General features: G+C 67.7%; 108 protein-coding genes and 1 tRNA gene (2 of these 109 running past the window's edge). 59 read left to right on the top strand and 50 right to left on the bottom strand.

All coding sequences use genetic code 11. The features are described from left to right. The 3 genes in view from ACM0M4_RS08850 to ACM0M4_RS08860 are tightly spaced (each overlapping or abutting the next) and all read left to right on the top strand, a layout consistent with a single transcriptional unit that may run on beyond the window. Positions 1-105 carry the 3' portion of a type I secretion system permease/ATPase gene (locus tag ACM0M4_RS08850; protein ID WP_003453185.1) on the top strand. The gene continues 1686 nt to the left of window position 1, outside the view, so only the last 105 of its 1791 coding nucleotides appear in the window; its start codon lies off the left edge, out of view; its stop codon occupies positions 103-105. Further along, the gene (locus ACM0M4_RS08855) at positions 102-1433 is read left to right on the top strand and encodes an HlyD family type I secretion periplasmic adaptor subunit (RefSeq protein ID WP_003098666.1); all 1332 of its coding nucleotides are present in this window, start codon (positions 102-104) and stop codon (positions 1431-1433) included. The genes ACM0M4_RS08850 and ACM0M4_RS08855 overlap by 4 nt, the downstream gene beginning before the upstream one ends. Then, entirely contained in the window at positions 1430-2785 is a 1356-nt protein-coding gene (locus ACM0M4_RS08860) for a TolC family outer membrane protein (protein ID WP_004345209.1), read from the top strand. The genes ACM0M4_RS08855 and ACM0M4_RS08860 overlap by 4 nt, the downstream gene beginning before the upstream one ends. Here the strand turns inward: ACM0M4_RS08860 and ACM0M4_RS08865 are convergent. Then, a complete protein-coding gene (locus tag ACM0M4_RS08865; RefSeq protein ID WP_003091839.1) occupies positions 2778-3065 on the bottom strand; it encodes a DUF3509 domain-containing protein in 288 nt (95 codons plus the stop codon). The two genes, ACM0M4_RS08860 and ACM0M4_RS08865, sit on opposite strands and share 8 nt — an antisense overlap. 174 nt (positions 3066-3239) lie before the next feature. Between ACM0M4_RS08865 and ACM0M4_RS08870 the strand changes: the two genes are divergently transcribed. The 5 genes from ACM0M4_RS08870 to ACM0M4_RS08890 all read left to right on the top strand — a co-directional run bounded on the left by ACM0M4_RS08870 (position 3240) and on the right by ACM0M4_RS08890 (position 7498). After that, entirely contained in the window at positions 3240-3725 is a 486-nt protein-coding gene (locus ACM0M4_RS08870; protein ID WP_003091838.1) for a phosphate-starvation-inducible protein PsiE, read from the top strand. A 100-nt stretch (positions 3726-3825) separates the two neighbouring features. Further along, positions 3826-4797: an HlyD family secretion protein gene (locus ACM0M4_RS08875; RefSeq protein ID WP_003091837.1), complete on the top strand. Its 972-nt coding sequence runs from the start codon at positions 3826-3828 to the stop codon at positions 4795-4797. 3 nt (positions 4798-4800) lie between these two features. After that, the gene (locus tag ACM0M4_RS08880) at positions 4801-5973 is read left to right on the top strand and encodes an ABC transporter permease (protein WP_003098671.1); all 1173 of its coding nucleotides are present in this window, start codon (positions 4801-4803) and stop codon (positions 5971-5973) included. Further along, positions 5970-7103: an ABC transporter permease gene (locus tag ACM0M4_RS08885; protein WP_003119608.1), complete on the top strand. Its 1134-nt coding sequence runs from the start codon at positions 5970-5972 to the stop codon at positions 7101-7103. The genes ACM0M4_RS08880 and ACM0M4_RS08885 overlap by 4 nt, the downstream gene beginning before the upstream one ends. 53 nt (positions 7104-7156) lie before the next feature. Continuing rightward, positions 7157-7498, top strand: coding sequence for a YceK/YidQ family lipoprotein (locus tag ACM0M4_RS08890; RefSeq protein WP_003098676.1), 342 nt, complete (start codon positions 7157-7159; stop codon positions 7496-7498). A 1-nt stretch (position 7499) separates the two neighbouring features. On the opposite strand, the gene ACM0M4_RS08895 is transcribed toward ACM0M4_RS08890, so the two are convergent. Continuing rightward, entirely contained in the window at positions 7500-8426 is a 927-nt protein-coding gene (locus tag ACM0M4_RS08895; protein WP_003091833.1) for a LysR family transcriptional regulator, read from the bottom strand. A 273-nt stretch (positions 8427-8699) separates the two neighbouring features. On the opposite strand from ACM0M4_RS08895, the gene fpr reads away from it, so the two are divergent. Beyond that, positions 8700-9476 (top strand): ferredoxin-NADP reductase, encoded by a 777-nt coding sequence (gene fpr, locus ACM0M4_RS08900; RefSeq protein ID WP_003091832.1) that lies wholly within the window; start codon positions 8700-8702, stop codon positions 9474-9476. Between the two features lie 82 nt (positions 9477-9558). Here fpr and ACM0M4_RS08905 read toward each other — a convergent pair whose 3' ends face one another. The 7 genes from ACM0M4_RS08905 to ACM0M4_RS08935 form a co-directional block, all read right to left on the bottom strand. Further along, complete coding sequence (locus ACM0M4_RS08905; protein ID WP_003113109.1) at positions 9559-10095, bottom strand: nitrous oxide reductase accessory protein NosL; 537 nt, start codon at positions 10093-10095, stop codon at positions 9559-9561. Between the two features lie 16 nt (positions 10096-10111). Next, a complete protein-coding gene (locus ACM0M4_RS08910) occupies positions 10112-10939 on the bottom strand; it encodes an ABC transporter permease (protein WP_003113110.1) in 828 nt (275 codons plus the stop codon). Next, the gene (locus ACM0M4_RS08915; RefSeq protein ID WP_003113111.1) at positions 10930-11844 is read right to left on the bottom strand and encodes an ABC transporter ATP-binding protein; all 915 of its coding nucleotides are present in this window, start codon (positions 11842-11844) and stop codon (positions 10930-10932) included. The genes ACM0M4_RS08910 and ACM0M4_RS08915 overlap by 10 nt, the downstream gene beginning before the upstream one ends. Then, positions 11841-13127, bottom strand: coding sequence for a nitrous oxide reductase family maturation protein NosD (locus ACM0M4_RS08920; protein WP_010793262.1), 1287 nt, complete (start codon positions 13125-13127; stop codon positions 11841-11843). The genes ACM0M4_RS08915 and ACM0M4_RS08920 overlap by 4 nt, the downstream gene beginning before the upstream one ends. Then, positions 13124-15034: a TAT-dependent nitrous-oxide reductase gene (nosZ, locus tag ACM0M4_RS08925; protein WP_031756903.1), complete on the bottom strand. Its 1911-nt coding sequence runs from the start codon at positions 15032-15034 to the stop codon at positions 13124-13126. The genes ACM0M4_RS08920 and nosZ overlap by 4 nt, the downstream gene beginning before the upstream one ends. 42 nt (positions 15035-15076) lie before the next feature. After that, the gene (gene nosR / locus ACM0M4_RS08930) at positions 15077-17224 is read right to left on the bottom strand and encodes a transcriptional regulator NosR (RefSeq protein WP_034040467.1); all 2148 of its coding nucleotides are present in this window, start codon (positions 17222-17224) and stop codon (positions 15077-15079) included. A 227-nt stretch (positions 17225-17451) separates the two neighbouring features. After that, a complete protein-coding gene (locus tag ACM0M4_RS08935) occupies positions 17452-17865 on the bottom strand; it encodes a VOC family protein (RefSeq protein ID WP_003098688.1) in 414 nt (137 codons plus the stop codon). 60 nt (positions 17866-17925) lie between these two features. On the opposite strand from ACM0M4_RS08935, the gene ACM0M4_RS08940 reads away from it, so the two are divergent. After that, positions 17926-18228, top strand: a complete 303-nt coding sequence (locus tag ACM0M4_RS08940) for a putative quinol monooxygenase (RefSeq protein WP_003098690.1) — start codon at positions 17926-17928, stop codon at positions 18226-18228. Between the two features lie 6 nt (positions 18229-18234). Here ACM0M4_RS08940 and tsaA read toward each other — a convergent pair whose 3' ends face one another. The 4 genes from tsaA to amrZ all read right to left on the bottom strand — a co-directional run bounded on the left by tsaA (position 18235) and on the right by amrZ (position 20696). Further along, positions 18235-18930, bottom strand: coding sequence for a tRNA (N6-threonylcarbamoyladenosine(37)-N6)-methyltransferase TrmO (tsaA, locus tag ACM0M4_RS08945; protein ID WP_003113115.1), 696 nt, complete (start codon positions 18928-18930; stop codon positions 18235-18237). A 52-nt stretch (positions 18931-18982) separates the two neighbouring features. Beyond that, positions 18983-19753, bottom strand: a complete 771-nt coding sequence (gene rhlG, locus ACM0M4_RS08950) for a 3-oxoacyl-ACP reductase RhlG (protein ID WP_003122221.1) — start codon at positions 19751-19753, stop codon at positions 18983-18985. Positions 19754-19850: 97 nt separating this feature from the next. Continuing rightward, positions 19851-20216, bottom strand: a complete 366-nt coding sequence (locus tag ACM0M4_RS08955) for a DUF2784 domain-containing protein (RefSeq protein ID WP_003098694.1) — start codon at positions 20214-20216, stop codon at positions 19851-19853. Positions 20217-20369: 153 nt separating this feature from the next. Then, positions 20370-20696, bottom strand: a complete 327-nt coding sequence (gene amrZ, locus ACM0M4_RS08960; protein ID WP_003091802.1) for a transcriptional regulator AmrZ — start codon at positions 20694-20696, stop codon at positions 20370-20372. Between the two features lie 360 nt (positions 20697-21056). Between amrZ and phnC the strand changes: the two genes are divergently transcribed. The 13 genes from phnC to phnP all read left to right on the top strand — a co-directional run bounded on the left by phnC (position 21057) and on the right by phnP (position 31681). Beyond that, the gene (phnC, locus tag ACM0M4_RS08965; RefSeq protein WP_003098696.1) at positions 21057-21893 is read left to right on the top strand and encodes a phosphonate ABC transporter ATP-binding protein; all 837 of its coding nucleotides are present in this window, start codon (positions 21057-21059) and stop codon (positions 21891-21893) included. A gap of 52 nt (positions 21894-21945) precedes the next feature. Beyond that, on the top strand, positions 21946-22950 hold the full coding sequence (phnD, locus tag ACM0M4_RS08970) for a phosphonate ABC transporter substrate-binding protein (RefSeq protein WP_003113119.1): 1005 nt from the start codon (positions 21946-21948) through the stop codon (positions 22948-22950). A gap of 66 nt (positions 22951-23016) precedes the next feature. Further along, positions 23017-23811, top strand: a complete 795-nt coding sequence (gene phnE, locus ACM0M4_RS08975) for a phosphonate ABC transporter, permease protein PhnE (protein WP_003091793.1) — start codon at positions 23017-23019, stop codon at positions 23809-23811. Positions 23812-23831: 20 nt separating this feature from the next. After that, entirely contained in the window at positions 23832-24554 is a 723-nt protein-coding gene (phnF, locus tag ACM0M4_RS08980) for a phosphonate metabolism transcriptional regulator PhnF (protein WP_003091792.1), read from the top strand. A 9-nt stretch (positions 24555-24563) separates the two neighbouring features. Further along, the gene (gene phnG / locus ACM0M4_RS08985) at positions 24564-25022 is read left to right on the top strand and encodes a phosphonate C-P lyase system protein PhnG (RefSeq protein ID WP_003098697.1); all 459 of its coding nucleotides are present in this window, start codon (positions 24564-24566) and stop codon (positions 25020-25022) included. Further along, entirely contained in the window at positions 25022-25651 is a 630-nt protein-coding gene (gene phnH / locus ACM0M4_RS08990; RefSeq protein ID WP_003113122.1) for a phosphonate C-P lyase system protein PhnH, read from the top strand. The genes phnG and phnH overlap by 1 nt, the downstream gene beginning before the upstream one ends. Continuing rightward, positions 25651-26751 carry a carbon-phosphorus lyase complex subunit PhnI gene (locus ACM0M4_RS08995; RefSeq protein ID WP_003098699.1) on the top strand — a complete coding sequence of 367 codons (1101 nt, stop codon included), beginning with the start codon at positions 25651-25653 and terminating at the stop codon, positions 26749-26751. Before phnH ends, ACM0M4_RS08995 begins: the two co-directional genes overlap by 1 nt. Further along, positions 26748-27632 (top strand): alpha-D-ribose 1-methylphosphonate 5-phosphate C-P-lyase PhnJ, encoded by an 885-nt coding sequence (locus ACM0M4_RS09000; RefSeq protein ID WP_003098700.1) that lies wholly within the window; start codon positions 26748-26750, stop codon positions 27630-27632. Before ACM0M4_RS08995 ends, ACM0M4_RS09000 begins: the two co-directional genes overlap by 4 nt. Next, entirely contained in the window at positions 27629-28444 is an 816-nt protein-coding gene (gene phnK, locus ACM0M4_RS09005) for a phosphonate C-P lyase system protein PhnK (protein ID WP_003098701.1), read from the top strand. Before ACM0M4_RS09000 ends, phnK begins: the two co-directional genes overlap by 4 nt. Positions 28445-28493: 49 nt before the next feature. After that, the gene (phnL, locus tag ACM0M4_RS09010; protein WP_003098702.1) at positions 28494-29210 is read left to right on the top strand and encodes a phosphonate C-P lyase system protein PhnL; all 717 of its coding nucleotides are present in this window, start codon (positions 28494-28496) and stop codon (positions 29208-29210) included. Beyond that, the gene (locus ACM0M4_RS09015) at positions 29200-30363 is read left to right on the top strand and encodes an alpha-D-ribose 1-methylphosphonate 5-triphosphate diphosphatase (RefSeq protein WP_003091776.1); all 1164 of its coding nucleotides are present in this window, start codon (positions 29200-29202) and stop codon (positions 30361-30363) included. The genes phnL and ACM0M4_RS09015 overlap by 11 nt, the downstream gene beginning before the upstream one ends. After that, positions 30363-30920: a phosphonate metabolism protein/1,5-bisphosphokinase (PRPP-forming) PhnN gene (phnN, locus tag ACM0M4_RS09020; protein ID WP_003098703.1), complete on the top strand. Its 558-nt coding sequence runs from the start codon at positions 30363-30365 to the stop codon at positions 30918-30920. Before ACM0M4_RS09015 ends, phnN begins: the two co-directional genes overlap by 1 nt. Beyond that, on the top strand, positions 30911-31681 hold the full coding sequence (phnP, locus tag ACM0M4_RS09025) for a phosphonate metabolism protein PhnP (RefSeq protein WP_003122225.1): 771 nt from the start codon (positions 30911-30913) through the stop codon (positions 31679-31681). Before phnN ends, phnP begins: the two co-directional genes overlap by 10 nt. A gap of 38 nt (positions 31682-31719) precedes the next feature. Here the strand turns inward: phnP and ACM0M4_RS09030 are convergent, their stop codons facing one another. The 4 genes from ACM0M4_RS09030 to ACM0M4_RS09045 all read right to left on the bottom strand — a co-directional run bounded on the left by ACM0M4_RS09030 (position 31720) and on the right by ACM0M4_RS09045 (position 33181). Beyond that, a complete protein-coding gene (locus ACM0M4_RS09030; protein ID WP_003098706.1) occupies positions 31720-31905 on the bottom strand; it encodes a PA3371 family protein in 186 nt (61 codons plus the stop codon). Positions 31906-31956: 51 nt separating this feature from the next. Next, positions 31957-32103: a hypothetical protein gene (locus ACM0M4_RS09035; RefSeq protein WP_003091766.1), complete on the bottom strand. Its 147-nt coding sequence runs from the start codon at positions 32101-32103 to the stop codon at positions 31957-31959. A gap of 88 nt (positions 32104-32191) precedes the next feature. Further along, the gene (locus ACM0M4_RS09040; RefSeq protein WP_003113127.1) at positions 32192-32470 is read right to left on the bottom strand and encodes a hypothetical protein; all 279 of its coding nucleotides are present in this window, start codon (positions 32468-32470) and stop codon (positions 32192-32194) included. A gap of 192 nt (positions 32471-32662) precedes the next feature. Further along, positions 32663-33181, bottom strand: a complete 519-nt coding sequence (locus tag ACM0M4_RS09045; RefSeq protein ID WP_003091762.1) for a GNAT family N-acetyltransferase — start codon at positions 33179-33181, stop codon at positions 32663-32665. A gap of 119 nt (positions 33182-33300) precedes the next feature. Here ACM0M4_RS09045 and ACM0M4_RS09050 point away from each other — a divergent pair. Continuing rightward, positions 33301-33377 (top strand) — tRNA-Arg (locus tag ACM0M4_RS09050). A 50-nt stretch (positions 33378-33427) separates the two neighbouring features. Here the strand turns inward: ACM0M4_RS09050 and ACM0M4_RS09055 are convergent. Then, positions 33428-33766 (bottom strand): hypothetical protein, encoded by a 339-nt coding sequence (locus ACM0M4_RS09055; RefSeq protein ID WP_003109297.1) that lies wholly within the window; start codon positions 33764-33766, stop codon positions 33428-33430. A 266-nt stretch (positions 33767-34032) separates the two neighbouring features. Here ACM0M4_RS09055 and ACM0M4_RS09060 point away from each other — a divergent pair, with 266 nt between their 5' ends. The 5 genes from ACM0M4_RS09060 (at position 34033) to ACM0M4_RS09080 (ending at position 38607) form a co-directional block, all read left to right on the top strand. Next, positions 34033-35073, top strand: a complete 1041-nt coding sequence (locus ACM0M4_RS09060; RefSeq protein ID WP_024928322.1) for an aliphatic amidase — start codon at positions 34033-34035, stop codon at positions 35071-35073. Positions 35074-35155: 82 nt separating this feature from the next. Beyond that, positions 35156-36271, top strand: a complete 1116-nt coding sequence (locus ACM0M4_RS09065; RefSeq protein ID WP_017149237.1) for an AAA family ATPase — start codon at positions 35156-35158, stop codon at positions 36269-36271. 25 nt (positions 36272-36296) lie between these two features. Further along, on the top strand, positions 36297-37454 hold the full coding sequence (amiC, locus tag ACM0M4_RS09070; RefSeq protein WP_003117566.1) for an aliphatic amidase expression-regulating protein AmiC: 1158 nt from the start codon (positions 36297-36299) through the stop codon (positions 37452-37454). Further along, entirely contained in the window at positions 37451-38041 is a 591-nt protein-coding gene (gene amiR, locus ACM0M4_RS09075) for a transcriptional antitermination factor AmiR (protein ID WP_003098722.1), read from the top strand. The genes amiC and amiR overlap by 4 nt, the downstream gene beginning before the upstream one ends. Positions 38042-38088: 47 nt before the next feature. Further along, positions 38089-38607 (top strand): AmiS/UreI family transporter, encoded by a 519-nt coding sequence (locus tag ACM0M4_RS09080; RefSeq protein ID WP_003098725.1) that lies wholly within the window; start codon positions 38089-38091, stop codon positions 38605-38607. A 53-nt stretch (positions 38608-38660) separates the two neighbouring features. On the opposite strand, the gene lecB is transcribed toward ACM0M4_RS09080, so the two are convergent. Beyond that, positions 38661-39008, bottom strand: coding sequence for a fucose-binding lectin LecB (lecB, locus tag ACM0M4_RS09085; RefSeq protein ID WP_003098728.1), 348 nt, complete (start codon positions 39006-39008; stop codon positions 38661-38663). Positions 39009-39475: 467 nt separating this feature from the next. On the opposite strand from lecB, the gene ACM0M4_RS09090 reads away from it, so the two are divergent. Together ACM0M4_RS09090 and ACM0M4_RS09095 are read left to right on the top strand one after the other, a co-directional pair. Then, positions 39476-40534 (top strand): HlyD family secretion protein, encoded by a 1059-nt coding sequence (locus tag ACM0M4_RS09090; protein ID WP_054376118.1) that lies wholly within the window; start codon positions 39476-39478, stop codon positions 40532-40534. 22 nt (positions 40535-40556) lie between these two features. Further along, the gene (locus tag ACM0M4_RS09095; RefSeq protein WP_003122410.1) at positions 40557-41567 is read left to right on the top strand and encodes a DUF2955 domain-containing protein; all 1011 of its coding nucleotides are present in this window, start codon (positions 40557-40559) and stop codon (positions 41565-41567) included. A 4-nt stretch (positions 41568-41571) separates the two neighbouring features. Here ACM0M4_RS09095 and ACM0M4_RS09100 read toward each other — a convergent pair whose 3' ends face one another. After that, positions 41572-42450: a DMT family transporter gene (locus ACM0M4_RS09100; protein WP_003098734.1), complete on the bottom strand. Its 879-nt coding sequence runs from the start codon at positions 42448-42450 to the stop codon at positions 41572-41574. A gap of 56 nt (positions 42451-42506) precedes the next feature. Beyond that, positions 42507-43853, bottom strand: a complete 1347-nt coding sequence (gene dsdA, locus ACM0M4_RS09105; protein ID WP_014602658.1) for a D-serine ammonia-lyase — start codon at positions 43851-43853, stop codon at positions 42507-42509. Positions 43854-44178: 325 nt separating this feature from the next. Between dsdA and ACM0M4_RS09110 the strand changes: the two genes are divergently transcribed. The 3 genes from ACM0M4_RS09110 (at position 44179) to ACM0M4_RS09120 (ending at position 47561) form a co-directional block, all read left to right on the top strand. Beyond that, complete coding sequence (locus ACM0M4_RS09110; protein WP_003119633.1) at positions 44179-45420, top strand: glutamine synthetase family protein; 1242 nt, start codon at positions 44179-44181, stop codon at positions 45418-45420. A gap of 183 nt (positions 45421-45603) precedes the next feature. Then, positions 45604-46908, top strand: a complete 1305-nt coding sequence (locus tag ACM0M4_RS09115; protein WP_003098737.1) for an MFS transporter — start codon at positions 45604-45606, stop codon at positions 46906-46908. Positions 46909-46949: 41 nt separating this feature from the next. After that, positions 46950-47561 carry a TIGR04282 family arsenosugar biosynthesis glycosyltransferase gene (locus tag ACM0M4_RS09120; protein WP_003113134.1) on the top strand — a complete coding sequence of 204 codons (612 nt, stop codon included), beginning with the start codon at positions 46950-46952 and terminating at the stop codon, positions 47559-47561. Between the two features lie 3 nt (positions 47562-47564). Here the strand turns inward: ACM0M4_RS09120 and flgZ are convergent, their stop codons facing one another. From flgZ to flgA, 4 genes are all read right to left on the bottom strand, one after another. Next, entirely contained in the window at positions 47565-48356 is a 792-nt protein-coding gene (gene flgZ, locus ACM0M4_RS09125; protein ID WP_003119635.1) for a flagellar brake protein FlgZ, read from the bottom strand. 28 nt (positions 48357-48384) lie between these two features. After that, a complete protein-coding gene (locus ACM0M4_RS09130) occupies positions 48385-48855 on the bottom strand; it encodes a flagella synthesis protein FlgN (protein WP_003091733.1) in 471 nt (156 codons plus the stop codon). 54 nt (positions 48856-48909) lie between these two features. Further along, positions 48910-49233, bottom strand: coding sequence for a flagellar biosynthesis anti-sigma factor FlgM (gene flgM, locus ACM0M4_RS09135; protein ID WP_003098742.1), 324 nt, complete (start codon positions 49231-49233; stop codon positions 48910-48912). Positions 49234-49377: 144 nt separating this feature from the next. Then, entirely contained in the window at positions 49378-50076 is a 699-nt protein-coding gene (gene flgA / locus ACM0M4_RS09140) for a flagellar basal body P-ring formation chaperone FlgA (RefSeq protein ID WP_003098745.1), read from the bottom strand. 131 nt (positions 50077-50207) lie between these two features. On the opposite strand from flgA, the gene ACM0M4_RS09145 reads away from it, so the two are divergent. From ACM0M4_RS09145 to ACM0M4_RS09190, 10 genes are all read left to right on the top strand, one after another. Beyond that, positions 50208-51140 (top strand): chemotaxis protein CheV, encoded by a 933-nt coding sequence (locus ACM0M4_RS09145; RefSeq protein WP_003098747.1) that lies wholly within the window; start codon positions 50208-50210, stop codon positions 51138-51140. A 76-nt stretch (positions 51141-51216) separates the two neighbouring features. Beyond that, the gene (gene cheR / locus ACM0M4_RS09150; protein WP_003091728.1) at positions 51217-52041 is read left to right on the top strand and encodes a protein-glutamate O-methyltransferase CheR; all 825 of its coding nucleotides are present in this window, start codon (positions 51217-51219) and stop codon (positions 52039-52041) included. A 314-nt stretch (positions 52042-52355) separates the two neighbouring features. Then, positions 52356-52661, top strand: a complete 306-nt coding sequence (gene hsbA, locus ACM0M4_RS09155; RefSeq protein ID WP_003091727.1) for an anti-anti sigma factor HsbA — start codon at positions 52356-52358, stop codon at positions 52659-52661. Between the two features lies 1 nt (position 52662). Next, entirely contained in the window at positions 52663-54378 is a 1716-nt protein-coding gene (gene hsbR / locus ACM0M4_RS09160; protein WP_003098751.1) for a two-component system response regulator HsbR, read from the top strand. Positions 54379-54443: 65 nt separating this feature from the next. Then, entirely contained in the window at positions 54444-54794 is a 351-nt protein-coding gene (htpB, locus tag ACM0M4_RS09165) for a two-component system sensor histidine kinase HtpB (RefSeq protein WP_003091725.1), read from the top strand. An 83-nt stretch (positions 54795-54877) separates the two neighbouring features. Further along, complete coding sequence (recQ, locus tag ACM0M4_RS09170) at positions 54878-57016, top strand: DNA helicase RecQ (protein WP_003091724.1); 2139 nt, start codon at positions 54878-54880, stop codon at positions 57014-57016. Positions 57017-57104: 88 nt separating this feature from the next. Next, complete coding sequence (locus ACM0M4_RS09175) at positions 57105-58274, top strand: GGDEF domain-containing protein (protein ID WP_003119637.1); 1170 nt, start codon at positions 57105-57107, stop codon at positions 58272-58274. Between the two features lie 150 nt (positions 58275-58424). Next, positions 58425-59441 (top strand): DUF2804 domain-containing protein, encoded by a 1017-nt coding sequence (locus ACM0M4_RS09180; protein ID WP_003098754.1) that lies wholly within the window; start codon positions 58425-58427, stop codon positions 59439-59441. 117 nt (positions 59442-59558) lie between these two features. Next, the gene (locus tag ACM0M4_RS09185) at positions 59559-59993 is read left to right on the top strand and encodes a MarR family transcriptional regulator (RefSeq protein WP_003091721.1); all 435 of its coding nucleotides are present in this window, start codon (positions 59559-59561) and stop codon (positions 59991-59993) included. Positions 59994-60269: 276 nt separating this feature from the next. After that, positions 60270-62318 (top strand): type IV pilus assembly protein FimV, encoded by a 2049-nt coding sequence (locus ACM0M4_RS09190; protein WP_115288730.1) that lies wholly within the window; start codon positions 60270-60272, stop codon positions 62316-62318. Positions 62319-62325: 7 nt separating this feature from the next. Here the strand turns inward: ACM0M4_RS09190 and plpD are convergent, their stop codons facing one another. After that, on the bottom strand, positions 62326-64512 hold the full coding sequence (gene plpD, locus ACM0M4_RS09195; protein ID WP_003113139.1) for a patatin-like phospholipase PlpD: 2187 nt from the start codon (positions 64510-64512) through the stop codon (positions 62326-62328). Positions 64513-64580: 68 nt separating this feature from the next. Here plpD and ACM0M4_RS09200 point away from each other — a divergent pair, with 68 nt between their 5' ends. Next, positions 64581-64871 carry a SelT/SelW/SelH family protein gene (locus ACM0M4_RS09200; protein WP_003091717.1) on the top strand — a complete coding sequence of 97 codons (291 nt, stop codon included), beginning with the start codon at positions 64581-64583 and terminating at the stop codon, positions 64869-64871. 95 nt (positions 64872-64966) lie between these two features. After that, positions 64967-65959, top strand: coding sequence for an ADP-glyceromanno-heptose 6-epimerase (gene rfaD, locus ACM0M4_RS09205; RefSeq protein WP_003106207.1), 993 nt, complete (start codon positions 64967-64969; stop codon positions 65957-65959). Between the two features lie 10 nt (positions 65960-65969). Here the strand turns inward: rfaD and ACM0M4_RS09210 are convergent, their stop codons facing one another. From ACM0M4_RS09210 to ACM0M4_RS09255, 10 genes are all read right to left on the bottom strand, one after another. Then, positions 65970-67136, bottom strand: a complete 1167-nt coding sequence (locus ACM0M4_RS09210) for an MFS transporter (RefSeq protein ID WP_003106206.1) — start codon at positions 67134-67136, stop codon at positions 65970-65972. 91 nt (positions 67137-67227) lie between these two features. Next, positions 67228-67980, bottom strand: a complete 753-nt coding sequence (locus tag ACM0M4_RS09215; protein WP_003119643.1) for an SAM-dependent methyltransferase — start codon at positions 67978-67980, stop codon at positions 67228-67230. Positions 67981-68097: 117 nt separating this feature from the next. Continuing rightward, a complete protein-coding gene (locus ACM0M4_RS09220) occupies positions 68098-68337 on the bottom strand; it encodes an acyl carrier protein (RefSeq protein WP_003106204.1) in 240 nt (79 codons plus the stop codon). Positions 68338-68350: 13 nt separating this feature from the next. Then, positions 68351-69343, bottom strand: a complete 993-nt coding sequence (locus ACM0M4_RS09225; protein WP_108202017.1) for a beta-ketoacyl-ACP synthase III — start codon at positions 69341-69343, stop codon at positions 68351-68353. 3 nt (positions 69344-69346) lie between these two features. Then, a complete protein-coding gene (locus ACM0M4_RS09230; protein WP_003091711.1) occupies positions 69347-69772 on the bottom strand; it encodes a nuclear transport factor 2 family protein in 426 nt (141 codons plus the stop codon). Further along, positions 69769-71025, bottom strand: a complete 1257-nt coding sequence (locus ACM0M4_RS09235) for a cytochrome P450 family protein (RefSeq protein ID WP_003091710.1) — start codon at positions 71023-71025, stop codon at positions 69769-69771. The genes ACM0M4_RS09230 and ACM0M4_RS09235 overlap by 4 nt, the downstream gene beginning before the upstream one ends. Continuing rightward, positions 71018-71932 (bottom strand): SDR family NAD(P)-dependent oxidoreductase, encoded by a 915-nt coding sequence (locus tag ACM0M4_RS09240; RefSeq protein ID WP_108202018.1) that lies wholly within the window; start codon positions 71930-71932, stop codon positions 71018-71020. Before ACM0M4_RS09240 ends, ACM0M4_RS09235 begins: the two co-directional genes overlap by 8 nt. 1 nt (position 71933) lies before the next feature. Continuing rightward, positions 71934-73262: a condensation domain-containing protein gene (locus tag ACM0M4_RS09245; RefSeq protein ID WP_012613836.1), complete on the bottom strand. Its 1329-nt coding sequence runs from the start codon at positions 73260-73262 to the stop codon at positions 71934-71936. Continuing rightward, entirely contained in the window at positions 73259-74425 is a 1167-nt protein-coding gene (locus ACM0M4_RS09250) for an FAD-dependent oxidoreductase (RefSeq protein WP_003091709.1), read from the bottom strand. Before ACM0M4_RS09250 ends, ACM0M4_RS09245 begins: the two co-directional genes overlap by 4 nt. Next, positions 74422-81480, bottom strand: a complete 7059-nt coding sequence (locus tag ACM0M4_RS09255) for an amino acid adenylation domain-containing protein (RefSeq protein ID WP_004345127.1) — start codon at positions 81478-81480, stop codon at positions 74422-74424. Before ACM0M4_RS09255 ends, ACM0M4_RS09250 begins: the two co-directional genes overlap by 4 nt. Positions 81481-81961: 481 nt before the next feature. On the opposite strand from ACM0M4_RS09255, the gene ACM0M4_RS09260 reads away from it, so the two are divergent. After that, positions 81962-82567 (top strand): ATP-dependent Clp protease proteolytic subunit, encoded by a 606-nt coding sequence (locus ACM0M4_RS09260; protein WP_003091706.1) that lies wholly within the window; start codon positions 81962-81964, stop codon positions 82565-82567. Positions 82568-82909: 342 nt separating this feature from the next. Here the strand turns inward: ACM0M4_RS09260 and ACM0M4_RS09265 are convergent, their stop codons facing one another. From ACM0M4_RS09265 to ACM0M4_RS09275, 3 genes are read right to left on the bottom strand one after another with little or no spacing between them, the layout of a single operon-like run. After that, entirely contained in the window at positions 82910-83797 is an 888-nt protein-coding gene (locus ACM0M4_RS09265; protein WP_003113144.1) for a metal-dependent hydrolase, read from the bottom strand. Positions 83798-83806: 9 nt separating this feature from the next. Next, complete coding sequence (locus tag ACM0M4_RS09270) at positions 83807-85585, bottom strand: SDR family oxidoreductase (RefSeq protein ID WP_003117579.1); 1779 nt, start codon at positions 85583-85585, stop codon at positions 83807-83809. Further along, complete coding sequence (locus ACM0M4_RS09275; RefSeq protein WP_003091703.1) at positions 85582-86457, bottom strand: M24 family metallopeptidase; 876 nt, start codon at positions 86455-86457, stop codon at positions 85582-85584. Before ACM0M4_RS09275 ends, ACM0M4_RS09270 begins: the two co-directional genes overlap by 4 nt. 311 nt (positions 86458-86768) lie before the next feature. On the opposite strand from ACM0M4_RS09275, the gene ACM0M4_RS09280 reads away from it, so the two are divergent. Beyond that, entirely contained in the window at positions 86769-87581 is an 813-nt protein-coding gene (locus ACM0M4_RS09280) for a MerR family transcriptional regulator (protein WP_003113147.1), read from the top strand. Between the two features lie 7 nt (positions 87582-87588). Here the strand turns inward: ACM0M4_RS09280 and ACM0M4_RS09285 are convergent, their stop codons facing one another. After that, positions 87589-88503, bottom strand: coding sequence for a LysR family transcriptional regulator (locus ACM0M4_RS09285; protein ID WP_003113148.1), 915 nt, complete (start codon positions 88501-88503; stop codon positions 87589-87591). 88 nt (positions 88504-88591) lie between these two features. On the opposite strand from ACM0M4_RS09285, the gene ACM0M4_RS09290 reads away from it, so the two are divergent. Further along, positions 88592-89047, top strand: a complete 456-nt coding sequence (locus ACM0M4_RS09290) for a DMT family transporter (RefSeq protein ID WP_003091697.1) — start codon at positions 88592-88594, stop codon at positions 89045-89047. Between the two features lie 230 nt (positions 89048-89277). After that, entirely contained in the window at positions 89278-91356 is a 2079-nt protein-coding gene (locus ACM0M4_RS09295; protein WP_058169207.1) for a phosphocholine-specific phospholipase C, read from the top strand. A 57-nt stretch (positions 91357-91413) separates the two neighbouring features. Here ACM0M4_RS09295 and ACM0M4_RS09300 read toward each other — a convergent pair whose 3' ends face one another. The 6 genes from ACM0M4_RS09300 to ACM0M4_RS09325 form a co-directional block, all read right to left on the bottom strand. Further along, positions 91414-91914 carry a hypothetical protein gene (locus tag ACM0M4_RS09300; RefSeq protein ID WP_003091690.1) on the bottom strand — a complete coding sequence of 167 codons (501 nt, stop codon included), beginning with the start codon at positions 91912-91914 and terminating at the stop codon, positions 91414-91416. A gap of 65 nt (positions 91915-91979) precedes the next feature. Beyond that, positions 91980-92708, bottom strand: coding sequence for a hypothetical protein (locus ACM0M4_RS09305; protein WP_003113151.1), 729 nt, complete (start codon positions 92706-92708; stop codon positions 91980-91982). A 123-nt stretch (positions 92709-92831) separates the two neighbouring features. Next, the gene (gene phnE, locus ACM0M4_RS09310; RefSeq protein ID WP_003091685.1) at positions 92832-93602 is read right to left on the bottom strand and encodes a phosphonate ABC transporter, permease protein PhnE; all 771 of its coding nucleotides are present in this window, start codon (positions 93600-93602) and stop codon (positions 92832-92834) included. Continuing rightward, the gene (locus tag ACM0M4_RS09315; RefSeq protein WP_033998655.1) at positions 93599-94432 is read right to left on the bottom strand and encodes a PhnE/PtxC family ABC transporter permease; all 834 of its coding nucleotides are present in this window, start codon (positions 94430-94432) and stop codon (positions 93599-93601) included. Before ACM0M4_RS09315 ends, phnE (ACM0M4_RS09310) begins: the two co-directional genes overlap by 4 nt. Then, on the bottom strand, positions 94426-95229 hold the full coding sequence (locus ACM0M4_RS09320; RefSeq protein WP_003119655.1) for a phosphonate ABC transporter ATP-binding protein: 804 nt from the start codon (positions 95227-95229) through the stop codon (positions 94426-94428). The genes ACM0M4_RS09315 and ACM0M4_RS09320 overlap by 7 nt, the downstream gene beginning before the upstream one ends. Further along, complete coding sequence (locus ACM0M4_RS09325) at positions 95226-96083, bottom strand: putative selenate ABC transporter substrate-binding protein (RefSeq protein ID WP_003113155.1); 858 nt, start codon at positions 96081-96083, stop codon at positions 95226-95228. Before ACM0M4_RS09325 ends, ACM0M4_RS09320 begins: the two co-directional genes overlap by 4 nt. A gap of 148 nt (positions 96084-96231) precedes the next feature. On the opposite strand from ACM0M4_RS09325, the gene ACM0M4_RS09330 reads away from it, so the two are divergent. Then, positions 96232-97122, top strand: coding sequence for an NAD(P)-dependent oxidoreductase (locus ACM0M4_RS09330; protein WP_003113156.1), 891 nt, complete (start codon positions 96232-96234; stop codon positions 97120-97122). 3 nt (positions 97123-97125) lie between these two features. Here ACM0M4_RS09330 and ACM0M4_RS09335 read toward each other — a convergent pair whose 3' ends face one another. Beyond that, entirely contained in the window at positions 97126-99306 is a 2181-nt protein-coding gene (locus tag ACM0M4_RS09335) for a putative bifunctional diguanylate cyclase/phosphodiesterase (RefSeq protein ID WP_434324210.1), read from the bottom strand. A 332-nt stretch (positions 99307-99638) separates the two neighbouring features. Between ACM0M4_RS09335 and ACM0M4_RS09340 the strand changes: the two genes are divergently transcribed. Then, on the top strand, positions 99639-101294 hold the full coding sequence (locus tag ACM0M4_RS09340) for a phosphoethanolamine transferase (RefSeq protein WP_003091675.1): 1656 nt from the start codon (positions 99639-99641) through the stop codon (positions 101292-101294). 68 nt (positions 101295-101362) lie between these two features. Here ACM0M4_RS09340 and ACM0M4_RS09345 read toward each other — a convergent pair whose 3' ends face one another. Continuing rightward, positions 101363-101818 carry a universal stress protein gene (locus ACM0M4_RS09345; protein ID WP_003091672.1) on the bottom strand — a complete coding sequence of 152 codons (456 nt, stop codon included), beginning with the start codon at positions 101816-101818 and terminating at the stop codon, positions 101363-101365. 282 nt (positions 101819-102100) lie between these two features. After that, positions 102101-104953 carry an RNA polymerase-associated protein RapA gene (gene rapA / locus ACM0M4_RS09350; protein WP_395578515.1) on the bottom strand — a complete coding sequence of 951 codons (2853 nt, stop codon included), beginning with the start codon at positions 104951-104953 and terminating at the stop codon, positions 102101-102103. A gap of 235 nt (positions 104954-105188) precedes the next feature. Between rapA and ACM0M4_RS09355 the strand changes: the two genes are divergently transcribed. From ACM0M4_RS09355 to ACM0M4_RS09385, 7 genes are all read left to right on the top strand, one after another. Then, positions 105189-105497, top strand: a complete 309-nt coding sequence (locus ACM0M4_RS09355) for a hypothetical protein (RefSeq protein WP_003091664.1) — start codon at positions 105189-105191, stop codon at positions 105495-105497. Positions 105498-105550: 53 nt separating this feature from the next. Then, complete coding sequence (locus ACM0M4_RS09360) at positions 105551-106153, top strand: alpha-ketoglutarate-dependent dioxygenase AlkB family protein (RefSeq protein ID WP_003117590.1); 603 nt, start codon at positions 105551-105553, stop codon at positions 106151-106153. Beyond that, on the top strand, positions 106150-106311 hold the full coding sequence (locus ACM0M4_RS09365) for a hypothetical protein (RefSeq protein ID WP_003091659.1): 162 nt from the start codon (positions 106150-106152) through the stop codon (positions 106309-106311). Before ACM0M4_RS09360 ends, ACM0M4_RS09365 begins: the two co-directional genes overlap by 4 nt. 248 nt (positions 106312-106559) lie before the next feature. After that, positions 106560-106673: a cytochrome c oxidase subunit CcoM gene (gene ccoM, locus ACM0M4_RS09370; protein WP_003091657.1), complete on the top strand. Its 114-nt coding sequence runs from the start codon at positions 106560-106562 to the stop codon at positions 106671-106673. Positions 106674-106881: 208 nt separating this feature from the next. After that, positions 106882-108876, top strand: a complete 1995-nt coding sequence (locus ACM0M4_RS09375) for an FUSC family protein (RefSeq protein WP_003113160.1) — start codon at positions 106882-106884, stop codon at positions 108874-108876. Continuing rightward, entirely contained in the window at positions 108863-109066 is a 204-nt protein-coding gene (locus tag ACM0M4_RS09380) for a DUF1656 domain-containing protein (protein WP_003091655.1), read from the top strand. The genes ACM0M4_RS09375 and ACM0M4_RS09380 overlap by 14 nt, the downstream gene beginning before the upstream one ends. 26 nt (positions 109067-109092) lie before the next feature. Next, positions 109093-109950: an efflux RND transporter periplasmic adaptor subunit gene (locus ACM0M4_RS09385; protein WP_003091654.1), complete on the top strand. Its 858-nt coding sequence runs from the start codon at positions 109093-109095 to the stop codon at positions 109948-109950. Here the strand turns inward: ACM0M4_RS09385 and ACM0M4_RS09390 are convergent. Further along, positions 109931-109970, bottom strand: partial view of an MFS transporter gene (locus tag ACM0M4_RS09390; RefSeq protein ID WP_003117592.1) — the final stretch only. It continues 1136 nt past the right edge of the window; 40 of the gene's 1176 nt are visible here — the last part of the coding sequence; its start codon lies off the right edge, out of view — the gene reads right to left on this strand; it ends in the stop codon at positions 109931-109933. The two genes, ACM0M4_RS09385 and ACM0M4_RS09390, sit on opposite strands and share 20 nt — an antisense overlap.

Genomic DNA, 109970 nt, shown 5'->3' on the forward strand with positions numbered 1-109970 from the left:
GCTGCGGCCCCGGCGCCGACACGGCCGACGCCGGCGTTCGGTTTCGGCTACCGGCCGGGACCGGGGATGCCGGTCGGCGGTGTGCCGGGAGGAGCGGCGCGATGAGCGGGCAGGCGCGGTTGCGCGAAGTCGGCGCCGGCGGCGCGGCGCTGGAACTGGACGAGAAGCGTTTTTCCCGGCTCGGCTGGGGGCTGGTGCTGCTCGGCTTCGTCGGCTTTCTCCTGTGGGCCGGGTTGGCCCCGCTGGACAAGGGCGTCGGGGTCTCCGGCACGGTGATGGTGGCCGGTAGTCGCAAGGCCGTGCAGCACCCTACCGGCGGCCTGGTCAGGCACATCCGCGTGCACGAAGGCGAGCGGGTGGAGGCAGGACAGGTGCTGCTGGAGATGGACGCTACCCAGGCCCGGGCCCAGGCCGATGGCCTGTTCGCCCAGTACCTGGCGGCGCTGGCGAGTCTGGCGCGGCTGAGCGCCGAGCGCGATGAAAAGGCGCGGATCGAGTTTCCCGCCGAGCTGCTGGCGCTGGACGACCCGCGCCTGCCGACCCTGCTGGAACAGCAGCGGCAGTTGCACGACAGCCGTCGGCGGGCGCTGCGCCTGGAACTCGATGGTCTCGCCGAGACGGTCGCCGGCAGCCAGGCGCAACTGGACGGCCTGCAAGCCGCGCTGCGCAGCAAGGAGCAGCAGCGCGCCGCCCTCGAGGAACAGTTGCGCGGCCTGCGCCAACTGGCCAGCGAGGGCTACGTGCCGCGCAACCGCCTGCTCGACAGCGAGCGCCTGCTGGCCCAGGTCAACGGCGAGATCGCCGGCGACCTCGGCAGCCTCGGCAGTACCCGCCGGCAGATCCTCGAACTGCGCCTGCGCATGGCCCAGCGGCGGGAGAAGTTCCAGGAAGAGGTGCGCGCCAGCCTGGCCGACGCCCAGGTGCGCGCCGAGGAGTTGCGCAATCGCCTGGCCAGCGCGCGCTTCGACCTGGCCAACAGCGAGGTACGGGCGCCGGTCGCCGGCCTGGTGGTCGGCCAGGAAGTGTTCACCGAGGGCGGCGTGATCGCGCCCGGCCAGCAACTGATGGAAATCCTCCCGGAGCGCCAGCCGCTGCTGGTGGACGCTCGGCTGCCGGTGGAGATGGTCGACAAGGTCCGCGTCGGCCTGCCGGTGGAGCTGATGTTCAGCGCCTTCAACCAGAGCACTACGCCGCGGGTGGAGGGCGAAGTGACCCTGGTCTCGGCCGACCGCCTGCTGGACGAGCGCAGCGAGGCGCCGTACTACCGGGTGCGCATCCGCGTAGGCGAGGAGGGCGTACGTCGCCTGGCCGGCCTGGAGATCCGCCCGGGGATGCCGGTGGAGGCCTTCGTCCGCAGCGGCGAGCGCTCGCTGCTGAACTACCTGTTCAAGCCGCTGGCCGACCGTACCCACCTGGCGCTGGGGGAAGAATGAATCGCCTGCGAGCCTGCCTGCTGTCCTCCGCGCTGCTTTCGGCCTCCTCGGCCCAGGCGCTGGGCCTGCTGGACGCCTACCAACTGGCGGTGCGCCACGACCCGACCTTCCAGGCGGCGCTCCACGAGCGCCGCGCCGGCAGCGAAAACCGCGCCATCGGCCGTGCCGGCCTGCTGCCGAGCCTGCGCTACGACTACAACAAGGCGCGCAACGACTCCACCGTCAGCCAGGGCGACGCCCGCGTCGAGCGCGACTATCGCAGCTACGCCTCGACCCTCAGCCTGGAGCAGCCGCTGTTCGACTACGAGGCCTACGCGCGCTACCGCCAGGGCGAGGCCCAGGCGCTGTTCGCCGACGAACAGTTCCGCGGGCGCAGCCAGGAACTGGCGGTGCGCCTGTTCGCCGCCTACAGCGAAACCCTGTTCGCCCGCGAGCAGGTGCTCCTGGCCGAGGCCCAGCGGCGCGCCCTGGAAACCCAGCTGGCGTTCAACCAGCGTGCCTTCGAGGAAGGCGAGGGCACCCGCACCGACCTGTTGGAGACCCGCGCCCGGCTGAGCCTGACCCGCGCCGAGGAGATCGCCGCCGGCGATCGTGCGGCGGCGGCGCGGCGTACGCTGGAAGCGATGCTCGGGCAGGCACTGGAGGATCGCGAACTGGCCGCGCCCATCGAGCGTTTCCCGGCGTTGCGCCTGCAACCGGCGACCTTCGAGGGCTGGCGCCAGGTGGCCCTGCAACGCAGCGCCGAGCTGGGCGCCCAGCGCTATGCGCTGGAGGCGGCGGCCTACGAGGTGGAGCGCAATCGTGCCGGCCACCTGCCCAGGCTCAGCCTCTACGCCAGCAGCAGCAAGACGCACTCGGCTTCGGAAAGCACCTACGAGCAGAAATACGACACCGACAGTGTCGGCCTGCGTCTCAGCCTGCCGCTGTTCGAGGGCGGGCGGGTGTCGGCGGCGACCCGCCAGGCCGGCGACAAGTACGCTCAGGCCCAGGCCGAGCTGGATGCCCAGGTGGCCAGTGTGATCAATGACCTGCACAGCCAGTTCGACCTGACCGCCAGCAGCCTGGCCAAGGTGCGTGCCTATGAGATGGCGGTGGCGGCGGCGCGCGAACAGGTGACGGCGACGCGGCGCAGCGTCGCCGGCGGGGAGCGGGTCAATCGCGACGTGCTGGACGCCGAACAGCAGTTCTACGGCGCCCGCCGCGACCTGGCGGAAGCGCGCTACGCCTACCTCAACGCCTGGCTGCGCCTGCGCCAGTTGGCGGGGGTGCTGGAAGACCGCGACCTGGCGGTGCTGGCCGCCTATTTCGGCGCCGGCGAAGGACGCGCGCAGGTCGCCGCTGCCATCAGATAGCTATCGGCCAGCGTGCCTTGCCTTGGGTCATCGCCTGCAACAGTTGCGGCGCGCTGGTGCCGTTTTCGATGGCGATGCCGAAACGGATGCTCTCGATCATCCGCTGCAACTGCTCCAGGTCATGCAGTTGCGCCGGTCGGATCAGGCGCTTGGCGGCGACCCCGCGTTCGTTGGAGAGGGTGAGGACGATGCTGCCGTCCGGCCGCTCCAGGCTGAGGTTGACCCGGTACTCGGCCTGGAAGGCCTCGGTGAGGAGCTGGAAAGGGCTGCTGTCGGTCATGGCGGACCACCTGAATGCTGTCGTGCTGGTTGGGACTGGGTGTCGCCCGGAAAGTTCTTTGTCACCGCCGGGCTGTACCCTGCGCCGACGTGCGGACGTCTATCTGCGCACGTGCCTTGGCCTGGGCCTTGCACGCTTCGGGCCAGGTGGCCGTCGTCTTTGTCGGGAGAAGCTATGAAACAGAATTGGGCCGAGCGCCTGCGCGCAAGCATGCACCACCAGGCGGAGAGCCTCGGCAACCTGCTGGTGGAGGCGTTCCACTACCTGGCCCTGTTCGCCATCGGCGCCACGGTCTTCTGGGCGGCTGGCGCGGCCTTCCTGGGGATGGTGAACAAGGGGCATGCGTCGATCGACGACATCCTCCTGCTGTTCATCTACCTCGAGCTGGGCGCGATGGTCGGTATCTACTTCAAGACCAACCACATGCCGGTACGCTTCCTGATCTACGTGGCGATGACCGCGCTGACCCGCCTGATGATCGCCGACATCCAGCACAACCATACGCCGGACGATGGCATCATCCTGGTCTCGGTGGCGTTGCTGCTGCTGGCGCTGGCGATCCTGGTGGTGCGCTTCGCCTCGGCGCGCTTCCCTTCGGCGAAGTCCGACGGCGCCGCCGCGCGGCGGGTGGCGAGCGAGGACGCCGAAGGGGAAGCCTGATTCGTCGCCGCGCCGGAGCCGGTCTCCGGCGCGCTTCCGGCCAGCGCAACGGCCTGGCAATGTACTACCATCGCCCGGTCGTGTTCAGGAAGCCTGCCCCATGAAGGGATGGAAACTCTTTACCCCGCTGCTGATCCTCGCGATCGTCGCCATCACCCTCTACCTGCGCCTGCACAATCCGCCCCTGCTGTTGCAGGGCGAGGCGGACGCCACCAACGTCATCGTTTCCTCCAAGGCCAAGGGCCGGGTCCAGGTGCTGCACGTGCGGCGCGGCGACGAGGTGAAGCAGGGCGACCTGCTGATCAGCCTCGACAGCCCCGAGCTGGAAGCCCAGCTCGATGCCTTGCACGCGGCGCGCAACCAGGCCCAGGCGCAGCTCGACGAGTCGCTCCACGGTACCCGCGAGGAGAGCATCCGCGCGCTCAAGGCCAGCCTGGCACAGGCCGAGGCCGAGTTGCGCAACGCCGAGTCGGATTTCCAGCGCAACCAGCAGATGGTCGAGCGCGGCTTCCTCTCGCGGACCCAGTTCGACCTCTCGCGGCGTGAGCGCGATGTCGCCCGCGACCGCGTCGCCGAGGCGCGGGCCAATCTCGACGAAGGCCTCAAGGGCGACCGCGAGGAGCGCCGCCAGGCGTTGCAGGCCGCGGTGCGCCGGGCCGACGCGCAGATCGCCGAGCTACAGGCGCAGATCGACGACCTGCAGGTGCGCGCGCCGGTCAACGGCGAGGTCGGGCCGATCCCCGCCGAACAGGGCGAACTGATCAACGCCTACAGTCCGCTGCTGACGCTGGTGCGGCTGGACGACAGCTACTTCGTCTTCAACCTGCGCGAGGACATCCTGGCCAAGGTGCGCAAGGGCGACCGCATCGTCATGCAGGTGCCCGGCCTGGGCGGCGCCGAGGTCGAGACCGAGCTGCGCTACATCGCCCCGCTGGGCGATTTCTCGACCAGGCGCGCGACCCGCGCCACCGGCGATTTCGACCTGAAGACCTTCGAGACCCGCTTCTACCCGTTGCAGCCGACACCCGGCCTGCGCCCGGGCATGAGCGCGCTGTGGCGCTGGACGAACTGAGCGATGGCGTGGGCCGCGCTGAAGCGCAACGCCAGCCGTTTCGTCCAGGCGTTCAACACCGAGACGCGGATCGCCTGCCGCAGCTGGACCATCCACTGGCTCGGCTGGTGCTGGCCGCTGCTGCTGTTCGGCGTGATCAGCGGCGTCTACCAGGCCGGTACCCTGCTGGACATGCCGCTGGCGGTGATCGACAAGGACCATAGCCAACTGTCGCGCAAGTTGATCCGCGAACTCGACGCGACCTCCCACGCCCAGGTGATCACCGTTCCCGCCGGCGTCCAGGAGGGGCTCGACGCGATCCGTCGGGCCGATGCCTACGCCTTGCTCTACATCCCGCCGGACTTCGAGGCCGACGTGCTCGGCGGGCGCGCGCCGAAGGCCGAGCTGTACTACAACGCGCTGCTGTATTCGGCCGGCTACGCCGCCACCCAGGACTTCTCGGCGCTGGTCGCCAGCCTCAACGGCGAATTGCGTCCGCGCCTGGCCGCCGGGATGCCGGCGGCGCTGCCGCACCTGGCGAGCATCAGCGTGTCCTACGACAGCCTGTTCAATGCCAGCGGCAACTACATCTATTACCAGCAGTTCGCCGCCATCGTGCACCTGCTACAGCTGTTCGTGATCGTCACCATGGTCCATGTGCTGGCCCGCGAGGCGCCGGAACTGCGCGCCTCCTCGCCGCACATCCTGCGGGCCAAGGCCCTCGGCGTACGCCTGGTGGGCAAGCTGGCGCCCTACACGCTGCTGTTCACCGCGCTGCTGATGCTGGAAATCTTCCTGCTGGTGGCGTTCTCCGGCGCGCGCATCAACGGCAGCCCGCTGGCGATGCTGATGATCACGCTGTTCTACGTGATCGCCGCGCAGAGCGTCGGGCTGGTGCTGTTCGTCTTCACCGCCAACCGCTTCACCGCCTATTCGCTGGTGGGCATGCTGATCGGCGTCGCCCAGACCTACTCGGGAGTGCTGATCCCGGAACTGGCGATGCCGACCCTGGCGCGGGTGATCGCCGAGGCCGAGCCGCTGACCCACACCCTGCACGGCCTGTTCGACCAGTTCCTGCGCCAGGCGCCGCCCAGTTCGGCGCTCTACACCTGCGCCAAGCTGGCGCTGTACCCGCTGATCGCCTACATGATCGCCAAGATGCGCCTGCGCAGCCGCCTGGACCTGAGCCCGATATGAAGAACTACCTGCAAATCCTCCGGGAAACCCTGAAGGCCATGCTGTCCAAGCCGATGTGGCTGATGGTCGTGGCCTCGGTGTGCATCACCTCGCTGCCGTACATGAACCACACCGCCCTCGACCTGCCGGTGGCGGTGGTCGACGAGGATCACAGCGACGTGTCGCGCGAGCTGGTCCGGCTGCTCGATTCGGCGCCGAAAGTCGCCGTGGTCGGCTACGACAGCCTGCCGCAGGCCAAGCGCGACCTGGCCTGGCGCGAGCTGTACGCGATCATCGTGATCCCGCTGAACTTCGAGAAGCGCCTGCTGCGCGGCGAGGCGCTGGTGATCCCGTACTTCGGCGATGCCACCAACCGCATGGCCAACGGCCAGATCCAGCAGGACATCTCGGCGGTCTACAGCGCGCTGACCAACCGTTACAACGCCGCTCTGCTGGAACGCGAAGGCTTCACCGCGACCCAGGCGCAGGTGGTGCTGAGCCCGCTGGTAGGGCAATTGACCGACCTGTTCAACCCCGGCATCAGCTTCGCCGCGATCGTCCTTCCGGGGCTGCTGTCGCTGATCCTGCAACACAGCCTGCTGCTCGGCTGCACCCGCGGCAACATCATGCTGCGCGGCGGCACCCCGCGCTACATGCGCCAGCCGCTGTCGACCCGCTTCGGCCGCTACAGCGCGCAACTGCTGATCTGGTCCGTGCTGGCGATGCTCTTCTACGTGATCTGGCCGCACCTGCTGGGCTATCGCCAGTCGGCCTCGTTCTTCATGCTGCTGGGGATCGTCCTGCCGTTCCTAATCGCGGTGATCGCCCTCAGCGAGTTCATCGCCGAGCTGCTGCCCACCGAGGAATCGGTGTACCTGACCATGACCTTCATCACCCTGCCGCTGTTCTACATGGCCGGCTACAGCTGGCCGGAACAGGCCATGCCGGACTGGGTACGCTGGCTGGCCGACGCGATCCCCTCGACCTGGGCGATCCGCGCCATCGCCGAGATGAACCAGATGGACCTGCCGCTGCGCGAAGTCAGCGACCATGCCCTGGTGCTGCTGGGCATGGCCGCCACCTATGCGTTGCTGGGTACGCTGCTGTACCAGTACCGCAACTGGCGCTGGGACAACGTCAAGGGTTGGTGAAGCGGCGCAAGGCCGGCCATACTCGGCTGGCGTTCGCACAGGGAGATGAAGGAATGTTTCGTTCGGGGCTTTCTTTGCTGGTGCTTCTGGGGCTCGCCACGCTCGGCGGGTGCGGTTCCGTCAACACGCTGGTGCGCGACGACGCCAGCGCCGCCCACGACTTGCGCCTGAAGGCGACCGCCTGCACCAGCCTGCCGCGGGTGTACAGCGGGGTCAGCTACACCTTCTGCCGGCTCAACGTGAAGACCGGGTCGCCGGTGGCGCCGGCGCAAGCCGACGGCATCCTCGAGGTGCTGGCCCTCGACTTCGCGCTGTCCGGGGTGATCGACACCCTCGCGCTGCCCTATACCTCGTACCGCCAGTACCGCGACGGCAACCTGTCCCTGGCCAACTGAGTCAGGGAATCAGCGGCAGCACGATCTCGTCGCTGCGGCTGATCCCGGCGGTCTCGCTGCGGCACAGGTCGAGGAACTCGCGCATGGTCGCAGTCTGGTACTTCTGCTTGTGCCAGATGAAGTAGAACTGCCGGCGCAGGTCCAGGCCGGGCGTTTCCACCGGCACCAGGCTGCCGCGGCGGAAAGCGTCGCGCAGGGCCAGGCGGGAAATGCAGCCGATGCCCAGGCCGGACTCCACGGCACGCTTGATCGCCTCGGTGTGCTCCAGCTCCAGGCGGATGTTCAGCGGCCGCGGGTGATGACGCATGGCCTGGTCGAAGGTCAGGCGGGTGCCGGAGCCCTGCTCGCGGAGGATCCAGGCCTCCCGCGTCAGCCGTTCCAGGTCGGCGCCGCCCCGCCGCGCCAGCGGATGCTGGGGGGCGCAGAACACCACCAGTTCGTCCTCCATCCAGGGTTGCACCTCGATGTCCGGATGCCGGCAGTCGCCCTCGATCAGGCCCAGGTCCAGCTCGTAGTGGGCGACCTGCTGCACCACCTGGGCGGTGTTGTGCACGTGCAGGCGCACCCGGCAGTCCGGCTGGCGCTGCATGAAGGCGCCGATCAGCAGCGTGGCCAGGTAGTTGCCGATGGTCAGGGTGGCGCCGAGGTCGAGGGAGCCGAAGGCGGTCTTGCCGTTGAGCAGGTTCTCGATTTCCTCGCCGCGGTCGAGCAGCGCCACCGCCTGCGGCAGCAGTTGGCGGCCGAGGGCATTGAGGGTCAGGCGCTTGCCGGCGCGGTCGAACAGCTTGCAGTCGAACTGCCGCTCCAGCTCGCCGAGCGAGGTGCTGGTCGCCGACTGCGACAGCGACAGCCCCTCGGCGGCGCGGGAGACGCTCTCCTGCTGGGCCACGGCGACGAACACCTCGAGCTGGCGGAGGGTGAATTTCATCCAGGCTTCCTCGTCTAGAGCGAAAGGCCCCGCGACATTTTGCCGTTCCGTCGGCGGGGTTGGCTCGGTTATCCTTGCGCCCCGTCCGCGGGAGCGATGGGAGCCCTCGGCGGCCGGCGGCCGACCGATATCGTGTTATCCCATATCCATATTCTGGATAAGCATTATCCAGACAATTCATTTTGCGGATATTTTGGCAACCGATAAAATGCCGCGCAACTGCGTCACGTCTGCTGCTGTTGGTGTGCGCCCGCGTTTTCCTAGGAGTCTTTGATGAGCAATCTGTACACCGAGCGCGTTCTCAGCGTGCACCACTGGAACGACACCCTGTTCAGCTTCAAGACCACCCGCAACCCGGGTCTGCGCTTCAAGACTGGCCAGTTCGTGATGATCGGCCTGGAAGTCGACGGTCGTCCGCTGATGCGCGCCTACAGCATTGCCAGCCCGAACTACGAAGAGCACCTGGAGTTCTTCAGCATCAAGGTCCCGGACGGCCCGCTGACCTCGCGCCTGCAGCACCTGAAGGAAGGCGACGAGCTGATGGTCAGCCGCAAGCCGACCGGCACCCTGGTGCACGACGACCTGCTGCCCGGCAAGCACCTCTACCTGCTCAGCACCGGCACCGGCATGGCGCCCTTCCTCAGCGTGATCCAGGACCCGGAAACCTACGAGCGCTACGAGAAGGTGATCCTGGTCCACGGCGTTCGCTGGGTCAGCGAACTGGCCTACGCCGACTTCATCACCAAGGTCCTGCCGGAACACGAGTACTTCGGCGACCAGGTGAAAGAGAAGCTGATCTACTACCCGCTGGTGACCCGCGAGCCGTTCCGCAACCAGGGCCGCCAGACCGACCTGATGCGCAGCGGCAAGCTGTTCGAGGACATCGGCCTGCCGCCGATGAATCCGCAGGACGACCGTGCGATGATCTGCGGCAGCCCGAGCATGCTGGAAGAGACCAGCGCCGTGCTCGACAGCTTCGGCCTGAAGATCTCGCCGCGCATGGGCGAGCCGGGCGACTACCTGATCGAGCGCGCCTTCGTCGAGAAGTAGGCCTCCGCCGCGCCTCGTCGCGCCAGGCGAAGAAAGCCCCTGCCGTATCCGCGGCAGGGGCTTTCTGCTTTCCGGCCCACGCTCAGTGCGCCGGGTGCCGGTGCGGGTGGTCGCCGCCCACGCCTTGCAGCACCGCCTGGTCGATCTCGTCGAAGCGCAGTACCCGGCCGCCTTCCTCGGCCGCCAGGCGCGTCGCGGCCTCTTCGTCGGCGAACGAGGCGAGGGTGGCGCCCATGCCGCCCGGCCGCTGGATGCCGACCACGTAGTAGGCGCGGGTGGCGTCGATCAGGCGGGCGTCGTCGGGGTGCCGCCAGTCGGCCTGGCTCATGTCGTGGACATACAGGCGCGCCTGGCCCTGGCGGTTTTCCGGTTGCAGCCACCAGCCGAACAGTTCGGCGGTGGAGCAGAACTTGCGCACCGCGCCGGGAAGCACCGACTCGCCCTTGGGACCGGGCATTTCCTCGATGAGCATGCCGCAGACGTGGCATTCGTCGCCGCTGGCGATCGGCACCGGGCCGAGTGCCGTGGCGTCGTCCCGCGACGCATCGCAGCCGGCCAGCAGCAGGCCGAGCAGGAGCGTGCCGAGCAGAGGGCGCAGGGGGAGGGTATGACGTTGCATGGCGGAACCTCGTGAGTCAGATGGGGCGGCGGCGGAACAGGCCGTGGGCCAGCGCCAGGGCAGCGCCGGCCCAGAGGGCCAGGGCCAGCCAGAGGGCGCTGGCGGACACCGGCAGGTCGCTGGCCAGGGGAACCACCCCGCCGGCGGCGGCTGCGTCGAAGCCGGACAGGTTGATCAGCCGGTAGAGGTCGGTCGGGTTGAGCAGCAACAGCCAGGGCAGCAGCCGCGGGCTCAGGTGACCCTGGCTGAGGACCAGGATCGCCAGCAGGGCCAGGTCGAACAGCAGGACGAAGAAGAACCACAGGCCGAGCGCCTGCCCGGCGGCGCTGGATTTCTCGCTGGCGCGGCTGCTCAGGGCGTAGGCCAGGGCGAGGAACACGCAGCCGAGCAGCAGCGAGGAACCCATGAAGCGGCCGAAGGCGCCCAGCAGGATGGCCGCCTCGACCTCCGGCACCAGCGCGAGGATCGCCAGCGCCGCGCTGCCGAAGCCGATCAGGGTGGCCAGGGCGAGGATCAGGCCGTGACCGAGGAACTTGCCGAGCAGCAACTGGCCGCGCCCCAGCGGGTAGGTCAGGAGCAGCAGCAGGGTGCCGCCTTCCTCCTCGCCGACGATGGCGTCGTAGGCCAGCAGCAGGGCGATCAGCGGCATCAGGAAGGTGGCCAGGCTGGTCAGGCTGGCGACCGTCGCCGGCACCGAGGTGAAGCCGACCTGGCCGGCCGCGGCGGCGCCGAACCAGGCGATGCCCACCGAGAGCAGGGCGAACAGCAGGCTGATCGCCAGCAGCCAGCGATTGCGCAGGCCGTCGGCCAGTTCCTTGCGGGCGATGGTCCAGACTACGGGCATGGCGTGGCTCCGGCGGGGGCGGGGGACATGTGGTGGCGATAGAGGTCCTCCAGCGACGGCGGCAGGATTTCCAGGTCGAACTCGCGCGCGGCCAGCAGCGCTTCCAGCACGCCGTCGCGCTCGGCATCGTCCAGCAGTACCTCGATGCGCTGGTCGTCCAGTCTCCGCGCCGCCAGGCCGGCCCGGTGCCAGCGTTCGAGCCACTGCGGGTTATGCGGGCTGGCCAGGCGCACGCGGGTCGGCAGAGCCGCCTTGCGGCGCAATTCGGCGAGGCTGCCGGCCACTTGCAGGCGGCCGCCGGCGAGAATCGCGGCGCGGTCGATGTGCGTCTCGACGCCGGGCAGCACATGGGAGCAAAGGACGATCCCGGTGCCCTGGCCGCGCAGGCGGTCGAGCAATTGGTAGAGCTCGACGGTGGCCAGCGGGTCGAGGCCCACCGTCGGTTCGTCGAGCAGCAGCAGGCGCGGTTCGCCGAGCAGCGCCTGGGCCAGGCCGAGGCGCTGGCGCATGCCCTTCGAGTAGGTTTTCAGGCGTCGCCTGGCGGCATGGCCGAGGCCGACCTGTTCCAGCAGGCGCGCGGCTTCGGCCGGCGCCACGCCCTTGAGGCGGGCGAAGTGGCGCAGGGTTTCCGCGCCGCTGAGCTGCGGGTAGAAGGTCACGTTCTCCGGCAGGTAGCCGAGCTGGCGGCGCGCCTCCAGGCTCCTCGCATCGTGGCCGAGGACCCGCACGCGGCCTTCGCTGGGGGCCAGCAGGCCGAGGACCAGCTTGATGGTGGTGGTCTTGCCGGCGCCGTTGTGGCCGAGCAGGCCGAGCACCTCGCCGGGCTCCAGGCGCAGGTCGAGCCCGCTCAGGGCGGTGAGGGCGCCGTAGCGCAGGGTCGCGCCGTCGATCTCGACCAGGCTCATGGCCTCGGCTCCGCGGCGGGCATCCGCATCAGCGGATGGCTGTCGCGCACGCCGGGCGAGCGCACCACCGGGAAGGCGCGCTGGACCCAGCGCAGCAGCTCGATGCTCGGGCTGTTCAACAGCAGGCGTACCTGCGGGTACAGCCAGATCAGCCGGTCGACGTTGTCGTTGGGCTCGTAGGCGACGTCGCCGAGACCGTCGTCGTCGCGGTCCCAGCCCAGGTAGTCGCTCCAGTAGTTGCCGCGGCCGTCGGCGGACCACTCCTGCTCGCGGCTGGCGACGTACTTGACCTGCTGGCGGTTGCCTATGAAGGCGTTGCCGGCGATGCGATTGTCCTCCGAGCCGGCGGTGAGGTGGATGCCCAGGGCGCTGTCGGCGAAGCTGTTGCCTTCGATGCGGTTGAACAGCGAGTTGTAGATGAACAGCGCCTTGCCCTCGGCGCCGGAAATCATCGCGTCGCCGGTGCTGCCGCTGCGCACGCCCTCGACGCGGTTGCCGGCCAGGGTCGAGTAGGTGATGTAGTTCATCAGGATGCCGTAGTTCTCGTCGTCGATGGAGCGGTTGCCGGTCACGGTCAGCTTGCGGCTCTGCATCAGCGCGTAGCCGGTGCGGGTGCGCCGGGTCAGGTTGTCGGTCACCCGGCTGTTGTGGGTGAACATGTAGTGCACGCCGTAGCGCAGCTCCTCGAAGCGGTTGGCTTCGATGCTGCTGTCGTTGGAAGTGTCGATGTAGACCCCGTCGCGGGTGTGGCTGACCCGGTTGCCGCGGACCAGGGCGTCCTTCACCGCATAGAGGTGGATACCGTTGCCGCGATCCTGGGAGCGCACGCTTTCGTCGCCCTCGATGCGGTTGTCGAGCACCTGCGCGCCCGCCGTGGCGTCGAGCCAGACGCCGAAGCCCGCGCCGCGCAGGTCGTTGCCGCGGATCACGGCGTCGCTGGCGGCCTTGCCGACGAAGATCGCGGCGTCGAGTTCGGTCAGGTTGCGCCCCCAGTTGCGCAGCCGGCAGCCCTCGACGGTGATCCCGGGGCTGGTCAGGGTCAGCAGGCTGCCGTGGCCGCCGCCGTCCAGTTCGGCGCCGGCCTCGCAGCGTAGGTGCAGCGGCCGGTCGATGACGAAGTTGCCGGCGTAGCGGCCCGCCGCCAGGCTCCAGCGGCCATCGCCGTCGGCCCGCAGCGGCAGGCCGTCGACCGGCTCCGCGCGGGCCGTGGCGAGGCCGAGCAGGAGCAGGGCGAGGAGCGGCCCCGCCCGGCGCCCGGCCAGCGACCGCGCTGCGTGGATCAAGCCTTTTCCACCAGCATCCGCCCGCACATTTCCATGTGCAGGGCGTGGCAGAACCAGCTGCAGTAGTACCAGTGCACCCCGGGCTTATCGGCGACGAAGGTGATCGACGAGGTCTGTTGCGGGCTGATCTCCATGCAGACGCCGTGGTTGACCATGACGAAGCCGTGGGTCACGTCCTCGATCTCGTCGAGGTTGGTGATGGTCACGGTGACTTCGTCGCCCTGCTTCACCTTGAACTCGGTGAGGCCGAAGGAGGGCGCCATCGAGACCATGTAGACGCGGACCTTGTTGCCCTCGCGGATGACCTTGTTGTCCTTCATCAGGTCGATGCCGTCCTTTTCCGCGCGCTTGACCGTCTCGGCGAAGAACGGGTCCTTGCGGTCCCAGATCTTGCGGGTCTTGATCTGGTCGCGGCGGGCGAGGATGCAATCGTGCGGTTCGGCGAAGGTCGGGCCGTCGTGGACCAGCTTCATTTCCTCGCCGGAAATGTCGATCAACTGGTCGTTCTCCGGGTGCAGCGGACCGGTGGGCAGGAAGCGGTCCTTGGAGAACTTGCTGAGCACCACGATCCACTTGCCGTCGGCTTCGCTGGTCTCGCACAGGGTGGCGTGGTTGTGCCCCGGCTGGTACTGCACGTCGAGTTTCTGGCGGATGTAGTCGACCTTCTCGCCCTTGTAGGCGCGCACCGCGTCGGCCAGGTTCCACTTCACCAACTGGCTGTCGATGAACAGCGTGGTATAGGCGTTGCCTCGGCCATCGAAAGTGGTGTGCAGCGGGCCGAGGCCCAGTTCCGGCTCGCCCACCACCACGTCGCGCGGGTCGGCCAGCTTGCCGGCGAACAGGTCGCCGAGGCGCTCGATGGCGATCATGGTGCAGGTCGGCGAGAGCTTGCCGTTGGCGATGAAGTACTTGCCGTCCGGCGAGGTGTTCAGCCCGTGGGGGTTCTTCGGTACCGGGATGTAGCGGGTCACCGGGCTGTCCTTGCCGTCCTTGCGCCGGCCGTCGACCACCGGCACCTTCGAGTCGCCGAGGGTGACGAAGCGCTTCGCCTTGATCTCGGCCTCGATGCGCGGGATGTCGAACACCACCACCCAGTCGCGCTCGTTGCGCATCATGCCGCCGAGGTCGACGGCCTTTTCCGAGTTGTAGCAGGTGGAGGCGGCGAACCTGCCGCTGTAGTCCATGTCGGTGTTGTCGAGGTTGCCGTCGACGATCACCTGCCAGGCCACTTCCATGGTCTCGGCGTCGATGGCGTTGTACAGGGTGAAGGCGTTGTCGCCGGACAGGTCGAAGGTCGAGCCGTCGTTGGGATGGGGGATGATGAACTCGGCGTTGCAGAACACGTAGCGGGTATGCGGCACCTTTTGCAGGCGCAGGCCGTGGATCGCCTGGACGTTGGGAATGGTGACGATGCGGTCGCATTTCATGACGTCCAGGCGGATGCGCGCGACCCGGCTGTTGGCCTTGTCGTTGATGAACAGGTACTTGCCGTCGTACTTGCCGTCGGTCATCGAGATGTGCGGATGGTGGCAGTCGCCGTTGAGGAAGCGCGCGCTGTCGCCGAGGATCCGCTTGCTCTCGTTGGTCAGGCCCCAGCCGGTGGCCGAGTCGACGTTGAACACCGGTATGCGCATCAGCTCGCGCATCGACGGCACGCCGAGCACGCGTACTTCGCCGGAATGTCCGCCGCTCCAGAACCCGTAGTACTCATCCAGTTCGCCGGGGGCGACCTCGGCCTTGCTGCGCTCGCCCTTGCCCGCGGCCCGGGCCTCGCGGCCGACCACCGCGCTGCCCAGGGCGCTGGCGCCAACCAGGGCGGCGGCTCCGGTCAGCGCCGAGGCGCCGAGGAAGCCGCGGCGGTTCAGGCCGTGGGTTTCTTCGTGGGGGCTTTTCGTGTCGTCGCTCATCTCGTGTCGTCCTCAAGGGCAGTCAGGGGAAAGGGAGCCAGGTCAGAGGTTCTCCGCGGGTATCCGCGCGTTGTCCGCCGGCGCGCTCTTCGCGCGCTTCTTGCGCTTGTTCACCAGCGGCGGGCACTTGTCCTGGTCGTGGTAGGTCATCTGGCAGTCGAGGCAGTAGTGGCATTCGTTGGCCTCGATGCGGCCGTCGGGATGGATCGCCTGGATCTCGCATTCGCGGGCACAGAGCTGGCAGGGCCTGCCGCATTCCGCGCGGCGCTTGAGCCAGTCGAACAGGCGCGCCTTGGCCGGGATCGCCAGGGCCGCGCCCAGCGGGCAGAGGTAGCGGCAATAGACCTTGCGGGTGAACAGGTTGACCACCAGCAGCGCGACGGCGTAGGCGACGAACCACCACTGGCGGTCGAAGCCGAGGGTGATGGCGGTCTTGAACGGCTCCACCTCCGCGGCCTGCTCGGCCAGCGCCAGGGATTCCAGGGAGAGACCGAAGAGCACCAGCAGGATGATGTACTTGATCGCCCAGAGCCGCTCGTGCACGGCGAACGGCACCTGGAACTGCGGCACGCGGAGCTTGCGCGCGAGTTCGTTGAGCAGTTCCTGTAGCGCACCGAACGGGCACAGCCAGCCGCAGAACACGCCGCGGCCCCAGAGCAGCAGGCTGGCTGCGGTGAAGGTCCAGAGGATGAACAGCAGCGGGTCGCTGAGGAACAGCTCCCAGCGGAAGCCTTCGAACAGCGCGTGGACGAAGGTCAGCACGTTGACCACCGATAGCTGGCCGAGGCTGTACCAGCCCAGGTAGACCAGGGTGAACGCCAGGTAGCCGGTGCGCAGTCGCTGCATCAGGCGCGGCCGTCGCACCAGGCGGTCCTGGAGGAAGAGGATCGCCAGGAGCAGGACGAGGGCGGTACAGAGGACCCCGACCTGGAAACTCTTCTGGTACCAGACCCGCAGCCACAGCGGCCGGGCAGCCTCTTCCAGGGCGGCCAGTTCCTCGGCCGTTGGCTGCGGCCGCTCCAGGTATTCCTCGGGCGTCTGGCAGGCCAGCTCGAAGCTGGTGAATACCCCCGCCACCGGGCCGGTCTGGCGCCGCACGAGCAACTCCAGGGTCCAGGGCGAGCCCGGATCGAAACGCTGGCTGGCGCGGGCGACGAAGATCGCCATCTCGCGGAACTCCGGCATGCCTTCGGCATAGACGTCCGACAGGCGCTGGTAGTCGAGGTCGCGGAAGCTGATGATGTCGCCGAACTGGCGCAGTTGGACCCGATCGAAGATGCCACCGCGCACGTAGCCGGAACCCTTGAAGGAATACTCGCCGTCGCCGAGCACGACGAAGGCGTATTCGCCTGGCTTCAGCGACGCCATCAGTTCGCGGTACTGGTTGTCGCCGAGCAGGCTGCGGCCCACCGCGGGAGGGTTGAGCAGGGCGCTGTAGAGATCGATGAACGGCTCGTCGCGGTGCGCCGCGTCGGCTTCGCCGATGCCTTCGGCCTCGCTGCCCTTGAAGGCGTCGTCGATCTGCCCGCGACTCAACTGCAGGCGGCGGATCGCGCCGTTGCCGAGCAGTTCGCTCCAGTTTGCGGTCGCTGCCGGTTGCTGGCGCACCTGCGCCGGTTTGGGCCGCACATTGCCGCGGTCCTCGATCAGGCCGAGGGAAACCGCCACCGTATGTGCGGCGCGCATGACGATCTCGTTGACCACCATCACCGTCACCGTGGCGCCGCTCACCGCGTCGACGGTAACCGCCTGCGGGTCGCTGGAGCGGCCGACCACCACCCGCTGGTCGGCGCGCACGCCGTCGTACCTGGCGCTGAAGGCGTGCAGCTTCTCTTCCGGGATACCGATCAGCAGGATCGGTTCGTGGTGTTCGAGGACGTAGGCGTCGCGGATAACCGCCTGCGGATCGAGGATCACCTGCAGGTTGATCGGCTTGCCGGAGTAAGCCGGGATGTCGGTGACGCTGAGGGTCTGGAAGGCGTAGCCGAGGGTTTCCTCGCCCTTGCTCAGGCGGCGTACGCCGTAGTCGCCTTCGGGGTCGCCGATCCGCTCGACCACGGGGAATACCTGGGCGATGCGCAGGCGCTCCAACTCGCTGAGTTCGGCACCCTGGGCGGCGAGGCCGACCAGCAGGAGCATCCAGGCGAAGACACACCGCCACGATCCGGCGGAAAAACGAAGGGCGCGCATAGGTTCCATCTACTACTGGCTACCGGCGAAAAAAGGGACGCCGCGCTGCGGTGGGGTCTGCGCCTGGCGTTGGAATCGCTTCCGTTGCCGGATGCTAGGAGAAGCGGGGGCGGAACGCGCTTGATGAAAGTCAAGAAGTGGAGATGAGGAACAAGCGAGGTTGCTGGCACTCAGTGTACCGAGTCGCCCCTCTCCCTTCAGGGAGAGGGGAGAGGGCTGCCCGAGGCTCAGGCCAGGCGTTGCCCGGATACCGCTGGATGGTACAGCGGCTGCACCTTGTTGCCCGCCGGGTCGAGCAGGTGGAAGCTGCGCGCGCCGTCGCCGTGGTCGAAGGGTTGGTCGAGCAGGGTCACGCCCAGCGCCTTCAGGTAACGGTACCAGGCCTCCAGTTCCTCCACGCTGTCGACGACGAAGCCGTAGTGATCCATGGTCTGCAGGCCGTTGCTGGCAGCGTGGGCGCGGCCGAGGGAAAGGTTGTCGTTGCCGCAGGTGAGATACACCAGGTCTTCGTTGGCGCGGTTCAGCACTTCCATGCCCAGCACGTCGACATAGAAGCGCTCGCATTCTTCCAGGTTGGGCACCAGCAGGGCGAGGTGACGCAGGCCGTTGAGGCGGGAGGGGCGGGCAGGGCGGTCGGACATGGGCTTGCTTCCTTTTTTGTATACAATAATTTTGTAAATCTAAAACAAAAGGAAGTTTCCGTGTACTGCATCTTTATCAAGACCCGTCTCAGGCCCGGCTGCGCCGAGGCTTTCATCGATGCCATCCAGGTCAACGCCGCCGCTTCCGTGTCCACCGAGCCCGGCTGCCTGGTGTTCGACGTTTCCCGCGACCGACAGGACCCTGACCTGGTCTATCTCTACGAGGTCTATCGCGATGACGCGGCCTACGAGGCGCACACCCGCACCGCGCATTTCCGCGACAGCCGGCCGTTGGTCGAGCCGCTGATCCTCGAACAGGAAGTCTTCGAAAGCGACGCGCTGGCGCTCAATCCGCTGCGCTGAGAAGGCTCAATCGCCGCCGGCGACGTCCAGCACGCGGATCAGGTCCGGGCGCGGGTAGTGCCAATGCACGTCGAGGTCCCACAGGCGCACCCCGTAGCGGCGCCCGGGCTCTGGCTTCTGGTAGGCCGGGCGTGGGTCCTGGGCCAGGCATTGCTCGATCAGCTCGGCTACCGGCTGCCGCAACCGCTGGCCGTGCTCATGGGCCTGGCGCCGCGCCTGCTCGCTCCACTCCACGGCGATGCCCGGCGGCGGCGCGTCGGCGATGCCGTTGCGGGCGTCGGCCACGGCGTCGGCGTAGGGTACGTAGGGCTTGATATCGAGTACCGGGGTGCCGTCGAGCAGGTCGATTCCGGACAGCCACAGGCGCCCCGCTTCGAAGCCCTCCAGGCGCACCACCGACTGGCCGATGCCGTTCGGCCGATGGGTGGCGCGGGTGGCGAAGACTCCCAGCGAGCGGTTGCCGCCCAGGCGCGGCGGGCGCACCTTCAGTCGCGGCTTGTCTTCCAGGGCCTGGTGGAAGAGGAACAGCAGCCAGACATGGCTGACCTGCTCCAGGCCTTCCAGCGCTTCCACCTGGTCGAACGGCGGCAGCAGTTCCAGGGTCCCCCGCGCCGCCGGCGCGAGCAGCGGCTGGCGCGGGATGGCGAACTTCTCCATGAAGCAGGAGCGGATGTAGCCGATGGGAGAAACGCTGTGGGTCATGGCGGGACGAGGCGAGCGGTCGGGGGCGTCATGTTACCCGGATTGGCGGCGCTCAGAGATGAAAACCGCCGTCGATGGGGATCACGTTGCCGGTCATGTAGGCGCCGGCGGTGCCGGCCAGGCTGATCGCCAGCGCCGCCATCTCCTCCGGGCGACCCCAGCGGCCCATGGGAATCGACGCGCTGTCCGCCTCCAGTGCCTGCGGGTCATTGGCGATGTGACGGGTCATGCGGCTCGGAAAGCGTCCGGGAGCGATCACATTGACATTGATGTGCTCGCCGACCAGTTCCTTCGCCAGCATCCGCGACAGTTGATGCAGCGCGGCCTTGCTCGGCCCGTAGGCATAGGCTTGTTCGCCCATGGCGCTGATGCCCGCCACCGAGCCGATGTTGATCACCCGCGCCGGGTTCTCCGCGCTGGCCGAGCGGCGCAGCAGCGGCAGCAGTTGCTGGATGCAGGAAAACACCGAGGTGACATTGAGCTGCATGACCTTTTCCCAGCCGGACACCGGATAGCTTTCCAGCGCTGCGCCCCAACTGGTGCCGGCGTTGTTCACCAGGATATCCAGCCGCGCGCTGAGTCCGCCGAGCGCCTCCGCCAGGCGCCGGGCACCGGCTTCGCTGGAAAGGTCGGCGGGGATCGCCTGGCAGTCGCCGTAGGCCGAGAGGCGTGTGGCGGTGTCGGCGCAGGCCTCTGCGTCACGTGCGCAGATGAAGACGCGGGCGCCGGCTTCGAGAAGACCCTGGGCGATCATCTGGCCGATGCCGCGGCTGCCGCCGGTGACCAGGGCGATGCGACCGGCGAGACTGAAATAGGGATGCATGGGAATGACTCCGGGCTGGGCAGGGGAGACCAGCCTACGATTCGCCTCGCTGCCGGCGCAGCATTATCCAGGTACGGAATGACGTGGCATCCGTGGCTCAGCGGCTACCGCGGCGATGCAACAGATACAGGTAGGCGATCAGGTTGAGCAGCAGAACGATGGCGCCAAGGATCCACTGCACCGCCGGGGTCAGGCCGGCGGGATAGATCAGCGGCAACAGGTAGTGCTCGACGAAGCCGCCGCTGTAGCCGGCGTCCCCGGCGGCCCGGCGCAGACGATTCTCCAGCGGGGTCAGCGGACAGGGCAGGCCGAGAAACTCCACCGCGCAGCCCCAGGCCACCGCCGGCAGGTGCAGCCAGGCCAGGCGTGGCCAGCGCAACGGCAGCAGGCCGCCGAACAGGACGAACAGGATGAAGCCCAGGTGCAGCCAGACCAGGGCATCGGCGGCCAGGCGATAGCTCATTCGGCTCTCCCTCGTGGCGTTGGAGGGATAACGCCACCGCTACAGGGGCCGGCGGATAACCGCCTTGCGGTTACTCGCCCATGGTTTGGCCATCCATAAAGAAAAAGCCGGCGAATGCCGGCCATTTCAAGCGCTACGCGTGGGCTTCGGCGCTCAGGCCTGGGCCAGCTCCGCATCGTGTGCGATCAGGGCGACCAGCGCGTTCTGCTGACGGTGGGTCAGCTGGCGGAAACGCTGCAGCAGCTCGCGCTCGTGCAGGCTGAGTTCCGGGCTGTCCAGGCGAACACCGAGATTGTCTTGCAGCGCCCCTTCCTGGAGCAGGCTCTGCTCGAGTCGGGCGATGATCTCGGAGTTCATGCTGCGGTGATGGCTGCGAGCGACTTCTGCGATCTGCTCACGCATGCCCTCGGGCAGACGAACGACGAATTTGTCAGCGGTACGGCTGGAGTAGGTAGGAGTTGCCTGTTTCAGTGGGCGCATACATTGAACCTGTAGAGTCAGGGAAAAGCGGTGCCGAGGAAGCGTTCATTGTTCTCGGGCCTATGACCACGATTTCCGCTAGCCGTTCAGTCTGTTATTTCGGAAACAACAATTAGTTGACGTCAATTGTGCGTTGCGTGCCGGCGTTTTGCCAGTACCAGCTATCTGAAATGCGAGCGATTCAGCAAAAGCCTAGTTTTTTACTGGGGGTTGGATGATGGCCTTCTGACCACCGGTCGTTCAAGGGATTGTCACTCGACTGTCATCGTCACTTCACCGGGCTGACACAGTCTCCTTCTATCTTGGTCTACACCAGATGGCGCCGCTGGCGTCTTCGTGCAACCGATTGGAGGGAGAACGATGAGCGCGGTGATCCGTGTCGACAGCCTGAACAAGACCTTTGCCCGCAAGCAGGCGCTTTTCAACCTGAGGCTGGAGATCCAGGCGGGCGAGATGGTGGCGTTGATCGGTGCATCCGGCTCCGGCAAATCCACGCTCCTGCGTCACGTCGCCGGGCTTGCCCGCTGCGACCGCGACAACGGCGGCAGCATCGACGTGCTGGGTCGCCGCCTGCAGGCGTCCGGCCGCCTGAGCGGCGAAGTGCGTCGCCTGCGCGCCGACATCGGCTACATCTTCCAGCAGTTCAACCTGGTCAACCGCCTCAGCGTGCTGGACAACGTCCTGCTCGGCTTCCTCGGTCGCATGCCGCGCTGGCGCGGTTCGCTGGGGCTGTTCAGCGCCGAGCAGAAGCGCCAGGCCCTGGAAGCGCTGGCACGGGTCGGCCTGGCCGATTTCGCCGGGCAGCGCGCCTCGACCCTTTCCGGCGGCCAGCAGCAGCGCGTGGCCATCGCCCGCGCCCTGACCCAGAAGGCCGAGGTGATTCTCGCCGACGAACCGATCGCCTCGCTCGACCCGGAGTCGGCGCGCAAGGTGATGGACATCCTCGCCGATATCAACCGCCACGACGGCAAGACCGTGGTGGTGACCCTGCATCAGGTCGACTACGCGTTGCGCTATTGCCCGCGCGCGGTGGCCCTGAAGGGCGGCCGGATCCTCTTCGACGGCAGCAGCGAGCACCTTTCCGAAGGCTTCCTCAACGAACTCTACGGCGCCGAAGGGGACACCCCGCTGCTGTTTTCCGACCGTGCCCGGCGCGGGGCGGAGAGCCAGCCGGAACTGACCCTCGCGCGCGCCTGACGTCATTCGAACCGCATAAAAACCCGCCAAACCCTGCCCAGGAGTTCTCTCCATGTTGAAACGCTTCAGTCGTGTGCTCGCGGCTTCCGCCCTGCTCGCCGGCTCCCTTGCCGGGATGGCGCACGCCGACCAGCCGGTGATCAATTTCGGGATCATCTCCACCGAGTCGTCGCAGAACCTCAAGAGCATCTGGGAACCCTTCCTCAAGGACATGAGCCAGCAGACCGGCTACCAGGTGAAGGCCTTCTTCGCCCCCGACTACGCCGGGATCATCCAGGGCATGCGTTTCGACAAGGTCGACATCGCCTGGTACGGCAACAAGGCCGCCATGGAAGCGGTGGATCGCGCCCACGGCGAGATCTTCGCCCAGACCGTCGCCGCCAGTGGCGCGCCGGGCTACTGGAGCCTGCTGATCGCCAACAAGGACAGCAAGATCGACAGCCTCGAGGACATGTTGGCGAACGCCAAGAGCCTGACCTTCGGCAACGGCGATCCGAACTCCACGTCCGGCTACCTGGTGCCCGGCTACTACGTGTTCGCCAAGAACAACGTCGACCCGGTCAAGGCCTTCAAGCGCACCCTCAATTCCAGCCATGAGGTCAACGCACTGGCGGTGGCCAACAAGCAGGTCGACGTCGCCACCTTCAATACCGAGGGCATGGAGCGCCTGGAATTGACCCAGCCGGAGAAGGCCAGGCAGCTCAAGGTGATCTGGAAGTCGCCGCTGATCCCGGGCGACCCGCTGGTGTGGCGCAACAACCTGAGCGACGAGCAGAAGAACAAGCTGCGCGACTTCTTCTTCAAGTACGGCGCCAACGCCGAGCAGAAGAAGGTCCTCGCCGACCTGCAATGGTCGAAGTTCCAGCCCTCCGACGACGACCAGTTGCTGCCGATCCGCCAGCTCGAGCTGTTCAAGCAGCGCACCGACGTGGCGAACAACGCCAACCTCGGCGCCGAGGAGAAGGCCGCCAAGCTGAAGGCCCTCGACGAGGAGCTGGCCAAGCTGGAGAAACGCATGGCCGAGCGCGAGCAGAAAACCGCCGCCAACGCCGGCTGATCCACCCCGGGCGCGGCCGGCGCCGCGCCCACCCGATTCGCCAATACCGCTGTCGAGATTCCCGATATGAGCACTCTGAGCACCACCGCCGCGGCGGCCGCCACCGGCAAGCCATCCTGGGGACGCCTGGTCGGCTGGGGCCTGTTCCTCGCCATCCTCGCCTGGTCCTGGAAGGGCGCGGAAATGAACCCGGCCGTGCTGTTCCGCGACGCCGGCAACATGGCGACCTTCGCCGCCGACTTCTTCCCGCCGGACTTCGGCAACTGGAAGCTCTACCTCAGCGAGATGCTGGTCACCGTGCAGATCGCCCTCTGGGGCACGGTGCTGGCGATCGTCTGCGCCATCCCGCTGTCGATCCTGGCTTCCGAGAACATCGTGCCCTGGTGGGTCTACCAGCCGGTGCGGCGGGTGATGGATGCCTGCCGTTCGATCAACGAGATGGTCTTCGCCATGCTCTTCGTGGTCGCCGTCGGCCTGGGCCCGTTCGCCGGCGTGCTGGCGCTGTTCATCAGTACCACCGGGGTGCTCGCCAAGCTCTTCGCCGAGGCGGTCGAGGCGATCGACCCCGGTCCGGTCGAAGGCGTCCGCGCCACCGGTGCCAGCGCCCTGCAGGAGGTCATCTTCGGGGTCATCCCGCAGGTCCTGCCGCTGTGGATCTCCTATTCGCTGTACCGCTTCGAGTCCAACGTACGTTCCGCCACCGTGGTCGGGATGGTCGGCGCCGGCGGCATCGGCGTGATCCTCTGGGAGGCCATCCGCGGCTTCCAGTTCGGCCAGACCTGCGCCGTGCTGATCGTGATCATCGTGGTGGTGAGCCTGATCGACGTTCTGTCACAACGCCTGCGCAAGCTGTTCATCTGACGACGCGAGGAGGGCGCCTGGTGCGCCCTTTCCAAACCATGCACTTGTCTAGACAAAGCGAACCGCTGTACCGCGAACTGGCCGAACGGCTGCGCCAGGAACTGCTGGCCTACCGCCCCGGCGACTACCTGCCCGGCGAGATCCAGCTGGCCCAGCGCTTCGCGGTGAACCGCCATACCCTGCGCAGGGCGCTCGACGAACTGGTGCTCGAAGGCCGCGTGCTGCGGCGCCAGGGCAAGGGCACCCAGGTCCTGGAGGCGCCGACGATCTACCCGATGGGCGCCGCCAACGCCTACACCGAGTCGCTCTCGGCCCAGGGCCACCGGGTCGAGGCCCGGCTGCTGGAGGCGCGCCAGCGCCCGGCCGGCGCCGCCGAGGCCACCCACCTGGGGATCGGCGAGGGCGGGCGGGTGCTGGAACTGACCACCCTGCGTTACCTCGACGGCCAGCCAGTGAGCCTGATCCGCCATTGCTACGCCGTTTCCCGCAGCGAGCTGCTCGCCGACTACCAGGGCGGTTCGCTGCGTCGCTACCTGGCCGACAAAGGCCTGCCGCTGACCCGCACCTACAGCCTGATCGGTGCGCGCCTGCCCAACCGCGAGGAGGCGGCGCGCCTGCTGATGCCCCGCCATGCGCCGTTGCTCACCGTCCTCACCCTGTCCCGCGACCGTACCGGCCAACCGGTGGAACTGGCCCAGTCGATCAGCCGCGCCGATCGCTTCCAGTACCAGGTCGCCCCCTAGGAGAAGCCCATGACCGCCTTGCATTCCGATCCCACCATCGCCGCACGACAGCGCTGGATGGGCGTGCTCGCCCGCGCCCGTCGCGAGGAGCTGGACGCCCATGCGGACGCCCTGCGCGATGCCGACTATCACCTGCTGCGCGCCGCCGAGACCGGCATGACCCTGGTGCGCGGACGCATGGGCGGCACCGGCAGCCCGTTCAACCTCGGCGAGATGACCGTGACCCGCTGCGTGGTGCGGCTCGGTGACGGACGCACCGGCTACAGCTATGTCGCCGGGCGCGACAAGCGCCACGCCGAACTGGCCGCCCTGGCCGACGCGCACCTGCAGGGCGCCGACGCGGCGGCCTGGCAGGCGCGCCTGATCGAACCGCTGGCCCGCACCCAGGCCGAGCGCCGCGCCGCCCAGGAGGCGGAAATCGCCACTACCAAGGTGGAGTTCTTCACCCTGGTCCGAGGAGAAGATTGATGACCAGCGCTTCGCTTCCCAGCCCGGCGGATACCGCCGCGCTATTGCAACCGGCGTTCCAGGACCCGGTCCTGGATGCCCAGCGGAGTTTCCGCGCGGCGCTCAAGGCCCTCGCCGAACCGGGGCTGGTGCGCAACCTCGACCGCGCACCGGCGCTGGCCGCGTTGCAACCGGCCAGCTACGCGCTGTGCCTGAGCTTCCTCGACTCCGACACCCCGCTGTGGCTGGCGCCGGGTCTCGACAGCCCGACGTTGCGCGCCAACCTGGCCTTCCATTGCGGCTGCCCGATCGTCGCCGAGCGTGAGCAGGCGCTGTTCGCTTTGCTCGACGAAGGCGAGCTGGACGACCTGAGCGGCTTCGACAGCGGCAGCGACCGTTATCCGGACCAGTCCTGCACCCTGCTGATCCAGCTTGCCGGCCTCGATGGCGGCGCCTCGCTGGAGTGGCGCGGACCGGGCATCGCCGAAGTGCGCCAGGTGGCGTTGCCGGTGAGCGCCGGGTTCTGGGCACAGCGCGCCGCACGCACCGAATTCCCCAGGGGCCTGGATGCCTTCTTCGCCGCCGGCGAGCGCATCCTCGGCCTGCCACGCAGTACCCGGGTCAGCGAACCCGTCGAGGAGGTGGCCTGATGTACGTAGCCGTCAAGGGTGGCGAGAAGGCCATCGACAACGCCCATCGCCTGCTGGCGCGCAAGCGCCGCGGCGATACCGCGCTGCCGGAGCTGTCGGTGGAGCAGATCCGCCAGCAGATGCCGCTGGCCGTGTCGCGGGTGATGACCGAGGGTTCGCTGTACGACGAGCAACTGGCGGCACTGGCGATCAAGCAGGCGGCCGGCGACCTGATGGAAGCGATCTTCCTTCTCCGCGCCTACCGCACCACGCTGCCGCGCTTCGCCGCCAGCCTGCCGCTGGACACCGCCGGGATGCGTCTGCAACGACGTATCTCGGCGACCTACAAGGACCTGCCGGGCGGGCAACTGCTCGGTCCGACCTTCGACTATACCCATCGCCTGCTCGACTTCAGCCTGCTCGCCGAGGGCGACTACCCCGGCCCCGAAGTGGAGCGGGGCGCGTCCCTGGAGCCTTGTCCGCGCGTGCTCGGCCTGCTCGACCGGGAAGGCCTGATGACGCCGGAGTACGAGCTGCCCGGCGCGGTGCCGGATATCACCCGCGAGCCGCTCGACTTCCCCACCGGCCGCGCCCAGCGCCTGCAGGCCCTGGCCCGCGGCGACGAGGGCTTCCTTCTCGCCCTGGGCTATTCGACCCAGCGCGGCTACGGCCGCAACCATCCGTTCGCCGGGGAGATCCGCATCGGCGCCTGCGAGGTCTGGCTGGAGCCCGAGGAACTCGGCTTCGCGGTGCCGGTGGGCGAGATCGAGGTCACCGAGTGCGAGATGGTCAACCAGTTCGTCGGTTCCCGCGAGGAGCTGCCGCAATTCACCCGTGGCTACGGCCTGGCCTTCGGCTACGCCGAGCGCAAGGCGATGGGCATGGCCCTGGTCGACCGCGCCCTGCGCGCCGAGGAATACGGCGAGGAGGTGGTGTCGCCGGCGCAGCAGGAAGAGTTCGTCCTGATGCACTGCGACAACGTCGAGGCCGGCGGCTTCGTCTCGCACCTGAAGCTGCCGCACTACGTCGATTTCCAGTCCGAGCTGGAGCTGATTCGCAAGCTGCGTCGTCCCGGCGTCGCCGAATCCGCGCAACCCACTGACCAGGAGAAGCGCGCATGAGCCTTTCCCCGCAAGCCAGCGCCGCGCCGGAGCAGGGCTACAACTTCGCCTACCTCGACGAGCAGACCAAGCGCATGATCCGCCGCGGCCTGCTCAAGGCGGTGGCGATCCCCGGCTACCAGGTGCCCTTCGGCGGCCGCGAGATGCCGCTGCCCTACGGCTGGGGCACCGGCGGCATGCAGGTGACCGCGGCCATCCTCGGTGCCGACGACGTGCTCAAGGTGATCGACCAGGGCGCCGACGACACCACCAACGCGGTATCCATCCGGCGTTTCTTCGCCCGCACCGCCGGGGTCGCCACCACCGAACGGACCCCGGAGGCGACGGTGATCCAGACCCGCCACCGGATACCGGAAACCGCCCTGAGCGGCGAGCAGATCATGGTCTACCAGGTGCCGATCCCCGAGCCGCTGCGCTTCATCGAGCCTTCCGAGGCGGAGACCCGGACCATGCATGCGCTCGACGACTACGGGGTGATGCACGTGAAGCTCTACGAGGACATCGCCACCTTCGGCCATATCGCCACCAGCTATGCCTACCCGGTTACGGTGGACGAGCGCTACGTGATGGATCCCTCGCCAATTCCCAAGTTCGACAACCCCAAGCTGGACATGAGCCCGGCGCTGATGCTGTTCGGCGCAGGTCGCGAGAAACGCCTGTACGCGGTGCCGCCGTTCACCCGGGTGGCGAGCCTGGACTTCGAGGACCACCCCTTCGAAGTCCAGCGCTGGGAAGAAAGCTGCGCCTTCTGCGGCAGCCACGAGTCCTACCTGGACGAACTGATCGTCGACGACCGTGGCGGCAAGCGCTTCGTCTGTTCCGACACCGATTACTGCACGCAGCGGCGTGCCTGCCAGGAAGAAGGGGAGGACGCGCAATGAACGCGGTCTGCGAATCCATCGATGCGAACCTCGACGCGCGCGACCGGCCGCTGCTCTCGGTGCGTGGCCTGACCCGCCTGTACGGGCCGGAAAAGGGCTGCCAGGAGGTCGACTTCGATCTCTACCCCGGCGAGGTGCTGGGCATCGTCGGTGAGTCCGGCTCGGGCAAGTCGACCCTGCTCTCGTTGCTCTCCGGGCGCTGTCCGCCGGACGCCGGCACGGTCGCCTACCGCGACGACGGCGACCGCTGGCTGGACCTCTACGCCGCCAGCGAAGCCGAGCGGCGCACCCTGCTGCGCACCGAGTGGGGCTTCGTCGAGCAGAACCCGCGCGACGGCCTGCGCATGGGCGTGTCCGCCGGCGCCAACATCGGCGAACGGCTGATGGCCCAGGGCGTGCGCCACTACGGTCGGCTGCGCCAGGCCGGGCTGGACTGGCTGGAACAGGTGGAGATCGATCCGCTGCGCATCGACGACCTGCCGCGAACCTTTTCCGGCGGCATGCAGCAGCGTCTGCAGATCGCCCGCAACCTGGTCTCGGCGCCACGCCTGGTGTTCATGGACGAACCCACCGGCGGCCTCGACGTGTCGGTGCAGGCGCGCCTGCTCGACCTGCTGCGCGGCCTGGTGCGCGAGCTGGACCTGGCGGTGGTGATCGTCACCCACGACCTGGCGGTGGCGCGCCTGCTCGCCGACCGCCTGATGGTCATGCGCCGTTCGCGGGTGGTGGAAGCCGGTCTCACCGACCAGATTCTCGACGACCCGCAGCATCCGTACACGCAATTGCTGGTGTCGTCGGTCCTGCAACCCTGAGCCGAAGCGTCGGCGCCGGTCCGCGCGACGGGCGCCCGGAGAAGTAGCGATGAACAACCTGATCGAGGTCCGCGACCTCAGCAAGACCTTCACCCTGCACCAGCAACAGGGCGTAGTGCTCAATGTGCTGCGCGGGCTCAACTTCAATGTCGCCGGCGGCGAATGCCTGGTGCTCCACGGACGCTCCGGCGCCGGCAAGAGCACCCTGCTGCGCACGCTCTACGGCAACTACCTGCCGGCCGGAGGCAGCATCCGCCTGCGCCACGCCGGCGACTGGTTGGAACTGGTCGGCGCCGAGCCTCGCGAGGTGCTCGCCGTGCGTCGCCAGACCCTCGGCTACGTCAGCCAGTTCCTGCGGGTGATCCCGCGGGTGGCGACCCTCGACGTGGTCATGGAGCCGGCCCTGGCCCGTGGCTGGAGCCGCGACAGCGCCGAACTGCGGGCGCGCAGCCTGCTGGCCCGGCTGAACATCCCGGAACGCCTCTGGCAACTGGCGCCGGGTACCTTTTCCGGCGGCGAGCAGCAACGCGTCAACATTGCCCGCGGCTTCATGGTCGAGTGGCCGATCCTGCTGCTCGACGAGCCGACCGCGTCCCTCGACGAAGCCAACCGCCAGGTAGTGCTGGAGCTGATCGGCGAAGCCAAGGCCGCTGGCGCCGCGTTGATCGGCATCTTCCACGACCGCGCCGCCCGCGAGGCGGTGGCCAGCCGCTACCTGGACATGAGCCAGGAGCTTTCCCGCCAGGAGCAAGCCCATGTCGTCTGAACGCGTTCTCAGCAATGCCCGGGTAGTCAGCGCCGAGCGGGTCTTCGTCGGCAGCGTGCTGCTGCGCGACGGCCTGATCGCCGCGGTCGACGAAGGCCGCAGCCACCTGGCCGGGGCCGAGGACCTGGGGGGCGACTACCTGCTGCCCGGTCTGGTCGAGCTGCACACCGACAACCTGGAGAAGCACATGACCCCGCGTCCCGGCGTCGACTGGCCATCGGCCTCGGCGGTGCTGGCGCACGACGCGCAGATCGTCGCCGCGGGAATCACCACGGTGTTCGACGCGCTGTCCATCGGCGACGTCAACCCCAAGGGCAAGCGCATGCAGCAGTTGCCGAAGATGCTCGAGGCCATCGGCGAGGCCGCCGCCAGCGGCGACGCGCGCGCCGACCATCGCCTGCACCTGCGTTGCGAGGTCAGCCATCCGCAGACGCTGGAGGTGTTCCGCGAACTGGTCGAGCATCCGCTGGTGCAACTGGTCTCGGTGATGGACCACGCCCCCGGCCAGCGCCAGTTCGCCAGGCTGGAGAAGTACCGCGAGTACTACCAGGGCAAGTACCACCTGAGCGATGCCGAGATGGACGCCTTCATCGTCGAGCAGGTAGCCAACTCCGAGCGCTACAGCGACGCCGCCCGTGCGGCCATTGTCGATGTCTGCCAGGGACGCGGCCTGTCGGTGGCCAGCCATGACGACGCGACCCTCGCGCATGTCCGCGAGTCGGCCGGCTACGGCATGGCCATCGCCGAGTTCCCGACCACCGTGGAGGCCGCCAGGGCCAGCCACGAGCACGGCCTGCAGGTGCTGATGGGCGCGCCCAACGTGGTCCGCGGCGGTTCCCACTCGGGCAACGTGGCGGCGGCGCAACTGGCGGGAATCGGCGTGCTGGATATCCTTTCCAGCGACTACTATCCGGCCAGCCTGCTGCATGCGGCCTTGCTGCTCGCCGGCGAGCACAGCGAGTATGATGCGATCCGCTACGACCTGCCGCGCGCGGTGGCGATGGTCAGCCGTACCCCGGCGCTGGCCGCCGGGCTGACCGATCGTGGCGAAATCCGCGTCGGCCTGCGCGCCGATCTGCTGCAGGCGCGGGCGCTCGGCAACAACCAGCCGGTGGTGCGTCAGGTCTGGCGCGGCGGGCAGAGAGTGTTCTGATGACAGGCAGACTGATTTATCTGATGGGGCCTTCCGGCTCGGGCAAGGACAGCCTGTTGCAGGCCGCGCGCGAGCCCCTGGCGCTGCGCGGCTGCCGTATCGTGCGGCGGGTGATCACGCGCTCCGCGGAAGCGGTGGGGGAGGACGCCCAGGCGGTGACTCCGGCGCAGTTCGACACCCTCGAGCGGGCCTCGGCGTTCGCCATGAGCTGGCGCGCCAACGGCCTTTGCTATGGCATCCCAGTGCAGATCGACGAGTGGCTGGCGCAGGGCTACGACGTGCTGGTGAACGGCTCGCGCGGCTACCTGGCGCAGGCCCGCCGGCGCTATCCGGATCTGCTCGCGGTCCTGCTCGGGGTGAAACCCGAGGTGCTGCGCCAGCGCCTGCTGGCGCGCGGCCGGGAAAGCCCCGAGGAAATCGAGGCGCGCCTGGCGCGCAACGCCGAGTTCGCCGCCGGCCTGGAGGGCCCGCTGTTCCAACTGGACAACTCCGGTGACCTCGACGACACGCTACGCACCCTCCTGGCCCGTCTCGGCAGCGACCGCGCATGCGCCTGACCCTGCTCGGCACCGGCGACGCCCGCCAGGTGCCGGTCTACGGTTGCGATTGCCCGGCCTGTCGCAACGCCCGCGCCGACGCCGGCCTGCGTCGCCGTCCCTGTAGCGCGCTGCTGGAGTGCGCCGGCCAGCGCTGGCTGATCGACAGCGGCCTGGTCGATCTCTGCGAGCGCTTCCCGCCCCATAGCCTCGACGGCATCCTCCAGACCCATTACCACGCCGACCACGCCCAGGGCCTGCTGCACCTGCGCTGGGGCCAGGGTCTGGTGATCCCGGTGCACGGCCCGGCCGACCCGGAGGGCCTCGCCGACCTCTACAAGCATCCGGGTATCCTCGATTTCAGCCAGCCCTTCGGCGCCTTCGAGCGGCGCCAGTGGGGCGCGCTGGCGGCGACCGCGTTGCCGCTGGTCCACTCGAAGCCAACCTTCGGCTACTTGCTGGAGGGGGCTTCCGAGGAGGGAACGATACGGCGCCTGGCCTACCTCACCGATACCGTCGGGCTGCCGGCGGACAGCGCCTCGCGATTGCTCGCGGCGCCGCTGGACCTGCTGGTGCTGGACTGCTCGATGCCGCCGCAGGAGCGGCCGCCGCGCAACCACAACGACCTCACGCGGGCACTGGAGTGCATCGAATCGCTGCGTCCCCGGCGGGCCGTGTTGACTCACGTCGGGCATACGCTGGACGCCTGGCTGCTGGACCACCCCGCTGCGTTGCCCGAAGGGGTGGAACTGGCGCGCGACGGCGTGTGCCTGCCGCTGTGAGCGACGCTGTAGCGCCCGGCAAAGCGCTGCGGGCGAAATCAGTCCAGGCTTGGATCGAAGCGGATTCGCCGACCTACCACCAGTGCAAACAGCAGCCATGCGCCGGAAATGCCCAGCAGTCCCCAGGCGCACCAGGCGAGGAGGGTGGCCTCGGGCGGCAGGCTCAGCGCCAGGATCGCGCTGGCGATCACTACGAACAGAAGAATGACGGCGGATCGTGACATGGTTTCACTCCCGGAGCCCTCTCCGTCGGGCTCGCTGTTCCTTGTGCCGGCTCAGTGGCGCCGAGGTTCCGTGGCGCCCTTGTCGCTCAGCGGAAGCTTCGCTGGATATTCGTCTCCTCCGCGCTCTATCAGCCAGAGCAGCCCGTAGACGCCGACCGAAAGGGCCAGGGCGGTCAGCGGCAAAGCCAGGATCCACATGTTCTTTCTCCCTTCCGCCCGCCAGCATCCCGGGGACCTGTGCGGCGGTGTAGCGTCGTTGGATGCCGGTCTCCCGGCGCTTGCTTCGTCAGAATGTCCAGGCCTGTTCGTCGGCCGCGGTCACCAGCGCCGTGCCGCGCTCGTCCTCGCCTACGGTGACGATGCGCGGGGATTCGTCGGGCGCCTGGATCACCAGTTGTTGCGCAGCGGGTGCCCACTGCGGCGTTGCGTTGCTGTCCAGCACTACCGGCCTTTCGCCGTTGCGTTCCTGCGTCCTGTCCTCGTCGCCCAGTGCGCTGTTCTGGAAGACTACGAGAGCCAGCAAGGAAAGAAGTCCGGTGCCGACCAGGTTGCGTGAGCTGCTCATGTTCACCTCCATTTCGTAGCTTTGCCAGGCAGATGGCCAAGGTTTGATCCTGAGGGTCTTGTAGCAGCGGTTGTGCCAACTTTTTTCTATAAAAAATCCTTTTAAATCAATGAATTATATATTTGATCTAGACTCTCTCGCATGCACTTTGCACGGATGGGCATTTTACCGGTTGCAAAATGCATGATGATGTCAGCCCAGATGCAGCGCCAGGCTTACGCCGTGGCTGGTGAACCCTAGCGCGGCATAGAAGCGCTGCGCGGTTTCCCGGTCCTGATGACTGGAAAGCGCCAGTTTGTAGCAGCCCCAACTGCGCGCGCGCTCCACGGCCCGGCCGATCAGTTCGCGGCCTACGCCCTGGCCGCGGGCGTGGCGGTCGACCACCATGTCTTCGAGAATCGCCGAGCGGGCGAAATCGTGCGCCAGGTGTTCGATCAGATGCAGGGTGCAGGTGCCGAGCAGGCGCTCGCCGCGCTCGGCCACCAGGGTGACCCGGTCGCCGCGCGGTCGTTGCAGCTGGATGGCCAGCAACGCCGGGTCCGGGCGCGGATCGGCGCTACCGAGTTGCTGTAGCAGCAACGACAGGCGCGGCGCGTCGTGCTCGCTGGCGATCCGCACGTCGAAGCTGGCGAAGGGGGAGTCCGGTATCCGCGGCTGGCGCGGGGCGTCCGGCAGGTCCTGTGCGGCGGGAATGGCGACGGTCTGGTTCATGCTGCACCTCCAGGGTTGCGGAAAATTATGCGCAGCCTTGGTGGCAGTGGCATGACAAACGCTTTCTCTGCCGTTAACATGCCGCCCGGACGCGGCGCACCGCTCGCCATGTCCGGCGTGTCCCGGTAGCTCAATTGGATAGAGCATCCCCCTCCTAAGGGGAAGGTTGGAGGTTCGACCCCTCTCCGGGACGCCATTTCATGCTCTGCTCCAGCTTCCCTCGCCGCTTCGACAGTCCGCTTGCCGTCACTTTCTCCGATAGCTTTTCTTGCCGCCCGGCGTCAGGCAGTACACCCCTCCGCGCGGGCCTGTGCAGAACGAGCCGCTGCCACAGGCACAGCCCTGCGTCGTGCCTTGCAGACGCTGTACGGCGGGTTGTCCGGTACGTCCTCCGGCGTTGCCGAAGTAGGCCGCGCAACTGCGCTTCGAGGCGCTGATGGAGCCGTCGTTGCAGAGGAAGATATCGCCGTCGCAACCGGCGATACCGCCTTTCTTTCCCGAGCAGGGGCTATTGGCGGCCAGCGCCGGAAGTGCGCAGACCGACAGGAGGAAGAGGGCGATCGAGGCGAAGAGTCCGAATTTCATTGGCGAAGCTTCCGTGCGAATGATGGCTGCATGCTATCTCAGGCGCGCGCCGTGCGCTTTCGCGAGCGCGCCGATTACATGGTCTTACCCGAGCCTTGACAGGTCTTTTCAACGGGGCTTATAAGTGGCGCCATCAGGTCATGCGCATCAGCGTCGATGTCGCGGGACCGAACCTAACGCATACGCACAGAGCAAATGGGCTCTCCCGGGGTTACCCGGGAGGGCCTTTTTTCGTCCCGAAAAAATAACAACAAGAGGTGATACCCATGCGTCACGGCGATATTTCCAGCAGCAACGACACCGTCGGAGTGGCGGTGGTCAACTACAAGATGCCGCGCCTGCACACCGTGGCGGAGGTCCTGGACAACGCCCGGAAGATCGCCGACATGATCGTCGGCATGAAGCAGGGCCTACCCGGCATGGACCTGGTGGTGTTCCCCGAGTACAGCCTGCAGGGCATCATGTACGATCCGGCGGAGATGATGGAAACCGCGGTGGCGATCCCCGGCGAGGAAACCGAGATATTCTCCCGCGCCTGCCGCAAGGCCAACGTCTGGGGCGTATTCTCCCTCACCGGCGAACGGCACGAGGAGCATCCGCGCAAGGCGCCGTACAACACCCTGGTGCTGATCGACAACAACGGCGAGATCGTCCAGAAGTACCGCAAGATCATTCCCTGGTGCCCCATCGAGGGCTGGTATCCCGGTGGCCAGACCTACGTCAGCGAAGGGCCGAAGGGCATGAAGATCAGCCTGATCATCTGCGACGACGGCAACTACCCGGAAATCTGGCGCGACTGCGCGATGAAGGGCGCCGAGCTGATCGTGCGCTGCCAGGGCTACATGTACCCGGCCAAGGACCAGCAGGTGATGATGGCCAAGGCCATGGCCTGGGCCAACAACTGCTATGTGGCGGTGGCCAACGCCGCCGGCTTCGACGGCGTGTATTCCTACTTCGGCCACTCGGCGATCATCGGCTTCGACGGTCGTACCCTGGGTGAGTGCGGCGAGGAGGAAATGGGTATCCAGTACGCCCAGCTGTCGCTCTCGCAGATCCGCGATGCGCGCTCCAACGATCAGTCGCAGAACCACCTGTTCAAGATCCTCCACCGCGGCTACAGCGGCTTGCAGGCGTCCGGCGATGGCGACCGGGGCCTGGCGGAGTGTCCGTTCGAGTTCTACCGCACCTGGGTCACCGACGCCGAGAAGGCGCGCGAGAATGTCGAGCGACTGACCCGCTCGACTACCGGTGTGGCGCAATGCCCGGTCGGCCGGCTGCCCTACGAGGGACTGGAGAAGGAGGCCTGACGGCAGACGCCGCCAGCCCGGCGTGCCGTCGTGCGGCACGCCGTCTCCGCCATTTCCCCCTGTGGCAGAAGGAGTTTCATCCATGCCTTTTCTGAGCGACATGCTCGACCAGTCCCGCCGGCAGCAGGACGAGGAACAGGCCCTGGCGCGGGAGAATCTTGCCGAGGCAAGTCTGCTCCAGGCCCACCTGAGTCACCGCAGCGCCCTGCACAGCCGTTTCCGTTTCGACCCGGCGGCGGTGATGGACTGCCTGCGCGCCGAGGTGCTCGGCCAGGATCCGGCGCTACAGGCCGTCGAGGACATGCTCAAGGTGGTTCGCGCGGACATCGCCGACCCGCGCCGTCCGCTGTTCAGCGCGCTGTTCCTCGGCCCCACCGGGGTCGGCAAGACCGAGATCGTGCGCGCCCTGGCCAGGGCCCTGCACGGCGACGCCGAGGGGTTCTGCCGGGTGGACATGAACACCCTGTCCCAGGAGCACTATGCCGCCGCCCTCACCGGTGCGCCGCCGGGCTACGTCGGGGCGAAGGAGGGCACCACCCTGTTGGAGCAGGACAAGCTGGACGGCAGTCCCGGGCGCCCCGGCATCGTTCTCTTCGACGAACTGGAGAAGGCCAGCCCGGAAGTGGTCCATGCGCTGCTCAACGTGCTCGACAACGGCCTGCTGCGGGTCGCTTCCGGCGAACGCACCTACCATTTCCGCAATACCCTGGTGTTCATGACCAGCAATCTCTGCGCCCATGAGATCCAGCGCTACGACGAGCGTCGCCAGCGCCTGCCCTGGCGCCTGCTGCCGGTCGGCGGCGAGCGCCGGCGGCGGGACATCGACGGGATGGTCCGGGCCCGGCTGCTGAAGACTTTCTCGCCGGAGTTCGTCAATCGTCTCGATAGCGTGGTCACCTTCAACTGGATCGAACGCGACGTCGTCGCGCGCCTGGTCGAGCTGGAGGTGCAGCGGCTCAACCGGCGCCTGGAGAAGCATCGCTGCCGCCTGGAGGCGACCCCGGAGGTGCTGGCGAAGATCGCCCGCGCCGGCTTCGACCGGCAGTTCGGCGCCCGTGCGTTGCGCCGCAGCGTCCGTCATCATCTCGAGGTACCGCTGGCCGAGCATCTGCTCGACCACCACCAGCCGGGCGACGGGAACTGCACGACCTACCTGGCGAGCCTGGAGCACGAGCGGGTTCGCTTCGTGCGGCGCTGAGCGACAGTCACAGGAGAGGAAACGGATGGGATCGCACCAGGAGCGGCCGCTGATCGGCCTGTTGTTCTCCGAAACCGGCGTCACCGCCGATATCGAGCGCTCGCAGCGCTATGGCGCATTGCTTGCGGTCGAGCAACTGAACCGCGAGGGCGGCGTCGGCGGTCGCCCGATCGAAACGCTGTCCCAGGACCCTGGCGGCGACCCGGACCGCTATCGGCTGTGCGCCGAGGACTTCATTCGCAACCGGGGGGTACGGTTCCTCGTGGGCTGCTACATGTCGCACACGCGCAAGGCGGTGATGCCGGTGGTCGAGCGCGCCGACGCGCTGCTCTGCTACCCGACCCCCTACGAGGGCTTCGAGTATTCGCCGAACATCGTCTACGGCGGTCCGGCGCCGAACCAGAACAGTGCGCCGCTGGCGGCGTACCTGATTCGCCACTACGGCGAGCGGGTGGTGTTCATCGGCTCGGACTACATCTATCCGCGGGAAAGCAACCATGTGATGCGCCACCTGTACCGCCAGCACGGCGGCACGGTGCTCGAGGAAATCTACATTCCGCTGTATCCCTCCGACGACGACGTGCAGCGCGCCGTCGAGCGCATCTACCAGGCGCGCGCCGACGTGGTCTTCTCCACCGTGGTGGGCACCGGCACCGCCGAGCTGTATCGCGCCATCGCCCGTCGCTACGGCGATGGCAGGCGGCCGCCGATCGCCAGCCTGACCACCAGCGAGGCGGAGGTGGCGAAGATGGAGAGCGACGTGGCAGAGGGGCAGGTGGTGGTCGCGCCTTACTTCTCCAGCATCGATACGCCCGCCAGCCGAGCCTTCGTCCAGGCCTGCCATGGTTTCTTCCCGGAGAACGCGACCATCACTGCCTGGGCCGAGGCGGCCTACTGGCAGACCTTGTTGCTCGGCCGCGCCGCGCAGGCCGCAGGCAGCTGGCGGGTGGAAGACGTGCAGCGGCACCTGTACGACATCGACATCGACGCGCCCCAGGGGCCGGTCCGGGTGGAGCGCCAGAACAACCACAGCCGCCTGTCTTCGCGCATCGCGGAAATCGATGCGCGCGGCGTGTTCCAGGTCCGCTGGCAGTCGCCCGAACCGATTCGCCCCGATCCTTATGTCGTCGTGCATAACCTCGACGACTGGTCCGCCAGCATGGGCGGGGGAGCGCTCCCATGAGCGCCAACTCGCTGCTCGGCAGCCTGCGCGAGTTGCAGGTGCTGGTACTCAACCCGCCGGGAGAGGTCAGCGACGCCCTGGTCTTGCAGCTGATCCGCATCGGTTGTTCGGTGCGCCAGTGCTGGCCGCCGCCGGAAGCTTTCGACGTGCCGGTGGACGTGGTCTTCACCAGCATTTTCCAGAATCGCCACCACGACGAGATCGCTGCGCTGCTCGCCGCCGGAACTCCGCGCACTACCCTGGTGGCGTTGGTGGAGTACGAAAGCCCCGCGGTGCTCTCGCAGATCATCGAGCTGGAGTGCCACGGCGTGATCACCCAGCCGCTCGACGCCCACCGGGTGCTGCCTGTGCTGGTATCGGCGCGGCGCATCAGCGAGGAAATGGCGAAGCTGAAGCAGAAGACCGAGCAGCTTCAGGAACGCATCGCCGGCCAGGCCCGGATCAACCAGGCCAAGGCGTTGCTGATGCAGCGCCATGGCTGGGACGAGCGCGAGGCGCACCAGTACCTGTCGCGGGAAGCGATGAAGCGGCGCGAGCCGATCCTGAAGATCGCTCAGGAGTTGCTGGGAAACGAGCCGTCCGCCTGAGCGATCCGGGCCGACCAGAACAATAAAATAACAAGAGGGGTATCGTCATGATGCTGGGACTGGTTCTGCTGTACGTTGGCGCGGTGCTGTTTCTCAATGCCGTCTGGTTGCTGGGCAAGATCAGCGGTCGGGAGGTGGCGGTGATCAACTTCCTGGTCGGCGTGCTGAGCGCCTGCGTCGCGTTCTACCTGATCTTTTCCGCAGCAGCCGGGCAGGGCTCGCTGAAGGCCGGAGCGCTAACCCTGCTATTCGCTTTTACCTATCTGTGGGTGGCCGCCAACCAGTTCCTCGAGGTGGACGGCAAGGGCCTCGGCTGGTTCTGCCTGTTCGTCAGCCTCACCGCCTGCACCGTGGCGATCGAGTCGTTCGCCGGCGCCAGTGGTCCGTTCGGCCTGTGGAACGCGGTCAACTGGACAGTCTGGGCGTTGCTCTGGTTCTGTTTCTTCCTGCTGCTGGGGCTGTCCCGCAGCATCCAGAAGCCGGTGGCCTACCTGACCCTGGCCAGCGCCATATTCACCGCCTGGTTGCCCGGCCTGCTGCTGCTCGGGCAGGTGCTCAAGGCATAGCAGGAAGTCGGAAAGGGATGGCGGCTTGCCGCCATCCCGTCCCTTCCGAACTCCTAGCCGAGCGGCCAGTTGATCACCACGACGGCGTCGTTGTAGTCGTTGTCGGTGCCGTCTTCAGAGCCGACCAGGGCGAAGTTCAGCTCGTTGGTCAGGATTACCTGTGCCGAGACCAGATCCGAGGGGCGGCCGTTGACGCTGACCTGGACCTGTACCTTGCCACTGCTGCCGGAGTTGAGCACCTGGGTGCCGATGACGGCGTTATTGGTGCTTTGCCCGCTGAAGGTCGCGGCCGTCTCGTTGTTGACCAGCACGTTCACCGTCTGGGTTCCGGACGAGTTGGCGAAGGCGGTGACGCCGAACCGGGTGTTGGCGGGAAGGGTGAACACTCCTTGTGTTGCCATGGTGTATCTCCACTGAATACCTGGCCTGCCTTTTCAGGCAGCCGTCTGGCGCGCGGTATGGCGTGTCGGGAGAAATCCGCAGTCCTTGGCGGCAGGCGATGCGCAGGCAGGAAGGACGCATCGTTCAGCCAATCTACGCCGTCGACCGGGCGCGACCACTGCTAGAGTTCGCAGGAGGGCTACAGGGGTATCCTGGCACTGGCGATGCATGGCCCGGTGCCGGACTGCGGCAGCGGCCTGCCGTGCCGGCTCGTTCGATTGTTACGCTGTCTGTAACGATCTATTGCCGATGCCGGCAGGCCAGGGGCGATTGTCTCGAAATATACTGCGTCACCTGGTCGCCGCAGCGGCGACGGCTACCCACTGGCCGTCGTCCGGGTCGCCGGTTCCATCCCGGCCGCGCCAACCCCCGCATTCAGGCCCCGCTGCGGCGACTGCATTCCCGCTGGATTCGAGGCTCGTACCCTATGACTCCCGATCAACGATTTGCCCGTTGGGTTCAAGTCGCTATCGCGGTATTCGTGTTGCTGTTCGTCTACTTCCTGGTCGCCGACCTGTGGATGCCGCTCACCCCGCAGGCCCAGTTGACCCGGCCGGTGGTGCGCGTCGCGCCGCGTGTCAGCGGTCAGGTCGCCGAGGTGCTGGTGTCCAACAACGGCCACGTGCAGCCCGGCGAAGTATTGTTCCGCCTCGATCCCGAGCCTTTCCGACTGGCCGTGCGCCAGGCCGAACTGGCACTGGAGGAAGCCGAGCGCACCAACCGCGAGCTGGATGCCGCCATCGCCTCGGCCAAGGCCGACCTCCTGGCCGCGCGCAGCAGCGCCGGCGAGCTGGACAGCGAGGCGCGCCGCACCGCCCAACTGGTGCAGCGCCACCATGTGTCGCAGCAGATGCACGAGCAGGTCAGCGCCCAGGCCCAGGCCGCCCGTGCCCGGGTCGCCGCGGCCCAGGCGCGGATCGGCGAGCTGACCGCGCGACGCGGCACGGCCGGCGAGGACAACCTGCGCCTGCGCCAGGCGCGCAATGCCCTGGCCCAGGCTCGTCTGCAACTGCAATACAGCAGCGTCCGGGCCGACCGCGCCGGGACCCTGAGCAACCTGCAACTGACCCCGGGCACCTACGTTCCGGCCGGAACGCCGGTGGCGGCGCTGGTGGACGACAGTATCGACATCGTCGCCGACTTCCGCGAGAAATCGCTGCGCTACGTGCGCCCTGGCGACCGTGCGGCGGTGGTGTTCGACGCGCGTCCCGGCGAAGTGTTCGGCGCGCGGGTGGCGGCCATCGACGCCGGGGTCAAGGAGGGCCAGCTGGACGCCAACGGCGACCTCGCCGCGCCGGTCACCTCCGACCGCTGGGTCCGCGACGCCCAGCGCCAGCGCCTGCACGTGGTGCTCGACGAACTTCCCGAAGGCCTGCTGCCCACCGGTGCCAAGGCCACCGTGCAGCTCTATCCCGGCGACGGCCTGAGCCATCTGCTCGGTCGCGCGCAGATCGTCGCCATCAGCCTGCTGCACTACGTCTACTGACGCCATGCCGGCCAAGCTCGCGATGTCCGCCAACGACCTGCGTCAGTGCCTGCGCATCGCCGGCGGCGGCACCCTGGGGTTCTTCGTCTGCAAGCTGATGAACTGGGACTACGGCTCGTTCTTCGGCGTCTACCCGATGCTGCTGCTCGGCCTGACGCCGGTGATCAACCTGCACATCGTCCGCCAGTTCCTCGCCAACTCGGTGGTGATCAGCGTCGAGGTACTGGTGCTGTACGGGTTGTTCGGCGACCGGCCGCTGCTGATGACGCCTATCGTCTTCGGCCTCTTCGTCTACCGCTTCGCCCTGATGGCGCGCGGCCCGCTGTTCTTCTTCGGCGCACTGAGTTCGGTGTTCCTCTCGATGCTGCTGCACTTTGCCAGCTATCCGGACGTCGATCTGTTCGACATGCTCGCCAGCAACATGGTCGCCACCTGGCTGACGGTGGCCATCGCCGTGCTGATGTTCTACCTGTTCCCCGACGTCGAACCGCGGTCGCCGCGCCAGGCGCCGGCCAAGGACGCCCCCAGCCGGCGCCACGAGACGCTGCTCGGGGCCACGGTGGCGACCCTGTCCTTCGTGGTCTTCCAGACCTTCGACCTGAAGGACTCGCTGTCGGCGCAGATCGCCTCGATCCTGGTGTTGTTTCCCATGCACTGGAAGGGCGTGCACTTCGCCGGGCGCATCCGCGCCCTCGGTACGCTGCTCGGCTGTGCGCTGGCGGTGGGCTTGCAGGTGCTGCTCTACGATCACTACGACATCCTGCCCTTCGTCGCTCTGTTGCTGTGGATCTCGGCGATGTTCTGCGCGCGCATCCACATGCTGGAGAACGGCGTACCGGGGATCGGTTTCGGCGCGCTGACCACCCTGGCGATCGTCCTCGGCCAGTACCTGACGCCAACCCACGACATGATGTACAGCGTGCTCTACCGATTTACCTCGGTGTGCTTCGCGGTGCTGATCACACTGATGACGGTGCTGGTGATCCACCTGTTCCTCAACCGCTTCGCCGCCACCCGGCACTACAGCCACTGAGGCCTCAGGCGCGCCGGCCCGGCCAGTTGACCAGCGCGACGCCGAGCATCACCAGCAGCATGCCGCCGATCGCCGCCGGCGCCAGGCGCTCGTCGAACAGCAGCCAGGAGGCCAGCGCGGTCACTGGCGGCACCAGGTAGAACAGGCTCGCCACCTTCGACGCGGCGCCATGCCGGATCAGCGTGTAGAGCAGGCCGACGGCGCCGAACGAGAGTCCCAGCACCAGCCAGCCGAGGGTCAGCACGAACGGCGTGCTCCACTGCACCTCGCGGCTTTCGAAAAGCAGGGCGGCGAGGCCGAGCAGGGCGCCGCTGGCCAGGTACTGGACGACGCCGCCGGTGCGCAGGTCCATGCCGCCGCAGAAGCGCTTCTGGTACAGCGTGCCGCAGGTGATCGCCGCCAGTGCCACCAGCACCGCGGCCCAGGCCAGGCCGTCGGCGCCACCGTGGATGCGGCCGAGTACCACCAGGGCTACGCCAGCCAGGCCGAGCGCCAGTCCCAGCCATTGCCGGCGGCTGACCTGCTCGCCGAGCCAGATGCCGGCCAGGGCCGCGGTAGCCAGCGGTTGCAGGCCGACCAACAGGGAGGTCAGGCCGGCCGACATGCCGTGCTCGATGGCGAGGAACACCCCGCCCAGGTACAGGCCATGGACCAGCAGGCCGGCGACCGCGACATGCCCGGCCAGCCGTGCCGAGCCCGGCCAGGGTGCACCGCTGAGCAGGGCGAAGGCGGCCAGCAGGGCGGCCGCGAGGAGCAGGCGGATGGCCAGGAAGGTGAAGGGTTCGGCGTACGGCAGGCCGAACTTGGCGCCGAGGAATCCAGTGCTCCAGAGCAGCACGAAGAGCAGCGGCATGCCGCTGCCGAGCCAGGCGGGTGTGCGCATGCAAGGTCCTCGTCGGGAGGTGGCGGGACGGTCGTGGCGCCCCGTGCGTGTCGGTGTCAGTCCAGCAGCGAGCGGCCTCGCTCCAGGTAGGCGCGCATTTCCGTCTCGGGCACCATGCCGCCGCCGGTGGCCCAGACCAGGTGGGTAGCATTGGCCAGGCGCGCCGAGGTCAGCCCCATGCGTTCGCGATAGCCCTGCGGCTCACGGGTGACCCGGGCGATGCCCGGCGCGCCGGCCAGGGCCGAGGGTTCCAGGCGGATGCCCTGGCTGCGCTCGAGCAAGGCGAGCAGGCGGAACAACTCGTCGTCGTCCACCGTGTAGTAGCCGTCGAGCAGGCGCTGCATGGCGCGGCCGACGAAGCCCGACGGACGCCCCACCGCCAGGCCATCGGCGGCGGTGCGGTTGTCGATGCCGAAGTCCTGCACCGAAACCTGCTCGTGGCGGCCGGTATAGACGCCGAGGAACATGCAGGGCGAATGGGTCGGCTCGGCGAACAGGCAGTGCACCGCGTCGCCGAACGCCAGCTTGAGGCCGAAGGCCACCCCGCCGGGACCGCCGCCGACCCCGCAGGGCAGATGGACGAACAGCGGGTGCTCGCTGTCGACGCGGATGCCGGCGGCGTCCAACTGGCCGCGCAGTCGCTCGGCGGCGACGGCGTAGCCGAGGAACAGGTCGCGGGAGTTTTCGTCGTCGACGAAATGGGTGTAGGGATCGCCGGCCGCTTCGCGGCGGCCCTGTTCCACCGCGACACTGTAGTCGGAGGCGTACTCCACCACCGTCACGCCGTGGGCGCGCAGCTTGTCCTTCTTCCACTGGCGGGCGTCGGCGGACATGTGCACGCTGGCCTGGAAGCCCAGCGCGGCGCCGATGATGCCGATGGAAAGGCCCAGGTTACCGGTGGAGCCCACCGCTATCCGGTGGCGGGCGAAGAATGCCTGGCAATCCGCCTCGGCCAGCCGCGAGTAGTCGTCGTCGAGGCCGACCAGGCCGTGCTCCAGGGCCAGGCGCTCGGCATGGGCGAGCACTTCATAGATGCCGCCGCGGGCCTTGATCGAGCCGGAGATCGGCAGGTGGCTATCGCGTTTCAGCCAGAGCCGGCCGGGCAGTTCGGCGGCGTAATGCTGGCGCAGGGCATCGTGGAAGGTGGCGACCTCGACCAGGTCGGACTCGATGATGCCGCCGCTGGCGGCGGTTTCCGGAAACAGCCGGGCGATCAGCGGGGCGAAGCGCTGCAGGCGGGCGCTGGCGTCGGCCACGTCGGCGGCGCCGAGGCCGACGTCGGCCAGGGCTTCGGCGCTCGGCGCGATGGCCGGGTTGAACCACTCGCTCGGACGCAGGGCGATGAGGTCGGCCAGGCGCGGGAATTCGGCGAGCCAGTCGGCCTTGGGTGTTCCGAGAATCAACGGCAGTACTCCTGTGGCGGGTAGGGCGGCGAAGGCACAGAGGATATACGCCTGGCCGGCGTTTTTCCTCGTACCCGGCAGGCAAGGCAGAACGCCTCTGCGGCGAAAGGCTTTGCACACGCGAGAATGTGCCGCATGCTTGATATCTTGAACAAGCGATGCGTATTTTGTACGCGGCCGCCGCCCGGTGCGGCATCCGCGATACCAACAAGGATAAGAAGTCATGACTATCGAAGGCCAAGGCTCACTCGCCGAACGGCTGGCTGGAGTTGAAGAAATCGAATGCGTCACCCCCGACCTCAACGGGGTGCCGCGCGGCAAGGTGATGACCGGCGAGGGCTTCCTCAGCGGCCGGCGCCTGCAGCTCGCCCGTGGCGTGCTGCTGCAATGCATCATGGGCGGCTACCCGCCGGCGCGCTTCTATGGCAGCGACGATGGCGACCTGGCGCTGGTCGCCGAGCCGACCCAGGTCCATCGCCTGCCCTGGAGCAACACTCCGCGCGCCTTCGCCATCTGCGATGCGCAGGAACTGGATGGCACGCCGTCCGGGTTGTCCACCCGCGGCTTGCTCAAGCAGGTGGTGGCGCGCTACGCCGCCCACGGCTGGCAACCGGTGGTGGCCACCGAACTGGAATTCTTCGTCTTCGCCCCGAACACCGATCCCAACGAGCCGTTCCAGGCCCCGCTGGGGCCGGATGGCCGGCGCGAGCTGGGCTATTCGGCCTTCAGCGTGTCTTCCAACAACGGCCTGCGGCCGTTCTTCGAGGACGTCTACCGCTGCATGGATGCGCTGGGCCTGGTGCGCGACACCTTCATGCACGAGATGGGCACCAGCCAGTTCGAGATCAACTTCCTGCATGGCGACCCGGTCCTGCTGGCCGACCAGACCTTCCTGTTCAAGCACCTGCTCAAGGAGGTCGCGCTCAAGCACGGCCTGATCGTGGTGTGCATGGCCAAGCCGCTGGCGAAGACGCCGGGCAGCTCGATGCACATCCACCAGAGCATCGTCGAACTGGACGGCGGGCGAAACATCTTCAGCGAAGCCGATGGCGAGCCTTCCGCCGCGTTCCGCCACTTCATCGGCGGCCAGCAGGCCTGCCTGGCGGACTTCACGCCCTTCTTCGCGCCGCACGTGAACTCCTTCCAGCGCCTCTGCCATCCCTACGCATCGCCGAACAACGCCTGCTGGTCCCACGACAACCGTGCCGCCGGCCTGCGCATCCCGGCCAGCGGAGCCTCCGCGCGGCGCGTCGAGAATCGCCTGCCGGGCGCCGACGCCAACCCTTACCTGGCCATCGCCGCCAGCCTGGCCGCCGGTCTCTACGGCCTGGAGCACGAACTGGAGCCGAGCCCGGCGATCCAGGGCGAGTTCGAGGTACCGGAGGAACTGACCCTGCCCTGCACCATGTACGATGCCCTGCGGCGCCTGAAAGGCAGCGCGCTGGCGCGCGAACTGTTCGGCAGCGAGTTCGTCGAAGGCTACGTGGCGACCAAGAGCATGGAACTGACCAGCTTCTTCGACGAGATCAGCCCCTGGGAGCGTCGCGTCCTGGCAGCCCAGGCCTGATCCACCGTGGTACTTTCCTAGCCCTGTGTCACCCCCTGCCGCCTCGCGGCGGCAGGGTCGTGGTGTCGGGTGCCGGCTTCGGCATCCCGCGTCCTGTCCCGGGGCCTCCCCGGGACTCCAACGCTGTGCGAGCCGGGCAGTCCGCGAGCGGCGCCGGCTCCCTTGTACGGGACCGGAGGTCCGATGCGGCGGATTTTCTTCTCTTTTCGCGCTCTCTATTTCGCTACCCTGCTGATGCTCACCGGCTCCGGCCTGCTCAGCACCTACCTGGCGCTGCGCCTGGCGGCGGACAAGGTCGACGGCCTGTGGGTCGGCGCGCTGATGGCAGCCAACTACTTCGGCCTGGTGCTGGGCGGCAAGGTCGGTCACCGGCTGATCGCCCGGGTCGGCCACATCCGCGCCTACGTCGCCTGCGCCGGGGTGGTCACCGCCGCGGTCCTCGGTCATGGCCTGCTGCCCTGGCTGCCGGCCTGGATCGCCTTGCGCATGGTGATGGGCCTGGGCCTGATGTGCCAGTACATGGTGATCGAGAGCTGGCTCAACGAGCAGGCCGATGCCAGCCAGCGCGGCGCGGTGTTCGGCGGCTACATGGCGGCTTCCTACCTGGGCCTGGTGCTCGGCCAGATGATCCTGGTGGCGCATCCGCAACTGGGGCCGGAGTTGCTGATGCTGGTGGCCTTCTGCTTCGCCCTGTGCCTGGTGCCGCTGGCCCTGACCCACAAGATCCACCCCGCAGCGCTGCGCCCGGCGCCGCTCGAACCACGTTTCTTCATCCGCCGGGTGCCGCAGTCGCTGACCACCGTATTGGTCTCGGGGCTGGTGGTCGGCTCCTTCTATGGCCTGGCGCCGCTGTATGCCAACCAGTTGGGGTTGCCCAACGAGCAGGTCGGCCTGTACATGGGCGCCTGCATCTTCGCCGGGCTGCTGGTGCAGTGGCCGCTCGGCTGGCTGTCCGACCGTCGCGACCGCGCCTGGCTGATCCGCGCCTGCGCCATCCTGCTGTGCCTGTTCGCCTTGCCGCTGGCATTGTTGCAACAGATGCCGCTGGCGTTGCTGCTGGCCCTGGGAATCGCCGCGAGCATGTTGCAGTTCACCCTCTATCCGCTGGCAGTGGCCTTTTCCAACGACCATGTGGAGACCGAGCGACGGGTTTCGCTGACCGCCATGCTGCTGGTGACCTTCGGCGTCGGCGCCTGCATCGGACCGCTGGCGGCCGGCGCGCTGATGCGGCTGTTTGGCGCTAACATGCTATATGCGTTCGTCAGCGCCTGCGCGCTGATCCTGGTCTGGCGGGTCCATCCGGAGAAGGTCAGCGGCCTGCACCGGGTCGACGACGCGCCGCTGCACCACGTGCCGACCCCGGACAACATGACCAGCTCCCCGCTGGTCGCGGCGCTCGATCCGCGGGTAGACGAACAGGCGGTGCAGGAGCAGATGGTCGATGGCGAGCCCGACGCGCCGCAGGCCGACGGTGCGACGCAGAACTGAACTCCGCTCGCCGCGGGAGCCGATAGGCAGGAGAGGTTGCGATGAGTCCGACGCTTTCCCTTCACCTGATGGTGCGCAACCTGCCGCCCGGGCAGCGGCGGCCGAAGATCGCCCAGGCCATCGGCGAGGAGAGCGCGGGACGCTTGCAGCGGGTATTGCTGGAACGCGCCCTGCGCCTGCCCGATCGCGGTTTCAGCGCCCGCATCCTCTGGTTCGACGACGATCTGGACAGCGATCTGCAGGCGCTGGCGGTGGCATTGGGCTGGAGCCTGATGAGCCAGCCGGCCGGCGACCCCGGCGAGCGCATGCGGCGTATCGCGGCGCTGGGGTTGGCGGAAAGCGAGGCGGTACTGCTGATTCGCCACGACTGCCCGGTGCTGGACGGCGACTACCTGGAAGCGGCCTGCACCGCCCTGGGCCGCCACCAGGCGGTGCTGGGGCCGGTGGAGCGGGGCGGCTACGCGCTGCTCGGCCTGACCCGGGTCGACCCGCTGTTGTTCGAGTCGATGCCCTGGGGCGGAGACCGCCTGCTGGCGCTCACCTGCGAGCGTCTCCGGCAACTGGGCTGGGAGCATCACCTGTTGCCGGCGCTCTGGGACGTCGACCGTCCCGAGGACCTGCCGCGCCTGGCGGCGCTGGGGCTGGTCCTGTGAAACTCAGAACAGTTCGTCTTTCTCGAAGCGCCGCGCTTCGCGCTGTAACTGGTAGACGAAGCGATCCACCTGACGCTGGGCGAGGCCGCTCATCTCGCTGAAGCGGACGCCGGCGAAGGTCGCGTCGAGCTTTTCGTCGAAGCGCACGTGACGCAGTTCGATCGCGCTACTGATCGCGCCCTGTGGCAGCTGGGCGCTGAAGTCTTCGTAGATCTCGCCGGGATGCAGGCGTTCGGCGACATTGCCGGCGAAGCGCAGCTTGGCGCCGGTGGCGGAGATATCCAGCAGTTGTCCGCTCAGCGGCGCGCGGAGTTTCTCCCCGGCGATTTCCGCGGCGATCGGCTGGCTCTGCTTGATGCTGGCGCGGTAGGCGTTGCGGCGCTGGTGGTAGAGCACTTCGGCGGGAAGGGCGGCCCAGTAGCAGGGAACGCCGTCGTGTTCGCCGAACTGCACCGGGCGCTCGCATTCCCAGGCGATACGCACGCCTTCGTGGAAGGCTTCGACGCGAAACGCCTCGCCATTCTGCAGGAAACGTTCGCCGGTGTTGGGGATGAGTTCGTCCAGCGCGACCATCCCGCGGTCGCGGTCGATGTCCACCAGGAAGCTCTGGAAGCGCTGGTTGCGATCGGCAAAGGTGATCAGCAGGGAGTCGCGGCTATCCTGCAGCAGGCGCAGGTTGGCCTGGATTTCCACGGGGGCCTTGAGCACCTTCGGGGGTTGCGGCCCCGCTTCTTCGACGAACGGGTTGGGCACCTTCAATGCTCTCCTGGGGCACGAATGCCTCAATGATAGCACTGTGCCTTGATACGTGTGCTGGTCGGGTTCAGGCCTGGCTGAGCGGGCGTTGCCGGCTGCTCGAGGCGGTGCCGCCGCGGCTGTCGTACAGGCTCGGGGCGTCCTGGCCGCGGAGGATGTTCAGCAGGCTGCCGGTGGAAGCCTGGTTGGCGCGGATGATCCGCCCGTTGCGCAGGTTGGCCTGCTGGCAACGCTCCAGCAGTTCGCCCAGTTCGTCGCCGCGCGCCAGCAGCTCGGCGCCATCCGCGCGCTCGCGGGCGTAGCGGGCAAGGCCTTCGCGGTCGAGGGAAACGCCGGCTTCGCGGAGGATTTCCGCGCGGGCCCGGCCATTTCGCTCCAGTTGCTGCATCAGTGGCTGCTTGGCCCCGAGAAGCTGTTGCAGGACCGGCAGCTCGCGCCGTTCCAGGGCCTGGAATTCTTCGTCGACCAACTGCAGGAGTTGGCTGGCGTGGCCGATATCCTCGGCGAACAGATCGAGCAGGGTAGGGGAGTCAGGCATCTCGGGCTCGGGAGTTCATTCGGCGTCCAATGTCCTCCAGCGCGTCCTTCGAGGTCAGCGCTGGGATTCGAAGTCGAGCAGCTTGCTGGCAACACGCTCGCTGTCGACCTGATAAGTGCCATCGGCGATCGCTTGCTTGATCCGGGCAACCTTATCGTTGTCGACCACCGGCAGGGTCTGCAGCTGGTCCGTGACTTTCTGCATGTTCTGGGCGGTTTCGCTGATCTGCACCGACTCGCCGCTCTTCGGAGCGGAAGTCGCGGCCTGGCCTGCCTTGTCGGCGCCAGTGGCGTCGGGACGCCCCGCGGCGGTGCTGCCGGTACGGCCGGTGGTGGCTGGCGTGCTGCCGGGATTCAGCCGGTTGAAGTCGATGACCATGGTTGTAAACCTCGAAGGTATTGGACGCTTGCCTAGCTTTTCGGCGAAGGCTTGAAAAACTTTAGGACTTATTTTCGTGCGTCGTTTCCCAGTTTAGAGAAACCCGCCGGGGTAGCGCCAGCGCTACCGGCCACGGCTTTCCCTCTACATATTCACCTCGACCGTGCCGGGTTCTATCACGCGGGCCTTGATTATCCGCTGCGAGCGCAGGTTGCGCACGCGGATCTGCTGGCCCGGGGCGCCATCGGACAGCGCCTCGCCGGGCATCTTGACGTTGATGGTGGCGGTGCGTGCGAGGATCACCACCTGGTCGCCCTTGCGCACGGCCTCGGCCTGCTCGAGGAAGACCGGCGCCAGCACCTGGTCGTTGACCACCGGTCGGCGCAGCTTCTGCCCGACGACGCGGGCCGGATCGGTCAGGTAGCCCTGGGTCAGCAGGCCGACGTCGCGCTCGACCAGGGCGATGTCGGCATCCTCCAGCACGTGCGCGCGCTTGAGTGGCTGCACCGCGACCACTACCTGGCGGAACAGTTTCACCTGCGCCGGCATGAAGATGGTCCAGGGCGCACTGCCTTCGCAACTGATGCGCACGGTGACCCTGCCGATCGGTTGTGCCGGACTTTCCTGGCTGAGCGTCAAGTCCCTGTCGCATTCGGCCAGGCGCAAGCGCGGGTCGACGCGATTGACCTGAATCTGGTAGCGCCCGTCGAGTCCGCTATTCTGCAGATATTCTTCTACCTTGAATTCAAGAAACCCCTGGGTGGAGCCGATAAGTACCTCGGGAGCGGTAAAACCCTGGGCCTGGCTGTTGTTAGCCGCGCACAGGTAGCCGAGCCCGAGCAAAACGGGTAAAAACCGTAGAGAAGTATGGCTACATGCCATTATTCGTCGAAAAACTGTCGTTGCCTGTTTCATGCAACGGGTTAAGCAATGGTCGTGCCGGAGTCCGGCACGACCGTCTGAGGGGAGCGCCAATGGCCGGTGTTTTGGATTCAGTCAACCAGCGTACGCAGTTGGTCGGACAGAACCGTCTGGAGCTGCTTCTGTTCCGCCTGGACGGCAACCAGCTCTACGGCATCAACGTGTTCAAGGTGAAAGAGGTGTTGCAGTGCCCGCGCCTGACGGTGATGCCCAAGTCCAGCCCGGTGGTGCGCGGGGTGGCGAACATCCGCGGAGGCACCATTCCGATCCTCGACCTGGCGCTGGCCACCGGCCGCCGCGGGTTGCAGGACCTGACCAACAGCTTCGCGATCATCACCGAGTACAACACCAAGGTGCAGGGCTTCCTGGTGCGCTCGGTGGAGCGCATCGTCAACATGAACTGGGAAGAGATCCATCCGCCACCCAAGGGCGCCGGCCGCGAGCATTACCTGACCGCGGTGACCCGGGTGGACAAGCAGTTGGTGGAAATCATCGACGTGGAAAAAGTGCTCGCGGAGGTCGCACCGACGTCCGAGGAAGTGTCCCACGGAGTGGTGGACGCCGAGACCCAGAGCCGCGCGGTGACCAAGCGGGTGCTGGTGGTGGACGATTCGTCGGTGGCGCGCAAGCAGGTAATCCGTTGCCTGGAGGCGGTCGGCGTGGAAATGACCGCGCTCAACGACGGGCGCCAGGCCCTGGAGTACCTGCAGAACATGCTCTCCGAGGGACGGCGTCCGGAAGACGAGCTGCTGATGCTGATCTCCGACATCGAAATGCCGGAAATGGACGGTTATACCCTGACGGCGGAAATCCGTAGCGATCCCCGCCTGCAGAAACTGCACATTCTCTTGCATACTTCGTTGTCCGGGGTCTTCAACCAGGCGATGGTGAAGAAGGTCGGTGCGGACGACTTCCTCGCCAAGTTCCGTCCGGACGATCTGGCGGCGCGGGTGGTGGAGCGGATCAAGGCGGTGGACGCGGGCTGAGCGATCGGCCCTTGACAACAATGTGAATACGGGCGACCGGCTGCGTTCCGGTCGCCCAGGGCGAAGAGGCTTATGCGTGTCGGCAGCTAATGCGGATTTCGAGTTGTTCAGGGTCTTCCTCGAGAAGACCTGCGGCATTGTGCTGGGCAGCAACAAGCAGTACCTGGTCTCGAGCCGGCTGAACAAGCTGATGGAGCAGCAGGGCATCAAGAGCCTGGGAGAGCTGGTGCAGCGCATCCAGACCCAGCGCGGCGGCCTGCGCGAGATGGTGGTGGACGCGATGACCACCAACGAGACCCTGTGGTTTCGCGATACCTACCCGTTCGAGGTGCTCAAGCAGCGGGTTCTTCCCGAACTGATCAAGGCCAACGGCGGGCAGCGCCTGCGGATCTGGTCGGCGGCCTGTTCGTCAGGCCAGGAGCCATACTCGCTGTCGATGGCCATCGACGAGTTCGAGAAGACCAACCTGGGGCAGTTGAAGGCGGGCGTGCAGATCGTCGCCACCGACCTGTCGGGGTCGATGCTCACCGCCGCCAAGGCCGGCGAATACGACACCCTGGCGATGGGCCGCGGTCTGTCCCCGGAGCGTCTGCAACGCTATTTCGACGCCAAGGGACCGGGGCGCTGGGCGGTCAAGCCGGCGATCCGCAGCCGCGTCGAGTTCCGTGCCCTGAACCTGCTGGACAGCTACGCCAGCCTCGGCAAGTTCGACATGGTGTTCTGCCGCAACGTGCTGATCTATTTCTCCGCCGAGGTGAAGCGCGACATCCTGCTGCGCATCCATGGCACGCTCAAGCCTGGCGGCTACTTGTTCCTCGGCGCCTCCGAGGCGTTGAACAACCTGCCCGACCACTACCAGATGGTGCAGTGCAGCCCGGGCATCATCTACCGGGCCAAGTAGCGCAAGGAAGCGGACCCGCGCCAGGTTGCGCCGGGGGTGACCTGGCAGCCTGGCGCGGGTCCGCTTGGGACGGGCAGGTGGGACGAGACTTTGGCCCACTGCCCAGGCTCCGAGCGCCACGCGCGGCGGCGCCGTCGCAGCCCGCTCGGCACAGGACGGCTGGCTCGGAGCGGGGCAGTTTAGGACTGCGCGATCTAGTTGTATTGACAGATATTTCTGATAGTCAGGTGATCTGGCAAGTTGCCGCTTTGCCGGGGAACTGCTTACATGATTCAAGCCTTCCCTCGATCCGCCACGCCTACCAGGAGACTTCCATGGCCATCACTGCGCTGCCCTCGGCCGATGGGCAAGAGTTGACCATTCAGATCCAGGGGCGCTTCGACTTCGGGGCCCATCAGGATTTCCGCGACGCCTACGAGCGCGTCGCGATCACTCCGCGACGCTATGTCGTCGACCTGCGCAACGCCACCTACCTGGACAGCTCGGCCCTCGGCATGCTCCTGCTGCTGCGCGACCACGCCGGCGGCGAGAACGCGCAGATCAGCCTGGCGAACTGCAGCCCGGAAGTGCGCAAGATCCTCGCCATCTCCAACTTCGAGCAGTTGTTCAAGATCAGCTGAGATGAATCCCCCGGCGGCGCGGATCGAGAGCCTGACGATTCTCATCGCCGAGGACAACGCGGCCGACCGCCTGCTGCTGTCGACCATCGTCAGCCGCCAGGGGCATCGCGTGCTGACCGCCGGCAACGGCCTGGAGGCGGTGGCGCTGTTCGAGACCGAGCGGCCGCAACTGGTCCTGATGGACGTGATGATGCCGGTGATGGATGGCTTCGAGGCTGCCCGGCGGATCAAGCAGCAGGCCGGCGAGGAGTTGGTGCCGATCATCTTCCTCACCTCCCTCAGCGAAACCGAGGCGCTGGTGCAGAGCCTGGAGGCGGGCGGCGACGACTTCCTCTCCAAGCCGTACAACCGGGTGATCCTCGAAGCCAAGATCAACGCCATGGGACGCCTGCACCTGCTGCAACGAACGGTGCTGGAGCAGCGCGACCTGATCGTCCGGCACAACGAGCACCTGCTCAACGAACAGCGGGTGGCCAAGGCGGTGTTCGACAAGGTGGCCCATTCCGGCTGCCTGAACGCCAGCAACGTGCGCTACCTGCAATCGCCCCTCGCGCTGTTCAACGGCGACCTGCTGCTGGCCGCCTACAAGCCGTCCGGCGGCATGCACGTGCTGCTCGGCGACTTCACCGGCCACGGCCTGCCGGCGGCGATCGGCGCGATGCCGCTGGCCGAGGTGTTCTACGGGATGACCGCCAAGGGCTATCCGATGGCCGACATCCTCCGCGAGATGAACGCCAAGCTGAAGCGCATCCTGCCGGTCGGCGTGTTCTGCTGCGCCACCTTGCTCAACCTGAGCTTCCAGCGCGAACTGGTGGAGGTCTGGAACGGCGGCTTGCCGGACGGCTACCTGCTGCGCGCCGCCAGCGGCGAGCGGGTCGCCCTGGTGTCCCGCCACCTGCCGCTGGGAATCCTCGAACCGGCGGCGTTCAGCGACCGTTGCGAAACCTATCCGCTGGATATCGAAGATCGGATATTCCTGTTTTCCGACGGGGTCCTCGAGGCCAGCAACAAGGCTGGCGAGATGTTCGGCGAGGCGCGGCTGCTCCAGCTATTCGAGCGCAATCGCCAGCCGTCCGCGCTGTTCGACGAGATCCAGCGCAGCCTGGCGCAGTTCCGCGGCGCGGTGCAGGACGACGTGAGCATGCTCGAAGTGCGGCTGCAGCCGGATAGCGGCCTGCAATGCCCGCCGCTGGCGTTTTCCGATAGCGGCGTGAGCAGTCCGCTGGACTGGTCGGTAAGCTTCGAATTCCGCGCCGAAACCCTCAAGCATTTCAACCCGCTGCCCCATGTGCTGCAACTGCTGCTCGAGGTCCACGACCTGCGCGCGCGCGGCGGCGCGCTGTATACGGTACTCGCCGAACTCTATTCGAACGCCCTGGAACATGGCGTCATCGGCCTCGATTCGACGATGAAGAGCGACGCGGCGGGATTCGCCCGCTATTACCAGGAGCGGGTCAGCCGCCTGCAGGCCTTGCGCGACGGCTACGTGCGGCTGCACCTGGACCTGGCGCCGCATGGCGCGGGGGGGCGTCTGCTGGTGCGGGTCGAGGACAGCGGCGAAGGTTTCGACGTGGAGCGCGCGCTGAATGCCGTGGAGCGCCAGGAACGCCTCTGCGGCAGGGGTTTGCGCCTGATCCGCGAATTGTCCGATCGTTGCCAGTGGTCGGCCGACGGAAAGGTGGTGTCCGTGGAGTTTTTCTGGTCGCCTCAGGCATAATCGCGCTTTCGTCGCGGTGCTCCTAATGGGTAGGGCATCGGAAGTCGACTTCAGGGAGCGATCGAATGTCCGCGCCGCATCTCGATGATCGTGTTCTGGCTTCGCTGCAGGAGGTCATGGAGGACGAATATCCGGTCCTGCTGGATACCTTCGTGCTCGACTCCGAGGAGCGCCTGCGCAGCCTGCATGCCGCCCTTCAGGCCGGCGATGCCCAGGCTTTGCGGCATACCGCACACAGCTTCAAGGGAGGCAGCAGCAACATGGGCGCGGTACTCCTCGCCGGCTACTGCAAGGAGCTGGAGGAAAGCGCCAGGCGCGGCGACCTGCAACGGGCGCCGGCGCTGATCGAACAGATGGAGCGCGAATTCGCCATCGTCCGCATCCTTTTCAAACAGGAACGTCAGCGCTATCGCTGAGGTTTTCGTCCTTTCCGGCGACAAGGTACCGGCCCGATCGAGCCTCCCTGGCGTATAATGCGCCGCTCGATTTGGAGTCCTTCATGCGCGAGCAAGCCCTACGCATCCTCAAAGACGTTTTCGGTTACGACGCCTTCCGTGGCAACCAGGCACGGATCATCGAGCGGGTAGCCGAGGGTGGCGATGCGCTGGTACTGATGCCCACCGGCGGTGGCAAGTCCCTGTGTTTCCAGGTCCCGGCGCTGCTGCGCGAAGGCCTGACGGTGGTGGTGTCGCCGCTGATCGCGCTGATGGAGGACCAGGTCGCCACCCTGGACGAACTCGGCGTGCCGGCGGTGGCGCTGAACTCCACCCTCAACCCCGAGCAGCAGCGGGACATCGCCGAGCGCCTGCAGCGTGGCGAGATCAAGCTGCTCTACCTGGCACCGGAGCGGTTGGTCCAGCCGCGCATGCTGGCCTTCCTGCAACGACTGCCGGTCGGCCTGTTCGCCATCGACGAAGCGCACTGCGTGTCGCAATGGGGCCATGACTTCCGTCCCGAATACCTGCAGCTCGGCCAGCTTGCCGAGCTGTTCCCGCAGGTGCCGCGGATCGCCCTGACCGCCACCGCGGACATGCGTACCCGCGAGGAGATGATCCAGCGCCTGCACCTGCAGAACGCCGAGCAGTTCCTCTCCAGCTTCGACCGGCCGAACATCTTCTACCGCATCGTGCCCAAGGAGCAGCCGCGCAAGCAGTTGCTCGGCTTCCTCTCCGAGCGGCGCGGCGATGCCGGCATCGTCTACTGCCTGTCGCGGAAGAAGGTCGAGGAGGTCGCGGAATTCCTTGGCAACCAGGGCTTCCCCGCGCTGCCGTATCACGCCGGACTGTCCAACGAACTGCGTGCCCACCACCAGAAGCGCTTCCTCAACGAGGAAGGCTTGATCATGGTGGCGACCATCGCCTTCGGCATGGGCATCGACAAGCCCAACGTGCGTTTCGTCGCCCACCTCGACCTGCCCAAGAGCCTCGAGGCCTATTACCAGGAAACCGGCCGCGCCGGCCGCGATGGCCTGCCGGCCGACGCCTGGATGGCCTACGGCCTGCAGGACGTCCTGCTGCTGCGGCAGATGATGCAGAGTTCCGAGGGCGACGAGCGGCACAAGCGCGTCGAGCGGCACAAGCTGGAAGCCATGCTGGCGCTCTGCGAGGAAACCCGTTGCCGGCGCCAGGCGCTGCTGGCCTATTTCGACGAGGAGATGCCGCAGCCCTGCGGGCATTGCGACAACTGCGTGGACGGCGTGGAAACCTGGGATGCCACCGAATCCGCGCGCCAGGCGCTGTCGGCGATCTACCGCAGCGGCCAGCGCTACGGCGTCGGCCATCTGGTGGATATCCTGCTCGGCCGCGAGACCGAGAAGATCCGCAGTCTCGGCCACCAGCACCTGGCGGTGTTCGGGATTGGCAAGGGGCGTGGCGAAGACGAATGGCGGACCCTGTTCCGCCAGTTGGTCGCGCGCGGCCTGGCCGACGTCGACCTGGACGGCTTCGGCGGCCTGCGCCTGACCGAGGCCTGTCGTCCGCTGCTGCGGGGCGAGGTGCGGCTGGAGCTGCGCCGCGACCTCAAACCCCAGCGCGCCAAGGGCTCCTCCAGCGGCGGCGCCAGCGCCGCCAGCCAATTGGTGCGCAGCGAAGAGCGGGAAATGTGGGAGGCCCTGCGCGCGCTGCGGCGCAAGCTGGCCGAAGAGCATTCGGTGCCGCCCTATGTGATCTTCCCCGACGCGACCCTGCTGGAAATGCTCCGCAGCCAGCCGCGCTCGCTATCCGACATGGCCCAGGTCAGCGGGGTCGGCGCGCGCAAGCTGGAGCGCTACGGCCAGGCCTTCCTCGATGTCCTCACCGACTCGCCGGCGGCGCCCGCCGCGCCGCCGCAGGACCTGCGCCACGAATTGGCCAGCCTGGCCTGTGCGGGGATGACCCCGGCGCAGATAGCCCGCCAGCTCAATTGCAGCGAGAAGAACGTCTACGCGATGCTCGCCGAGGCCATCGCCGGTCAGCAGGTGAGCTTGGAGCAGGCGCTGGATCTGCCCGAGGAACTCCTCGGCGAAATCCAGGACGCCTTCCTCGAGGAAGACGGCGAACTGCCGCCGGTGGCGGCGCTGGAGGAGCGTTTCGGCAAGCGGGTGCCGAGTGGCGTGCTGCACTGCGTGCGCGCCGCCCTGCAGGTGGAACTGGAGTCGTGATATGGCCATTTGCCGGTATTTTCTGACGCCAATCTTGTGACGTCCTTCGCAAGCGTCTACTGTGACGCCAAGCCCTCCAAGAGAAGAGGTGTGCGTGACACAGAAGGACCGGTTGGACGACTCCCGTTCCAACCTCTATGCCGACCAATTGAACCGCGGTTTCCGCGGTCTGCGTTTCCTTCCCGAACTGGAGCGTGACTACCGGCGCTACATGCTGGAGGACAGCTTCGCGCTGAAACGCATCGCCCTCAGCGTCGGCATGCTCGTCTGGCTGGCGTTCATCGGCATCGACCTGCTGATCCTCGCTGGTCCCCCGCTGTGGGGCGTACTGGCGGTGCGCCTTGGCGTGCTGGTCCTGCTACTGGTCTGCGGCTGCCTGATCATGCTGCGCCGGCACATCCAGCTGATGGTGCCGCTGAGCATCGCCTGCGTCCTCGCCCTTGGCGTCGGTGCGGCGGCGGTGGTCGGCCTGGCGCATCGGGCGGATCCCGGCTATCCCTACGAAGGCCTGCTGCTGGTCAGTTTCGCCGCCTATTTCCTCGCCGGCCTGCGGTTGTCGCAGGCATTGAGCTGTGCGTTGGTCGTGCTGCTCGCCTACCTGGGTTTCGAGTGGTGGGCGGGTACCCAGGAGCCGCTGGGCAACAACCTGCTGTTCCTGCTGTTCGGTAACCTGATCGGCGCGGTCGGCTGCTACCTGCTGGAGTTCAAGTCGCGCGAGCATTTCCTCATCAGCCGCCTGTTGCGGGTGATGGCCGACCACGACAGCCTGACCGGCCTGCACAACCGGCGCAGCTTCAACCAGCACCTCGACCGCCTCTGGCGCCAGGCCCAGCGCGAACAGAAGACCCTGGCGCTGCTGCTTTGCGACGTCGACCATTTCAAGGCCTATAACGACCGCTACGGACACCAGGCTGGCGATGCGGTCCTGCAGCGCATCGGCGCGGTGTTCGAGGCGAATGCCAGGCGTCCGCTGGACATGGCGGTGCGCCTGGGCGGCGAAGAGTTCGCCCTGTTGCTGTACGGCGCCAACGAGCACGAGGCGAGGCTGCGCGCGGAAGCGCTGCGCGCACAGGTGCAGGCGCTGCGCATGGAGCACGAGGCGTCGGACACGGCGCGCGAAGTGACCCTGTCGGTCGGCGTGTCCTGCCTGTGGCCGACCCCGGGCAACGACCTGAAGCGTCTCTACGATCTCTACGAGCATGCCGATCGCGCGCTTTACGAAGCCAAGGCGTTCGGCCGCAACCAGGTGGTGGCCTGAGTCCATGGCCGATTTTGTCCCTGTGGCTGGCGCCGCCGGTGACTGCGGGACGAGGCGGCGAATGCTAGGTTCGACAGGAAAAAATGCCAGGCACGGCCGCTCTTCGCAGAGCTGCCGGCCCCACCGCGAGACGACTTCCGGACGGACCCCATGCAGCGCTTGATCCAGGCCAACGGCCAACCGCACTACGGCATCTTCCCGAGTGCCCCGCAGCACATCAATTACCGCGATTTCGACTTCCGTTCGCCGATGGGCCGGCGCGTGGGGGCCCTGGGCAAATGGCGACGCTTCCATCAGTTCCAGTACTTCGGCCTGATCAGCCCGGAGCTGATCGGCGGCTGCGCCCTGGCCCAGCTGAGCTTGCTTGGCGTCGGCTTCGTCTACCTCTACCAGCCTTCCAGCGGACGCATGCTGGAGCGGCGCTTCAAGCTGCCGCTGGGGTTCGGAACCCGGTTTTCCCAGACCCCGGACGACGGCGTCTGCGAACTGCGCCAGGGGCGCAACCTGCTACGCCTGGAGAACCGTATGGCTCACCGGGAGAAACGCCTGCTGGTGGAACTCGACGATGGCACCCGCATCGACGCCTGCTTCAGCGAGGAGGCGCCGAGCTTCCAGCCGATGTGCCTGTGTACGCCGACCGCGGTGAACGGCTGGGTCTACGCGCAGAAGGTGGCCGGCGTGCGCTGTCGCGGCGACGTGCGCAGCGCCCTCGGCGACCACGACCTGCAGGCGCTGGACGCCTTCGCCCATCACGACTGGTCGGCGGGCTACATGCGCCCGGAAACCTTCTGGAACTGGGCTTGCCTGTCCGGCGAGGCGGACGGCTTGCGGGTCGGCCTGAACCTGTCGTGCGGGGTCAACGAGACCAGCTTCACCGAGAACTGCTACTGGCTGGACGGCGAACTGCTGAAGGTCGACAGCGTGCGCTTCGACTTCGACCGCGACCAGCCGCTGCGGCCCTGGACCATCCGTTCATACGATGGCCAGGTGGAGCTGCGCTTCGAGGCTCACGGCATGCATCAGGAGCGGCTGAACCTCGGTCTGCTGGCGAGCAACTTCAAGCAGATATTCGGTTGTTTCAGCGGTGTGCTGCGTCCGCGAGGTCGTGCCGAGGTGAGGATCGAGCGGCTCTGGGGCTTCGTCGAGGACCAGTACGCGAAGTGGTAGACAGGGCCTGGCCTGGGCATATCGTGCGACAATTTGTCATTGTACGGGGGGGAATTGGACGGGCATTATTAGCCGACTAATAATTAGTCAAATGAAATATCGGACCTCCTTTTTCCTATGGCTCAGACAGACAAGCACTATTTCGGCACCTTGCTAGCCCAGACTTCCCGTGCTTGGCGCGCTGAACTCGACCGCCGCCTCAGTCACCTCGGCCTGTCCCAGGCGCGCTGGTTGGTGTTGTTGCATCTGGCGCGCCATCGCGATTCCCCCACCCAGCGCGAGTTGGCCCAATCGGTCGGGGTCGAAGGCCCGACCCTGGCGCGGCTGCTCGACGGCCTCGAGTCCCAGGGCCTGGTACGGCGCCTGGCGGTGGCGGAGGACCGGCGGGCCAAGCACATCGTGCTGACTCCCAAGGCCGATGTGCTGATCGCCGATATCGAGGCCATCGCCGCCAGCGTTCGCAACGACGTACTGACCGGCATCGACGAGTCCGAGCAGGCGCTGTGCCAGCAGGTGCTCTTGCGAATCCTGGCGAACCTGGAAAAGCGCTGAGCACTGCGTCACGAAATTCCGCTAGAATCGCCATTTTTATGGCATCACCTCCTGGGCTTTCGTCCGAAAGCCCTCTACAGAGGTTTTCGTCGGTTTTCTGACGAAAAATCTTGACCGTTTCCACGGCATTCCTCTATTCAGTGATGGCAAAAAGCCATGTCTTGCGCCATGTGGTGCGTTCAGCCCTGTACGGGGCGAAATTCGGGCTAACGTGAAATAGATGTAGCAGTCGACCGCTGGCCGGCTGTGTGCTCGAAGTGCGGAGAAAAGAACGGAATGCCCGGTAAAGCCTTGCGTGTCATGTTGTGTGCCTGGTCGTGCCTGTTGGCCGGGCAGGCGAGCGCCCTGGGAGTGGGAGACATCACCCTGCATTCGGCGCTCAACCAGCCGCTGGATGCGGATATCGAACTGCTCGACGTCGGCGATCTCGGCGCGGACGAGATCGAGGTCCGCCTGGCGGGCGCCGACGTCTTCGCCGCGGCCGGGGTGGAACGCTTGCAGTTCCTCAACGAGCTGCGTTTCAGTCCGGTGCTCCAGGGGCGCGGTGGCAATCGCATCCATGTGTCCTCGAGCCGACCGGTGCAGGAGCCCTACCTGAATTTCCTGGTGGAGGTGGCCCGCCCCAACGGCCGCATCGTCCGCGAATTCACCGTACTGCTCGATCCGCTCGGTTATACGCCGCGCATGCTTCCGGCCGCGCGCAGCGGGATCGAGCCGCAGCGGCAATCCTCGACGCCGGTGCCTGCGCCGCGTAGTGCCGCGGTCGTCGTAGACCCGGCAATGCTGGAGCCGGGCGACGAATACCTGGCTCGCCCCAGCGACAACCTCTGGGCCATCAGCGGACGCCTGCGTGGTGCCGGCAACGCTGATCGCGCGCAACTCATGGAGGCCCTGTACCAGCTCAATCCGCAGGCCTTCGTCAATGCCGACCGGCACCGGCTCAAGGCCGGCGCGCGCCTGCGCCTGCCGGCCGGCTACCAGCCGGAGCGAGGCGCGCCCGGCGCCGTGAAGGAGGCGGCCGTGGAAGTCCTGCCGCCAGCCGATGCCGCCGTGGTGGAAAACGCTCCGGCGGCTCTCGTCGAGGCGCAGCGCCAGGCGGATGCCGAGGCCGAGGCGTTGGCCCGGCAACGGGAGGAACTGAGCCAGCGGATGGACGATCTGCAACGCCAGCTGCAGGCCTTGCAGGAACAACTGCAGCAGCGCGATCATCAGGTCGCCGAACTGCAACAGCAACTGGCCCGGCGCCAGGCGGTGCGGCCCGCGGAGCCGCCGCCCGCCGCGGCCGCGCCTTCGGTTGCGCAACCGGTTGAAACGCCGACGGACTCGCAGTACTGGCGCTGGATGATCGTCCTGCTGCTGGTCCTCGCTCTGCTCGGCGTGTTGCTGTTGCGTCGCCGCCGCGAAGAGGCTCCTGTCCCGGCGGTCGAACCGAAGCGCCGGGTCGCCCTGAACCTGCCGCTGCGGCGTGCGCCGCGCCCCCCGGCGGCCGCACCGGCGCCGGCAAAGGTCGAGGAACAGGCCAGGCCGCCGGTCGCCGCTCCCTCCAGCCCGCCGCCGTCTCCTCCGCCTGCTCCGGCCGCCGCTCCGCGCGCCGCCATGGCTGCGGCGGACAAGCTGGACGGCGCCGACATCTATATCGCCTACGGTCGCTACGGACAGGCCCGCGACCTGCTGCGTCAGGTACTCGCCGAGCAGCCGCAGCGCCTGAGCGCGCGGATGAAGCTGTTGCTGGTGCTGGCTGAGCTGGGCGATGCGGCCGGCTTCGACGCGCTGGCCGAGGAAACCCTGGCCAGTGGCGGCAACCCGGAGGCCATCGACGAGTTGCGCGGACGCTACCCGGCGCTGCTACAGATGCCGGCGACCGAGACGCCGGCGGCAACAACCAAGGACGACGACTGGAGCGACCTGCCGCTGGCCGAGCCGCCCGTTTTGCAGCAACCGGATGCGTCCTCGGGCGCCGACGGCTTCGGCGACCTCAACCTCGATCTCGATCTCGACTGGGGCGCCCTGGAGAATCCCCTGGACAACCCCGACCTGCCGCGCCGCGCCGCTGCCGGCAAGGCGGAACCGGCGGAGGAGCCCCTGGCGTTCGAGAGCAATCTCCATGAACTGCCGGATGTCGCCGAGTACGAACACCTCGAACTCGACCAGCCAGAGCCGGCCACGGTGCCGCCGGAGGAGGCCTCGGCCAGCCTGGACCGGGCCCGCGCCTGCATCGACAGCGGCGATCTCGACCAGGCCAGCCGCATCCTGCGCCTGGTGGTGGCGCACGGCGACCCGTGGCAGAAGGCCGAGGCGCGCGAGTTGCTGGCGCTGATCGCCTGAACTCCGCTCAGAAGTTCTGCCCGAGGTTCAGGTAGAACGCCTTGAAGTTCTCGTCGTTGATCCCGTAGCTGAAGGTCAGCGGCCCCAGCGGCGTATCGAAGCCGATCATCAGGCTGGCGGCGTTGATGTAGCCGCTGTCGTATTCGTTGTCGTTGTTCCAGATGCGTCCGCGCTCGATGCTGCCGCCCAGGTACAGCGGGAAGTCCAGCGGCAGGAAGGAACGTTCGGTGAGGCGCCGGTAATAGACGATCCGTCCCAGGCTGTAGTTCTGCCCGGACAGCGCGTCGCGGCGGAAGCCCGACAGCTCGCGGGCGCCGCCGAGGGTGAAGCTGGAGGTGACCACCTCGGCGTCGTCCAGGGTGCGCCCGTAGCCGCCGCCGAACACCCAGGTGTCGGCGCCGAAGCTGAGCGCCTTGTTCAGCCGCAGGTCCCACTGCCGGTAGCTGTCGTCCGAGCCGAGGGACTTGTCGTAGCGGCGCATGGTCAGGCCGATCTCCTCGCCCTCGTGGGGGAAATTGACGTCGTCGACGGTATCGAACGAGTACTTCAGTTCGTAGTAGCCCTCGGTGAAGTCGATGTCCGGCAGGCTCGGGTCGCCGATGCGCACGTCGGCCTTGCCGTAGGCCTGCACCGCGCCCAGGCGGATTTCGCCGTTGTTGGCGATCTGCCGGCCGACGTTGAGGCCGTAGCCGTAGCGCTCCAGGCGATAGCGCAGCAGCGGGTCGTTGTCCTCGGTGACGTCGACGTTCTGTGCCTCGTGGAACAGGAAGGGCGCGACGAAGTAGCGCGAGCCGACGTCGAGCGGCTGGTAGAACTCGCTGTAGAGTTCCTGGCGGTCGCCGAGCTGGACCCGGGTCAGCCACTCGGCGCCGAGCCGGTTGAGGCCGTTCATGCGGTAGCTGCCGCCGAGGTTGAAGGTGCTTTCGCCGCGCATGTCGTCGGACAGGTTGAGGCCCAGGCGAAGGAAGTCGGTGCCGCCTTTCTTGCCGGTGGCGTGGATCACCAGGGTGTTGAGCTTCTTCTCCTTGACCACCCGGTACTGCACCTGGTCGAAGTAGTCGAGGCCGTAGAGGGTGCTCATGTCGTCCTGCAGGCGGCCGAGGTCGAGGCGCGTGCCGAGCGGCTGGCGGATGTAGTGGCGGATCACCTCGTCGCTGACCTTCGAGTTGTTCTCCACGCGGATCGCGTCGATCACCGGCTTGCGCTGGTTCGGCGTGCGCGCCACGTCGAGCGCTTCGCTGTTGAGGTCCTTCGGCTTGCGCAACTCGGCGAGGCGCGCGGCGAGCACCGTGGTGGCGCGGTAGCCGGCGTCGATCAGTTGTGGCACGCGGCCGAAGTCGGTGGTGCCGTAGCCGGACAGCGGCGGCTGGATCAGCACGTCGCCGGGCTTGAGCGTGGCCAGCTGGGCTTCGGAGTTCTTCCGGGTCATCAGGGTGATCGACTGGTTCATCACGTCGAGCACGGTGCTCAGGTCCTTGCGGTCGCGCAGCGGGTTGCCGATGTCGACCACGATCACCACGTCCACGCCCATGTCGCGCGCCACGTCCACCGGGATGTTGTCGACCATGCCACCATCCACCAGCAGCCTGCCGTCGATCTCCACCGGGGCGAACACGGCGGGGATCGACATGCTGGCGCGGATCGCCTGGGGCAGGTGGCCCTTGCGGAACACCACTTTCTCGCCGGTTGCGATATCGGTGGAGACGGCGCGGAAGGGGATCGCCAGCTTGTCGAAGTCGCGGTTGTCGCTGGTGTGCACCAGCAGGCTTTCCAGCACCATCGCCAGGTTCTGGCCCTGGATCACCCCCAGCGGCAGGCCGAGGGTGCCGTCGTCGCGGAAGCTGATCTTCTGCTTGACCAGGAAGTCGCGGTCGTCCTGCTTGCGCCGGAACGGCACGTCCTTGCGCGGCGGCGCGTCGGACAGCGCCTGCTGCCAGTCCATCTCCAGGGCGATGCGCTCCAGTTCGGCGGGGGTGTAGCCGGAGGCGTACAGGCCGCCGACCACCGCGCCCATGCTGGTGCCGGCGATGGCGTCGATCTGGATGCCCTGTTCGTCGAGGGCCTTGAGCACGCCGATATGGGCCAGGCCGCGGGCGGCACCGCCGGAGAGGACCAGACCGATCTTCGGCCGGGCCTCCGCGGCGAGGGCAGACAGGGGAAGCAGGAGCAGCAGTACGAGCAGCAGGCGGCGCATGAGAACGATCCGGAGCCGGGTGAAAAGGCGGCTATTATAGGCGCGACCGTTTCCCCTGAGCCGCCGACATGCCCACCGCCAAGCCCGAAATCGTCATCACCTATTGCACCCAGTGCCAGTGGCTGCTGCGTGCCGCCTGGCTGGCCCAGGAACTGCTCAGCACCTTCGCCGACGATCTCGGAAAAGTCTGCCTGGAGCCCGGAACCGGCGGCGTCTTCCGCATCACCTGCGACGGCGTGCAGGTCTGGGAGCGCAAGGCCGACGGCGGCTTCCCCGAGGCCAAGGCGCTCAAGCAGCGGGTTCGTGACCGCATCGACCCGCAACGCGACCTCGGTCACAACGATCGTCCTTCCCGCTGAACCGCTGCCGTCCGCCCATGGCTTGTTGCAGGTCAACGGGCGGCACGGCGCATAGGCATAGCCTGGGGGCATTCATCCTGTCGAAGGGAGTGCCCATGAGCATCATCGTCACCGGCGCCGCCGGCTTCATCGGCAGCAATCTGCTGCAGGCGCTGAACCGGCGCGGCGAGACCGACATCATCGCGGTGGACGATCTCACCGACGGCGAGCAGTTTCGCAACCTGGCGGACGCCGATATCGCCGACTACCTGGACCAGAACGACTTCCTCGAGCGTTACGCCCGCGGCGACTTCGGCACGGTCCGCGCGCTGTTCCACCAGGGCGCCTGCGCCAGCACCCTGGAAAGCAATGGCCGCTACATGATGGAGAACAACTACCGCTACAGTTGCCGCCTGCTGGAAAGCAGCCTGGAACTCGGCGTGCCGTTCCTCTACGCCTCGTCGGCGGCGGTCTACGGCGCCGGCCGGACCTTCCGCGAGGCGCGCCAGTACGAGCGGCCGCTGAACGTCTACGGCTATTCCAAGTTCCTCTTCGACCAGCGTGTGCGGCGGGCGCTGCCGCAGGCGCGCAGCCAGGTGGTCGGCCTGCGTTACTTCAACGTCTACGGGCCGCGCGAGGAACACAAGGGGCGGATGGCCTCGGTGGCCTACCACTGCTACCAGCAATTGCGCCGCGACGGGCGGGTCGAACTGTTCGGCGAACACGGCGGCTTCCCGCCCGGCGGCCACCTGCGCGACTTCGTCGCGGTGGAGGACGTGGCGCGGGTAAACCTGCATTTCTTCGACCATCCGCAGCGTTCGGGAATCTTCAACCTCGGCAGCGGCCAGGCACGGACCTTCAACGAGGTCGCCCTGGCGGTGATCAATAGCGTCCGCGCCAACGCCGACCAGCCGCCCCTGTCGCTGCAACAGGCCGTGGAAAGCGGCCTGCTCGGCTACCGCGAGTTCCCCGAGTCGCTGCGGGCGCGCTACCAGAGCCATACCTGCGCCGACCTGGAGCTGCTGCGCGAGGCGGGCTACCGCGACGATTTCCAGAGCCTGGAAGAGGGCGTCGCCGGCTACTGCCGCTGGCTGGCGCGCAGCGCCTGAGGGATCCTGCTCAGCGGCCCAGCGCCCCGCCTACCGGGGCGCGGGCGAAGCGCAGCTCCGGCAGCAGGGTCAGCAGCGCCAGTACTCCGAGGGCCGCGCCGACCCAGAGCGCGCCCTGCAGGCCGAATCCGCCGGCGATGCCCAGGCCGCCGATCCAGGAACCGGCCATCACGCCGAGCATGATGCAGGCAGTGTGCACCGAGTTGACCAGCATGTTGTTATGGCCGACCCGTGCGCCGCGGGTCACCAGCGCCGGGTTCATCGACACCCCGGTCAGGCCGATCACCACCAGCGCCGCCACCGCCACCGCCGGAACCTGTCCGAACAGGGCGAAGGCCACCATCGCGGCGATGGCCGCCAGCAGGCCGAAGGCCAGGACCGCGATGGTATGGCGGTCGGCCAGGCGGCCGACGATGTTGTTGCCCACCAGCGTCGCCAGGCCGTAGACCACCAGCAGCAGCGGTACGGTCGAGGCGGAGAAGCCGCTGACCTCGGTGAGGATCGGCACGAAATAGGTGAAGCCGGCGAAGGTGGCGCCGATCAGCAGCAGGCTGGTGGCGTAGACCCACCATAGATGGGCGTTCCTGAACACCTTCAGTTCCTCGCGCAGCGAGCCGCTGCCCGCCGACCCCGGGATCGCCGGCATCAGCTGCAACACCAGCAGGCCGACCAGCACCGCCACCAGCGCCACCGCGAAGAAGCTCGCGCGCCAGCCGTACCATTCGCCCAGCCAGGTGGCGACGGGCAGGCCGAGCACGGTGCCGACCATCAGGCCACCGAGCACCAGCGACGACGCGCGGCCGAACTGGTTGCCTTCGACCAGTTCGGCGCAGGCGGTCAGCGCCACGCCGAAGAAGGCCGCGGCGGCGACCGCGGTGACCAGTCGCGCCGCGACCATCACCGCATAGCCCGGCGCCAGGGCGCCGATGACCTGGCCGACCACGAACAGCGCGATCAGGCCGAGCAGGGCGTTCTTGCGCGGCACGCGGAGCAGGGCGGTGGTCAACAGCGGGCCGCCGACGGCCATCGCACCGGCGTAGAAGGTGACCAGGTAGCCGATCGCGGCGAAGGACACGCCGAATTCGGCGGCCAGCGCCGGCATCAGCCCGGCGACCATGTATTCGCTGGTGGTCAGGGCGAAGATCGCGGCACCGAGCACGTAGACAATCAAAGGCATGTTTCCAGCTCCCGAGCGGTTCAGACGACGATGAAGCGAGCCACGGCGAGCTGCCCGTGCCGTGGCCGCGCGATGAATGCACGACGGCGACTCATGCCGCCGACGAACCGAAGCCCTGGTCGGCGCCTTCGGGCAGCACCGTCACGCAGTGGGCGAACAGGTTCGAAGCGCTGCGCACCACGGTCAGCCCGCACTCGGCGAGCAGGGCGTGGAGGCAGGCGCGTGAATACGAGCGCGAGTAGAAGCCGTCGCTGCCGGTGAACACGGTGCCGTCGTCCCGCGTGTGCAACTCCAGGCCCTGCACCCCGCAACGGCGGTAGTAGCTCTGGCGGACGCGGGTGGCCTCGGCGCTGTCGCCGAACACCGAGACCACCGCCGCCACGCTGCGCTCGGCGAGGGAGTCGAGCAGCCGTTTCGGCTCGCGGAAGTTGCCCAGCAGGTTGAACGGCAGCAGGTACAGCGCGCGCGAGCCGACCGAGGCACCGCGCCTGGTGTGGTTGAGGATGTCGTCGACCACCGTGTCCGCGCGATCGCTCATGCCCTCGCGCTCGATCCGCGTGCGCAGCGTCTCGATCGCCCGCTGGTCGAGGTCGACGCCGAGATAGCGGGCATTGAGCAGGCGCGCGATTTCCAGCGCCCGGCCGTCGTAGCAGCCTAGCTCGACCAGTGCGTCGCAGCGCAGGTAGGCCATCGCCTCGAAGGTCATCAGGCTTTCCATTTGCAACAACGGCAGCACGTCGTCCGGAAAGTTGGCCAGGGTCATTATCGTCCTCGGACCGAACTCCAGCTCGTAGAAAGCCGACTCCCGATGCGTCCCGATCGTGAGATCCATGTTCTGACTCACCTCTTCCTCCAGCGAATCTCGCTCTGGTGTTGGTTGATCGAAGGCGATGCGCGTTCCCATGTCCCGGCACCGCCTTCGCCTGGCAGAGAAGCGACGGAACGCCGGCGTTCGCTGGCCTCAGGCGGCGCGGTGCTTCTCGACCAGTTGGAACAGTTCGTCCACCGTTTCCAGCAGGTCGAGTTCGTCGTCGACCCCGGTGACGCCGAACTCCTTGCGCAGCTTCAGCGACAGCTCGCTGACCACCAGCGAATCGAAAGCCAGGTCTTCCATCCTGCTGTCCCGGCTGATTTCCTCCTTCGGCACGCCGCTGGCGACGCTGAGCACGGTGAGGAGATGGTCTTCCATGTCGTTGGGCATTGTTCTTCCCTCTTCAGTCCATTGTCGGAACGATCTTCGGCCAGCGCAGGGCGACCGAACCCCAGGTCAGTCCGGCACCGAAACCGGTGAGGACCACGTTGCCGCCGTCGCGCAGGATGCCTTGGCGCAGGCCGTGGGCCAGGGCCAGGGGAATCGAGGCGGCGACGGTATTGCCCACCTCGGCGATGTTGCTCACCACTCGCTCGACGGGAAGGTCGAGCTGGTCGGCGACCGCTGCGAGAATGCGTGTGTTGGCCTGGTGCGGGACCAGGTGATGGAGGTCCGAAGCTTGCCAGCCGACCCGGTCGAGCACCCGCCGCACCGAGTCGCTCATCTGCGTCACCGCCTGGCCGAACACTGCCTTGCCGTCCATCCGGAAGTAGTTGGAGGCCTGTCCGGAACTGCGTTCGGCGCGACTGACGGCGGGGGTCATCAGCAGGTCGAACTGGTGGCCGTCGCTGCCGAGGTCGAAGGCCAGCAGCGCGCCTTCTTCCTCGGCATCGCCGGCACGCAGCACCACCGCTCCGGCGCCGTCGCCGAACAGTGCGCGGGTCGAGCGATCGGCGGGGTCGAGGGTATGGCTGAAAGTGTCCACCCCGACCAGCAGCGCGCTGTCCGCCAGCCCGGCGCTGATCAGCGAGCCGACGCTGGCCAGGCCGTAGACGAAGCCGGTGCAGGCGGCGGACAGGTCGAACGCGAGCGCGCCGACCAACCCCAGGCGCGCCGCGACCCTGGGCGCGGTGGCCGGGCAGCAGAAGTCGCCGGTGCTGGTTGCCAGCACCACCGCATCGACTCGCTCCAGCCCCGCCGAGGCGAGCGCGGCGGAGGCCGCCCGCAGGGCCAGGTCGCCGCTGCCGAGGTCGCCGGCGATATGCCGCTGGCGCACGCCGGTGCGGCTGCTGATCCAGGCGTCGGAAGTGTCCAGCTCGGCGGCGAGCATGTCGTTGCTGAGCACGGCCTCGGGCAGGTAGCTGCCCAGGCCGCAGACCACGGCGGCGCGCGGCATGGCTCAGGCTCCCTGGACGATCTTGGCGGCGGCCTCGACCCCGCCCAGGGCCTCGAGGTGCCGCAGCGGATTCCAGAAGTCGCGGTAGAGCAGGATCTGTCCGTCGCGGGTGCGCAGCACCGAGATGTAGTCCTGCGCCAGCTTGCCGCCGGAAACGGTGGCCACGCCGTCGCCATGGAATTCGCCGATGGCCAGGTCGGGGTCGGCGGTCTCGTAGAACTGCACGTCGGTGAAGCGCACGGTCAGGTGCTCGGGAAACAGGCGCATGTGCGCCCAGATGGTTTCGCGGCCCTCGAAGCGGGTCTTCCAGCCCGGCGGGGCGTAGGGGAATTCGAGTACGCCTTCCGGATGGAACAGGTCGCACCAGCCACGGGCATCGCCGTTTTCCAGGAGGCGCAGGCTGTGGACAAGAATTTCCTTGGCATTCATTGGGCGATCCTCTCGATCGGGTTGGCGTGGGAGGCGGTGTTCGCCGGGGCGCTGCATCCGGTGCGCACCGGCACGCTGATCAGGGCGCGGAGGAAGGTGATCGGCAGCCATTGCAGCTCCGCGTGGGGCACCGCCAACTGGAGGTCGGGGAAGCGCGCGAGCAGGCGCTGGATGGCGATCCGCCCCTCCAGCCGGGCCAGCGAGGCGCCGACGCAGTAGTGCACGCCGAAGCCGTAGCCGAGATGGCCATCGGTGTTGCGGGTGAGGTCGAGGCGGTCGGGATCGTCGAAGCGCTCGGCGTCGTGGTTGGCGGTCAGGTTGGAGACCAGGATGTATTCGCCGGCGGGAATGGTGACCCCGTCCAGTTCCACGTCTTCCACGGTGAAGCGCAACATCGAGGCGCGCACCGGACTGTCGTGGCGGACCAGTTCTTCCATGGCGTTGGGCAGGAGTTCCGGCTGCGCCCGCAGCAACGCCAGTTGCTCCGGGTTGACCAGCAGGGTGACCAGCGCGTTGCCGATCATGTTCATGGTGGTCTCGAAGCCGCTCATCATCAGCAGGTGGGCCATGGAGACGAGTTCCGCTTCGCTCAACTGGCCGCTCTCGTCGGCGGCCTGCACCAGCCCGCTGTAGACGTCGTCGGCCGGCTGCCGGCGCTTGGCCTCGAGCAGCACGCGCAGGTAGTCGACCTGCGCATCGGCCAGGGCCTGGGCCTCCTCCGGCGACAGCAGTTCCGCCTGGCGCTCCCAGGACTGGCGGGCGTGTTCGCGCTCGGCCTCGGGAATGCCCAGCAGCTCGAAGATCACCGCGATGGTCAGCGGGATCGCGAAGTCGGCCATCAGGTCGGCCTGTTCGCGGCCGGCCATGGCGTCCAGCAATTCCTCGGTGATCCGTTCTATATGCGGTTGCAGGCGCTCCACCTGGCGCGGGGTGAACGCGCGGCCAACCAGCGAGCGCAGGCGGGTATGGTCCGGCGGGTCGAGGTTGAGCATGTGGTGGCTGAGTCCCTCACCGATCCCCGCGCGCGGGCTGCCGGTACGCTTCGCGTAGAGTTCGGCGGCCTGCCGGGCGTCGCGGCGGACGCCCGGATGGTTGAGGACCTTGCGCGCGTCGCGGTAGCGCGTCACCACCCACACCGGATGCTCGGCGGCGCGATGCGCGGGACGCGGCGCGCCGTCCACCTGCAGGCCGTCGTAGAGCGCGTGCAGTGGCGAGATCAGTTCCTCGCCCAGTCTCAGTTTGCGATCAGGCACGTTGCTCCTCCTTCGCCGCCGGGGCGGCGGTGACGATGGGGCGGAACATCCCGTCGATCACGCTATCGGGCAGCAGCCGCGCCAGCAGGGTACCGCGGCGCACGTCGGCGCCCACCCGGTAGCGGGTCCGCGGCTTGGCCGCGGTGAGCGCGGCATGCACCGCGGCGGCGACATCGGCGGGCTTGGTCGCGCTGTTGCGCGCGCCGTCCTCGTTGGCCTGGAGGAAGCGCAGGTAGGTATTGCGATAGAGGTCGGCGACGGCGTCGGGGGCGTCGGCCAGGGCGCGCTCGCCCTCGCTGGCGATCTTGCCCCAGATCGGCGTCCAGATCGCCCCGGGGCTGACCACCGAGACCTGGATGCCCATGGGTGCCAGCTCGCGGCGCAGGGCGTCGCTCACTCCCTCCTTGGCGAACTGCGCGGCGGAGTAGGCGCCCAGGTAGGGAATGGCGACCGAGCCGAGGCCCGAGGTGACGTTCACCAGGCGCGCCGCGCCGCCACGGCGCAGCAGCGGCAGGATCGCCCGGGTCACCGCGAGCTGGCCGATCAGGTTGACTTCCAGCTGGCGCCGCAGCAGGTCGCTGGAGACGCATTCCAGCGGCGCGGAAATGCAGATCCCGGCGTTGTTCACCAGGCCCCAGAGCCCGGTATCGCCGACTTTCTCCGCCACCTGCGCGGCGGCCCGGCCAATGGATTCCTCGTCGGTGACATCGATCAGCAGCGTGCTGATCCGGCCGGACGGGCAGGCGTTCGCCAGGCGCTCGCCATCCTCCTGGCGGCGCACCCCGGCGATCACCTGGAAACCCTGTTCGGCCAGGTGCAGCGCGGTTTCCCGGCCGAGGCCGCTGGAGGCGCCGGTGATCAGTACGTGGCGGCCCTGGGGCGAGAGAGGTTTGCTGGTGAATAACATGTCATTGCTCCTCGAGGGCGGATCGTTGGGGGGCGTGGATCGCCGACAGCAGGGTGCCCAGGCAATCTTCGGCCAGGCGTTCGGCGCGTTCGCCGGGGACCGCTTCGTCGATATAGGTGAAGTTCCAGAACAGCCGGCCATGGCTGGAGTTGATGGCGGCCACGAAGTAGCCGTTCACCGAGATGCCGGTGAGGAACTGCGCGTCGGAGAGGCGCAAGGCGCCGATCCGCTCGGGGAACGGATAGCGACCGATGTTGGAGGAGCACAGGTTGATCGGCCCTTCGGCTTCCATGAAGGCCATGAATGGCCGCGCGTCGGCCATGCAGCGCGGCGCAGCGCTGGCGACCAGGGTGACCAGGTTGAAATGATGGCCCTGGCGACGGCGTTCGCCGAGGTCGTCGGTGAGCGCGCGGGCGACCTCCCAGAACGGCCGGGCGATGTCCAGCACCACCGGTACCGTGGCGACGTAGGTGCCTACTTCGTCGGGGCGCACCGGCGGCTCCAGTTCGTCGCGGAAGTCGATCGGCGAGCCGATGGCGATGTGGCTAGGGCGGCGCTGGTGGTCGTGGCCGGCGGCGATGGCCAGCGCCGCGGTCAGCGCGCCGTGTACCGTGGTGCCGTGTTCGCGGGCGCGTCGTTGCAGCTGTTCCAGCTGCGCGCCGTCCAGCTCCCGGTGCAGCAGGCGGGTACGCCGCGCTTCCAGCGGCACCGGGTTGCTCGGCTCGATCCGGCCCGGGCGGTGGCGGCCGACCAGCGCTTCGTCCTGGGCGGTCTGCTCGGCCAGGCGCGCCGCGCCTTCGTCGCCGGTGAAGCGGCGCGGACGCAGATCCTCCGACGGCGGCAGGGCGCTGGCGGTCCAGGGTTGCGCGGCGGGGTCGGCGGCCAGGGTCAGCCATTGTTCGGCGAGGGTCAGCACGGTAGTGCCGTCGGCGATGATGTGCGGTACCACGACCAGCAGGTCGTGGGCGCCGGCGTCGGTGGCGATCGCCACGGTACGGATCAGTGGCCCGCTGTCCGGATCGATGCGTTCCGGCAATTCGCGCTCGTTGATTTCCCGCAGCCATTGCTCCTCGCCGCCGCCGCGCACCTCGCGCAGCGGGATGGGCCGCTCGCAGGGCACCCAGCGCGGATCGAGCCCGGCATCGTGCTCGATCCGCGCGCGCAGCAGCGGATGCCGCGCCTGCAGCGCGTCGAGGCCGCGGCGCAGGTCGTCGATGGACAACCGGCCATGGACCCGCACCCGGGAAATCACGTTCAGCGCGGAGAACTGGTCGCTGAGCCAGTACCAGCGTTCCACCGCGGACAGCGGGCGTCGTATCTCGGCCATCATTCGACTCCTGGGAAGGTCAGTGCCAGTTCGTTCTGCCGGGCGAAGGTTCGCTCCGGAGCGAAGCGGAAGTAGAGATCGCGGGCGACGGTGCGTAGCGGATGCTCCAACTGCTCGATGCGGCTCAGCGCCCGCGAGGTCTCGACCATCGCCCTGGCGCGGTCGCGACGGCGGTTCTCGTAGGCGCGCAGGGCGGCTTGCGGGTCGTCGATGGTGGCCAGGCAGTGGGCCAGCACCGCGGCGTCTTCGATGGCGATGGCGGCGCCCTGGCCGAGGCTGGTCAGCATCGGATGCGCGGCATCGCCGAGCAGGGTCACCGGGCCGTCGCCCCAGCGCTCCAGGAACGGTCGGTCCTGGGCCGGCAGGCTGCTGATGTCGGCCTCCGGGGTCGCCTCGATGACCGCCTGCACTTCGTCGGCCCAGCCGGCGTAGAGGCGCTGGATGCCCGCCTTGCCGCCGCGCCAGTCCTTCGCCTGTTCGGCCGGCATGTTGCGGGTGCCCCACCAATAGACGTTGCCTTCGCCGATGTCGGCGAGACCGAAGCGCTGCCCACGGCCCCAGTAATGGGCGACGTAGCCCGGCGTCACCTTCGGATGGCGGAACGCCGGCGTGGCGCGCCAGATCACGTAGTGCCAGTCGGTGGGACGCTCCGGGCCGGTCATGGTGGCGCGGATCGCCGAGTTGAAGCCGTCGGCGCCGATCAGCACGTCGGCGTGCACTTCGCGGCCGTCGCTGCAGAGCACGGTGACGCCTTCGCCGTCGGCGTGGCGCAGGTAGCCGGTGGCGCTCACGCCCAGTTCGATACGGCAGTCGCGGGCCTGTTCCAGCAGCGCCTGCTGCAGGCTCGCGCGGTGGATCGCCAGGCTCGGCTGGCCGAGCTGACGGGCCAGGCCGCCGAAGTCGATGGCGCGGATCGGTCGCCCGCGCCGGGTGAGGAACCGTAGCGAGTCGAAGGCCTGGGCGCGGGTAAGGTCAGGGCGCACGCCGACCCTCTCCAGGGCGGTCAGCGCGTTGGGCATCAGCGACAGCGCCGAGCCGACCGCGCGCAGCTCCCTGGCCCGCTCGTAGAGTTCGACCTCGAAGCCGGCGGCTTTCAGGCAGGCGGCCGCGGCGAGCCCGCCGATGCCGGCGCCGGCGATGACGATCTTCAGGGGATGTCTGCTCATGGGCGGGTCCGTTCGCTGGAGGTGGAGGGTTCGAGCAACGCGGCGATCTCTGCCGCGACCGTCTCGACATAGGGTTCTTTCATCAGCACCAGGTGGTCGCCGGGTACGTCGATCACATCGAGGCGGCCGCTGGTCCAGTGCTGCCAGCCGTTCTTCGGGTCGCCGTAGTGGGTGCCGGCGGCGTCGTGCATCGGCTTCAGCGCCAGCGGCAGCGGGCCGTCCGCGCGCAGCAGGGTCATGTCCTGGTCGCTGACTTCCGGGCGATAGCCGATGAGTGCCTGCCAGCTCGCCCGGAACAGCTCGTAGAGCCGCTGCACGGTGGCGCGCGGGGTGCCGGCGGGAAGTACGCCGGCCTCGATGGCGCGTTCGACGATGTGGTCGAGCTTCTGCTCCAGGCTCGCGCCTTCAGGCAGCGGCTCGACCTCCTCGTCGCTGCGCTCGAACCAGACCAGTTCCCAGTAGAAGAACAGCAGCAGGGCTTCGTCGCTGGCGCTGCCGGCGTGGTTGCGGTCGACGGTGATGGAGTCGAGCACGATCAGTTGGGCGACCGCCTGCGGGTCGAGCGCGCGCAGTTGCCGGGCCATCTCGTAGGCGACGAAGCCGCCGAACGACCAGCCGCCGAGGTAATAGGGGCCTTCCGGCTGCACCCGGCGGATCGCCGCGAGGTAACTGGCGGCGATGTCCTCGAGGACCGCCAGCGGCGTACTGCCCTGGCCGGTGCCGGCCGCCTGCAGGGCATATACCGGCTGGTCCGGCGGCAGTGCGCGGACCAGTGGCAGGTAGCAGAGCACGTGGCCGCCGAGCGGGTGGACGAGGAACAGTGGCGGGCGGCTGCCGCCGGCACGGATCGGTACCAGCGGGTCGAAGGCGCGCACCGCCGAGCGTTCCCGCAGGCGTTCGGCCAGGCCCTCCACGGTCGGCGTCTCGATCAGCGCGGCCATCGGCAGGTCGACGCCATAGCGCTTCTCGATCAGCAGCATGAAGCGCATCGCGCTGAGCGAGGTGCCGCCGAGGTCGAAGAAGCTGTCGCGGATGCCTACCCGGGGACGATCCAGCAACTCGCCGAGGAGTCCGGCCAGGGTGCGCTCGTAGTCGTCGCGCGGGGCCAGGTACTCGATGTTCGTCCCGTGCTCCAGCGGCAGTGCGCGCAGGGCGGCGTCGTCGCGCTTGCCGCTGGGGGTGAGGGCGAAGCCGTCGACCCAGGCGAAGTGTGCCGGCACCATGTGTTCCGGCAGTTCGCTGCGCAGTGCCTGCTTCAGTTCGGCGAGATCCACCGCCTCGGGCTCGCCGAGCAGGAAGGCAGCGAGGAATGCATCGTTGCCCTGGCGCTCGCGAGCCACCACCGCCGCGCCGCGCAGGCCCGGCTGGCGCTCGGCCTGGCGCATGATCGCCAGCTCGACCTCGGCCGGCTCGATGCGGAAGCCGCGGACCTTGACCTGGGTATCGGCGCGGCCGAGCCAGACGATCTCGCCGTTGCCGAGGATGCGCCCGAGGTCGCCGGTGCGGTAGAGCCTGGCGCCGGGGCGCCAGGGATGTTCGACGAAGCGCTCGGCGGTGAGTTCGGGGGCGCGGTGGTAGCCGCGCGCGAGGCAGTCGCCGCCGAAGTACAGCTCGCCGGTAACGCCGACCGGTACCGGGCGCAGCGCGGCGTCGAGCACCTGCACCTCGACCCCGTCCAGCGGCCGGCCGATCGGCGGCAGGTCCGGGTAGTGCGCCGGATCGCCGCTCAGCGAGTGGTAGGTGACCTGGTGCGTCTCGGTGGGACCGTACTGGTTCTCCAGCAGCAGCCCGGGCATCGCCGCGCAGAACGCGCGGACGTCTTCGGTGATGCGCAACTGCTCGCCGGAGGACACCACCACGCGCAGGGAGCCGGGGCGCACGCCCAGGGTGTTGGAGGCCTCGGCGAGGCGTTGCAGGGCGACGAAGGGCAACAGCACGCGCTGGACCTGGCGGCGTTCGAGGACATGCAGCAGCGCGGAGGGGTCCATCCGCTCGCGGTTGGAGATGAGTTGCAGCTCGCCGCCGCCGCACAGCGTGGAGAAGATCTCCTGGAAGGCCATGTCGAAGCTCAGCGGCGCGAACTGCAGGGTGCGCAGCCCCGGTACGCCGCTGGCGACGCGCAATTGCCACTGGGTGTAGTTGGCCCACATCCGGTGGCTAAGCTCGACGCCCTTCGGCCGCCCGGTGGAACCGGAGGTGAACAGCAGCATGGCCAGCTCGTCGAGCTGCGGCGCGGCGAAGGTCTCGGGCTCGATGTCGGCGACCAGTTCCTCTACCGGCAGCACCCGTTCCGCCGCGGCGACATGGGCGTGCTCGGGATGCGCGACCACCCGGAACGGCTGTGCGGTCTCCAGGATCAGTGCCAGGCGCTGCGCGGGATAGCTGACGTCCAGCGGCACGCAGACCAGGCCGGCGCGCAGGATGCCCCAGATCGTCGCGATCATCTCCGGCGAACGGTTCAGCGCCACTCCGATCGCATTGCCGCGGCGCGCGCCGGCGCGGACCAGGCGGGTGGCCACGCAGCGCGCCACATGGTCGAGGTCGCGATAGGTCCAGCGTTGCTCCTCGAAGGCCAGCGCGGCGCTGCCCGGCAGCGCCTCGACCTGGCGTTCGAACAGGCTGACGACGTCGACCAGCGGCTCGGGCTGGGAAGCGGCGTCGCGGCGAGGGGCGAGGAAGGCGAAGTCGGCGGCTTCGTCGGGATGATCGGCGAGGCGCCACAGGAGCTCGACGAAGGTCGCGCCGATCAGCGCGGCCTGGCTGCGGCTGATGCCGCGGCCGTCGCTGTCGATGCGCAGGTACATGCCGTCGCTGGGCGTGGCGATCACGTTGACCAGCAGGGCGAAGTTGGTTTCTTCCCAGACGTGGAAGTCGCGCAGTTGCCACAGCGGTTCGAGGACATGCAGGTTGACGTAGTTGAAGGCGCTGCTCAGTTCGTCGCCGACGATCTGCTGGATGGCGCTGAGCGGATAGCGGCGATGGGCGTGTCCGTCGCGCTCCTGGCGGAACAGCGCATCGGCTACCTCGATCCAGCTATGCCCGGCAATCTCCGAGCGGACCGGCACGGTATTCAGGAACAGGCCGACCATGCGGTCGGCGTCGGGCAGTTCGGGGCGGCCGTTGCTGATCGCGCCGGTGACCACGCTGTCGCTGCGGGAGAACAGATGCAGGGTCAGGCAATGGGCGGCGAGCAGCAGCGATTTCAACGGCAGTCCGCGTTGCGCCGCAGTGGCCTTGAGTCGTTCGAGCAGCCCGTCCGGCAGCGCTTCGCGATGGCTGGCCGGACCTTGCGCGGCTTGCGGCTCGTGGGCGCCGAAGCCGTCGAGGCGGGTCATCCTCGCGCCCTCCAGCAGCCCGGTCCAGTACCCCACGGCGGCCGGCGAAGCCAGCGCGGCCAGCTCCTCGCGGACATGGCAGGCCAGCGCCGGCGCGGGGCCCGGCAGCGGCTCGCCACGGTAGGCGGCGACCAGCGCGACGATCAGGTTGGCCACGCTCCAGCCGTCGAGGATCGCATGGTGGAAGCTGAACACCAGGTCCAGGCCGTCCTCGCGGACGAACGCGGCGAACAGGAATAGCCCGGGCTGTTGCAGCGAATAGCGATGGAAGCGGCGTTGGCGGATGTGCTCGTCGAGCACCGTCCCGGCCTCCGGGTTGCCGCGCAGGTCCAGGATCAGCGGTTCGCTGCGCGCCTGGGTATGCACCAGTTGCAGCGGTTCGGATGCACCGCTGAGGTCGAACGACGAACGCAGCGCGGGATAGGCGGCGACCACCCGGTCCAGCGCGTGGCGGAACGCGGCTTCGTCCCAGGCCAGGTCGAAGCGGTAGTGGAACACGTCGTGGTAGACCGACGAGTCGGGGCGCTGGCGGCTATGGAAGAGCAGGCCGAGACTCAGCCGGCTGGTCGGGAAGGCGTCCTCCAGCCCTTCCAGGCGCGGCTTGTCGACTTCGGAAACCAGTTCGAAGGGCTGGTAGCTTCGCTCCGCGAGCGGACGCACCAGGCGCTCGGCGAGGCCCGCCACCGTCGGGTTGCGCATCAGGTCGGCGAGTTCGAAGCCCAGGCCGCGCCGCTGTGCGGCGGCGCGGATGCGCAGCATCAGGATCGAGTCGCCGCCGAGGGCGTAGAAGTCGTCGTGCACGCCGACCTCCGCCACGCCGAGGACATCGGCCCACACCGCCGCCAGTTCGGCCTCGGTCGCCGTGCGCGGCGCAACCGCCGCCACCTGTTCCGGCGGTGCCGGCAGTTGCCGGCGGTCGAGCTTGCCGTTGGCGCTGAGCGGGAGGCTGTCGATGCGCACGAAGAAGGCTGGCAGCATGAAGTCCGGCAGCGTCGCCGAAAGTCCGGCGCGCAATTGACCGGGGTCGAGTTCCGCCGCAGCCACGTAGTAGCCGACCAGGTGCGTGCCGCGTACCGCCGAATCGCGTGCCACGACCGCGGCGTCGCGTACGCCGGGAAGCGCGGCGAGGCGGTCGCGTACTTCGTCGGGTTCGACCCGGTTGCCGCGAATCTTCACCTGGTCGTCGGCGCGGCCGAGGTATTCGAGGTTGCCGTCGGCCAGCCAGCGGGCCAGGTCGCCGGTACGGTAGAGACGGCCGCCGGCGACGAAGGGGTCGGCGAGGAAGCGCTCGGCGTTCAGCTCCGGCCGGTTCAGGTAGCCGCGGGCGACGCCGACGCCTCCTATATATAGCTCGCCGACGGCGCCGAGGGGCTGCGGCCTGAGCGCGCGGTCGAGGACGTACAGGCGCAGGTTGTCGATCGGCCGGCCGATCGGGACCCGCGTGGGGTTGTCGCTGGCGCATTCATGGTCGGACACGTCGACGGTGGCCTCGGTCGGTCCGTACAGGTTGACCAGTCGCACGGCGTCGCCGAACAGCCGGCGGAAGCGCGTGACCTGCAACGGCGCGAGGGCTTCGCCGCTGCAGAACACCAGGCGCAGCGAGCTTGCCGCCGCGCGGGCGGTCGGGTCGCCGTCGAGCAGGTCGAGGAACGGCGTCAGCATCGACGGTACGAAGTGGATGACCGTGACCGCGTCGCGCTGGATGCTCCGCAGCATTTCCCGCGGGTCCTTCTCGGCGCCGGGCGGCAACAGCGACAGGCGGGCGCCGGTGAAGCTCCACCAGAACAGCTCCCAGACGGATACGTCGAACGTCACCGGAGTCTTTTGCAGAAGCACGTCGCGTTCGCCGATCGGATAACGACGCTGCATCCAGTTCAGGCGGTTGACCACCGAGCGGTGCTCGACCATGACGCCCTTGGGCATGCCGGTCGAACCGGAGGTATAGATGACATAGGCCAGGTCGCCGGGCGCCACGTTGGCCGCCGGCAGGTCGCCGGTGCTCTGCGGCAGGCGTTCGAGGTGCAGCACGCGCGTCTCGCCGAGGCTCTCGCCGAGTGTCGCTGCGCGCTCGTCCACCAGCACCACGCGGGCACCGCAGTCTTCCAGCAGCAGGCGGACGCGCTCCAGGGGATGGTCGGGATTGATCGGCACATAGGCGCCGCCGGCGCGCTGCACGCCAAGGATCGCCGGCAGCAGGTGGGGACCGCGGGCGACCAGTAGCGCTACCCGCTCGTCGGTCCTCACACCCGCTGCGCGCAGGGCGTCGGCCACGGCCTGGACCTTGGCGTCCAGCTCGGCATAGCTGAGCGTGCCGCCGTCGGCTTCCAGCAGCGCGGTGCGTTGCGGGGTGCGCGCCACCTGCTCGGCGAACAGTGTGGGCAGGGTAGCCTGCTCGGGGAATGCCTGGTCGGTGGCGTTGCGGGTGTGGATCAGTTCCTCGCGCTCGGCGGCCGACAGCGGATCGAGTTCGCCGAGGCGGCGCTCGCCGCCCTCCACCAGGGCGCGCAGGAAGGTTTCGATATGCCGCGCCGCGGCGTCCATGGGGAAGTCGGCGTCGAACACATCGCAGGCGTATTCGAAATCCACCTGCGCGTCGCTGTGCCCGTCGAACTCGGAGACCCAGATGGCCAGCGCGTCCGGGTCATGGGCGTGGGTTTGCGCCACGGTCTCGACGCTGGCGTTCGGGATCGCCTGGGCGGCGGGCCAGCGCATGTAGGAAAGGGTGGTGTCGAACAGTGGCGAGGCGCCGCGCAACAGGTCGCCGAGGGGCATCTTCTGGTGGCGCAGCAGCGTCCGGGTCGCCTCGCGCAACTGCGCCAGGAATTCGTCGACGGTCTGTTCCGGCGCGGTGCGGATGCGTAGCGGCAGGGTATTGGCGAAGTGCCCGACCACTTGCTTGGCCGCGCGGTCGGCGCGGTTCAGCACCGGTACGCCGAGGACCACGTCGTCGTTCTGGTGGATCCGCGCCAGGTACAGCGCCACGGCGGCGGAGAGGAACAGGAAGGGCGATTCGCCACGATCGCGGATCGCATCGAGCAGTGTGCGTTCCAGCGTCAGCCTGTGGCGCGCGGTGCGGCGCAGCCCGGCCGGGCGCCTGCGGGTGAAGAGGGCCGGCTCCAGGCCCTCCAGGGCCTCGGCGAAATAGGCGCGGTCGCCGCGGTACTGTTCCGAACCGGAGTAGTCGTCGGTCTCGAGCTGCGCCAGGAGGGAAGCCGTCGGCATCTGCGCCTGTGGCTCGCCTAGCTCGCCCAGGTAGCCGGCGCGCACCCGGCTGAGGAATAGCTGCAGGCCCCAGGCGTCGCTGACGATATGGTGGGTGCGCACGTAGACGTAGAGGGCCTGGTCGCTATGCAGCAGGGCCAGGTCCACCAGGCTGCGGCCGTCCAGCGGGTAGGCGTGGCGGAAGGCGTCGCGCAGCCAGGATCGCACGGCGGCCTCGGGGTCGCGGTCGGCGCGCAGGTCGACGTGGCGCGCCTCGAACTCGGCATCCGCGTCCAGCCACTGGTACGGCGTACCGTCCGTCTCGCCGAGGCGCAGGCGGAACGCCTCGGTGTCTCGCGCCGCCTGCAGCAGCGCCCGTTCCAGGGCCTGGGTATCGACCTCGCCAGTGAAGCGGTCGTAGCTGAAGATGGTGTACTGGTCGAGTTCCGGAAACTGCGCGGCGGCGACCCAGATGTCCCGTTGGTAGGGCGATAGCGGCAAGCGAGCGAAACGAACCATCCCTGCGTCCTCTTCAACAATCCATCGATTCGGCGAACACGGGCACCGCACGCCTCGCCGGACAGGTTCCACCCGTCGACGTTTCAGCGCGCCGTAGCCAGCGTGGTTGGCAGGGAAGCGGCGGCACCCGAAGCAAGAGCGGGGTGTACTATTACTTTTGGCAGGCTCGAAGAAATAGCTGTTAATTCTTGCAGGGTAATCGCGTTGTTAACTGTTAATTCTGGTAGGTATTTACGAGGCAACTTACAAATCTGTTAGGTTCCGGGAAACGTGCGTCGCGGCCCTGCATGGCTATGCTTCACGAGATTACCTTCGCCGGTCTTTTCGAAGTTGAAGCAAGCCTTTCGAAAGTGTCTGGCTGATGCATAATGGGCCGCTCGGAAGAGGCGCGTTAACGGATATATATCCGCGCCCTGGCGAACAACGAACGCATGCCCTGAAAGGTTTGCCGGATGGATTACCAACAGTTCCAGGAGGTTGCATGAAAACCGATGACAAGGACCGCGAAGGCGGCGACTCCCACGGCGCCATCGGCGCCAAGCTGATGGAGTACGCGCTCAAGGTCAGGAAGGTGTTCGTCACCGGCGGGGTCGACGAGAAGATGGCCAAGGACGTCGTCCAGCAGCTGCACATCCTCGCCTCGATCAGCGACGATCCGATCTACATGTTCGTCAATTCCCCGGGTGGCCACGTCGAATCCGGCGACATGATCTTCGACGCGATCCGCTTCATCACACCGAAGGTCATCATGATCGGTTCCGGCAGCGTTGCCAGCGCCGGCGCGCTGATCTATGCCGCGGCGGACAAGGAAAACCGCTATTCGCTGCCCAATACCCGCTTCCTCCTGCACCAGCCGTCGGGTGGCATCCAGGGGCCGGCGAGCAACATCGAGATCTACCGCCGCGAGATCGTGCGGATGAAGGAACGCCTCGACCGGATCTTCGCCGAAGCCACCGGGCAGACGCCGGAAAAGATCAGTGCCGACACCGAGCGCGACTTCTGGCTGAACGCGGAGGAGGCCGTGCAGTACGGCCTGGTCAACAAGATCATCGTTTCGGAACGGGAGATCACGCTGCCTGGCCAGTGAGTTTCCGCAGGCCGGATAAATACGAAGGCGGGCGCGAAGAGCGTATTTCCCGATTCTCTTCTCGCTCGCTTTTCTTTCTTTAATTTCCGATCGATAGGGTAACTTTTCTTACTTTTATTTTGCTTGTTCTCAAAATGCCATCAGCAAGAATGGCTGGCTTTTGCAAAGTCTCACGTCGCGCGCCCGTTATTTTCAATCATTCTATCGAACGACATTTTTCAGGCTTACGGAAATTACCTTCCGTCTGCCGGCCTCGTTTGACTCGACCTGACGTAACAATGGACAAGCGCCGGGAAAGTTCCAGCTTCCGCGGCGCTTGCCGGTATTTCCAGTGAATTGTTTTCAGGCGTTCGCCGCGCGCCGGGCCGCCGGCGAGTTGGCCAGGTATTCCAGGGCTTCCTGGGTATTCGCCTCGTGCTCGGGGTGGTACCAGGGATTGAAGTAACGGGCGACGTCGCGGAAGGTGCGCGCGAGGTTCGGCAGCAGGCCCTGCTTGCCGAGCCGCCACCAGGTTCGTAGGAATCCCTGGCGCTTGGCGCCGCGCAGGCTCGGGTCCTGGTCGAGGAGGGTGCGGGTGCCGTCGGCGAGCAGGTAGACCAGTATCGCGATGACCAACAGCATGGTCAGTTGCCGGGTGACGAAGCTGCCGCCCAGATGCACGTGCAGGTCGTGGGCGACGCTGCGGTGCTCGACTTCCTCGGCGCCGTGCCAGCGCAGCAGGTCGAGCATCACCGGGTCGCTGCCGCGGCGATCCAGCTCCCGGGCCTCCAGCACCCACTTGCCGAGCACGCAGGTGAAATGCTCCACCGCGGCGATGATCGCGCAGCGCTGGCGCAGCCACCAGCCGTCGAGGGCGCGGGTCAGGCGGTTCTGCCCCAGCGGGTAGTCGCAGAGCAGGCGTTCGAAAAGGAAATCCATCTTGTCGGTGAACGGCTTGGAGTCGATGTCGAACCTGCTCAGGTAGCGCTGGATCGCGCCGTCGTGGGCCCGCGAATGCATCGCTTCCTGGCGGATGAAACCCTGCACGTCGTCGCGCAGGCGGGCGTCGCTAACCAACGGCAGGGCCTTGTTGTAGAGGCGGCAGAACCACAGTTCGCCCGAAGGCAGGAGCATGTGCAGGACGTTCATCACCTGGGACGCTTCCGCTTCGCCGGGAACCCAGTGCAGGGGGGTATCGCTGAAGTCGAAGCGGACCTTGCGCTGGACCAGCTTGTGGTGGAATTCGCTCATGGCAGGCTCTCAGGAAGTCAGGTCGAAGCGCGCGAGAAACCGCGTGGCCCAGGGCGCGAAGCGCCATTGCAGGGCGCCGAGGTGCACCTCGCTGCCCACCGAGACCACCGCCTTGTTGCGCTCCACGGCGCGCACCAGCTTTTCCCCGACGGTGTCCGGGCTGAGCCGGCGTCGCTTGTAGAAGCGCTGGATCTTCGCCTGGCGCCGTGCCTGGCGTTCGGCGTCCATGCCGACGAAGCGGGTGGCCTGGACAATGCCGGTATCGACGAAGCCCGGGCACACCGCGGTGACTCCGATCGAACGTCCGGCCAGTTCCGCCCGCAGGCATTCGCTGAGCATCAGTACCGCGGCCTTGCTGGTGGCGTAGGCGGGGTAGTTGCGCGACGGCGCGAAGGCCACGCCGGAGGCGACATTGACCAGGTGCCCCGGCTTGTTCGCCGCGATCATCTGCCGGCCGAACAGGCGGCAGCCGTCGATCACGCTCCACAGGTTGACCCGCAGCAGGCGCTCCCATTCCGCGGGCGAGGTGTCGAGCATCGGTCCGGCCATGCCGATGCCGGCATTGCTGACTACCACATCCGGGACTCCGAGGGTGTCGCGCACCCACTCGGCGAAGGTCTCCATGGCCTGGGTATCGCCGACGTCGACCTGGTAGACATGGGCCGTGGCGCCAAGGGCGCGGGCCAGTTCGGCGCTGCGTTCGGCGGCTTCCAGATCGAGATCGGCGGCGAGCAGGCTGGCGCCGCGCTCGGCGAAGCTGAGCAGGGTCGAACGGCCGATGCCGCCGCCGGCGCCGGTGACCACCACCAGCTTGCCGTTCATCGAGCGCGCGTCGGGCCGGACCTGGGCGCGTTGCAGGGCCGGCGGCGACTCGCCGGTTTCCTGGGCGTCGATGAACTCGCCGAGCCAGCCGGCCAGTTGCTCCGGCTCGGCCAGCAGTTGCCAATGGCCGACGCTCGCCTCGCGCCGCCACAGGCGTGGCGCCCACAGGCTGAGGTGCTGGAACAGCTGGGCGCCGACGTAACGGTCGCGGGTCGGTACGATCAGTTGCACCGGCACTTCGGTGTGGCGCTTGCGCGGACGGAACAGGCTGCGGATGAAGTTGCCGCGGTACAGCTTGACCCCGTGCCGGCCGTCGCTGGCCTGGGTCGGGTTGACCTGCGGATGGCGGACGCCTTCGGCGTGCTTCAGGAACTGCGGCCAGAGCCGGGCCAGGCCGGCGCTCCAGAGCAGCTCGGGTACGACGGGGGTATGGAAGAAGGCGATGTACCAGGAGTGGAGCAACTGGCCGAATACCGCTTTCAGGGCCTTCGGACTGCGCTGCCTGAGGTGTTCGCGCATCCAGAAACCGACATGGTCCAGGCAGGGCCCGGAGATCGAGGTATAGGACGCGATCAGCGGTCGGCACTGCGGATCGGTGACGCTTTCCCAGGTCTGGATCGAGCCCCAGTCATGGGCCAGCAGGTGTACCGGGCGGTCCGGGCTGGTGGCGCGGATCACCGCCTGCAGGTCTTCGCTGAGCCGCTGCAGGTGGTAGTCGCGGCTCCAGCGTGGCTTGTCCGAAGCGCCGGCGCCACGCACGTCGTAGGCGACGATGCGGTAGCGCCCGGCCAGTTGGCGGATCAGCGGCAGCCAGGTCTCGTGGTTGTCCGGGTAGCCATGCACCATCAGCAGCGTCGGCTTGCCGTTGTCCGGCGCGCCCCAGCAATGAACCGCCAGGCGCACGTCGCCGGATTGCACGAACAGGCGTTCCGGCTGCAGGTCGGGGAGGGCGAGGAGCGCGTTCATGCGGCCTCCCGTGCTTGCGGCAGCAGGCCGCGCGCCTGCCAGCGGCGGACGTGCGGCAGGTCGTCGTCGAGCCAGTAGGCGTCGTCTTCGGTGACCACCAGCAGTTCTTCGAACTTGGCGCCCACCCCGCGTAGCCCCAGGTGCGGTTCCACCGCCCAGAGACCGGGCGTCGGCGGGTGCTCGGAGCGCTTGCCGCTGGACCACAGCGGCGACCAGCCTTCGCGCTTGCCGGTGACCAGCGCGTTGCGCGTCAGGGTGTACAGGTTGCGCACGCCGAAGCGCGCCACCGAGGGACCGCGGCGGTTGCCGAGCTTTTCCACGCGATGGGCGAGCACTTCGAAGGGATAGGCCTTGTGCCGTGGCAGGGTGCCCTGGATCACGCAGAGCCGGTCGACCGCCTGGCTGACTTCGGCCAGGGGGCGCCGTTCGCGGACCAGGTCAAGGATGGTGCGTCGGTGTATCAGCAGGTCGTCCATCAGCCGCTCCTGCAACAGGTTGTGGCCTAGTGCGCCGGAGTAGCCGACATCGGCGGTATAGGCGCCGAGGGTCGGCGCGCAGTCGAGGATGAACGGCATGCCTTCCTCCAGGCGCTGCTTGCCGGGGTAGAAGGCCAGGTTGAAGCCACCGAGATGACGCAGGCCGTCGAAGCCCTTGAACGAGGTGCGGCTGCCGAACCAGGCGAAGGGCTGGTGGAACCAGTCGTCGACGCCATGATCCTGCAGCCAGGTCTTCATCAGCGCCGCGGCTTCCCTCTCGCTGATGCCGGCGCGCAGTTCGCCGTGGATGGTTTCGCAGCAGGTATAGGCCAGTCGCTGGACCTGGCGGAAGTGATCGAGATCGTCGGGAGTGGGTACCCAGGCGCCTTGGGACATGGCTCTCTCCAGGCTGGCTTGTCGTTATTGTGACATTGATTGATGTCATGGTTGATGCTGGCCCATAAGCAGGCGTTGCGCCAGCCCTGGGAAGTCTCTTCACGCCGGTGTTACGGCACTTGCTACCGGCGCCGGAAGGCCCGGGGCAGAAGGCTCGGGACGTTTCCCCCGGGTTTTGGCGGTGGTGCCGGAGAAGCGGCTGACCGACGAGTCCAGTCTTTGGTTGGCGCCCGCGCATCCGGACGCTGGCAAAGAGCGTTGCGCCCCCGGAGGTTGTGGCCGTTCGGCGGGCCTCGTTATGATCCGCCTCCATGAGCACACCCCTGACCCTCCTGCAGCGCCTGCTGCAACGTGGCGAGCAGCCGTCCGCCGAGGATGCCCGCGAATACAGCGTCGACGAACTGGCTCGCGCGGCCGGCAGCAGCGTGCGCAACGTACGCGCCTACCAGGACCGCGGCCTGCTGCCGCCGCCGGAGCGGCGCGGCCGGGTCGGCGTGTATTTCGACAGTCATCTCAAGCGCCTGCGGCTGATCAGCCAGTTGCTCGAGCGCGGCTATTCCAGCGCCAACATCAAGGAACTGCTGGAAGCCTGGGAACAGGGCCGCGACCTCGACCATGTGCTCGGCCTGGACCAGGCGATCATCGGCGAGTGGAACCTGGAGACGCCCGGCAGCATCGGCTTCGACGAACTCCAGGCGATCTTCGGCGACGAACTGAACGACCGGGTGATCGACAAGGCCCAGGCGCTGGGCCTGCTGCTGTTCGACGGCGAGCGCATGAAGATCCCCAGTCCACGGCTGTTCCAGGCCGGGCTGGAACTGTACCGCAGCGGCATCCCGCTGGAGGCGCTGCTCGATCAACTCGGCGAGTTGCGCAGCGACACCGAGCATCTGGCGGCGGGGATCGTCCGCCTGATCGTCACCCACCTGGTGGACGGCCGCGGCACCGACCTGCTGCCCGGGGCGCCGGACCTGCAGGAGCTGGCCAAGGTGTTCCTGCGCCTGCGCCCGCTGGCGGAACACGTGGTCCAGGTGGAACTGGCGCGCGGCCTCAAGCTGTCGGCCAACGAAATGCTCGGCGAGCGTGTCGGCGAGATGCTGCGCAAGCTGGAAAAGCCTTCCTGACTCTTCTTCAGATCTTCCGCGCCGCCGCCTGGATCTGTTCCCGCAGCCAGGCGCCGGCCGCTTCGCGCTCGGCGTCGCCGCGCCAGATCTGCACATAGTCGAAGCGCGGGATCGCCAGCGGCGGCTCGCAGAGCGCCAGTTCCTCGGGTAGCCGCAACCTTTCGAGGGTGCGTTCGGCGATGGTCAGTACCAGGTCGGTGCCGGCCAGCAGCGCCGGGGCCACGGTGAAGTGCGGCAGGGTCAGCGCCACCTGCCGGCGCAGGCCGCGTTTTTCCAGGGCGCTGTCGACTTCCTCGGCCGGGTTGTCCTGTAGCGAGACGCGCACGTGGCGGGCCGCCAGGTAGCGGTCGAGGGACAGGCCGTCGGGGCGGTCGAACAGGCTGCGCCGACAGACGCAGACGAAACGCTCCTCGAACAGGCGCCTGGCGCGCACGCCCTCCGGAAGCAGGGGGAATACCCCCAGCGCGCAGTCCAGCTGTCCTTCGGCGACCTGACGGGCGGTTTCCAGGCGCGGTTCCTGGACTATCCCGAAGCTCACCCCGGGCGCCAGCGCCTGTTGCTGGCGCAGCAGCGCCGGCAGCACCACCCAGGCGCCGTAGTCGGACATGCCCAGGCGGAAGTGGCGTCGGCTGCGCACCGGTTCGAAGGTCGGCCCGCCGATCACCCCGCGTACCTGGTCGAGGCTGGCCTGGAGCTTCGGCGCCAGCTCCAGCGCCAGGCTGGTCAACTGCATGCGGCTTTTCACCCGCACCAGCAGTGGATCGCCGAACAGTTCGCGGAGACGCCCGAGGGCGTGGCTGACCGCCGGCTGCGACATGGCCAGGCGCTGCGCCGCGCGGGACACGTGGCGCTCGCTGAGGAGCGCGTCGAGCACCACCAGCAGGTTGAGGTCGATACGGCGTAGGTCATGAATCTGCTGCATGGAAGGTGTACCAACTATCGATTTCCATTCGCGAAGTGGATAGCAAAAACTCTGCTCCAGAGGCAAGGGCCGGAGGAGGAGAATCAGCATGCCCAATTATCTGATGGTACTGATGGCAGTTTCGGTGGGCGGCATGGTGGTGCTGCAGGCCGGCAGCAACGCCTTGCTCGGGCGCCTGCTCGGCCATCCGCTGAGCGCCAGCCTGACTTCGCTGGGCGTCAGCCTCGGGGTGGTCAGCCTGGGCCTGCTGCTGGTGCGGGTGCCGCTGCCGGCTACCGCCAGCCTCGGCGGCGCGCCCTGGTGGAGCTGGCTCGGCGGGCTGTTCGGCGCGGCCTACCTGACGGTGGCGATCCTGGTCGCGCCGCGCCTGGGTGCCGCCACTTTCATCGCGTGCGTGGTGGCCGGGCAGATGCTGGTCTCGGCCCTCTGCGACCAGTTCGGCTGGGCCGGTTTCCCGGTGCGCCGTTTGTCCTGGGAGGGCTATCTCGGCCTGGCGCTGGTGGTGGCGGGGGTATTGCTCCTGCAATGGCGGGGAAGAGCGTGAGGAGAGTGCCGGCGAAGGCTGTCAAGTGGAATCTGGCCTAGACCAAAATATTGATCTCAAATTGTGATGAAGTTGGCATGAATAGTTGTTGCAAAGCGTGTTGAAACCAAAGCGTCTTTTTCCCTCACTAGCGTCGTCGGGGTTCGAACAGCTTGCTGCCGAGTGAGCCTGCGGGCGTCATGGATGCGCTCGGCAGCCCTGTGCCACACCCTGACCTGGTGAGTCCCCCGATGATTTCGAAAAGCAGAAGAAGCTTCATCCGCCTGGCCGCCGGTACGGTCGGCGCCACCGTCGCCACCAGCATGCTGCCGTCGAGCATCCAGGCGGCCCTGGCGATTCCCGCGCACCGCCGGCATGGCAACCTCAAGGACGTCGAGCACGTGGTGATCCTGATGCAGGAGAACCGCTCCTTCGACCACTATTTCGGCACCCTCAAGGGCGTCCGCGGCTTCGGCGACCGCATGGCGATCCCGCTGCCCGATGGCCAGCGGGTCTGGCACCAGAAGGGCAGCAAGGGCGAGATCCTGCCCTACCACTTCGACACCAGCACCACCAGCGCCCAGCGCGTCGACGGCACCCCGCACACCTGGCCGGACGCCCAGCAGGCCTGGAACGAAGGGCGCATGGACAAGTGGCTGCCGGCCAAGACCGAGCGTTCCCTGGGCTACTACAAGGAGCAGGACATCGCCTTCCAGTTCGCGATGGCCAACGCCTTCACCATCTGCGACGCCTATCACTGCTCGTTCCAGGGCGGCACCAACCCCAACCGGCTGTTCCTCTGGACCGGCACCAACGACCCGCTCGGCCAGCACGGTGGTCCGGTAACCACCAACGACCACGACAGCAACGGCCCGGTGGAGCAGGGCTACACCTGGACCACCTATCCCGAGCGCCTGCAGGCTGCCGGCATCACCTGGCGGGTCTACCAGGACATGGCCGACAACTTCTCCGACAACCCGCTGATCGGCTTCCGCCAGTACCGCGCCGCGGCGCCTGACTCGCCGCTGATCGTCAACGGCCTGAGCACCTGGAAGCTCGATGCGCTGAAGCGCGACGTGCTGGCCAACAGCCTGCCGCAGGTGTCCTGGATCGTCGCCCCGGCCAAGTACTCCGAACACCCCGGCCCGTCCAGCCCGATCTGGGGGGCCGAGTACACTTCCTGGGTACTCGACGCGCTGACCGCCAACCCGGAGGTCTGGAGCAAGACCGCGCTGCTGGTGATGTTCGACGAGAACGACGGCTTCTTCGACCACGTCGCCCCGCCGGCCGCGCCGAGCCTGAACAAGGACGGCACGCTGCGTGGCAAGACCACCGCCGACGCCACCCTCGAATGGCACACCAAGGGCGATATCCGTTATCGCAACCAGCCCTACGGCCTCGGCCCGCGGGTGCCGATGTACGTGATCTCGCCGTGGAGCAAGGGCGGCTGGGTCAACTCCCAGGTGTTCGACCACACCTCGGTGATCCGCTTCCTGGAGCAGCGCTTCGGGGTCATGGAGCCGAATATCAGTCCCTGGCGTCGTGCCGTCTGCGGCGACCTGACCTCGGCGTTCAACTTCGCCAACCCGAACAACGAGCCGTTCCCCGAACTGCCCGACACCAGCCAGGCCGACGCCATCGTCGCCAGCCAGATCAAGCTGCCGAAGCCGAAGCCGCCGGCGGTGGCCGCCATGCCCAAGCAGGAAATGGGCATCCGTCCGGCCCGCGCCTTGCCCTACGAGCTGGGCGTGCATGCGCGCTACCGCAGCGGCGGAGATGCGCTGAGCCTGACCTTCGCCAACACCGGCAAGGCCGGCGCGGTGTTCCAGGTGTTCGACCTGCTCGACAGCGAGAACCCGCCGAAACGCTACACCGTCGGCGCGCGCAAGCGCCTGCACGACAGCTTCCAGGGCGACGCCAGCGGCGACTACCACCTGGAAGTGCACGGTCCGAACGGTTTCCTCCGGGTCTTTCGCGGCAACCTGCGGCGCGACCTGGCGGAGCGCAAGGCGCCGCTGCCGGAAGTGCGGATCGACTACGAGCCGCCGTTCGGCAACCTGCGCGTGCAACTGATCAACCGTGGCCGCCATCCGGTCAAGCTGACGGTCAAGGACAACGTCTATCGCCAGGGCGAGCGGCGTACCGTCAACGTGCCGCCGGGACAGCGTCGGGAAGTCCGCTATTCGCTGCGCAGCAGCGGCAACTGGTACGACTTCAGCGTCAGCGCGCAGGGGGCGGACAGCTTCCTGCGGCGTTTCAGCGGTCGCATGGAAGATGGTCGCTCCGGCTTCAGCGACCCGGGCATGGGCCTGGGCACGCTGACCTTCTGACCCGGACGGCCGCGCCGGCTCCCTGCAATGGGGCGGCCGGCGCGGACGGCCTGCGCCCTAGTCGAGGGGAACCGGGTAGAGGGTATTGAGGATCCACTTGCCGTCCTTCAGGACGAAACCGTACGAAATCTCCTTGGCCATGTACGTATCCCAGCGCGTGCAGACGCCCTGGCCGTCGGCCTGCTTGCAGGAGTAGGCATCGATCTTGCCCATGTGCAGCTTCTCCAGGGAAACCACCTGGAACTTGCTGTTGCCGCTGCAGGCCACCGGGTTGTCGATGTATCCGTACTGGCGCCAGGCCGCGTCGTAGTTGCCTCTCGACTTGAACAGGGTCTTGTCTTTCTGCGACGAGCCGGACGGCGGCGTCATCCCGTAGATGTGCTGGGTCACGTGGCCGCCCATCGAGGTATTGCGCGTGGCGTCGGCGCTTTGCTGCACGCTGGTGATGTCGCGGCAGGCGGCGGCGTTGGCCGAGGAGGCCAGCAGCAGAAGGGCGGAGAAACCCAGGCCGGCGACGCACTGGCGTGCGTCGGGGCGGGGCAGTGAAAAGCGGTTCATCGGCGGCTCCTGTGAGATGGATTGCTTATGAAGGAACGCCGCCGCGCAGTTTTCGTGAAGATGCCTCAGTCGCGATAGCGTGGTGGCGGCGCGTAGCCGCCGCCGTTCCGGGCGTCGGCGGGAAATGCCTGCGGTCCGTCGGCCGGCGCCTCGCGACCGCTGGCCGGAGCGTCCAGCTCGAACAGGGCCACGCCGATCACGCCGAGGTTGCGGCTGTCGCCGGCCGCGCTGTTGCTGGCGTAGGCATCGTCGGGGCTGGCGAAGCGGAACGCCGCGACTTCCCGTTCGTTCTTGCGGAAGCCCTCGATCACCAGGCTCTCGCCCGGTTCCAGCACATAGCCGCGGTTCTTCAGGCTGCCCGGCTGGCCGTTGAGCACGTCCAGGCCGTCTACCGTGGCGACCACCTCGTAGGTCGCGCTGCCGAGGTTGTTCAGCCACAGTCGGTAGCGCTGGCCTTCACGACCCTGCAATTGCAGGGTGCTGCGGTGCTGCACGAGGTCGAACTTGCCGCCATCCTCGTCGAGTACGGCGAAGCCCACCCTGCCCTTGGCCAGGGGCAGTTCCTTGATGGCACGTCCATCGAAGCGGCTCGCGCTGTAGAACACCTGGCGGCGATCGACCGGTTGCTCCGATAGACGTCGCAGGGCCACCGAGGTGACCGGCGAGGCGACGCCTTCGCCCCATTGGGTGCCGAGCCGCTGCTCGGTCGGCGCGCCGGCCTGCTGTTGGGGCAGGCTGCAGCCGCCGAGGGCCAGCAGGCCCAGCAGTAATGCGGATAGCAGTGGTTTGCGCATGGTTCCTTCCTCTCCCTGGACACCTGGAGGCGGGGTGCCTCCCTGATGGCTCCGAGCACCGATGATGCCTGATCTTCGGCGGGCTTCATAAATTTCCTCGAACGGGCGCGGCGGCGCGTTTTCCTATTGGCTGACCCAGCGCTGCCGCGCCCAGGCGCTCAGGCTGTCGACCCCGAGCACCAGGACCAGCATGGCCAGGATCACCGTGGCGGCCTGGGCCTGCTGGAACAGGCTCAAGCTGAAATAGAGCATCTGCCCGAGCCCGCCGGCACCGACGAAGCCGAGCACGCTGGCCATACGGATATTGTTCTCCCAGCGGTACAGGGTATAGGCCACCAGTTGCGGCCAGACCCCCGGCAGGGTGCCATAGGCGAATGCCGCGAGGCGTCCGCTGCCGGCCAGGCGCAAGGCCTCGGCGGGCTGCGCCGGGGTGTTCTCCAGGGCTTCGGCGAACAGCCGGCCGAGCACGCCGCCGGTGTGCAGCGCCAGGGCGAGGGTCCCGGCGTTCGGCCCGAGCCCGGCCGCCAGCACCATCAGCGCGCCCCAGACCAGCTCCGGCACCGCGCGCAGCGCATTGAGCAGGAGTCGCGCCAGGCTCTGCGCCGGCACGCCGAAGCGACCTGCCGCCGGCAGCGCGAAGAGCAGGCCGAGCAGCGCCGCCAGCAGGGTGCCGATGGCCGACATGGCCAGGGTTTCCAGCAGCCCCCGGCCAATCGCCCGCAGGTGCGGAGCGGACAGGTCGGGCGGGAAGAACTCGCTGGCGTAGGCGGCCATCTGGCCCAGTCCCTTGCCGCTGAAAAGACCTGCGGTGTCCATGTCCAGATAGGCGAACGAGGCGCCCACCGCGGCCACCACCAGCAGCGGCCAGAGCAGCAGGCGCCAGGTCCGGCTCATGCCAGCCTCCCGCGCAGGAAGCGGCTCAGCAGGTCGGCGAGGAGGACCAGCAGGAGGAAGGTCAGCAGGATGCTGGCAACCTCGCCGCCGGCGAACATCCGCAGCGACAGGTCGATCTGCTGGCCGAGGCCGCCGGCGCCGACGAAGCCCATCACCACCGAAGCACGGATCGCGCACTCCCAGCGATAGACAGTGTAGGAAATCATTTCCCCGGCGGCGTTCGGCAGCACCCCGTAGGCGAACGCCGCCAGCCGCGATCCGCCGCCCAGCAGCAGGGCGCGGGTGGGGCGCGGATCCACCGACTCGAAGATTTCCGCGTAGACCTTGCCGAGCATGCCGGCATAGGTGATGGCGATGGCCAACACCCCGGCGGTGGGGCCCAGGCCCACGGCGCGGACGAACAGCAGCGCCCAGACGATTTCCGGCACGCTGCGCAGGAGGATCAGCAGGCCGCGCACCGGCCAGCGCAGTGCCCGTGCCCACCAGGCCGGCAGGCCGCCGCGCGGCAGTGCCGAGAGCGACAGGGCGCGGGTCGCCAGCAGTGCGGCGGGAAACGCCAGGAGCCAGGCCAGGGCCATGCCGGCGGTGGCGATGGCGAGGGTTTCCAGGGTGGCGCGGCCGAGCAGGGCGAGGAACCCGGGATCGTGTGCCGGCGGCCAGAAGCCGGCGAGGAAACCGCCCATGGTGCGCGCGTTGTCGCCGCTGAACAGGCCGGGGATATCCAGTTCGCTGAGGCGCAGCCCCGGCCAGAGCAGCAGCAACGTGGCCAGGGTCAGCAGCAGGCGCGGCAGGGCGGCGGGGTCGCGCGGCGGAGAAGCGGCGTTCAGCATCGTGGGATGTGCACCACGGCGGGTTCGCCGGCCGGGCTGGCGCGCTCGGCCTGCAGTTGTTCGTTGGCGTAGAGGGCGTCCAGCGCGGCGCGGTCGACTTCGCCGGCGGGCAGGTCGAAGGCGATGCGTCCGGCGCGCAGTCCGATCACCCGGGGGAAGTGTTGCAGCGCCAGGTCCACCGCGTGCAGGCTGGCCAGCAGGGTGCTGCCGCGCGCGGCGGCCTCGCGGTTGAGCAGGGCCAGGGTATGGCCGGCGAGCACCGGGTCCATGGCCGAGACCGGTTCGTCGGCGAGGATCAGCTCGGCGCGCTGGTAGAGCACCCGGGCGATGCCGACCCGCTGCAACTGGCCGCCGGAAAGCTGGTCGCAGCGCTGGAACAGCTTGTCGCCGAGATCCAGGCGTTGCAGTGCGTCGTGGGCGCCGGCGCGGTCCAGCGGATAGACCAGGCTGACCAGGCTCTTCCATAGCGGCCACTGGCCGAGGCGCCCGGCCAGTACCGCGCTGACCACCCGCTGCCGTGGCGGCAGCGGTGGTGCCTGGTGGACCAGGCCGATGCGCGCGCGCAGGCGTTGGCGGGCGGCGGCGGATAGCGCCCAGGGCTCCTCGCCGAGCAGTTCGACACGGCCGGCGCTGGGCCGCCATTGGCTGGCGAGCACCCGCAGCAGGCTGGTCTTGCCGGCGCCGGAAGGTCCGATCAGGGCCACCCGTTCGCCAGCGGCCAGGCGCAGGCGGATGTCGGCAAGGGCGCGTTGGCCGTCGGCGTGGACCAGGTCCACGCCGTCGAGGCTCAGGCTCACTTCAGCAGGCCGGCGGCGCGTGCGGACTCCTCGATGCCCTTGTAGTTGTCCGGATTGGTCTCGATGAAGCGGCTGGCGGCCTGCAGGTCGAGGATCTCCTTGTCGGCCGGTTTCGCCGGGTCGAGGGCGAGGAAGGCCTGCTTGATCTTCTCGGCCAGGGCCGGGTCGAGGTTGCCGCGCACGGTCCAGTTGTAGTCGTAGTAGGTCGGCGTGGTGGCGAAGACCTTGACCTTGGCGGTATCGACCTTGCCGCTGTCCACCAGCTTCTGCCAGACCGAGGCGTTCAGCACGCCGGCGTCGACCTTGCCGGCCTGGACCCAGGCTACGGTGGCGTCGTGGGCGCCGGAGTAGGCGACGCGGGAGAAGAACTGCTCGGGGACGATGCCGTCCTTCTGCATGAAGTAGCGCGGCATCAGGCTGCCCGAGGTGGAGGAGACCGAGCCGAAGGCGAAGGTCTTGCCCTTCAGGTCCTGCAGGGATTTCACCTGGGGATCGGCCGTGATGAATTTGCTGGTGAACTGCTGGTCCTGCTCGCGCTGCACCAGGGGAATGGCGTTGCCGGTCTTCAGCCGCGCCTGGACGAAGGTGAAGCCGCCCAGCCAGGCCATGTCCAGGCGGTCGGCGGCCAGCGCCTCGACCACCCCGGCGTAGTCGGCCACCGGGACGAACTTCACCGGCATGCCGAGTTGCTTCTCCAGATAGGCGCCGAGCGGCTTGAATTTGCGCAGTAGCTCGGTGGGCGCCTCGTCGGGGATCGCCGAGACCTTGAGTTCTTTCAGGGTTTCGGCGTGGGCGAGCGCGGCGGACAGGGACAGGGCGATGCCGGCGGCGAGCGCCAGGGAGCGTTTCAACATGGGAGAGTTCTCCGGTTCAATGGCGGAAAAAACCCGGGGAGTATAGTGGTGCGCGGCCCGCTTGGGCAGCCGTCGCGGCGTTGCTCGCCGGCGCCTCGCGGGTAATATGGCGCTCCCCGTGCCCATTCGCTGCGTATTGGAGTTCGCCATGTCCGCTTCCCTGCCTTCCCTTGCCTTCGCCGGTCTCGGCCTGATGGGCGTGCCCATGTGCCGCCGGCTGCTGGCCGCCGGCTATCCGCTGGCGGTGTGGAACCGTTCGCCGGGCAAACGCGAGTTGCTCGCGGCCGAGGGCGCGAAAGCCGTCGAGGTCCCGGCCGAGCTGGCCGCCGACGCGGAAATCCTGATGCTTTGCCTGGCCGATACCGCGGCGGTGCGCGAAGTGGTGTTCGGCGCCGGCGGCATCGTCGAGAACGCCAGGCCCGGGCAGTTGCTGGTGGACTTCTCCAGCGCCGAGCCGGCCGCCACCCGCGAGATGGCCGCCGAGCTGGAGGCGCGCTGCGGCGTGCGCTGGGTCGACGCGCCGGTCTCCGGCGGCACGCCGGGCGCGGAAAGCGGCAGCCTGGCGATCATGGCTGGCGGACGCGCAGCGGATATCGAACGCCTGCGGCCGGTCCTCTCCCGGCTCGGCCAGCGCCTGACGCGCATGGGCGAGGTGGGCGCCGGGCAGGTGACCAAGGTCTGCAACCAGATGATCGTTGCCTGCAACGCCCTGGTGATCGCCGAAGTGGTGGCGCTGGCGGAGCGGGCCGGGGTCGACGCCAGCCTGGTCGCTCCGGCGCTGGCGGGCGGCTTCGCCGACTCGAAGCCGTTGCAGATCCTCGCCCCGCAAATGGCCGAGAGCCGTTACGAGCCGGTCAAGTGGCACGTACGGACCCTGCTCAAGGATCTCGATACCGCGGTGAAGCTGTCCCGCGAGCAAGGCGCGGCCACCCCGATGAGCGGGTTGGCCGCGCAGTTGATGCGTCTGCACGGCAGCCAGGGCTATCTCGAACGCGATCCGGCGACCCTGGTGGAGCAATACCGGACCGCCGTCGAGTGAACCTCAGGCCTGGTTCAGGCTGCGCAGCGGCGGCGCGGCGTCGAAGCGGTAGGCGCGGAGGAACTCTTCCAGGGCCGCCAGCGGCAGCGGCCGGCTGAACAGGTAGCCCTGCACCAGCTCGCAATGGTTCTCCCGCAGGAACGCCAGTTGCTGCGGAGTCTCCACGCCCTCGGCGACGACTTTCAGATGGAGCTTCTGGGCCATCGCGATGATCGCCTGGGCGATTTCCATGTCCCGCTGCGAGGCGGGGATGTCCATGATGAACGAGCGATCCACCTTCAGCGCGTCCAGCGGCAGGCGCCGCAGGTAGGCGAGCGACGAATAGCCGGTGCCGAAGTCGTCGATCGACAGGCTGACGCCCAGCTCGCGGAGGCGTTCGAGCAGCGGGATGGTCTGGTCGATGTTGTACATCAGCGCGTCCTCGGTCACCTCCAGTTCGAGGAAGCACGCCGCCAGCCCGGCCTGCTCCAGCGCATGACGGACTTCGTCGACTAGGCTGGCCCGGCCGAGATTGCTGGCGCAGCAGTTGACCGGCACCCGCAGCCGTTCGTGGCCGGCCAGGTGCAGGCTGCGCAGGTCGCGGCAGGCGCGTCGCAGCACCCAGTCGTCGAGCTGGTCGATCATGCCGTTGGCTTCGGCCAGGCCGATGAATCGGTCCGGACCGAGCAGGCCCTGGGTCGGATGGCGCCAGCGCACCAATGCCTCCAACTGGTGTACCTCGCCGTCGGCGAGGGCGAGGATCGGCTGGTAGTGCAGCTCCAGTTGGTCGTCGCGCAGGGCCTGGCGCAGTTCCTCCTCCATCTGCAGTTCCTGGGTCGCTCGCACCAGCAGTTGCCGGCTGAAGAACTGCGCGTTGTTGCGCCCGCAGGCCTTGGACTGGTGCAGGGCCAGGCCGGCGTTCTTCAGCAGCTCCTCGCACTGCTCGCCGTCGTTCGGGTAGAGGCTGACGCCGACGCTGGCGGTCATCACCAGGGTGCGCCCGTCCAGGGCGATGGGTTCCTTCATCTTCTGCATCAGGCGTTGCGAGAGGATGTGCGCCTCGTGGTCCTGGGTGAGGTCGGCGAGCACGCAGAACTCGTCGCCGGCGAAGCGCGCCACCACGTCGCTATCGCGCAACACGCTGCGGATGCGTTCGGAGACGATCTTCAGCAGTTGGTCGCCAGAGTCGTGGCCGAGGGAATCGTTGATCCGCTTGAAGTGATCGAGGTCGAGGAACATCACCGCCAGGCCCTTGCCTCTCAGGCGACAATTCTGCAGGTGCTGGACGAACACTTCGTTGAATGCCATGCGGTTCTGCAGGCCGGTCAGGCTGTCGTAGCGAGCCATCTGGCGCAGCGAGGCGTGGGCGTGGTCGAGCTGGTTGAGCAGGGCGTTGACCCGGCTGTTTTCGCTGAGCCGGCGCTCCCGTTGTTTCTCCGACCATGCGGCCCAGATGCCGCAGGCGGCGATGGCGCTGGCGAGCACTCCGGTGAGCCAGCCCAGGCGCAGCGAGTCGGCGCTGGCTTGCAGTTCCAGCGGCGTGCCGGCGGGTACGCTGAGCACCAGCGCGGCCATCCCGGTGAAATGCATGGCGGCGATGGCGCCGGCCAGCAGCAGGCTGGCGATCAGTTTCATGTAGCGGTAGCGCGCGCTGCGCCGGCCGCGCAGGTAGGGGACCGCGGCGAGGGCGGTGAAGGCGGCGCCGATGGCGATCAGTACCGAAAGGGCGAACAGCGATGGCTGGTAGTACTGGGTGGCCACCGAGCGCATCGCCGCCATCCCGGTGTAGTGCATGGCGGCGATGCCCAGGCCGATGCAGCAGGCGGCGAGCAGGCAGGGCAGCAGGCCGAAGCGCGGGCGGGCGGTCATGTACATCGCCAGGTACGAGGCGGCGACGGCGATCAGCAGCGACAGGCCGGTGATCGGCAGGTCGTAGCGCAGGGCGATCGGCGCGTGGAACGCGAGCATGGCGACGAAATGCGTGGCCCAGATGCCGCTGCCCAGGCAGAACGCCCCGACCCATTGCCAGCGGCGCGGGTGGCTCAGGCTGTTGCCGACCCGCTCGACCATGTCCAGCGCCGTGTACCCGGCGAGGCAGGCGACGAGGAAGGCGAGCGCCACCAGCGACGGAGAATAGGTGCAGTTCTGCAGCACGTAGCCGTCGACGGGAGACTCTCCGAGGAAGCGCAGGCCTTGCCAATCCATAGCGGTGTCTCCCTGGACACGGAAAACCCGCGGACGGCGCGGGCGCGGGCTGGGGATGGGGGTGGCATTGTGCTTCCAGTATAGATAGCGGGAGCCACCTGCAAGGTCGGCATGGAAGGAAGTCGCTGGCCGCCGACATACGGCCGGTTTCGGCATTTTCCCGGGGAGAAAAGGCATAGCTGAGCTTGTTCCGGCTCCATCGCCACGGGCATGATCGCTGCGCCCGCGAGGGCTCGCGAGGCTTCACGAAATTTTGACCAGGCGCCCGATAGAGTTCGGGCGCCCCGCCACGGGGGGTGGCGGCGGTCCGTTACGTTTCAGGAGTTGCTTCAATGGGTGGGGGTATCAAGCGTTTCTTGCCGGCTATCGGTTCGACCCGGCTGGTGATGCTGTTCGCGCTGGTTCTGGTGGTGTTCTACAACGCGGCGACCTGGAAGGCCCTGCATGGCCTGGTGCCGCTGCAAGGCTTGAAGGGCTTCGCGTTCTTCGCCTCGTTCGCGGCGTTCCTGTGGGCCGCCTTCACGCTCCTGCTGACCCTGGTTTCCTTCCGCCCGCTGCTCAAGCCGGCCTTGACCCTGGTCGCCCTGTGCTCGGCCGGCGCGACCTACTTCATGGGCAGCTACGGCATCAGCATCGACACGGTGATGGTGCAGAACGTCTTCGAGACCAACGCCACCGAGGCCGGCGACCTGGTCAACCCGACCCTGCTCGGCTATCTGCTGTTGCTCGGTGTCCTGCCTTCGCTGCTGATCTGGCTCTGGCCGGTACGCTACCGGCCGTTCTTCCGCGGCCTGCTGAACAAGATCCTGACGCTGCTCGGCTGCCTGCTGATCGTCGCGGTAATGGTAGGCAGCTTCTATTCCACCTACGCCCCGATCTTCCGCGAGGAAGACAAGCTGACCCACTTCATCAACCCGACCAACTACATCTACGCGGTGGGCAAGTACGCCAAGCAGCGCCTGGTGATCAAGGAACACCTGGTGGTCGAGCCGATCGGCCTGGACGCCCGCCAGGCGCCGGCTGCGCTGCAGCGACAGAAGAAATCGCTGCTGGTGTTCGTGGTCGGCGAGACCGCCCGTGCCGATCATTTCTCGCTGAACGGCTACGCTCGCGAGACCAACCCGGAGCTGAGCAAGCAGGACATCGTCAACTTCACCCAGGTCCGTTCCTGCGGCACTTCCACCGCGGTCTCGGTGCCCTGCATGTTCTCCCAGTACCCGCGCGAGGACTACAGCGACAAGAAGGCCAAGACCCACGAAGGCCTGCTGGACATTCTCCAGCGTGCCGGCGTGCAGGTGTTGTGGCTGGAGAACAACAGCGACTGCAAGGGCACCTGCCTGCGGGTGCCCAACCGGGACATCCCGAAGACCCAGCCGAGTCCGTTCTGCGACGGCAAGAACTGCCTGGACGAGTCGCTGCTGGTAGGCCTGCAGGAGTACATCGACGGCCTGCAGGACGACGCCATCATCGTCCTGCACTCCGATGGCAGCCACGGTCCCGAGTACTACGAGCGCTACCCGAAGGAGATGGAGCGCTTCCAGCCGGTATGCCGGACCAACCAGCTCGGCAGTTGCAGCAAGGAAGAGCTGGTGAACGTCTACGACAACACCATCCTCTATACCGACCACTTCCTGACGAAGGTGATCGAATTGCTCAAGCGGAATGCCGACAAGCGCGATACGGCGATGATCTACGTGTCCGACCACGGCGAGTCGCTGGGCGAGAATGGCGTCTACCTGCACGCGGCGCCCTATTCGATCGCGCCCCAGGCGCAGATCCACGTGCCGATGGTCATGTGGTTCGCCCCGCAGGCGCTGGGCAACTGGGGCATCCAGCGCAGTTGCCTGGACGGCAAGCGCGACGACAAGGACCTGAGCCACGACAACCTGTTCCACTCGGTGCTCGGCCTGCTGGACGTACAGACTTCGCTGTACCAGCCGGCGCTGGACATCTTCGCCAGTTGCCGCGCGCCCAGGGCAGCCCAGTGAGCGACGGGGGCTGAAAGAAAAAAGGCCGTGGAGGATTCCCCCCACGGCCTTTTTCGTCGGCTTTCGCCTTATTTGTCGCGGACCAGCAGGACCGGACGCGAAGCCACGCGGATCAGGCCTTCCGCCACGCTGCCGAGCATCAGGCGGCGCATGCCGCGACGACCATGGGTGCCCATGACCACCACGTCGGCATCGCTGGCCTGGGCCTCGAGCTCGATGCGCTCGGCGATTTCCTCGCTGGCGCGCTCCTGGCAGACGCGATCGAAGGTGGCGCCTTCGACGTTGCTCGCCTCGACCTTCTCGCGGGCCTTGGCCAGGACGTCATCGGCGGCTTTCAGCGCGGCTTCGCGCAGCGGCTCGGGGTTGTAGTACACCGCGTAGTCGGGAAGGTGGCGCAGCGGGCTGTCGACGATGGTGATGACGCGCAGCTTGCCGCCGCTGAGGCCGGCCAGCTTGATGGCCTCTTCCAGGGCGCGGTCGGAGACCGGGCTGCCGTCCACGGCTACCAGAATGCGATCGTACATAAGGTGTCCCTCCAGAGTGAGTGTCCGCCCGCCGGGCGTTCTTGAAACTTCAAGGACACTGTAGACCCTCGCGGCCGGCGGACCTTTGCCGGAGGTCAATAAGTCGCAGGGCGACCGTCGCGATTCCGCTGCGATGCCTGGCTCGCGGCCCGGCGGGGGCCGGGGAACGGGGCGAACGGTCGCCGCGCGGCCATTCGCCGTTGCGGCCTTCGCTGGAAATGAAATGAAAGAAGCCATGGGGGAGGCCCATGGCTTCTCGTTTCGCGCAGCCGTTGCCGGGCGTCAGCCGGCGACCAGGATGCGGATCGCCTCGAGGCGCAGGGAGGCCTTGTCGAGCAGGGCCAGGCCTTCCTCGCGCTGGGTGCGCAGGCTGTCCAGCTCGCTGTCGCGGACGCTCGGGTTGACCGCCTTGAGCGCGGTCAGGCGCGCCAGTTCCTCGTCCATGGCGGCGGCGAACTGCTGCTTGGCCCTGGCCACGCGTTCCTCGTGGCGCGGGACGATCTTGCCCTCGGCCACGTCGAACTGCTTGGCCAGCACATCGCGCTGGGCCTGGACGAACTTGTTGGCGCTGACCCGTGGCACGCTTTCCAGCTGGTCGTTGAGGGTTTCCAGGGATACCCGGCCGGCCAGGTCGTTGCCGTTGGCGTCGAGCAGGCAGCGCAGGGCCTGCGGCGGCAGCCAGCGGCCGAGCTGGAGGGCGCGCGGTGCCACGGCCTCGCTGACGAACAGGAGTTCGAGCAGCACGGTGCCGGGCTTCAGCGCCTTGTTCTTGATCAGCGCCACCGAGGTGTTGCCCATCGAGCCGGACAGCACCAGGTCCATGCCGCCCTGAACCATCGGATGTTCCCAGGTGAGGAACTGCATGTCCTCGCGGGCCAGCGCCTGGGCACGGTCGTAGGTGATGGTCACGCCTTCGTCGTCGCCGAGGGGGAAGCCGGCGTCGAGCATCTTCTCGCTTGGCTTGAGGATCAGGGCATTTTCCGAATGGTCTTCGCTGTGGATGCCGTAGGCGTCGAACAGGCGCTCCATGTAGATCGGCAGGGCGAAGTCGTCGTCCTGTTCCTCGATGGCCTCCACCAGCGCCTCGCCTTCGCCGGCGCCGCCGGAGTTCAGCTCGAGCAGGCGGTCGCGACCGCTGTGCAGCTCCGCTTCGAGGGCTTCGCGACGGGCGCGGCCTTCGGCGAGCAGCGCGTCCCAGGCCTTGTCCTCGCCGCCGTCGAGCAGCGGCAGCAGGCGCGGGCCGAACTCGTGTTGCAGGGCGTTGCCGGTGGGGCAGGTATTGAGGAAGGCGTTCAGCGCCTGGTGGTACCACTGGAACAGGCGCTGCTGGGCGCTGTTCTCCAGGTGCGGTACGTGCAACTGGATGGTGTGTCGCTGGCCGATCCGGTCGAGGCGGCCGATGCGCTGCTCGAGCAGGTCCGGGTGGGCCGGCAGGTCGAACAGCACCAGATGGTGGGCGAACTGGAAGTTGCGGCCTTCGCTGCCGATTTCCGAGCAGATCAGCACCTGGGCGCCGAACTCTTCGTCGGCGAAGTAGGCGGCGGCGCGGTCGCGCTCAAGAATGCTCATGCCTTCGTGGAACACCGTGGCGGAGATGCCCGAACGCAGGCGCAGGGCGTCTTCCAGGTCGAGGGCCGTCTCGGCGTGGGCACAGATGACCAGGACCTTGAACTGCTTGAGCATCTTCAGGGTATCGATCAGCCACTCGACGCGCGGGTCGAAGCGCCACCAGCGGTTGTTGTCGTCGCCGTCTTCCCACTGCTGCTGGAAATTCACTTCCGGATACAGGTCCGGGTGTTCGCCGGCCGGCAATTCCTCGTACTGGCTCGGCATCGGCAACGGATAGGCGTGCAGTTCGCGCTGGGGGAAGCCCTGCACGGCGGCACGGGTGTTGCGGAACAGCACGCGACCGGTGCCGTGGCGGTCGAGCAGCTCGCGGACCAGGCGCGAGCGAGCTTCTTCATCGCCGCCCTCGACGCTGGCCAGCAGCTCGTCGCCCTCGCTGCCGAGGAAGCCGTGGATGGCCTTGCGCGCGCCGGCGGAAAGACTGCCGTGGTCGAGCAGTTCCTGCACCGCTTCGGCGACCGGACGATATTGCTCGCTCTCCCGGCGGAACGCTTCGAGGTCGTGGAAACGATTCGGATCGAGCAGGCGCAGGCGCGCGAAGTGGCTGTCCTGGCCGAGTTGCTCCGGGGTCGCGGTGAGCAACAGGACGCCGGGAATGATCTCCGCCAGTTGCTCGACCAGCGCGTATTCGGCGCTGACCTGGTCCTGGTGCCAGACCAGGTGGTGGGCTTCGTCGACCACCAGCAGGTCCCAGCCGGCGGCGAACAGGGCGTCCTGGGCGCGTTCGTCTTCCTTCAGCCACTCCAGGGCGACCAGGGCCAACTGGGTGTCCTCGAAGGGATTGCTGGCATCGCTTTCGGCGAAGCGCTCCTTGTCGAACAGGGCCACCTGCAGGTTGAAGCGCCGGCGCATCTCCACCAGCCACTGGTGCTGGAGGTTTTCCGGGACCAGGATCAGCACCCGCCCGGCGCGGCCGGAGAGCAACTGGCGATGGATGATCAGGCCGGCCTCGATGGTCTTGCCCAGGCCCACTTCGTCGGCCAGCAGGACGCGCGGCGCCATGCGGTCGGCGACTTCGCGGGCGATGTGCAACTGGTGGGCGATCGGCTGGGCGCGGGCGCCGCCGAGGCCCCAGAGCGAGGACTGGAGCAGTTGGCTGCGGCGTTCGAGAGTGTGGTAGCGCAGGGAGAACCAGGGCATGGGATCGATCTGTCCGGCGAACAGACGGTCGCTGGCGAGGCGGAACTGGATGAAGTTGGAGAGCTGGGTTTCCGGCAGGGTGCGCTGCTCGTTCTGCGCGGTGAGGCCGTGGTACACCAATAGGCCCTCGCTTTCCTCGACCTCGCGAACGGTCATCTTCCAGCCTTCGAAGTGCGTCACTTCATCGCCGGGGGCGAAGCGCACGCGGGTCAGCGGCGCATTGCGCAAGGCGTATTGGCGGGTATCGCCGGTCGCCGGATAGAGCACGGTGAGCAGGCGGCCATCCTGGGCCAGGATGGTCCCCAGGCCCAATTCCGCTTCACTGTCGCTGATCCAGCGTTGCCCCGGTTGATACTGCGCCATGTCCACCTCCCAAAAAAGCCGGGTATGGTACCGCAACGCGTGGCGTTGAGCGACGCTTGGCGATGGATTGCGTGTTGCGCCACGGCTTCGTCGGAGAGCCGTCCGTCGGTACGGGAGCGACCGCCTGGCGGCTGGTTCTCAAGTCGAGCGGCGGGTCGACCGATAACCCTTGTAGAAGAACGCCGCAAACCGGCACGCTGCGAGAACCCATGACGCGGCACTACCCAGAGAGGTTGCCTGCATGCTTCCGCCGATCCCCCAGGGCCTGATCCCGGTCACCGTCCAGCAGGACCCGCCCAAGCCCCGTCCGGCCACGCCGCCGGTCGCGCCGACCCAGGCTGGCGCGGGCAGCGATGGCGTCGCCTTGCGCCAGGAGCGCGACGAGGAAAGCTGGCTGGAAGAGGAATACCGCCGTCGCCAGCGCCGCCAGGGCGGCGAGGCGCACGCGCGGAGCGACGAGGGGGACGAGGCGCCGGCTGACGAGGCGGGGGAGAGCGCCCAGGCGGACGAGCTGCCGCGCAAGGGACAATTGATCGACATCGAAGTGTAACCCTGGTTTTCCAGGCTTCAGCAGCGGCCTTGCGGCGTAGTAACCTGCGGCCCATGGACCTGTTCGCCGACGCACCCCTGACCCTGCCGGACGCCGACCTGCGCTATCTCCCGCATTGGCTGGATGCGCCGCTGGCGAGCGCCTGGCTGTTGCGCCTGGAACAGGAAACGCCCTGGGAACAGCCGATCCTGCGCATCCATGGCGAGGAACATCCGACCCCGCGCCTGGTGGCCTGGTACGGCGACCCTGACGCCGCCTACCGTTATTCCGGCCAGGTCCACCGGCCGCTGCCATGGACCGCGTTGCTCGGCGAGATCCGCGAGCGCGTGGAGCGCGAGGTCGGCCAGCGGGTCAACGGCGTGCTGCTGAACTACTACCGCGACGGCCAGGACTCCATGGGCTGGCACAGCGACGACGAGCCAGAGCTGCGCCGCGATCCGCTGGTCGCCTCGCTCAGTCTCGGCGGCAGCCGCCGCTTCGACCTGCGGCGCAAGGGCCAGACCCGCATCGCCCACTCTCTGGAACTGACCCATGGCAGCCTGCTGGTCATGCGCGGCGCAACCCAGCATCATTGGCAACATCAGGTGGCGAAGACCCGCCGCTCCTGCATGCCCCGTTTGAACCTGACCTTCCGCCTGGTGTACCCCCAGCTATGAACGACGACGACAAGGTGATCGACCTCAGCGCCGAGCGCGACAAGCGCATCCACGACGTGCACGAGAAGCGCCTGCAGGAGGTCCGCAAGGCCTTCGAACAGGTGTTGCCGCTGGGCAAGCCGCGGAAGAAGCCGAAAGGCAAGCCGAAGAAGCGCTGAAGCCTCCGCCGCCGCGTTCGCCGGCGGCGCATTCCTGCGGGCAACGTGCGGCGATCGGGCAGGTTTTTCCCGGTTATCTGCGGCGTCCGACCGCATTCTCCCTCCTGCGAAACTTGACCTGGGTCAGTGTCATGCACCTGGCCGAAAAAGCCCGTCCGGGCGATTGATCCAGGTCAATGTTGCGCCGCCGCGCCTCGCTAATCTGAGCCCATCGAGCAACACCCAACCGGCAACTGGAGGCCATCAACATGTTCATCGACGAAGTGGTTCTCGCAGGGATTCTTACAGTAGGCCTCATGGTCGCTTTCTTCGGTGGGGTCGGTTACTTCATCTGGAAGGATTCCCATAGCCGCAAAGGCTGATCCTCCCGGATACACAGAGCACGCAAGGCACTTAGGGCGACTTCGGTCGCCCGTTTTTTTTGCGCCTGGAAAAACACCGGCGCAGCGATCGGGATACTACGAATGTCGCTGGACGATATTGTTAGCAGCCTAATAATATAGGCTGCACATATCGCCTCGGCGTTCGCCGGCTATCTATGCTGATGTAGACCCCGTTTCGGAAGACCCTGTGCCCATTCACTGGAAGCCGTTCCTGGCACCCTCGACGCTGGCGCTCAAGTTCGCCATCAAGACGCTCCTGGCCGGCGGCCTGGCGTTGTGGTGCGCCTTTCGCTTCGACCTGGAGCAGCCGCAATGGGCGCTGATGACCGTGCTGATCGTGTCCCAGCCGTTGTCCGGCATGGTGGTGGCGAAGGGCTTGTTCCGCCTGCTCGGCACCCTGGTCGGCACCGCGATGTCGGTGCTGATGATCGCGCTGTTCGCCCAGGCGCCCTGGTTGTTCCTGCTGGCCATCTCGCTCTGGCTGGGGCTCTGCACGGCGGCCTCGACCTCCCTGCGCAACCACGTTTCCTATGCCTTCGTACTTTCCGGCTATACGGTGGCGATCATTGGCCTGCCGGCGGTGGACCAGCCGCTGCTGGTCTTCGAGCAGGCGGTGGCGCGTTGTACCGAGATCTGCCTGGGGATCATCTGCGCCTCGGCGGTCAGTGCGATCCTCTGGCCGCAGCGGGTCGAGCAGAACCTCGACAAGCAGGCCCACGCCACCTGGCTGCTGGGCATGCAGGCCGCGCGCGGCGAGATCGACCCGCGCCAGCGGCAGCCGCAGGGGCTGCTCAACGCGCTGAGCAAGATTGTCGAGGTCGATGCGCAGCGCGACCATGCCTGGTTCGAAGGCGAGCGCGGGCGGCGCCGGGCCGGCGCCCTGGCGTTGCTCTCGCGCGACCTGCTCAGCCTGTTGCGCACCGCGCGCGGCGTGGCCCGGCAACGGGCGCGGCTGAGCGAAGAGGAAGAGCGCCGGGTGGAGCGCTGGCTGGCCGCGCTGGCCAGCGCCCTGGAAGGAACCGATCCGGCGTCGATGCAGGCGCTGCGCGAGGAGTTGGCGCAGGTCGCGGTCGAGCCGCAGTGGAGCAACGACCAGCGGTACCTGCTGACCCGCTGCTCGGTGCTGCTGCTCAAGGCGGTGAATGCCGAGAAGGGCATGCGCGCGGTGGCCAGCGGCGAGGTCGAGGGGCGGGTGGGCAGCGCCGGTACCCTGTCCTGGCACCGCGACCTGCAGATGGCGCTGTTCTACGGTACGCGTAGCGCCCTGGCGTTGCTCGGGCTGTCGGTCTACTGGATCTATACCGCGTGGCCGGCGGCGTCCGGCGCGATGCTGCTGGCGGCGGTGGTGTGCAGCCTGTTCGCCAACCGCGACAACGCGGTGGCCATCGGCCTGAGCTTCCTGCGCGGCATCGTCTACGCGATCCCGGCGGCGATGCTGGTCAGCCAGTGGCTGCTGCCGCAGTGGAATGGCTTCCCGCTGCTCTGCCTGGCGATGGGCGTGCCGCTGTTCTTCGCCACCCTGGGCATGGCCGTACCGGTTACCGCCGGCACCGCCACCTCGTTCGCGATCCACTTCATCGTCCTGGTCGCGCCGCGCAACCAGATGGACTACAACCTCGCGACCCTGCTGAATTCCGCCCAGGGCGTGCTGATCGGAGTCGGCTTCGCGGTGGTGATCTTCCGCTTGCTGACCTTGCGTCCGGGCTGGCTGACCCGACGCCTGCTGGACGCCACCTGCGTCGATCTCGGCCGCCTCACCCGGCGCCCGCTGGCGCAGGCGGAGAACTGGTTCGGCGGGCGCATGGCCGACCGCCTGTTGCGCCTGGCGCGGCACGCCAACCTGTTGCCGGAGCAGGAGCGGCGGCGTTGGGACGATGGCCTCCTGGCGCTCGACCTGGGTAACGAACTGATCCACCTGCGGGCCTGCCTGGAAGGCGCCCGTGGCGTCCTGCGCAAGGCGCGCGACCGCTTCCTCGGGGAACTGGGCGAACTGCTTGAGGCCGGTCCCGCGGGTCCGCGCAGTGACCGCCTGGAGCGGATCAGCCTGCCGTTGCGCGAAGCCCTGGAGCGTGACGCTCGCCACGACGACGAAGCCAGCCGCCTGGCGCGCGCGGCCCTGGCGCAACTGCTGTTCACCTGGCAGCAGTGGTGCCATCAGGAGGAAAGCCATGAGTCTGCATGAATCGGCCTGGGGCGGCGTCTACCTCAGCCCGCTGTTCGTCTATGCCCTGCTGGCGCTGGCGGCCACCGCCGCGCTGCGGGTGCTGATCCAGAAAACGCCGTTGCGTCGCTGGGTCTGGCACGAGGCGCTGTTCGACTGCGCCCTGTTCATTTTGATGTTGAGTGGCATTACCTGGGCGGCTACGACCTGAATCGTCGCCCCGAGAAGGAGATTCGCATGCGTGCATCGCTTCGCGTCGTCGTCACCCTGCTGGTGGTCGCTGCCGCTGTCCTCGCCGGCATCTGGCTCTGGCGCTACTACATGCTCTCGCCCTGGACCCGCGATGCCCGGGTGCGGGCCGACGTGGTGGTGGTGGCGCCGGACGTGTCCGGCTGGGTGACCGACCTGGAGGTCAAGGACAACCAGGTGGTCAAGGTCGGCGACGTGCTGATGCGCATCGACCAGGAACGCTACCAGGCCAACCTGGAGCAGGCCCGCGCCGTCGCCGAGACCCGTCACCAGCAATACCTGTTGCGCCAGAACGAGGCGGCCCGGCGCAGCCGCCTGGGCATCGGCGCGATCAGCGCCGAGGACAAGGAAAACGCCCAGATCAATGCCGCCATCGCTCGCAGCGAGTACCAGGAGGCGCTGGCCCAGGTGAAGATCGCCGAACTCAACCTCAAGCGCAGCGAGCTGCGCGCCGCGCGCAACGGCCAGGTGACCAACCTGCGCCTGGCCCAGGGCAACTACGCCACGGCGGGCCAGGCGGTGATGGCGTTGGTCGACCAGCAGTCCTTCTATGTGGTCGCCTACTTCGAGGAAACCAAGCTGCCCGGCATCCGCGTCGGCATGCGCGCCCAGGTCCGCCTGATGAGCGGCGATCAGCCGATCGACGGCACGGTGGAGAGCATCAGCAGCGGTATCACCGACCGCAACTCGACGCCGGACGGCCAGTTGCTGGCCAATGTCGAGCCGACCTTCAACTGGGTGCGCCTGGCGCAGCGCATTCCGGTGCGCATCCGCCTCGACCAGGTGCCGGCGGATGTCCACCTGAGCGCCGGGATGACCGCCAGCGTCACCGTGCAGGGGGACTGAACGGCAGCGCTTGCGTGGCG

The organism is Pseudomonas sp. 18-147 (assembly GCF_051048045.1).
Lineage (GTDB): Bacteria > Pseudomonadota > Gammaproteobacteria > Pseudomonadales > Pseudomonadaceae > Pseudomonas > Pseudomonas aeruginosa.

What these genes read in the sequence shown, in the direction of transcription:
- ACM0M4_RS08855 (WP_003098666.1), top strand. Translation starts at nt 102, where the DNA reads ATGAGCGGGCAGGCGCGGTTGCGCGAAGTCGGCGCCGGCGGCGCGGCG.
- ACM0M4_RS08860 (WP_004345209.1), top strand. Translation starts at nt 1,430, where the DNA reads ATGAATCGCCTGCGAGCCTGCCTGCTGTCCTCCGCGCTGCTTTCGGCC.
- ACM0M4_RS08865 (WP_003091839.1), bottom strand. Translation starts at nt 3,065, where the DNA reads ATGACCGACAGCAGCCCTTTCCAGCTCCTCACCGAGGCCTTCCAGGCC.
- ACM0M4_RS08870 (WP_003091838.1), top strand. Translation starts at nt 3,240, where the DNA reads ATGAAACAGAATTGGGCCGAGCGCCTGCGCGCAAGCATGCACCACCAG.
- ACM0M4_RS08875 (WP_003091837.1), top strand. Translation starts at nt 3,826, where the DNA reads ATGAAGGGATGGAAACTCTTTACCCCGCTGCTGATCCTCGCGATCGTC.
- ACM0M4_RS08880 (WP_003098671.1), top strand. Translation starts at nt 4,801, where the DNA reads ATGGCGTGGGCCGCGCTGAAGCGCAACGCCAGCCGTTTCGTCCAGGCG.
- ACM0M4_RS08885 (WP_003119608.1), top strand. Translation starts at nt 5,970, where the DNA reads ATGAAGAACTACCTGCAAATCCTCCGGGAAACCCTGAAGGCCATGCTG.
- ACM0M4_RS08890 (WP_003098676.1), top strand. Translation starts at nt 7,157, where the DNA reads ATGTTTCGTTCGGGGCTTTCTTTGCTGGTGCTTCTGGGGCTCGCCACG.
- ACM0M4_RS08895 (WP_003091833.1), bottom strand. Translation starts at nt 8,426, where the DNA reads ATGAAATTCACCCTCCGCCAGCTCGAGGTGTTCGTCGCCGTGGCCCAG.
- fpr (WP_003091832.1), top strand. Translation starts at nt 8,700, where the DNA reads ATGAGCAATCTGTACACCGAGCGCGTTCTCAGCGTGCACCACTGGAAC.
- ACM0M4_RS08905 (WP_003113109.1), bottom strand. Translation starts at nt 10,095, where the DNA reads ATGCAACGTCATACCCTCCCCCTGCGCCCTCTGCTCGGCACGCTCCTG.
- ACM0M4_RS08910 (WP_003113110.1), bottom strand. Translation starts at nt 10,939, where the DNA reads ATGCCCGTAGTCTGGACCATCGCCCGCAAGGAACTGGCCGACGGCCTG.
- ACM0M4_RS08915 (WP_003113111.1), bottom strand. Translation starts at nt 11,844, where the DNA reads ATGAGCCTGGTCGAGATCGACGGCGCGACCCTGCGCTACGGCGCCCTC.
- nosZ (WP_031756903.1), bottom strand. Translation starts at nt 15,034, where the DNA reads ATGAGCGACGACACGAAAAGCCCCCACGAAGAAACCCACGGCCTGAAC.
- nosR (WP_034040467.1), bottom strand. Translation starts at nt 17,224, where the DNA reads ATGCGCGCCCTTCGTTTTTCCGCCGGATCGTGGCGGTGTGTCTTCGCC.
- ACM0M4_RS08935 (WP_003098688.1), bottom strand. Translation starts at nt 17,865, where the DNA reads ATGTCCGACCGCCCTGCCCGCCCCTCCCGCCTCAACGGCCTGCGTCAC.
- tsaA (WP_003113115.1), bottom strand. Translation starts at nt 18,930, where the DNA reads ATGACCCACAGCGTTTCTCCCATCGGCTACATCCGCTCCTGCTTCATG.
- rhlG (WP_003122221.1), bottom strand. Translation starts at nt 19,753, where the DNA reads ATGCATCCCTATTTCAGTCTCGCCGGTCGCATCGCCCTGGTCACCGGC.
- ACM0M4_RS08955 (WP_003098694.1), bottom strand. Translation starts at nt 20,216, where the DNA reads ATGAGCTATCGCCTGGCCGCCGATGCCCTGGTCTGGCTGCACCTGGGC.
- amrZ (WP_003091802.1), bottom strand. Translation starts at nt 20,696, where the DNA reads ATGCGCCCACTGAAACAGGCAACTCCTACCTACTCCAGCCGTACCGCT.
- phnC (WP_003098696.1), top strand. Translation starts at nt 21,057, where the DNA reads ATGAGCGCGGTGATCCGTGTCGACAGCCTGAACAAGACCTTTGCCCGC.
- phnD (WP_003113119.1), top strand. Translation starts at nt 21,946, where the DNA reads ATGTTGAAACGCTTCAGTCGTGTGCTCGCGGCTTCCGCCCTGCTCGCC.
- phnE (WP_003091793.1), top strand. Translation starts at nt 23,017, where the DNA reads ATGAGCACTCTGAGCACCACCGCCGCGGCGGCCGCCACCGGCAAGCCA.
- phnG (WP_003098697.1), top strand. Translation starts at nt 24,564, where the DNA reads ATGACCGCCTTGCATTCCGATCCCACCATCGCCGCACGACAGCGCTGG.
- phnH (WP_003113122.1), top strand. Translation starts at nt 25,022, where the DNA reads ATGACCAGCGCTTCGCTTCCCAGCCCGGCGGATACCGCCGCGCTATTG.
- ACM0M4_RS08995 (WP_003098699.1), top strand. Translation starts at nt 25,651, where the DNA reads ATGTACGTAGCCGTCAAGGGTGGCGAGAAGGCCATCGACAACGCCCAT.
- ACM0M4_RS09000 (WP_003098700.1), top strand. Translation starts at nt 26,748, where the DNA reads ATGAGCCTTTCCCCGCAAGCCAGCGCCGCGCCGGAGCAGGGCTACAAC.
- phnK (WP_003098701.1), top strand. Translation starts at nt 27,629, where the DNA reads ATGAACGCGGTCTGCGAATCCATCGATGCGAACCTCGACGCGCGCGAC.
- phnL (WP_003098702.1), top strand. Translation starts at nt 28,494, where the DNA reads ATGAACAACCTGATCGAGGTCCGCGACCTCAGCAAGACCTTCACCCTG.
- ACM0M4_RS09015 (WP_003091776.1), top strand. Translation starts at nt 29,200, where the DNA reads ATGTCGTCTGAACGCGTTCTCAGCAATGCCCGGGTAGTCAGCGCCGAG.
- phnN (WP_003098703.1), top strand. Translation starts at nt 30,363, where the DNA reads ATGACAGGCAGACTGATTTATCTGATGGGGCCTTCCGGCTCGGGCAAG.
- phnP (WP_003122225.1), top strand. Translation starts at nt 30,911, where the DNA reads ATGCGCCTGACCCTGCTCGGCACCGGCGACGCCCGCCAGGTGCCGGTC.
- ACM0M4_RS09030 (WP_003098706.1), bottom strand. Translation starts at nt 31,905, where the DNA reads ATGTCACGATCCGCCGTCATTCTTCTGTTCGTAGTGATCGCCAGCGCG.
- ACM0M4_RS09035 (WP_003091766.1), bottom strand. Translation starts at nt 32,103, where the DNA reads ATGTGGATCCTGGCTTTGCCGCTGACCGCCCTGGCCCTTTCGGTCGGC.
- ACM0M4_RS09040 (WP_003113127.1), bottom strand. Translation starts at nt 32,470, where the DNA reads ATGAGCAGCTCACGCAACCTGGTCGGCACCGGACTTCTTTCCTTGCTG.
- ACM0M4_RS09045 (WP_003091762.1), bottom strand. Translation starts at nt 33,181, where the DNA reads ATGAACCAGACCGTCGCCATTCCCGCCGCACAGGACCTGCCGGACGCC.
- ACM0M4_RS09055 (WP_003109297.1), bottom strand. Translation starts at nt 33,766, where the DNA reads ATGAAATTCGGACTCTTCGCCTCGATCGCCCTCTTCCTCCTGTCGGTC.
- ACM0M4_RS09060 (WP_024928322.1), top strand. Translation starts at nt 34,033, where the DNA reads ATGCGTCACGGCGATATTTCCAGCAGCAACGACACCGTCGGAGTGGCG.
- ACM0M4_RS09065 (WP_017149237.1), top strand. Translation starts at nt 35,156, where the DNA reads ATGCCTTTTCTGAGCGACATGCTCGACCAGTCCCGCCGGCAGCAGGAC.
- amiC (WP_003117566.1), top strand. Translation starts at nt 36,297, where the DNA reads ATGGGATCGCACCAGGAGCGGCCGCTGATCGGCCTGTTGTTCTCCGAA.
- amiR (WP_003098722.1), top strand. Translation starts at nt 37,451, where the DNA reads ATGAGCGCCAACTCGCTGCTCGGCAGCCTGCGCGAGTTGCAGGTGCTG.
- ACM0M4_RS09080 (WP_003098725.1), top strand. Translation starts at nt 38,089, where the DNA reads ATGATGCTGGGACTGGTTCTGCTGTACGTTGGCGCGGTGCTGTTTCTC.
- lecB (WP_003098728.1), bottom strand. Translation starts at nt 39,008, where the DNA reads ATGGCAACACAAGGAGTGTTCACCCTTCCCGCCAACACCCGGTTCGGC.
- ACM0M4_RS09090 (WP_054376118.1), top strand. Translation starts at nt 39,476, where the DNA reads ATGACTCCCGATCAACGATTTGCCCGTTGGGTTCAAGTCGCTATCGCG.
- ACM0M4_RS09095 (WP_003122410.1), top strand. Translation starts at nt 40,557, where the DNA reads ATGTCCGCCAACGACCTGCGTCAGTGCCTGCGCATCGCCGGCGGCGGC.
- ACM0M4_RS09100 (WP_003098734.1), bottom strand. Translation starts at nt 42,450, where the DNA reads ATGCGCACACCCGCCTGGCTCGGCAGCGGCATGCCGCTGCTCTTCGTG.
- ACM0M4_RS09110 (WP_003119633.1), top strand. Translation starts at nt 44,179, where the DNA reads ATGACCGGCGAGGGCTTCCTCAGCGGCCGGCGCCTGCAGCTCGCCCGT.
- ACM0M4_RS09115 (WP_003098737.1), top strand. Translation starts at nt 45,604, where the DNA reads ATGCGGCGGATTTTCTTCTCTTTTCGCGCTCTCTATTTCGCTACCCTG.
- ACM0M4_RS09120 (WP_003113134.1), top strand. Translation starts at nt 46,950, where the DNA reads ATGAGTCCGACGCTTTCCCTTCACCTGATGGTGCGCAACCTGCCGCCC.
- ACM0M4_RS09130 (WP_003091733.1), bottom strand. Translation starts at nt 48,855, where the DNA reads ATGCCTGACTCCCCTACCCTGCTCGATCTGTTCGCCGAGGATATCGGC.
- flgM (WP_003098742.1), bottom strand. Translation starts at nt 49,233, where the DNA reads ATGGTCATCGACTTCAACCGGCTGAATCCCGGCAGCACGCCAGCCACC.
- ACM0M4_RS09145 (WP_003098747.1), top strand. Translation starts at nt 50,208, where the DNA reads ATGGCCGGTGTTTTGGATTCAGTCAACCAGCGTACGCAGTTGGTCGGA.
- hsbA (WP_003091727.1), top strand. Translation starts at nt 52,356, where the DNA reads ATGGCCATCACTGCGCTGCCCTCGGCCGATGGGCAAGAGTTGACCATT.
- hsbR (WP_003098751.1), top strand. Translation starts at nt 52,663, where the DNA reads ATGAATCCCCCGGCGGCGCGGATCGAGAGCCTGACGATTCTCATCGCC.
- htpB (WP_003091725.1), top strand. Translation starts at nt 54,444, where the DNA reads ATGTCCGCGCCGCATCTCGATGATCGTGTTCTGGCTTCGCTGCAGGAG.
- recQ (WP_003091724.1), top strand. Translation starts at nt 54,878, where the DNA reads ATGCGCGAGCAAGCCCTACGCATCCTCAAAGACGTTTTCGGTTACGAC.
- ACM0M4_RS09180 (WP_003098754.1), top strand. Translation starts at nt 58,425, where the DNA reads ATGCAGCGCTTGATCCAGGCCAACGGCCAACCGCACTACGGCATCTTC.
- ACM0M4_RS09185 (WP_003091721.1), top strand. Translation starts at nt 59,559, where the DNA reads ATGGCTCAGACAGACAAGCACTATTTCGGCACCTTGCTAGCCCAGACT.
- ACM0M4_RS09190 (WP_115288730.1), top strand. Translation starts at nt 60,270, where the DNA reads ATGCCCGGTAAAGCCTTGCGTGTCATGTTGTGTGCCTGGTCGTGCCTG.
- plpD (WP_003113139.1), bottom strand. Translation starts at nt 64,512, where the DNA reads ATGCGCCGCCTGCTGCTCGTACTGCTGCTCCTGCTTCCCCTGTCTGCC.
- ACM0M4_RS09200 (WP_003091717.1), top strand. Translation starts at nt 64,581, where the DNA reads ATGCCCACCGCCAAGCCCGAAATCGTCATCACCTATTGCACCCAGTGC.
- rfaD (WP_003106207.1), top strand. Translation starts at nt 64,967, where the DNA reads ATGAGCATCATCGTCACCGGCGCCGCCGGCTTCATCGGCAGCAATCTG.
- ACM0M4_RS09210 (WP_003106206.1), bottom strand. Translation starts at nt 67,136, where the DNA reads ATGCCTTTGATTGTCTACGTGCTCGGTGCCGCGATCTTCGCCCTGACC.
- ACM0M4_RS09220 (WP_003106204.1), bottom strand. Translation starts at nt 68,337, where the DNA reads ATGCCCAACGACATGGAAGACCATCTCCTCACCGTGCTCAGCGTCGCC.
- ACM0M4_RS09225 (WP_108202017.1), bottom strand. Translation starts at nt 69,343, where the DNA reads ATGCCGCGCGCCGCCGTGGTCTGCGGCCTGGGCAGCTACCTGCCCGAG.
- ACM0M4_RS09230 (WP_003091711.1), bottom strand. Translation starts at nt 69,772, where the DNA reads ATGAATGCCAAGGAAATTCTTGTCCACAGCCTGCGCCTCCTGGAAAAC.
- ACM0M4_RS09240 (WP_108202018.1), bottom strand. Translation starts at nt 71,932, where the DNA reads ATGTTATTCACCAGCAAACCTCTCTCGCCCCAGGGCCGCCACGTACTG.
- ACM0M4_RS09245 (WP_012613836.1), bottom strand. Translation starts at nt 73,262, where the DNA reads ATGATGGCCGAGATACGACGCCCGCTGTCCGCGGTGGAACGCTGGTAC.
- ACM0M4_RS09250 (WP_003091709.1), bottom strand. Translation starts at nt 74,425, where the DNA reads ATGAGCAGACATCCCCTGAAGATCGTCATCGCCGGCGCCGGCATCGGC.
- ACM0M4_RS09255 (WP_004345127.1), bottom strand. Translation starts at nt 81,480, where the DNA reads ATGGTTCGTTTCGCTCGCTTGCCGCTATCGCCCTACCAACGGGACATC.
- ACM0M4_RS09260 (WP_003091706.1), top strand. Translation starts at nt 81,962, where the DNA reads ATGAAAACCGATGACAAGGACCGCGAAGGCGGCGACTCCCACGGCGCC.
- ACM0M4_RS09265 (WP_003113144.1), bottom strand. Translation starts at nt 83,797, where the DNA reads ATGAGCGAATTCCACCACAAGCTGGTCCAGCGCAAGGTCCGCTTCGAC.
- ACM0M4_RS09270 (WP_003117579.1), bottom strand. Translation starts at nt 85,585, where the DNA reads ATGAACGCGCTCCTCGCCCTCCCCGACCTGCAGCCGGAACGCCTGTTC.
- ACM0M4_RS09275 (WP_003091703.1), bottom strand. Translation starts at nt 86,457, where the DNA reads ATGTCCCAAGGCGCCTGGGTACCCACTCCCGACGATCTCGATCACTTC.
- ACM0M4_RS09280 (WP_003113147.1), top strand. Translation starts at nt 86,769, where the DNA reads ATGAGCACACCCCTGACCCTCCTGCAGCGCCTGCTGCAACGTGGCGAG.
- ACM0M4_RS09285 (WP_003113148.1), bottom strand. Translation starts at nt 88,503, where the DNA reads ATGCAGCAGATTCATGACCTACGCCGTATCGACCTCAACCTGCTGGTG.
- ACM0M4_RS09290 (WP_003091697.1), top strand. Translation starts at nt 88,592, where the DNA reads ATGCCCAATTATCTGATGGTACTGATGGCAGTTTCGGTGGGCGGCATG.
- ACM0M4_RS09295 (WP_058169207.1), top strand. Translation starts at nt 89,278, where the DNA reads ATGATTTCGAAAAGCAGAAGAAGCTTCATCCGCCTGGCCGCCGGTACG.
- ACM0M4_RS09300 (WP_003091690.1), bottom strand. Translation starts at nt 91,914, where the DNA reads ATGAACCGCTTTTCACTGCCCCGCCCCGACGCACGCCAGTGCGTCGCC.
- ACM0M4_RS09305 (WP_003113151.1), bottom strand. Translation starts at nt 92,708, where the DNA reads ATGCGCAAACCACTGCTATCCGCATTACTGCTGGGCCTGCTGGCCCTC.
- phnE (WP_003091685.1), bottom strand. Translation starts at nt 93,602, where the DNA reads ATGAGCCGGACCTGGCGCCTGCTGCTCTGGCCGCTGCTGGTGGTGGCC.
- ACM0M4_RS09315 (WP_033998655.1), bottom strand. Translation starts at nt 94,432, where the DNA reads ATGCTGAACGCCGCTTCTCCGCCGCGCGACCCCGCCGCCCTGCCGCGC.
- ACM0M4_RS09325 (WP_003113155.1), bottom strand. Translation starts at nt 96,083, where the DNA reads ATGTTGAAACGCTCCCTGGCGCTCGCCGCCGGCATCGCCCTGTCCCTG.
- ACM0M4_RS09330 (WP_003113156.1), top strand. Translation starts at nt 96,232, where the DNA reads ATGTCCGCTTCCCTGCCTTCCCTTGCCTTCGCCGGTCTCGGCCTGATG.
- ACM0M4_RS09335 (WP_434324210.1), bottom strand. Translation starts at nt 99,306, where the DNA reads ATGGATTGGCAAGGCCTGCGCTTCCTCGGAGAGTCTCCCGTCGACGGC.
- ACM0M4_RS09340 (WP_003091675.1), top strand. Translation starts at nt 99,639, where the DNA reads ATGGGTGGGGGTATCAAGCGTTTCTTGCCGGCTATCGGTTCGACCCGG.
- ACM0M4_RS09345 (WP_003091672.1), bottom strand. Translation starts at nt 101,818, where the DNA reads ATGTACGATCGCATTCTGGTAGCCGTGGACGGCAGCCCGGTCTCCGAC.
- ACM0M4_RS09355 (WP_003091664.1), top strand. Translation starts at nt 105,189, where the DNA reads ATGCTTCCGCCGATCCCCCAGGGCCTGATCCCGGTCACCGTCCAGCAG.
- ACM0M4_RS09360 (WP_003117590.1), top strand. Translation starts at nt 105,551, where the DNA reads ATGGACCTGTTCGCCGACGCACCCCTGACCCTGCCGGACGCCGACCTG.
- ACM0M4_RS09365 (WP_003091659.1), top strand. Translation starts at nt 106,150, where the DNA reads ATGAACGACGACGACAAGGTGATCGACCTCAGCGCCGAGCGCGACAAG.
- ccoM (WP_003091657.1), top strand. Translation starts at nt 106,560, where the DNA reads ATGTTCATCGACGAAGTGGTTCTCGCAGGGATTCTTACAGTAGGCCTC.
- ACM0M4_RS09380 (WP_003091655.1), top strand. Translation starts at nt 108,863, where the DNA reads ATGAGTCTGCATGAATCGGCCTGGGGCGGCGTCTACCTCAGCCCGCTG.
- ACM0M4_RS09385 (WP_003091654.1), top strand. Translation starts at nt 109,093, where the DNA reads ATGCGTGCATCGCTTCGCGTCGTCGTCACCCTGCTGGTGGTCGCTGCC.